Origin of the sequence: Actinomycetospora callitridis (assembly GCF_028737265.1) — a bacterium.
Classification (GTDB): domain Bacteria; phylum Actinomycetota; class Actinomycetes; order Mycobacteriales; family Pseudonocardiaceae; genus Actinomycetospora; species Actinomycetospora callitridis.
The window spans coordinates 57207-171903 of sequence record NZ_JAQZAK010000006.1 but is presented as its reverse complement, the minus strand read 5'-3'; the positions used below and the strand labels follow the sequence as shown (position 1 = coordinate 171903).

Here is a 114697-nt window from a genome sequence, read left to right as displayed (position 1 = left end):
ACGCGGTCGGGGGTGTCGACGAGCAGCGTCGACGCGGTGGCGAGCGCGGTCAGCAGGAGGTCGGCGACGGCGGTGGCCGGGTCGCCGGAGCGCAGGTAGCGCCGCGAGGAGATTGCGGTCCAGACGGCCATCGCGGCGACCACCACGATCCCGAGCACCGGGCGCGCCCACACCTCGTAGAAGCGCACGAGGTTGACCACGGCCGCGACCAGCGCCACGACCCGGTAGACCACGAGCCCCCGCCACAGTGGCACGAGGTGGGGGTGGACGAGGTGGGGATGGGTGCGGGCGCGCGGGGAGGCGTCGGCGGTGATCACGACACCTCCCGTCGGTGCACCTCCCCGGGCGAGGAGCGCGAGCGTAGCGGACCCGGCACCGGCCAATCGCCGAACGGACTATCCCTCTGGATCACTCGTGAGTGAAGATCCCGGCAACCGGGTGACGCAGCGCGTTCGTAGACCGAACAGACGAGTGAACGTTAACCTGTTCGGACTACGACGGGTGAAGGGGGAGACGTGGACCGGTGGGTCATGGTGCTGGAAGCCGTCCCGGGCTCCTCGGCGGCGATCCGGGTGGACGACGCGGAGTACCGCACGATCGACGTGGAGCTCGCCGACGGCGACGCCGAGGTGCTGGGCGCCTCGCTGGCCGAGCTCGTGGCCGCCGAGGGCAGCCAGCCCGACCACCTCGTGCTCGTGGTGCCCGGCGATCTCGACGAGCACCGCTTCGCGGTGCTGACCGAAGCCGTCAGCCTGGCGGGCCTGCCCGATCCGTCCTGGCTGCCCGAGGCGGTGGCGTGGGCCGGCGACCAGCTCGCGCGCTCGGCCGCGGGCACGCCGGCGGTCGTCGTGGACACCCGGGGCGACGAGCTCGCCGTGTGGCCGGTGCGCGCCGCCGACGACGGGGTCGAGATCGCCGAGGGCGGCGCGGTCGACCTCAACGCGCGCCTCGACGGCCTGCTCTCGGGCGTCGTGCACGCGAAGCTCGCGGTGGTCGCCCCGGAGCTCGCCGACTCGCTGCGCGACCGCTCCGACGCCGTCGGCCGGCGCGACGCCGCCCACCTGTCCCGCGAGCTGCGCGAGGCGCGCCACATCATGTGCGTCTCGGACGGCGAGGAGCTGGTGGTGACCGCCGGCGAGGCCGAGGTCTACCTCACCCGCAGCGAGTTCACGCGCCTCGTCGAGCACGCCCTGCTCGAGATCATCACCGACGGCCTCGGCGACGACGTGACCGACGTCCTCACGATCGTCGTGGCCGACCGTGAGACGCCGGTCGTGGAGCACCTCGCCGACCCGGAGGGCGTCGACGCGACCCTGCTCTGGGCACCCCCCGAGGCCAGCTCCCTGCCGTGGGCCGCGGCCCTGGTGCTCCCCCGGCACGAAGAGGACGCCGGCCCGGTGGACGACCCGTGCCCGACCGACGGCTTCCCGCTGCCGGACGGCGCGCTCGTACCCCTGCCGCGCGCCGACGGGCCGCGCGGCGACCGGCCCGGCTGGGTCGTGCCCGCGCTCTCCACGCTCCTCGTCCTCGTCCTGGCCGGGTCCGCCGCGGTGCTCGTCACAGAGCCCGACATCCCGGGGATCACGTCGAACGCCGACGCCGTGTCCCCGGTCGGCTTCGACCGGACCGGGAACCCGCCCCGCTGACCCGGATCGACGTCAGCCCGGGCGGCGTCAGGAGGAGGTGACGGCCTCGACGTACTTCTCGGGGTCCTTCTCCTCGAACGACAGCCCGCGCCCACCGGCGTGCTCGACCTTGAACTGCTCGAACTTCGCCCCGAGCTCCTGACGGAACGCCAGCGACGTCACCTTCCGGAAGGGCTCGAGGTCGTCGCGCTCCTCCTCGGCCATGTGGTGGTTGTTCGCCTGGTCGGTCTCGTCGATGGCGTCCCACCACTCCTGGCTGCCGACCGTCGCCTTCCGCGCCTTCTCCGTGCCCTCGCGGATCTCGTCGTGGTCACCGACGGCGTCCTCGGTCGCGGAGGCGTTCTCGTCGTCCGCCCGGCGCGCCATCGACGGGTAGAAGTGCTGCTCCTCGGCGGACGCGTGGACCTCGAGGTGGATCGCCAGCGCGTTCCAGACCTGCTCGGCCTTCTCGGGCTGCTCCCGCAGGTCCGCGAGGCGCAGGAACTGACGACGGAACCAGTCGTGGTCGTCGAGGATCATCTCGGTGATGTCGGCGGACATGGATACCTCTCGTTCGCGTGGTGGCACCGACGTCCTACCCCGGGCCGCCCGGCGCGAACCGGTAGGCAAGCCTCACCGGGCGTGGACGGACCCCGCCGGGTCGACGAACCACACCTCGGCCCCCGCGCCCGCCAACGACGTCGCGCGCTGCTCGGTGAGGCTGCGGTAGCGCCGCGTGTCGGGCAGCGCGATGACGATGCGCGCCCTCGGGTGTGCGCGACGTCGCTGCGCCGCCGCCTGCTCGGCGCCGGAGAACCAGTCGCCGGCGATGGTCGTCGGATGCGTCCGCGCGCCGTCGGCGGGCCATCCCGTGACCTCGACGTGCACGTCGTCGCCGTCGAGCGACGCGACGAGGTCGCGGGTCGGTCCCTGCCCGTCGACCGTGGCCGACCGCAACGTCGCACCTCGCCGTACCAGCCAGTCCGCGACGAGCGCCTGCACGTTCGCCACCCGCGACCACGCCTGCAGCACGTCGAACGGCGGCGGCCCGCAGGTCGGGGCCTCGGGTTCGCTCCGCGACGTCGCCGGGGTGAGGACCTCGTGGGCCGGCTCGGTCTGCACGGCGTCGGCCTCGGGAGCCGCGATCTCGGCCGTGCTCTGCGGCTCGGGGGCCGGTTCCCTCGGGGATGACGCTTCGGTTTTCGAAGCGTCCGCTGCGGGGGTCGTGGCCTCGGGGGTTCGGCGGCTGCTCTTCGATCGGGTCGTCGCCGTGGTCGGTTCCGTCGCGGAAGATGCTTCGGTTTTCGAAGCGTTCGGCGTGAGGGTCGTGCTGTCGGCGGTTCGGCGGGTGCTCTTCGATCGGGCTGATGCCCGAGCCGGCTGCCCTGCGGGCGACGCTTCGATTTCCGAAGCGTTCGCAGCGGGGGTCGCGACGTCCGCGGTCGTCCGGTCGCGCTTCGCGCGGTTTCCGTTCCGACCCCGTCGCGTCGTCGCCGGGGTCGTCTCCGTTGCGGGCGATGCTTCGGTTTTCGAAGCGTCCCGCGCGGGGGTCGTGACGTCGGCGGTCGCGCCGCCGCTCGTCGACGGTGTGGCCTTCCCCGTCCGACGGCCTCCGGTCCCGCGCGCACGGAGCTCCGTGGGCGTGGTGTCAGGCGTCGGGTCCGGAGCACTCGGCGCGGCCGTCGTCCGACCCCGGCGGCGGGCGGGAGGGGTGGGGCGGCGGTTGAGGATCGGGCGGGTGCCGACGCGTTCGAGGGCGCCTTCGGCGACCAGGCGGCGGCAGAGCTGGTTGACTGTCTGGGGGCGGGTGCCGTCGCCGAGCGCCTGGGCGAGGGCGGCGTCGGAGAGGCCGTCCGGTGACGCGTCGAGCATTCGGAGTACGGCCGCGCGCTGATCGGTGGGGTCTGGGCTCACCGGGAGGGCCATTCGGTCGTTCCCCTCCGTGTTCGGGCGTGGAGCTGGGGATTCGGTCGCGTGACGGCACGCGCATCCACGTGCGTGACCAATCCGTGATCCGTATGGTAACGAGGCATGCTGGCACTGACGGAGACGGCGGCCGAGGCGATCTCGACCATCCTCGAGACCAATGAGATGCCTGAAGGGTCGGGTCTGCGCATCGCGGCCACGCCCAACATGGCGGAGGAGGGCCTCGAGCTCTCCGTGGCGCCCACCCCCGCGGCGGACGACACCGTGCTCGAGGGTGGCGGCGCCGTCATCTTCCTCGAGCCCCAGGCCGCGTCGGCCCTGGACGACAAGGTGCTCGACGTCGAGCGCGTCCCGGACGCCGAGCGCGGCGACGGCGACGAGTTCCGCTTCGCGATCACGCCGCAGTCCGAGCTCCAGGACTGAGCCACCCCGCTCACCGCCGGCCCGGTCACGACTGGGCTCATCTACTGGGCGGGGTCGTGGGTGAGCGGCTGATCGTGGCCGTCCGCCCGCTCCCGCGGGATGTGCCGTCGCCAGGCCTCGACGTGGGGATGATCGGGCGACAGCTCCTCGCACTGCCGTAGCGCCAGCTCCACCGCCGCCCGGTACTCCCGTCCCAGCGCCCAGGCGGGTGGTTCCGTCGACGTCGCCAGCGCCTCCTCGACCGCCGCCTTGGCCGCCACCACCGCCGGATCGCCGAACCGAGCCAGCATCTCCTGGCCCCGGCGGTGCCGGTCGACGCGCGTCGGGATGCGTCGCCCGTCGACGGCTCGGGTCGGGTGCGGGAGATGGATGGTGGCGCCCGGCGCGTGACCGGGCGGGATCGTGTCGGTCGCCGCGTGCGTCCGGCCGCGCGCGAGCAGGCGCGGCAGCAGGTGGGTGTGCGGCCCGTCCGGGCTGACGCCGGTCGCCGGCGGGATCGGGGTGAACACCTCGAGCCGCGCGATCCCGGTGCGGAACACGCGGTGCGGGCCGGCCTCGACCAGCGCCGCGGCCAGGTGCCCGGCCTCTGCGAGGGGGCGTCCCTCGACCGCCCGCAGCTCGGCCAGCAGCGACGCCTCGCCGGTCCGCACGCACGCCTCGAGGTGCGGCGCGCCGACGCCGAGGTCGACCAGCACCGCGTCGCGGTCCCCGGCGCGCAGCGCATCCTCGTCGGGCCCGAGCTCGGTGATCACCGACCGTCCGCCCGAGGGCAGCAGCAGGCAGAGCGCGACGGCCTGGCTCCAGCTCTCGCCGGCCCGCCGCTCCCAGGCGACCGGCAGGACGTCGTCGGTCAGCGTGACGGCGACGCCCCCGCGCGGTGTGACCACCGAGGCCCGACGCGGCGCGTGCACCACGTCGGCGGGCTCGTCGGGGTCGCGCAGGAACTCCGCGAGCGCGCCGAACGTGCCGACGCTCCAGCCCGCGTCCGGATCGTCGACCCAGTCGAGGAGGTCGTCCACGGGCGAGGTCAGCCGGTGGGGGCGCCGACGGTGGTGACGAGCTCGCCGTCCGCGGACACCACGAGCTCGACGTCGCGCACCCGCCCGGCGGCCCGGACGTCGGCGAGCGCTGCGCGCAGCGCCTCGAGCGCGGCCGGCGCGGCCTGCACCGAGAGGCTCTCGACCTCGGTGCGGATGGAGAGCTTCTGCTCGGACTTCGCCCGGCGGATGCTCCCGATGACGTCGGACGCGACCTCGAGGACCTGCGGGTCGGCCTCCGCGGAGGTGGCCAGCTCGTGGATGTCCGGCCAGGGGGCGCAGTGCACCGAGCCCTCCTGCCACCACGACCAGACCTCCTCGGCCACGAAGGGCAGCACCGGCGCGAACAGCCGCTGGAGCACCCGCAGCGCGGCCGCGAGCGTGGCGCGCGCGGAGTCGCGTCCGGCCTCGTCGAACTCCCCGTAGGCACGGGACTTGACGAGCTCGAGGTAGTCGTCGCAGAAGAACCAGAAGAACTGCTCGGTGGCCTCGAGCGCGACCGCGTAGTCGTAGCCGTCGAGAGCCGTCGTGGCCTTCTCGACCACCTCGGTGAGACGGGCGAGCAGCGCGCGGTCCAGGGGCATCGTCACCGCGGTGAGGTCCGGCTCCCCGGCCGGCACCCCGACACCGAGGATGAACTTCGAGGCGTTGAGCAGCTTCATCGCCAGGCGGCGACCGACCTTCATCTGGCCGCGGTCGAACGCCGTGTCGACGCCCGGCCGCCCGCTGGCGGCCCAGTAGCGCACCGCGTCGGAGCCGAACTCGACGAGCAGGTCCATCGGCGTGACGACATTGCCCTTGGACTTCGACATCTTCTTGCGGTCCGGGTCGAGGATCCAGCCGGACAGCGCGGTGTGCGCCCAGGGCAGGCTGTCGTGCTCGAGGTGGCTGCGCAGCACCGTCGAGAACAGCCAGGTGCGGATGATGTCGTGGCCCTGGGGGCGCAGGTCCATCGGGAAGACCCGCGAGAACAGGTCGTCGTCGATGCTCCAGAGCCCGGCGATCTGCGGGGTCAGCGAGGACGTCGCCCACGTGTCGAGGATGTCGCGGTCGCCGGTGAAGCCGCCCGGGACGTCGCGCTGGTCGGCGGTGAAGCCGGGCGGGAGGTCGGTCGAGGGGTCGACGGGCAGGGTGTCGTCCGACGGCGTGAGCACCTCGTCGGGCAGGACCTCGCCGTCGGCGTCGAGCCGGTACCAGACCGGCACCGGCACCCCGAAGAAGCGCTGACGGCTGACCAGCCAGTCGCCGTTGAGGCCGCGCACCCAGTCCTCGTAGCGGTGGCGCATGTAGCCCGGGTGCCACTGCAGCTCCTGGCCGCGGGCGATCATCTCGTCGCGCACGGTCGCGTCGCGGCCGCCGTTGCGGATGTACCACTGGCGGCTGGAGACGATCTCGAGCGGCTTGTCGCCCTTCTCGAAGAACTTCACCGGGCGCGTGACGGGACGGACGTCGCCGACGAGCTCACCGGTCTCGGTGAGCATCGCGACGATCCGCTCCTTGGCGGTGTGCACCGTCGCACCGGCGAGCTCCTCGTAGCGCTGCCGGCCGAGCTCCGAGGTGATCCAGTCGGGCGTCTCGCGCAGCAGCCGGCCGTCGCGGTTGATCACCGTGCGGTTGGGCAGGTCGAGCTCACGCCACCACTGGACGTCGGTGAGGTCGCCGAACGTGCAGCACATGGCGATGCCGGCGCCGCGGTCCATCTCGGCCGCCGGGTGCGCGAGCACCGGGACCTCGACGTCGAACAGCGGCGAGCGCACCGTGGTGCCGAACAGCGGCTGGTAGCGCTCGTCGTCGGGGTGCGCGATGAGCGCGACGCAGGCGGGGATCAGCTCCGGGCGCGTGGTCTCGATGAACACGTCCGCGTCGTGACCAGAGGAATCGGCACCGTGGTAGGCGACCCGGTGCCACGCGCCGGTGTGCTCGCGGTCCTCGAGCTCGGCCTGTGCCACGGCGGTGCGGAACGTGACGTCCCACAGCGTCGGCGCCATGGACACGTAGGCCTGGCCGCGCTCGACGTTGCGCAGGAACGCGCGCTGGCTGATGGCGCGGGCCCGGGCGTCGATGGTCTGGTAGCCGTGCGACCAGTCGACCGACAGGCCGTTGCGGCGCCACAGCTCCTCGAACGCCTTCTCGTCCTCGGCCGTGAGCGTCTCGCAGAGCTCGACGAAGTTCTTGCGCGAGATCGGGACCTGCTGCTTGCCGGGCTTCTCGGGCGGGGTGAAGTCCGGGTCGTACGGCAGGCTCGGCTCGCAGCGGACGCCGTAGAAGTTCTGGACGCGCCGCTCGGTGGGCAGGCCGTTGTCGTCCCAGCCCATCGGGTAGAAGACGTGCTTGCCGCGCATGCGCTGGAAGCGGGCCACGATGTCGGTGTGGGTGTAGCTGAACACGTGCCCGACGTGCAACGAACCGGACACCGTCGGCGGCGGGGTGTCGACCGAGTACACCTGCTCGCGCGTGGCCGTGCGGTCGAACGCGTAGGTGCCCTCGTCCTCCCATACGCGCGCCCACCGGTCCTCGAGGCCGTCGAGGGTCGGCTTCTCGGGCACAGCCGTATCGGATCTGGCTGTGCCGGGCTCGGACTGCACCATGACGCCCAGTTTACCGACGGGGTCCGGCGCGTTCCCGGCCTGCTCGCCACGCACGCAGCGGAGCGGAGCTGCGCAGACGGGGTGTGCCCGCGGCGGTCCCGGGGCACGCGGGGGACATGCCCACGACGATGCGCGCGATCACCCAGGACACCGCCGGCGGGCCCGAGGTTCTGCACCTCACCGACGCCCCGGTCCCCGAGCCCATCCCCACCGAGATCCGGGTCCGCGTGACGGCCGCGGGCGTGAACCCCGTCGACACCAAGGTCCGTGCGGGCGGCGCCGGGCTCGGTGACGACATGACCTCGCCGCCGTTCACGGTCGGCTGGGACGTGGCCGGGGTCGTCGACGCCGTCGGCATGGGCGTCACGCGCTTCGCCGTGGGCGACCGCGTGTACGGGATGCCCTGGTTCCCGCGGCAGGCCGGCGCCTACGCCGAGTACGTCACCGCCCCGTCCCGCCAGTTCGCGCGCATCCCCGACGACGTCGACGACGTGACCGCCGCGGCGACCCCGCTCGCCGCCCTCACCGCCTGGCAGATCCTCGTCGACACCGCCGACGTCCAGCGCGACCAGCGGGTGCTGATCCACGCCGCCGGCGGGGGCGTCGGCCACCTCGCGGTGCAGATCGCGAAGGCCCGCGGCGCCTACGTCATCGGCACCGCCTCGGCCGGCAAGCACGCCGACCTGGTCGCGCTCGGGCTCGACGAGGCGATCGACCACCGCACCGAGGACGTCGCCGAGGCCACGGGCGACATCGACGTCGCCGTCGACCTGACCGAGACCAACGGCCCCGCCTCGCTCGCCGTGATGCGCCCCGGCGGCCTGCTGGTCTGCGTGCCCTCCGGCGTGCCCGAGGGCCTCACCGCGCGCGCGCACGCCGAGGGCAAGCGGGTCACCGACTTCCTCGTCGAGCCCGACGGTGTCGCCCTCACCGGGATCGCCCGGCTCATCGACGAGGACGTCCTGACGGTCCGGATCGCCGGCACGTTCCGGCTCGAGGACGCCGCCGCCGCGCACCACGAGCTGGAGAAGGGCTCGACGTTCGGGAAGCTCGTGCTGACCCTCTGAGGAGCGTTCACTCGTTGCGGTGACGGCGCTAACGGATCGTCGCCCCCGACGACATCAGCGGCAGGTCCGCCACCCGGCGGACACCACGCATCTCGTCGGGGGATACGCACACCATGACCACCGTCCAGCCGCCGCGTCACCGCGCTCCCGCCGAGACCTCGGCGCCGGTCGAGCCGCCGACCATGCCGATCCCGCGGGCCGCGCTCGACGCCGCCCGCGCGGCGGCGGTGCCGGCCCCCCGGATGGCCCCGGGTCCGGGGATGGCGGGGATGGCGGCCATGCCGGGTATGCCCCAGCCGTCGGTGCCGCCGCGCAACGGCCTGGGCATCGCGGGGCTGGTGCTGGGCCTGTGCGGCCTCGTGGTCGGCCTGATCCCGCTGTTCGGGATCGGCGCGATCCTGCTGGGGATCGTCGGCCTGGTGCTCGGCCTCGTCGGCGTGCAGCGCGCCCGTCGCCGCGTCGCCACCAACACCAGGACGGCCGTCAGCGGGGTCGTGGCCTGCGTGCTGGCCGTCGCGCTCGGGATCACCGGCATGGTCATCGTGGCCGACGCCGTGACCCAGCTGGGCGAGGACCTGTCCGCGATCGGCGCCACCACCCCGGCCGTCTCCGGCACGCCCGACACCTCCGACACCTCCGGCACCTCCGGCAGCTCCGCCCCGGCCACGTCGGCGGTGGGCTTCGGCCAGACCTTCACCTACGCCGACGGCCTGGCCGTCACCGTCGACCGGCCGACCGCCTACGACCCCTCGAGCTACGCGGCCGGGAACACCAACCCGCACGCGTTCCAGGTGACCGTGCGCGTCACCAACAACACCGGCCGGGCCTTCGACCCCACCCTGCTGTCGGTCGCGATGTCGACCGCCGGCGCCCCGGCCTCCCAGGTCTTCGACAGCGAGATGGGCCTGCCCCCGCAGAACCAGCTGCAGCCCGGCCGCAGCCTCACCTACGACGTCGCGTTCTCCACGACGACCGACGCGGGCGAGGCCCAGGTCGACGTGGTGCCCTCGTTCGACCACGAGCACGCGGTCTTCACCGGGTCGCTGTAGCTCCAGCGCCCCGACTACACGGCCCCCTGCTCGCGCCACAGCGTGAGCAGCTCCGAGGCCCCGAGGACGTCGACACCGGCGTCCTCGGGGCGTCGGCGGCTCGTGAGCACGGTGAGCAGGGCGCCCGCCGGACCGCGCACCGCCGCGTCGCTCTTCCGGTGCGCGTGCTCGATCACCGGGCCCTCGGCGCCGAGCGTCACCACCCACTCGCCGGCGCCGTCCAGCCCGTCGTCCGTCGCGTGCAGGTGCAGCGTCGCGCCGTCCGCGCGCAGCTCGGGACGGCGCTTCGCGCCCATCGCGATCATCGCCAGGTGCTCGTCGACGGCGTCCACGGCGATCACCGGGTCGACGCCCGCCAGCACCGGACCGCCCGCCGCGAGCTCGGCGTCGGCGCGGTGCACCAGCGTCTCGTGGCACTGGCGCCGGGCCCAGAACGAGACCGGCACCATCGTCCCGAAGCCGCCGACCACCGTGTCCTCGCCGGCCGTGCGGATCGCCTCGGTCACCGTCGCGGCGCCCTCGAGGAGCCAGGTGGAGACCTCGTCGTCGGCGGTGGGCATCGGCGGGTCGGTGGGCCCCCGGCGGACGAGCTTCTCGCCGGGCCGGGACACGGTGCCCGCGCACCAGCGGTGCACCGCGCCGAGGTGCTCGGCGAGGTCGCGCACCGACCAGTCCGGGCACGACGGGACCCGCGCCTCCTGGCCGGCGGCGCGCACGGCGTCCGCGAAGGCCGCGGTGTGCAGGACGATCTCGTCGGAGTAGCGGGCGACGGTGGGCATGGCGCCCATTCTTTGCCCACGCGAGGGCGTCAGCCCAGGCGGACCACGAGCTCGCCGTCCTCCTCGGTCGCGGTGTACGCCGCGACGTCGTCGGCGCCGGTCGCGCAGGAGCCGTCGACCAGGGAGAACTGGTGGTTGTGCAGCGGGCACATGACGACCTCCCCATCAGCAGTGTCTCTGCCGACGAGCCCGTCGGCGAGCGGCCCGCCCCGATGGGGACAGATCGCCCGCAATGCGTGGAGCCCGCCCGAGCGCGGCCGGAACACGGCCACCGGCTCGTCGCCGACCAGGAACGCCCGCCCCTCGCCCAGGGGGATCCGGTCGACGGGGCCCAGCCGTGCCTCGACGGCCTCCTCGGTGCTGCTCACGACGACACCCCGTCCCGGCTCGAGCTCGTCCTGATGGGCACCTGCGGGAGCGGGACCAGCGGCAGCGCGTCGTGGAACTGGCCGGGCGTCGCGTCGGTCTGGTCGGTCGCCCACGGGTCGGCGTAGCGGTCGACGGTCTCCTGCATGCGCGCGTCGAGCTCGTCCGCGATGCCCTCGACGTCGTCGACGACCACGCCGATCAGGTGGTCGAGGCCCATGCGCGGCACGAAGTCGTAGGTGCGCTCCAGCCAGTTGGCGTTCTCCCGGTAGTACTGCAGGAACCGGCCGGTGATCCGCAGCGCCTCGTCGTGGGAGTCGACGGTGGCGAGGATGTCGCCCTTGCGGATCGTCGCCCCGGCGGCGCCGCCGACGTAGATCTGCCATCGATCGCCCTCGATGGCCACCAGCCCCACGTCCTTCACCATCGACTCCGCGCAGTTGCGCGGGCACCCGGAGACGGCGAGCTTCATCTTCGCCGGCCCCTCGACGCCCTTGTAGCGCTCCTCCAGGTCGATCCCGAGCCGCGTGGAGTCGCCGAGGCCGAACCGGCAGAAGTCGGTGCCGACGCAGGTCTTCACCGTTCGGAAGCTCTTGCCGTACGCCCAGCCCGAGGGCATGTCCAGGTCGGCCCAGACCTCCTGCAGCTTCTCCTTCGGGACGCCGAGCAGGTCGATGCGCTGCCCGCCGGTCAGCTTCACCATCGGGATCTCGTGCTTGTCGGCGACGTCGGCGATGCGCCGTAGCTGGTCGGGGCTCGTGACGCCGCCGGACATGCGCGGCACGACCGAGAACGTGCCGTCGCGCTGGATGTTGGCGTGCACCCGGTCGTTGATGAACCGGCCGTCGCGCTCGTCGACGTGGTCGTCGGGCCACATCATCCGCAGCAGCGCGGTGAGCCCCATCTTCGAGCCGACGTGGTCCTTCCCGTCCGGGGCGAGCTCGGCGAACACGCTCGAGACCGACTTCAGGCCCCGGGAGCGGATCTCGGCCATGAGCGTCGGCTTGTCCAGGGGGATGCCCGGGACGTAGTAGCTGTCGGCCGGGTCCTCCACGCCCGCGCCCCCGAGCGCCGCCTCGACGACCTCCTTCACGAGCCCCTTGCAGGAGCCGCACCCCTTGCCCGCCCGCGTCGCGGCCATGCACGCCGACACCGACTCGGCGCCGTCGTGGACGCAGGCGACGAGATCGCCCTTCGAGACGCCGTTGCAGTGGCAGATCTGGGTGTCGGCCGGGAGATCGGCGGCGCTCGCGGCGTCGCCGGCGCTGCCGAGGTCGAAGAGCAGCTTGATGCGCTCCTCGGGCAGCGCCGAGCGGCTGTCGAAGGCCTGGGTCAGCGCCGCGACCTTGCTGACGTCGCCGACGAGCGTCGCGCCGATCAGCGTGCCGTCGCGGATGACGACGGTCTGGTAGACGCCGCGCCCGGTCTCGGAGAACTGCACGAACTCGTCCGACGACCTCTCCGGGACCTTCACGCCCATCTGCGCGACGTCCACGCCGGCGACCTTGAGCTTCGTCGCCAGCCGCGAGCCGTGGTACTCGGCGTCGGGATTCGCTCCGGTGACCACGTCGGCGAGGACCGCGGCCTGCTCCCACAACGGCCCGACGACGCCGTAGACCTCGCCGCGGTGCTGCGCGCACTCGCCGACCACGAAGATCGAGTCGTCGTCGACCGACCGCAGCTTGTCGTCCACGACGATCGCGCGTTGCGTCTCGAGCCCCGAGACCATCGCGAGCCCGATGTTGGGACGGATCCCGGCGGTCACGACGACCATGTCGCACGCGAGGTCCGAGCCGTCGGTGAAGCGGACCCCGGAGACACGGCCGTCCTCCGTCAGGATCTCGTTCGTCTTCACCCCGAGGTGCAGGTGCATGCCCATGTCCTCGAGCTTCGAGCGCAGCACCTTCGACGCCTCGGCCTCGAGCTGCTGGTTCATCAGCACCTCGGTGGGGTGCACGACGTGCACCGCGACCCCGTGCGCCTGCAGCCCCGCGGCCGCCTCGAGCCCGAGCAGCCCGCCGCCGATGACCACCGCGGTCCGGTGCTCCCTGATGTGGGCGAGCATCGACGTCGCGTCGTCCAGCGACCGGAACCCGAACACCCCGGGCGTCAGCTCGGTCTTCGTCGCCCACATGCCCTCCATGGGCGGGAAGAACGAGCGGCTGCCGGTGGCGAGGACGAGCGTGTCGTACGGCGTCACCGACCCGTCGTCGCCGTAGACGACCTTGGCGTGCCGGTCGATGCGCACGATGCGTACGCCGGCGTGCAGCGTGATGCCGTTCTCGTCGTACCAGTCCAGGGGGTTGAGGTAGAGCTCGTCCTCCCCGTCGGCGTCCTCGTCGTCCACGGCCCGGCCCGCCGCGTTCGCGAGCACCTCGGACAGCAGGATCCGGTTGTAGTTGCCGTAGGGCTCGTCGCCGAAGACCTCGATGGCGAAGGTGTCCGCGCCGCCGCGGGCGAGGATCTCCTCGAGCGCGCGGGCCCCGGACATGCCGTTGCCGACCACGACGAGGCGGCTCTTCGAGGAGCTCTCCTGCTCGGTCTCCGGTCGTTCCGCGGTTTGCGTCACCCCTAGACCTCCACCAGTCCGCAGTCGACGACGAGGGTGCCGGTGGCGCCCTCGGGTGCCGAGTAGTGGATCTCGACGGTGCTGCCGGCGAGGAGGTCCTCGACGACGCGCAGCGAGACGTGCATGTCGCTCCTCGCGCCGACCGGGAGCCACCGCGACGGCGTGCCGTCGAAGGCGAGCAGGACGGACACGAGCTCGTCGGAGGAGTTCCCGGCGCGGACGTAGAGCACCTGGCCGGTGACCCCCTCGGGCACGGTGTAGGTCAGGCTCGGGTCGAGCAGCGCGGGCTTGGCCAGCCCGTGCCCCTCGAACTCGAACGCGCCCTGCAGGAATCGCGGGGTGGTCATCACGAGTCGGCGTCCTCTCCGTGGGTGGACTCCGCGGCCTCGAGGGCCACGGCGCAGGTCTTGAACTCGGGCATCCGGGACGTCGGGTCGAGGGCGGGGTTCGTGAGGTCGTTGATCGTCGCCTCGCCCGACCAGTGGAACGGGGCGAAGACGGTGTCGGGGCGGATCTCCGGTGAGAGCCGCGCGCGCATCCGTGCCGTCCCGCGCCGGGTGCGCAGCGACACGTCGCTCCCGTGAGTGACGCCGAGCCGCGCGGCCAGGTCGGGATGGATGTCGACGACCGGCTCGGGCTCGGCGTCGAGCAGCGCCTTGGTCCGCCGGGTCTGCGTGCCGGACTGGTAGTGCGCCCGGCTGCGCCCGGTCGTCAGGCGGTACGGGTACTCGTCGTCGGGCGGTTCGGCGGCGTCGCGGTGGTGCACGACGTGGAAGCGGGCGCGCCCGTCCGGGGTGGCGAAGCCGTCCCGGAACAGGCGCGGCGTGCCGGGGTGCGCCACCCCGTCGTCCCCCGGGGCGGGGCAGGGCCAGAAGACCCCGCGCTCGGCGTCGATGCGCTCGTAGCTGATGCCCGCGTAGTCGGCCTTCCCGCCCGAGCTCGCCCGGCGGAGCTCGTCGAACACCGCGCGGGGCTCGCGGTCGAAGAAGGCCCCGCGGCCCAGCCGGTCGGCGATCTCGGCGAGGACGACGAGGTCGCTGCGCACGCCGTCGGGGGCCTCGAGGGCCCGGCGTCGCCGCAGGACGCGGCCCTCGAGGTTGGTCATCGTGCCCTCCTCCTCGGCCCACTGGGCACAGGGCAGGACGACGTCGGCGAGCTCGGCGGTCTCGCTGAGGAACAGGTCCGAGACGCACAGGAAGTCGAGCGCGGCGAGCCGTTCCCGCACGTGGGCGGCCCGCGGCGCCGAGACCGCGATGTTCGACGCCATGACCAGCAGCGCCCGCACACCGCCGGGGGTGCCGAGCCGGTCGAGCATCTCGTAGGCGGAGACCCCGGGCTGCGGGAGCTCGTCGGGGTCGATGCCCCAGACGCCGGCGACGTGCGCGCGGGCGGCGGGGTCGGCGAGCATCCGGTAGCCGGGCAGCTGGTCGGCCTTCTGGCCGTGCTCGCGCCCGCCCTGGCCGTTGCCCTGGCCGGTCATCGTCGCCCAGCCCGAGGACGGCCGGCCGGGCAGGCCGAGGGCGAGCGCCAGGTTGATCCAGGCCAGGGCCGTGTCCGAGCCCTTCGCGTGCTGCTCGGCGCCGCGCGCGGAGAGGATCATGGTGGCCCGCGACTCGGCGAGCAGGTGCACCGCGCGCTCCATGACCCGCACCGGGACGCCGGTGATCCGCTCGACGCGGTCGGGCCAGTACTGGCGCATCGCGCGCCGCACCGCAGGCCAGCCCGTGGTGCGCTCGGCGACGTAGCCCGCGTCGACCAGCCGGTGCTTGATCGCGAGGTGGAGCAGCCCGTTGGCCAGGGCGAGGTCGGTGCCCGGCACCGGCTGCAGGTGCACGTCGGCCGTCGCCGCGGTCGCGGTGTAGCGGGGGTCGACGACGAGGTGGCGCGCGCCGCGCTCGACGCCGGCGGCGAACCAGCGCATCGCCGGCGGCATGGTGTCGGCCGGGTTGGAGCCGACGAGCATGACGGTGTCCGCGCGGGCGATGTCGGCCAGCGGGAAGGGCATCCCACGGTCGATCCCGAACGCCTTGGTCGCCGCGGCCGCCGCCGACGACATGCAGAAGCGGCCGTTGTAGTCGATCGACGCGCTGCGCAGCGCGACCCGCACGAACTTGCCGGCCTGGTAGGCCTTCTCGTTGGTCAGCCCGCCCCCGCCGAAGAGCCCCGCGGCGTCGCGGCCGTGACGTTCCTGGGCGACGGTCAGCGCCGTGACGATGCGGTCGTAGGCCTCGTCCCAGGTGGCCTCGCGGAAGGGCGCGTCGCGCTGGTCGCGGACCAGGGGCGTCGTCAGCCGGTCCGGGTGGTCGATCAGCTCGGCCGACGACAGGCCCTTCTCGCAGAGCCCGCCCCGGTTGGTCGGGAAGTTCGCGCCCGTCACCTCGAGCACCGGGCCGGCACCCTGCTCCCGCGGGGTCAGCGTCATCCCGCACTGCAGCGAGCAGTACGGGCAGTGGGTCGGCACCGGAGTCACCGCCCCGGTGGTGGGCGAGGGCATGCCCCCACGCTGCGGGGGAGCTGTTTCCGGCCGGTTACACGAGCACTACACCTGGGCGAGCGACGGCGGGGCGTTCGTCACGCCGGGCCCGGACACGCCGAAGGCCTGCGCCACCAGCTCGTACGAACGCCGCCGCTCGGCGACGTCGTGGATCGGCGTCACGAGCATGACCTCGTCGGCGTCGGCCTCGCGGGCCCGGCGCTCGAGATCGTCGCGGACCTCGTCGGGGGTGCCGGCCGTCATCTTCGATGCCATGGACTGCTCGACCTGCAGCTCGGCGGGGCTCCAGTCGTGCGCCATGGCCTCCTCCGGGCTCGGCAGCGGGCCCGGGTTGCCGGTGCGCAGGCGGGCCATCGACAGGGCGTGCGCGCGGCCCATCGCGCGGGCGCGCTCCGGGTCCTCGTGGCACATCACCGCGGCGGCGAGGACGACGTGCGGGTCCTGGGCGCCCGCGGCGTCGCTCGGACGGAACTGCTCGCGGTAGATGCGGGTCGCCTGGCCCGGGTCCGCGCCGCCGAAGTGCCCGGCGTAGGCGAAGCCGGTGCCGAACGCGGCCGCGGCCTGCCCGCCGTAGTAGCTCGAGGCGAGGATCCAGACCGGCGGCAGCGGGACGTCGTTCGGCATGGCGGCGATCCCGGCGAAGTGGTGGCCCTCGGGGAAGCCGTCGACGTAGCCGCGGAGCTCGGCGAACTGCTCGGGGAAGTCGTCGGCGGTCAGGGCCTCGCGGCTCCGCCGCAGCGCGATCGCGGTGCGCGGGTCGGTGCCCGGGGCGCGGCCGATGCCGAGGTCGATGCGTGTCCTTGATGGATCGTGGCTGGGGTGCAGCCCCGCCAGCGCGCGGAACGTCTCGGCGACCTTCAGCGGGCTGTGGTTCGGCAGCATGATCCCGCCGGACCCGACGCGCAGCGTGCTCGTCGCGCTCGCCACCGCCTGGATCAGGATCTCGGGGCTGGAGCTCGCGACGCTCGGGATGCCGTGGTGCTCGGCGAGCCACATCCGCCGGTAGCCGGCGCGCTCGACGGTCTTGCCCAGCTCGATGGTCTCGTGCAGCGCCGCCGAGGTCGGCGTGCCGGAGGGGACCGGCGAGAGGTCGAGGACCGAGAGCACGGGATCACGCATGTCAGGGACAACGTCCTGGACTCGCGTCCGGATTCCGGGTGCGGTCAGTGGCCGCGGAGTCCCAGGTAGTGGGCCTTCTCCTCGGCGGGCAGCTGTTCGACGGCGTAGCGCAGCGCCGTGCGCGGCATCGTCGCCGCGTGCGCGTCGAGCAGGGCGCGCAGGGCCGCGCCGTCGCGCTTGCCCGCCTCGCGCACCCATCCGCCGACGGCCTTCTGCACCAGCTCGACGGGGTCGTGGGCCAGCGTCGCGCCGATCCGGAAGGTGTCGGCGGTCTCGCCGAGGCGGATGAAGTACCAGGTCGCGACGATCGCCGTGCGCCGCTCGTACCAGTGCTCCGAGGCGGCGAGCTCGTCGAGCGGGGCGCGCGGGCGCGGGTGCAACCACCCGCCGACGACGTGCGGGGCGGCGCGGTCGACGAGGTCCCAGGTGTCGATGCGGTCGTGGCGACGCCGGTAGAGCTCGTACAGCGCGCGGCGTTCGTCGTCGTCGATCTTCTTCCGGCGGGCGCGGAAGTCCATGAGGCTGACGGCGACGACCTTGTGCTCGTGGGTGGGGCCGTCGAGCAGGCGCTCCGTGTCCGCGAGCGAGGCGGCGGGGAAGGCCTTCGCGAGGGCGAACAGCTCGCGCATGGGGATGCGGTCGGAGGCCTGCGCGCGGAGGTCGTCGAGTCGCTGCTCGAGCTCGGCGGGCACGCGGCGAGCGTGCCGCCGTCCCCCGCACCTGTCCAGGACGGTGCGTCCTCCCCGGTGCGGTGACGAGCGTCGGAGATGTGACCCAGGACCTCCACGCGGAGGTTTCCCGGACGTGAGATTAGGGTCGCCATCGACAGCCCGTTCGGACGAACGTCCGGCCGGTCCGCGCGGTGTCGTTGCTGGTGACGGCGCACGTGGCGGGTGAGAGAGCAGAGGAGCGCGACGGTGCGCATCGGTGTCCCCCGGGAGCCCGGGGCCCGCGAGACCCGGGTGGCCGCCACGCCGGCCACGGTGGTGGGTCTGATCGACCTGGGGGCGACGGTCGTCGTCGAGCCGGGGGCGGGGGAGCGCGCGAGCTTCACCGACGACGCCTACGCGGCGGCCGGCGCGGAGATCGGGGATCCCTGGTCCGCCGACGTCCTGCTGGCGCTGCGCACGCCGGACGCCGAGCACCTCGACCGCCTCGCCCCGGGCACGACGCTGATCGCCATGGTCGGGCCCGCGCGGCACCCGGAGCTGCTCGCCGACCTCGCCCGGCGCGGCATCACGGTCCTCGCCACCGACGCCGTCCCGCGCATCTCGCGGGCGCAGTCGCTGGACGTGCTGAGCTCGATGGCCAACATCGCGGGCTACCGCGCCGTCGTCGAGGCCGCGCACCGCTTCGGCCGCTTCTTCACCGGGCAGGTCACCGCCGCCGGCAAGGTGCCGCCGGCCAAGGTGCTCGTCGCCGGAGCCGGGGTCGCCGGCCTCGCCGCGATCGGGGCGGCGTCCAGTCTCGGCGCCGTCGTGCGGGCCACCGACCCGCGACCCGAGGTCGCCGAGCAGGTCCGCTCCCTGGGCGGGGACTTCCTCGCCGTGGAGGCCGGAGACGCAGCGCAGGAGTCCACCGACGGGTACGCCCGCGCGACCTCGGAGGCCTACGACGCGCGGGCCGCCGAGATCTACACCGAGCAGGCCGCGGACGTCGACGTCGTCATCACCACCGCGCTGATCCCGGGGCGCGCGGCGCCGCGGCTGCTCACCGCCGCCGACGTCGCGCTCATGAAGCCCGGCAGCGTCGTGGTGGACATGGCCGCGGGCCAGGGCGGCAACGTCGAGGGCTCGGTGGCCGACGAGGTCGTCGTCACCGACAACGGCGTCATCATCGTCGGCGACACCGACCTCGCCGCCCGGCTGCCCGCGCAGGCCTCCCAGCTCTACGGCACGAACCTGGTCAACCTGCTCAAGCTCCTCGTCCCCGAGAAGGACGGGCGGCTGGTGCTCGACCTCGACGACGTCGTGGTCCGCGGGGTCACCGTCACGCACCACGGCGAGGTGCTCTGGCCGCCGCCGCCGATCTCGGTGTCTGCCGGGGCGGGCGGGAACGTCGACAGAGCGCCGGTCGAGCCCGCGGCGGCGACGCCGGTGGTGGCGCCCGCGAAGGTCGCGTCGCCGGCCCGGCGCTACACGCTGATCGCCGTGGCGTTCGCGCTGCTCTTCGCCGCGACGGCCTTCGCGCCGCCGGCGCTCGCCACCAACCTCACCGTGTTCGTGCTGGCCGTCGTGATCGGCTACTACGTCATCGGCAAGGTCCACCACGCCCTGCACACCCCGCTGATGTCGGTGACGAACGCGATCTCCGGGGTCGTGGTGGTCGGGGCGCTGCTGCAGTTCGGGCAGCACGGCACGGTCGTCTCGGTGCTCGCGTTCGTGGCGATCCTGCTGGCCAGCATCAACATCGTCGGTGGCTTCGCGGTGACCCGCCGCATGCTCGCGATGTTCACGAAGGGGCCTGCCTCATGAGCGCCGGAACCGCGGCCACGGCCGCCTACATCGTCGCCGCCCTGCTGACGGTGATGAGCCTCGCCGGGCTCTCCAGGCACGAGACCGCGCGGGCGGGCGTCGCCTACGGCATCGCCGGCATGGCCGTCGCCCTCGTCGCGACCGTGGTGCTCGCCGCCGAGTCGCTCACGGCCGGGGCGATCGCGCTCCTCGCCGTCGCGATGGTCGTCGGCGGCGGCATCGGGCTCTGGCGCGCACGGGTCGTCGAGATGACGGGCATGCCCGAGCTCATCGCGCTGCTGCACAGCTTCGTCGGCCTCGCCGCCGTGCTCGTCGGGTGGAACGGGTACCTCGAGGTCGAAGCTGAGGGCGCGGCGCAGACCACCGTCGCCCCCGAGCTCGTCGGCATCCACTCCGTCGAGGTCGGCATCGGCGTCTTCATCGGCGCGGTGACGTTCACCGGCTCGCTCGTCGCCTACGGCAAGCTCTCCGGGCGGATGAAGTCGCGCCCGCTGACGCTGCCGGGCAAGAACGCCCTGAACCTCGGGGCGCTCGTCGCGTTCGCCGCGCTGACCGTCGCCTTCACGGTGACGCCCTCGCTCGGCCTGATGATCGCGATCACCGCGGTCGCCCTGGCGCTGGGCTGGCACCTCGTCGCCTCGATCGGTGGTGGGGACATGCCCGTCGTCGTGTCGATGCTCAACAGCTACTCGGGCTGGGCCGCGGCCGCCTCGGGCTTCCTGCTCGACAACACCCTGCTGATCGTCACCGGCGCCCTCGTCGGCTCCTCGGGTGCCTACCTCTCCTACGTCATGTGCCAGGCGATGAACCGCTCGTTCCTCTCGGTCATCGCGGGCGGGTTCGGCGTCGAGTCGGGCACGGCGTCCTCGGGCACCGAGGAGGGCGAGCACCGCGAGGTCGACGCCGACGCCGTGGCGGAGATGCTCGCCGAGGCGTCGTCGGTGGTCATCGTCCCGGGCTACGGGATGGCGGTGGCCCAGGCGCAGTACCCGGTCGCGGACCTCACCCGCCGGCTCGTCGAGCGCGGCATCGAGGTCCGGTTCGGCATCCACCCCGTCGCCGGGCGCCTGCCGGGGCACATGAACGTCCTGCTCGCCGAGGCCAAGGTGCCCTACGACGTCGTCCTCGAGATGGACGAGATCAACGACGACCTCGCCTCGACGTCGGTCGTGCTCGTCATCGGGGCCAACGACACCGTCAACCCCGCCGCGATGGAGGACCCGGGCAGCCCGATCGCCGGCATGCCCGTCCTGCGCGTCTGGGAGGCCAAGAACGTCGTCGTGTTCAAGCGCTCGATGGCGGTGGGCTACGCGGGCGTGCAGAACCCGCTGTTCTTCCGCGCGAACACCTCGATGATCTTCGGCGACGCGAAGGCCCGCGTGGAGGACATCCTCAAGGCGTTGTGAGGAGGGCCAGCAGGTCCTCGCGGCCGAACATCCGGGCGGTGTCGACGGCCGTGGGGTGCCCGGCGAGGGGGTCGGCGCCCGCCTCCACGAGGACGCGGACCACGGCGTCCTCGCCCTTGAACACCGCGCCGGCGACCGGCGCCTGACCGCGGTCGTTGAGGCGGTCGACGTCGGCCCCGCGGGCGGCCAGCACGGCCACCGCCTCGGCGTGCCCGTGGTAGGCGGCGAGCATGACGAGCGTGTCGCCGTGGGAGTTCGTCAGGTCGACGGGCACCCCGGCGTCGAGGTAGGCCGCCAGCGAGGCGGCGTCGCCGTCGCGGGCCATGTCGAACACGCGCGTGGCCAGTTCCCGGACGTCGGCCGACGGTTCCTCGCTCATCGGGGTCAGTGTGCGCTCCGCGCAGGTGAGCACTTCGAGGTGCCCGAGCACTCCGAAGTGCTCACATGCGCGCAGCGCACCTCTCAGCCCCGGGCGAGCAGCAGCGGGACGCGCTGCTCGGCGTCGGTGAGCGAGCCGTGGTGGCCGATCAGCGCGGTCTCCATCGGCTCGATGCGGGAGCGCACGAGCGTCCAGTTCCCCTGGGCCGCCGCGACGACGTCGCCGATGCGCCCGCGGGCGGTGTCGGTGACGTCGAGGCCGAACCAGCCCTCGTCGATCGCCTCGTCGCGCGTGCGCACCCACGCCGCGTCGCCGAGCTCGGAGCGCCAGGCCGCGGCCACGTCGTCGGCGGCGCCGGCGGCGGTGAAGACGTGGCGCACGCGGGCCTCGCCCGCGAGGCGTCGGACGCCGGTGAGGAGCTCGGGGCTGGTGTCGAGGTCGATCCGCCAGCCGGAGTCGGTGCCGACCATGCCGTGGTCGGCGACGACGGCGAGCAGCGTGTCCGGGGGCAGCTCCTCGGCGATGGCGCCGACGAGCCGGTCGATGACCGTGAGCTGCATCAGCCACGGCGTCGAGCCCGGGCCGAACGTGTGCCCGAGCATGTCGAGGTCGCCGTGGTAGGCGTAGCAGAACGCGCGTTCCTCGACCGCTCCCGGGGCGAGCGCGTCGAGCACCGCGGCGGCCATGTCGCCCAGGGCCGACACCCCGTGGAACCGGCCGCCCCGCAACGCCGCCCGGGTGAGACCGGAGCGACGCTGGATCTCCGGGGCGATCGTCGTGACCGCGACCCCGGCCCGGGCGGCGCGCTGCATCACCGTCGGCGCGGCCTGCACCTCCTCGGGCGGGAGCTCGCGCCGCAGGTCGACGGGGTCGGTGGCCCCGTGGGCGCACCAGCGCAGGGTGTTGAGCACCGTCTCCGCCGGCGCGCCCGGGTCGTCGAGCGGCGGCACGCCCATGCTGTAGCCGACGATGCCGTGCTCGCCCGACGGCAGGCCGGTGCCGAGGCTCGTGACGCTGACGGCCGTCGTCGACGGGAAGCCGGCCAGCAGCGTCTGCCCGCGTGCCGCGAGCTCCGCGAGGACCGGTGCCCGGTCGGCGTGCTCGGCGAGCAGGTCCGCGCCCAGCCCGTCGATGAGCATCAGCGCCGTGCCCCGCGCCGGCCCGACGCCGAGGTGGTCGTCGAACCCCTCGACGCCGAGCGCGGCGGCCAGGGAGGGCGAGACGTCGGCCAGCGTGCCGGCGGCGGGGGTCGGCCGGAACGGCGGCCGGCCGAGCTGGTCCATGTGGGCAGAGCGTAGGGGCACACGGCGGACGGTCACCGAGCGGACACTTCGCGTGAATTGATCAAGGACACCGCGGCGTCCCAGGACCTATCCTCCCCGGAAGTCCGATCCGTTCCGAGCGGAGGTCGCGATGACGACGACGTCAGGAGGATCGGGCGGCGTGGCCGCGCCGCCCGACCAGGAACTGCCACCGGCGGTCGACGACGAGGTGCTCGAGGAGGAGCGCCGACGCTGGACGCCCGCGCGGATCGCCGTCTGGGCGGTGATCGCCCTGCTCGGCGGCCTGGGCTGGGTGATGGTCGCGCTCATCCGGGGCGAGACCGTCAACGCGATCTGGTTCGTCTTCGCGGCGGTGGCGACCTACCTCATCGCCTACCGCTTCTACTCGACCTACATCGAGCGCAAGCTGCTCAAGCCCGACGACCGGCGCGCCACCCCGGCCGAGCACTCCGAGAACGGGCAGGACTACCTGCCGACCGACCGCCGGGTGCTCTACGGACACCACTTCGCGGCGATCGCGGGCGCGGGCCCGCTCGTCGGTCCGGTGCTCGCCGCGCAGATGGGCTACCTGCCGGGCACCATCTGGATCATCGTCGGCGTCGTGCTGGCCGGGGCGGTCCAGGACTACCTGGTGCTGTTCTTCTCGATGCGCCGCGGCGGGCGCTCGCTGGGCCAGATGGCGCGCGACGAGCTCGGGGTGATCGGCGGTGCCGCCGCGGTGATCGCGACGCTCGCCATCATGATCATCCTCATCGCGGTGCTCGCGCTGGTCGTCGTCCAGGCCCTGGGCGAGAGCCCCTGGGGCGTGTTCTCGGTGGCCATGACGATCCCGATCGCACTGTTCATGGGCTTCTACCTGCGCTATCTGCGGCCCGGCAAGGTCGGCGAGGTCTCGGCGATCGGGGTGGGCCTCCTCCTGCTCGCGATCATCGCCGGCGGCTGGATCTCCGAGAGCGGGCTGGCCGAGGCGTTCACCCTCAGCCGCACGACCCTCGCCTGGTGTGTCGTGATCTACGGCGTGGTCGCCGCGGTGCTGCCGGTGTGGATGCTGCTCGCGCCCCGCGACTACCTGTCGACGTTCATGAAGATCGGCACGATCGTGCTGCTCGCGGTCGCGGTCGTCGTGGTGCGGCCGGACATCGCCACCCCCGCGTTCAGCGAGTTCGCCACCCGGTCGGACGGGCCGGTCGTCCCCGGTCCGCTCTTCCCCTTCCTGTTCGTGACGATCGCCTGCGGAGCGCTCTCCGGCTTCCACGCGCTCATCTCGTCGGGCACGACGCCGAAGCTGATCGAGAAGGAGCGCCAGACGCGCTTCATCGGCTACGGCGGCATGCTCATGGAGTCGTTCGTCGCGATCATGGCCCTGGTCGCGGCCATCTCCATCGACCGCGGCATCTACTTCGCGATGAACGCGCCGACGGCGCTGACCGGCGGCACGGTCGAGACGGCGGCCGTGTGGGTCAACTCGCTGGGCCTCGCCGGCGTCGACATCGCCCCCCAGGAGCTGGCCGGGACCGCGGCGATGGTGGGCGAGCAGAGCATCGTGTCGCGGACGGGCGGTGCCCCGACGCTGGCTCTGGGTCTGTCGCAGATCCTGTCGCAGTTCCTGGGCGGCGCCGCGCTCGCGAGCTTCTGGTACCACTTCGCGATCATGTTCGAGGCGCTGTTCATCCTCACCGCCGTGGACGCCGGCACCCGAGTGGCGCGCTTCATGCTGCAGGACGCGGTGGGGACCTTCGTCCCGCGCTTCCGTGACACCTCGTGGCGCACGGGGGCGTGGATCGGGACGATCGTCATGGTCGGCGGCTGGGGCGGCATCCTGATCATGGGAGTGACCGATCCGCTGGGCGGGATCAACACGCTCTTCCCGCTGTTCGGGATCGCCAACCAGCTGCTCGCGGCCATCGCGCTCGCCGTCTGTCTCGCGATCATCGCGCGCCGCGGGACGGTGCAGTACCTCTGGATCGTGCTGGTGCCCCTGGTCGCCGTCGCGGTGATCACGGTGACCGCGTCGCTGTACAAGATCTTCTCGCCGGTGCCGGGCGTCGGGTACTGGGCTCAGCACTTCGCCTACCGGGATGCGATCGCCGCGGGCCGCACCAGCATGGGTGCCGCGCGCAACCCCGCCCAGATGGAGGCGGTCGTGCGCAACACCTTCATCCAGGGCAGCCTGTCGATCATCTTCCTGGTGCTGACCCTCATCGTGCTCGCGGCCGCGACCGTCGCCGCCGTGCGCTCGGTCCGGTCGGGCGGGTCCCCGGGCAAGGAGGACGAGCCCGTCCCGTCGCGGCGCTACGGGCCCTCGGGGCTGATCCCCACCCCGTCGGAGAAGGAGCTCGAGAAGCAGTGGCTCGCCTCGGCGGGGGCGCCGAGCCGGGGAGGCGGGCACTGATGGTCGCCGCACTCGGACAGGGCTACCGGGCCGTGCGCTGGTGGTTCCGCGGTGTGCTCGGGGCCGACGCCTACGACCGGTACCTCGCGCACCACGCGCGTGCCGGCCACGACGACCGGCCGATGAGCGAGCGGGCCTTCTGGCGGGCGCGCACCGACCACCAGGAACGCCACCCGCAGGGACGCTGCTGCTGATCCCGGACGAACGCACGGCGCCCTCGCTGCTCCCGTGAGCAGCGAGGGCGCCGTGTCGTGCGGTCGCGGAGAGCGGATCAGCTCGCGTTCAGGCGCTGCTTGAGGGACTCGAGCTCGTCGCGCATGGAGGTCGGCAGCTTCTCGCCGATCTTCTCGAACCACTCCTCGATGAGCGGCAGCTCCTCGCGCCACTCGTCGACGTCGAAGCGCAGCGACGCCTCGATGTCCTCCATCGGCTCGCTGAGACCCTCGACGTCGATCTGGTCGGCGCTCGGGACGTGGCCGATGGGCGTCTCGGTCGCGGCGGCCTTGCCCTCGAGGCGCTCGATGATCCACTTCAGCACGCGGCTGTTCTCGCCGAACCCGGGCCACAGGAAGCGGTTGTCCTCGCCCCGCCGGAACCAGTTGACGTAGAAGATCGACGGGAGCTTGGTGACGTCGGCGTTCTTGCCCACGTCCACCCAGTGCTGGAAGTAGTCGCCGACGTTGTAGCCGAGGAAGGGCAGCATCGCCATCGGGTCGCGGCGGACCTGGCCCTTGCCGCCCTTCGCCGCGGCCGTCATCTCGCTCGACATCGTGGCGCCCATGAAGGTGCCGTGCTGCCAGTCGAAGGACTCCGTGACCAGCGGGATCGTCGTCTTGCGGCGGCCGCCGAAGAGGATCGCCGAGATCGGCACACCCTGCGGGTCGTCCCACTCGGGCGCGACGACGGGGCACTGCGAGATCGGCACGGTGTAGCGCGAGTTGGGGTGGGCCGCTGGCTTCGCCGAGCCGGGCGTCCAGTCGTCCCCGGTCCACGCGGTGAGGTGCTCGGGATCGCCCTCGAGCCCCTCCCACCAGACGTCGTTGTCGTCGGTCAGCGCGACGTTGGTGAACAGGGCGTTGCCCTGCTCGATGGTGCGCATCGCGTTCGGGTTGGTCTTCCAGTTCGTCCCGGGCGCCACGCCGAAGAAGCCGAACTCCGGGTTCACCGCGTAGAGCCGGCCGTCGGCACCGAACCGCATCCAGGCGATGTCGTCACCGACGGTCTCGGCGCGCCAGCCCGGGATGGTGGGCTGCAGCATCGCGAGGTTCGTCTTGCCGCAGGCCGACGGGAACGCGGCCACGATGTAGTACGCCTTGTCCTCCGGGCTGATCAGCTTGAGGATCAGCATGTGCTCGGCGAGCCAGCCCTCGTCGCGCGCCATCGCCGAGGCGATGCGCAGCGAGTAGCACTTCTTGCCGAGCAGCGCGTTGCCGCCGTACCCGGAGCCGAAGCTCCAGATCTCGCGGGTGTCGGGGAAGTGGCTGATGTACTTCGTGTCGTTGCAGGGCCACTTGACGTCCTGCTGGCCGCGCTCGAGGGGGGCGCCGACCGAGTGCAGCGCCGGGACCCACTCGGTGTCGCCCTCGTCGAGGCGTCGCTGCACCTCGGGGCCCATGCGCGTCATGATGTGCATCGAGGTGACGACGTAGGCGCTGTCGGAGATCTCGACGCCCAGCTTCGGGTGCTCGGCGTTCACCGGGCCCATGCAGAACGGGATGACGTACATCGTCCGACCGCGCATGCAGCCCCGGTAGAGCTCCCGCATCGTGGCCTTCATCTCGGCCGGGTCCATCCAGTTGTTGGTGACCCCCGCGTCGGCCTCGTTGACCGAGCAGATGAAGGTGCGCTCCTCGACGCGCGCGACGTCGTCGGGGTCGGAGGCGGCGTAGAACGAGTTCGGCTTCTTGGCCGGGTCGAGCTGGACGTAGGTCCCGGCCTCGACGAGCTCGGAGGTGAGCCGGTCCCACTCGTCCTGGGTCCCGTCGCACCACACGACCCTGTCGGGCGTGGTGAGGTCCGCGACCTCGTTCACCCAGTCGAGCACCTCGCGGCGTCGGATCGGCGGGTTGTCGAGTCCCTGGATGGTCGGAACGGCAGTCATGCGTCTCCTCGGTCGCTCGATCGCCGAACGCCGAGACCGCGAAGCGGCCCGGTCGCCTCGGGAACGGAAGCAACCCCCGACACGGCGACGTGCCCGGGATCAGCCTCCGATGGTGGTCTCCGACGTTAACGAGACTTCTTCTCCGCGACACCGCCGAGTCGCTGTCGGGGGACTCACTTCCACGATCAAGCTGAACGATTCAGGCTCGTTCGCCGAGGTTGAGCGTGGTCAACGTCGCAGGCAGGACCTCTCCGAGCGCCTCGGTGAGGCGGATGGTCGCGACGTCGTCGGCCCGGCTGGGCCCGGCCGTCACGACGGCGACCGGGAGATCACGACGGGCCGCGGCGCGTACGAAGCGCAACCCCGACATCACCGTCAGCGAGGAGCCGAGGACGACCAGCGAGCGCGCCCGCTCGACGAGCTCGAAGCAGTGGTCGACCCGCGGGCGCGGCACGCTCTCGCCGAAGAAGACGACGTCCGGCTTCAGCGGTCCGTCGCCGCAGGACGGGCAGCCGACCATCGTGAAGCGGTCGAGCTCGGCGTCGGGCAGCTCGGCGTCGCCGTCCGGGTTGATCTCCGTGGCCCGCGTGTCGAAGTCCGGGTTCAGGGCGGCGAGGTCCTCCTGGACCCGCTCGCGCCCCAGCGCCGCGCGGCAGCCCAGGCAGACGACGCGACCCAGCGCCCCGTGCAGCTCGACGACGTCGCGCGCGCCCGCCTCCTGGTGCAGCCCGTCGACGTTCTGGGTGATGACGCCGGTCAGCAGGCCCGCGCGCTGCAGCGACGCGACGGCCCGGTGCCCGTCGTTGGGCCGGGCGCCGGCGATCTGCGGCCAGCCGACGTGGCTGCGGGCCCAGTAGCGGTGCCGGGCGACGGGGTCGCCGACGAACGCGTCGTAGGTCATCGGGGCGTGGCGGCGCTGCGCGCTCGTCGGGCCCCGGTAGTCGGGGATGCCCGAGTCGGTGGAGATCCCCGCGCCGGTGAGGACCACCGCCCCGCCCTCGGCGAGCAGCGTCGCGAGCGCGGCGACGTCCCCGCGGACGGGGACCTCGGCCTCCCACGCCGTCTGGGGTGCGGTGTAGCGCATCACCGACCGGATCACGCCCTCCAGTGTGCGCCTCCGGCGCATGTGAGCACTTCGGAGTGCCCCAGCACTCCGAAGTGCTCACATGCGCGAAGCGCACCTAGCGGCCGAGGGACACCGAGGTCATGTGGAAGTCGGGGACGCGCAGCGGGGGCATGGCGGCGCGGGTGAACCAGTCCTTCCACTCGCGCGGCAGCGTGCGCTCGGTGGCGCCGGCCTCGGTGGCGCGGCGCAGGAGGTCGAGCGGCGACTCGTTGAAGCGGAAGTTGTTCACCTCGCCGACGATCTCGCCGCCCTCCATCAGGTAGACGCCGTCGCGTGTGAGGCCGGTGAGCAGCAGCGTCGTCGGGTCGACCTCGCGGATGTACCAGAGGCAGGTCAGCAGCAGGCCGCGTCCGGTGGTCGCGACCATCTCCTCGAGCGTGGCGTCGTCGCCGCCGGTGAGCACGAGGTTGTCGGTGGGCGCCGCGAACGACGCCCCGTACTCCGTGGCCGCCGCCCGCGGGTAGGCGAGCGTCGCGACCGTGCCGTCGCGCACCCACTCCACGCGCCCGGTGGTGGCGCCGTTGTCGAACACCGAGACCTCGTCGCCGGAGTACGTCGTCGCGAGCACCGGGGTGTAGGCGAGGTCGGCGAACCCGGCGCCGGCCGGGTCGCCCGCGAGTGTCAGGGGCAGGTCCCCGAGCCGCTCGCCGACCCGGGTGCCGCCGGCCCGCGAGAAGGCCGAGCGGCCCTCCTGCGCGGGCCGCCCGCCCATCGACCAGGCGAGGTAGATCATCAGGTCGGACACCGCGGACGGCGGCAGCAGCGTCTCGTAGCGCCGGGCCGGGAGGTCGATCCGCCGGGCGCCCCAGGGCAGCCGGTTCCGCAGACGCTCGACGAGGGCGGTGACGTCGACCGCGCCCATGTCGGCGGCGCCCTCCCCGCCCCAGACCGACGTGCCCGTGGACGGGTCCTTGAGGTTGAGCTCGACCGACCCGGACGGCTCGACCCAGCGGCGGCGGACCCCCGCGGAGGTGCCCAGCCACGTCGTCGTGACGCGGTGGTCGGCGAACCCGAACGACGCCTCGCCGGGCCGGAAGGACGCCCCGAGCTCCTCGGCGAGCCGGGCGAACACGGCGGTCGAGGTGTCCTCGGCGCCGTCGTCCCAGTGCGCGTCGGCCGCGCCGGCGGGCTCGGGCAGCGGCGCCGCGTCACGGGCGGGACCGGCCCGCCGGGCGGCCTGCACCGCGCCCGCGACGGCGTCCATGAGCACCGCGTCGCCCTCCGGGCCGTCGGCGAGCCCCGTCGGGGCGGGCACGGTGACGACCCCGGCGCCGGTGCCGCCGTCGAGGGGCACGAGCACGACCACGGAGAGCCGCCGCTCGACGGTGTTGCCGTTCGTGGTCATCGTGGAGTTCGCCCACCGCACGACGGCCTCGGAGACCTCGCGGACCAGGGCGACCGCGCCCGCGTCCGGGACCTGCGACGCCGCGATCGCCAGGGCGCGCTCCACGAGGGCCGAGCCGGTGGTGCTCACGATCCGCTCCCGGTGTTGAGGACGTCGACGCCGCGCAGCAGCGCCGACGGACAGCCGTGACTGACCGGTGCGACCTGACCGGGCTGGGCCTTGCCGCAGTTGAACGCGCCGCCGAGGCGCCACGTCGAGGGGCCGCCGACGGCCTCGAGCGAGCCCCAGAAGTCGGTGGTCGTCGCCTGGTAGGCGACGTCGCGGACCTGCCCGACCAGCTCGCCCCCGCGGATGCGGTGGAAGCGCTGCCCCGTGAACTGGAAGTTGTAGCGCTGCATGTCGATCGACCAGGAGCGGTCGCCGACGACGTAGAGGCCGTCCTCCACCGCGCCGATCAGGTCCGACGTCGTCCGGTCGGTGACCGGGTCGGGCTGCAGCGACACGTTCGCCATCCGCTGCAGGGGGACGTGCTCCGCGGAGTCGGCGTAGGCGCAGCCGTTCGACCGGTCGAGACCGAGGCGCGGCGCGAACGACCGGTCGACCTGGTAGCCGACGAGCACGCCGTCACGGACCAGGTCGAACTCCTGCGCGGCCACCCCGTCGTCGTCGTAGCCGACGCTCGCGAGGCCGTGGGGGACCGTGCGGTCGCCGGTCACCGTGAGGACGTCGCTGCCGTAGCGCAGGGTGCCGAGCTTGTCGGGCGTCGCGAAGCTCGTGCCGGCGTAGGCCGCCTCGTAGCCGATGGCGCGGTCGTACTCGGTGGCGTGCCCGATCGACTCGTGGATGACGAGCCACAGGTTGGTGGGGTCGATGACGAGGTCCGTGGGCCCCGCCTCCACACTCGGCGCCCGCACCTTCTCGGCGAGGAGCTCCGGGAGCTCGGTGAGCTCGGCGCCCCAGTCCCAGCCGGTGCCGGTGAGGTACTCCCAGCCGCGCCCGGCCGGCGGCGCGAGGGTGCGCAGCGACTCGAAGGCCCCGCCCGCCCGGTCGACGGTGGTGATCGAGATGTCGGGGTCGACGCGCACGCGCTGCTGGGTCGTCGTGGTGCCGGCCGTGTCGGCGTAGAAGCTCTGCTCCTTGACCTGCACGAGGCTCGCCGAGACGTGGTCGACGCCGGACGCGGCGAGCAGGGCGGCGGACCGGTCGGTGAGCAGGGCGATCTTCTCGGCGACGTCGACGGCCCAGGGGTCGACGTCGTACGGCGAGACCCAGACCGCGCCGGCGTGCACGGGCTCGTCGGCGAGCGTGACGCGCTCGGTGGCCAGCGACGCGAGGGTCGCGGTGACGTCGAGCGCCCGCCGCGCCGTGGCCACCGCGACCTCGGGCGTCAGGTCGACATGGGCGGCGAACCCCCACACGCCGTCGCGCAGCACGCGCACGGCCAGCCCGAGGGTCTCGGAGTCGGCGGCGACGACCACCCGGCCGTCGCGCAGCTCGAGGTGCTGGGTGCGCAGGCGGTGCACGCGCAGGTCGGCGTGCTGGGCCCCGCCCCGGCGGGCGGCGTCGAGCGCGGCGTCGGCGAGGGCCGTGAGGGGCAGGGCGAGGAAGTCCTGGTCGACCGGGTGGCCGACCGTGTGCGTCCCGGATCTCTCCACGGGCGCCGAACCTACCGGCCGCGCGGGCGACCGACCCGGAGGATCAACCGCCGCGGACCCACCGTCCGGTGACCGGATCGATGGTCGGCGCGGGCGGGGGCGGGCCCTCGTCCCAGCCCTCGTCCCAGCCCTCGCCCGGCAGGCCCGGTGCGGCGGTGGTCGTGGCCGTGCCGTCGGCGAGCACGCGCGTGAGCACGTCGACGCGCCCGTCGCCGTCGACGTCGGTGCCCAGCTCGAGGGCGTCCGGCCCCGCGACCACGGCGGTGTCGGCGCGCCCGTCGGCGTCGCTGTCGACCGTGGCCGGACCGAGCGCGCGCGGGCCGTCGGGGGCCGCGACCAGCAGCTCGGCGGCGGGGCCACCGGGATCGACGTGCGCCTCGGGGTGGAGCCCGGAGTCCAGCGCGGAGTCGTCGGGCAGCTCGACCATGTCCGCGAGATTAGGTCGCGGGCTCGACGCGTGGGTCCGGTTCGGGGACATCCACGCGGTCCCGCAGCGCGGCCAGCCGTCGCAGCAGCGTCTCCGCGCGGTCGCGCCCCTCGCGGGCCTCCGCGGCGGTGTGGGCGGCGGCGCGGTCGGCGGCGGTCCGGTCGGCGCCCGCGTGCCGGACGGCGCGCTCCGCGGCGGTCAGCGCGTCGTCGAGGTCCCGCGCGCGGTGCTCGAGCGCGGCGTCGAGGGCGAGCGTGACCTCCCGCTCGGTGGTGATGAGGGCGTCGGCGAGGACGCGGTCGAGGTCGCCGCGCACCTCGGCGAGCGCCTCGGCCGTCCACTGGCGCAGGTGCGCGCGGTCGGCGGCGAGGCGCCGGGCCCGCGCGACCCATCCCGCGGCGCCCAGCCCCAGCCCCACCGACACCGGGACGAGCGCGGCGCCCAGCGCGACCGGCGCGATCGGGACGGCGAGCAGCGGCAGCAGCGCCAGGCGGGAGAGCCCGAGCCCGCCCGACGCCCCGGCGACCACGAGCAGGCGGTCCTCGGCGGGACGTGTCCGCGGCGGGGGCACCAGGCCGGGCTCGGCGACGTCGGTGACCCCGAGATCGGCGACCCGCAGGGACGGCAGCTCACCGGCCGGGACGAGGTCGGCGAGGGTCGTCGCGACCAGCGCGCGCAGGCGCGTGCCGAGGCCCTCGACCACGGCTGCCGCCAGCGTCTCGACCTCGGCGGCGAGGTCCCGTGGGATCGCGGCGAGCCCGGCGCGGTCGGCGTCGTCGATGCGCCCGCGCAGGGCCGTCGCGAGGGCGCGGACGCGCGCGGCGAGGTCGTCGGCGGCGGCCACGCGGGCGGCGGCGAGGTCCGCGCGCCAGCGCGTGTGGTGGTCACGGCGCAGCGCGGCCCGGGCGGCGAGGAGCTCGTCACGGCGGCGGGCGAGGTCGCCGACGCCGTCGGCCGGGGCGCGCAGGGCGCTCCGGGTCGCGTCGGCCCGGGACGCGACGCCGTCGAGCCCGGCGGCGAGCAGGCGCAGCGCATTGGCCTCGGCGAGCATCCGCCGCCGGCGCGCGACCAGACGGTGCAGCTCGCGCTGCAGGGCGGCCAGGCCGGAGCGGCGGCGCAGCGCCTCGGCCGCCGCCGGCGTCGCGGTGCCGGCGCGACGGGCGAGCTCCGCGGAGACCGGGAACCACGGCGCCCCCGCGAGCCGCGGGACGTGCTCGGCGACCAGCGCGCGGTCGGCCTCGAGCACCGTGCGCCAGCCGCGGTGCGCCTCGGTGCGGGTCAGCGCGAACACCACGGTGTCCACCCGGGCGGCCGCGCGCGCGAGCGCGTCGAGCTCCTCGGCGCCGAGCGGGGCGGCGGCGCCGGCGAGCACGAGCGCCGCGGTGGCGCCGTCGACCGGCCAGCTCCCGGGGTCGGGGCCGCGGGCGGGGACGAGCAGGTCCAGCTCCTCGAGCAGCGGCACGCCGAGGTCGTCGTGGGTGGCGTGCTCGACGGCGACCTCGTCCAGACCGAGCAGCGCGGCCAGCAGCTCCCGGCGACCCCGACCGGGCGCGCCGACGAGCACCACGGTCGGCCGCGCCGGCGGGGGCGGGGCCGCGGCCCGTGTGGCGGCGTCCGGGTCGAGGCGGGCGAGCAGCGTCGTCAGCGCCTCGCGGGTGCGGGCGACCTCGGCGGGGACGTCCCGCCCTGACGCGGTCACGATGGCCCGGTCACGGCGGCGCTCCGTTCGACCGGATCGGGCTCCGCTCCGCGGGGCCTCCGGGCTGCGCGGTGAGGTCCTGCCACATCCCGACGTAGGTGCGGTGGACGACGTGGGCGAGGTCGGCGATGCGCCGGGGCGAGCCCCACGACCCGTAGGCGCGCCACCAGGCGGCGCGCCGGGCGGCGTGGCCCGCGACCTCCACCCGACCCGCGCCCGGGCGCCCCGCGCGGACGTCCGGGGGCGCGGCCGAGGCGAGCCGGTCGACCTCGTCGAGCAGCTCGGCGGGCAGGCCCAGGGCGCCCGCCCACAGCCGCGCCCGGGCGGCGAGCAGCGCCCGCTCGGTGAACGCCTCCCGGCGCGCCAGCGCGGCGGCCGCGTCGGCCACCCGGGTGCCCTCGCCCCGCCCGCCGCCGTCCTGCGCCTCGGTGCGCCCCAGGGCCTCGCCGAGCGCGGCGAGGTCGCGGACCCCGGCCGTCGCGGCGTGCAGGTCGGTGCGCGTGCGCACCTCGTCGTGCAGCCGTCGGACCAGCGTCGCGAGCCCGGACGCGGCGAGCAGGGCGTCGCAGAGCTCGCCGACCCCCGCGGCGGCGTCGGCGCGCAGGAGCGCGATCCCGAGGGCGAGGCCGCGCAGGTCGAGCAGCTCGAGCAGCCGCGCCCGGGCCTCGACCGGCAGGGGCAGCTCGGCGGTCGTGAAGAGCTCGGCGTCGAGCAGGGCGACCTCGAGCACCGCCGGGTCGGCCCCGGCGAGCACCCGCAGCGCGCCGACGTCCTCCGCGCGCAACGCCCCGGTGACCGCGGTCTCGGCGAGCAGGCCGATCACCGGCGTCACCGGCCCCACGCGGTCGCCGAGCCTGCGCCCGAGCTCGACGGCGAGGTCGCGGCCGTCGTCGGGACCCACCGTGTCCGCCCGTCCGAGCACGGCGACGACCCCCGCCGGGCCGTGGGCCGCGGGCCCGGGCAGCGCGTCGAGATCGCCCGCGTGCGCCGTGGCGGGCAGCACGACCAGCGCCGTATCGGCGTGGGCGCCGCCGGACACACCTCCGGGCCGGCGCGCCGAGCCCGTGCCCGGGGTGTCGATCACGGTCAGGCCGTCCAGCGCCGCGCTGGTGAGCGTCACCACCAGGTGGTCGACGTCCTCGGGTCGCACGCCCAGCCGGTCGCCGACCGCGGCGGGCACCCGGCCGCCCGCGGCGAGCGGCAGCGGTCGCCGGGTGCCGTCGACGAGGACGACGTCGAGCCGATCGGCGGGTCCGCGGACGTAGTGGGCCGTCAGCCCGGTGCACTCGCCCGCCCCCGTCGGCGCGACCCGGCGGCCCACCAGTGCGTTGACCAGCGTCGACTTGCCCGACGAGACCGGCCCGGCCACGACGAGGGACGGCGTGGCGAGCATCCGGTCGGCGATCGCCTCCACCGCGTCGGCGCTCGGCAGCGACACCCGCGGGGACAGCGCACGGCATGTCGCGACCACGGCGCTGCGCAGGGGGCCCACAGCCGTGGCAGCGTAGGCGTCGGACCGTGCCCGCGAGGCCGGTTCGGCAGGACTCCGGAGGGTTTCGATTGATCGCCCGTCGGGGGAGACTGCTCACCAACCGTCACCTGCGAGGAAGGCACACCGTGCTCGACACCGGCACGTATCTCTTCATCGTCGTGGTCGGCGCGATCATCACCTTGGTGGTGGGCCAGATCCTCATGCGCTCGGGGATCGGGTTCCTTCGCGACGTCTTCGACTCCGAGGAGACGGCGGTCTCGACGAACCGGCTGCTCGGGGTGCTGTTCCACCTCGTGGCGCTGGGCTTCCTCGCCCTCATCTCGACGTACCGACCCTTCGACGTCCAGGGCACGGTGCAGATCGTCATCACGCAGCTCGGCGGCGTGATGCTCCTGCTCGGCGTGCTCCACGGGCTGACGCTGCTGCTGCTCGCCCGCGTCCGGAGCCGGCGGCGCAGCGAGACCATCGAGTCGGAGATGAGCAGCCAGTACGAGCAGCAGCGTCGCGCGCGGCAGACGCAGCGTCAGCAGGTGATCGAGGGCGGTCCCTCGTCCGGCGGCGGCGGGCGCTGACCCCGGCCCGACAGAGGCCCTCACGGAGGCCGTCCGGGGACCACCGATCGCCCGACCGGGTCATCTCGCGCGGATCCGCTAACCCGGGCTGTGATCTGCGCGATGTGCGGGTGTGACCCTCGTCCCCTTGACCCGGCGCCGCGCGTCCGTCGTGGCGGAGCCGCTGACCAGGCCGCTGCCCCGACTCACCGATGTGGTGCACGCGGTGACCGCCACCTTCGCCTCCGGCGGATGGACGCTGCGCTTCGGCCCTTCCGGGCAGCAGGTGGTGGTCGACCGCCTCGCGGAGGCCGACGCCGCGGCCCGCAGGCTCGTCGGCGCCGTCCTCGGCCTGCCCGACGCGGCCGTCCGCATCCGGATCACGCCCGACGGCGCGTCGCTGGCCTCACTGCGCCGGTCCTGACCCCACCACCGGTCCCGCACCTCTCGCGCCGGGACGCGGGATGTGAGGATCAGGTGGTGGAGACCGGTCACGACACGCGCCCGACGTCCGGACCGGACGTCCCGCGGCGCTCGGTGGTCAGCTTCACCGACCGCGGGGGGCGGATGACCGCCGGCCAGCAGCGGGCCTGGGACCGCCTCTGGACGCGGTACGGGGCGAACGCCGCCGGCTTCGACCGGGACCCCGACGGCCCGCGGCCGCCGCTCCATGACGGCCGGCTGGACGCGCCCGCCTGGTTCGGCCGACGAGCCCCGCTGCGGCTCGAGATCGGCTCCGGGATGGGCGAGACGACCGCCGCCCTCGCCGCCGCCGAGCCCGACGCCGACCACGTGGCCGTCGAGGTCTATCCCCCCGGGCTCGCGCAGCTGCTCATGCGCCTCGAGGAGCAGGAGCTCGCCAACCTGCGGCTGCTGCGCGGCGACGCCGTCGTGGTGCTCGAGGACCTCGTCGCCCCGGACTCGCTCGCCGGCCTGCGCGTCTTCTACCCCGATCCCTGGCCGAAGCGCCGGCACCACAAGCGCCGTCTGGTCCAGCCCGCGACCGTCGCCCTCATGGCCTCGCGCCTGGGGCCCGGCGCGACGTTGCACCTCGCCACCGACGTCGCCGACTACGCCGAGTGGATGCTCGAGGTGACCGACGCCGAGCCGCTGCTCGAGAACCCGCACGGCGGCTTCGCGCCGCGGCCGGCGTGGCGCCCGCGCACCAAGTTCGAGGCCCGCGCCGAGCAGGAGGGTCGCCCCAGCCGCGATCTCCTCCTGGTGCGCACCGAGGCTGCCGGGGGCGAGTCCTGAGCACCCATCGGACCCGGCGCCGGGCGGTTAGAGTCGGCCCCGTGTCACCCGCGCCGTCGCCCGCCGATCTCGCCAGCCCGCCCACCGACATCGCCGGTGGCGCCGACGTGCGGGTCGACGAGGGTGTCGGCGCGGTGCCCACGACGGAGGCGCCGCCCGCGCGCACGCTGCTCGTCTGGGACGCGCCGAACATCGACATGAGCCTCGGCTCGCTGCTCGGCACGCGCCCGACGTCGGCGTTCCGGCCCCGCTTCGACGCGGTCGGCCGCTGGCTGCTCGGCGAGGCAGGCCCCGAGGGCGTCGCCGAGGCCACGGTGTTCACCAACGTCGTGCCGGGCTCCACCGAGATCGTGCGGCCCTGGGTCGAGGCGCTGCGCAACGTCGGGTTCGCGGTGTTCGCGAAGCCCAAGTCCGCCGACGACTCGGACGTCGACGACGACATGCTCGCCCACATCGAGCTGCGCCGGTCCGAGGGCGGGCTCGCGCACGTCGTCGTGGCCTCCGGCGACGGGCGGGCGTTCCGCGAGCCGCTCGAGGACCTGGTGGCGCAGGGCGTCACGGTCACCGTCATCGGGTTCCGCGAGTACGCCGCGTTCGCGGTGTCCTCGGAGATCGTCGACTTCCTCGACCTCGAGGACATCGACGGCGTCTTCCGCGAGCCCCTGCCGCGCGTCAGCCTCGACACCCTGCCCGACGCCGGCGCGTGGCTGCCGCCCCTGCGCTCGCTGCGCTCCCTCCTCGAGCGGTAGCCCGGTGGAGCTGCCGGAGCACTGGGGCACGACGCCCGACGAGCGCGCCCGGCACACCCCGGCCGACGTCCTGGTGCCCGTGCCCCGCGCACGGTGGACCCGCGGCGTCACGTCGGCGGCGAGCCCGGAGGACCTGTGGCTCTGGGTCTGCCAGCTCACCGTCGCGCCCTACAGCTACGACCTGCTCGACAACCGCGGCCGGCGGAGCCCCCGCCTGCTGACCCCGGGCGCGGACGACCTGCGTGTCGGGCAGCGCCTGCTGGTGCTCTTCGTCATCGACTCCGTCGACCCCGGCGAGCAGCTGACGTTGCGGCTCCGGCGGCGCGGGACCGGCTCGCTCGCGGAGTTCGCGATCACCTACGCCGTCGCGCCCGCCCCCCGCGGCTCCCGGCTCGTCGCCACGGTCACGGTGGACGGCGCGCGCCGCGGCGGGCTCCTGCGATATGCCCTGGCCTGGGGTGACCTGGTCATGATGCGTCGCCAGCTCCGGACGCTCGCCGGGCTGGCCGGCGCGAACTGAAGAACGCGTTCGCCTCGGGCCGGAACATCAGCACGAGGGCGACGACGACCGCCGCCAGGTGCACGACGCGCAGGGCGACGACGGCGAGGTCCGGCGCCCCGGCGTCGGCCAGGTACGCGACGGGCGAGGCCCCGGTCGCCAGCCACGTCAACGGTTCGACGACCAGCGAGGCCGTCCCCACCACCCCGAGCAGCACGGCGAGCGTCCACCGCACGGTGTTGCGGCCCTTCGGCAGGGCGAGCACGAGCACGACCACCCCGACGTAGATCAGGGCGCGCTTGGCCAGCGCGGCCGGGCCGGGAGGGTCCGGCAGGGCGAGGTGGACCAGGGTCTCGGCGACCCCGGCGCCGACGGCGACCAGCCAGACGACGACCGCGGCGCGCACGGGACGGGGGACAGGAGGTGAGACGGCGAGGATCGACATGCGGGCCACGGTCCGCGGGACCGCGCGGCCGCGACAGCCGGCAGGCGCCCCGCCCGGGGTGGGGTTGTCCCTACCCTGACCGGGAGGATCACCGGCTGGGGCCGGCCGTGGACGACGAGCAGGGTCCGGAGGCATGACCACGATGTCGCTCGCCGTACCCACGCCCGCCGACACCGAGGAGGCCGCCGGCGGCCTGTGGCGTCGCATCGCCTACCTGCTCGCCGGGCTCCCGCTGGGCGTCGCCGCGTTCGTCGTGGCCGTCGCGGGCTTCTCGCTCGGGGTGTCCACCCTGATCCTCTGGATCGGCGTCCCGATCCTCGCCGCCACTCTCTGGGCCGCGCGCGGGCTCGCCACGGTGGAGCGCCGCAGCACCGAGCGCGTCACCGGCCGCGACCTGCCGCCGCACCACTACCGCGTGGCGGTGCCCGGGGCGGGTCGACCGGCGCTCTCGATGGCCATGATCGGCGACCCGCAGGCGTGGCGGGACCTGCTGCACGCCGTGCTCGGGTTCCCGGTCGGTCTCGCGACCGCCCTGATCGCCCTGTGCTGGGGCGTCGGCGGGCTCGGGGGCCTGCTGTTCGTGGCGTGGGAGTGGGCGCTGCCCGACGGCCCGGAGGATCGCCGGGGCCTGTTCTGGCTGCTCAGCGGCACCGAGAGCCGTATCGCCGAGATCGTCGTCAACACCGTGCTGGGTGCGGTGGTGCTCGCCGTGTTCCCGTGGCTGGTCCGCGGGCTCGTCGCGGCCCGGGCGGCGCTGGCCCGCGGGCTCCTGACCAACCAGACCGCCGCCCTGCGCGCCCGGGCCGAGGAGCTGGCGACCGGCCGGCGGGCCGCGGTCCACGTGGAGGCGACCACCATGCGCCGCCTCGAGCGGGACCTGCACGACGGCCCGCAGCAGCGGCTGGTGCGGATGACCATGGACCTCGAGGCCACCTCGCGACGCCTCGACGACGACCCGGAGAAGGCCCGCCCGCTGCTCGACGAGGCGATCGCCCAGAGCCGCGAGGCCCTCGCCGAGCTCCGCGCGCTCTCCCGGGGCATCGCCCCGCCGGTGCTGTCGGACCGCGGGCTCGACGCCGCGCTCGGTGCGGCCGCCGCGCGCAGCCCCGTCCCGGTCACCCTCGACGTGGCCGTGCCCGGGCGCCTGCCCGCGGCGGTGGAGACGACGGCGTACTACGTCGTCACCGAGGCGCTCACCAACGTCGCCAAGCACGCCGCGGCCTCGCGCGCCACGGTCACCGCCGCGCTGGACGACGACCGGCTCGTCGTCTCCGTCGAGGACGACGGCCGGGGCGGCGCGCACTCCGGCAAGGGCCACGGGCTCGCCGGTCTCGCCGACCGCGTCACCACCGTCGACGGCACGCTGGCGATCACCAGCCCGGCCGGCGGCCCGACGGTGCTCACCGCGAGCCTCCCGGTGCGGGAGAGCTGATGCGCGTCGTGCTCGCCGAGGACTCGGTGCTGCTGCGCGAGGGACTCGTGCGCCTCCTCGGTGAGTACGGCGCCGAGATCGTGGCGGCCGTCGGCGACGGGGAGGCGCTCGTGGCGGCCGTCGCGGAGCACCGCCCGGACGTCGCGGTCGTCGACGTCCGGATGCCGCCGGACTTCACCGACGAGGGGCTGCGGGCGGCGCTGCGCGTGCGGCGCGAGGTGCCGGGCACCGCGATCCTCGTGCTCTCGCAGTACGTCGAGGTGTCCTACGCCCAGGACCTCCTGGGCGCGGGCGGGGGCGTCGGCTACCTGCTCAAGGACCGCGTCACCCGCCTGGACGACCTCGCCGACGCCCTGGCCCGCGTCACCGCGGGCGGCACCGTGCTCGACCCCGAGGTCGTCTCGGCGCTCTTCGTCCGCCGCGACCCCCGCGCGTCGCTCACGCCGCGCGAGCGCGAGGTGCTCGCCCTCGTGGCCGAGGGCCGTGCGAACGCGGCGATCGGGCGCACCCTGACCCTGAGCCAGGGCGCGGTCGAGAAGCACATCTCGTCGATCTTCGACAAGCTCGGGCTCGCCCGGGACTCGGGCGACGACCACCGTCGCGTGCTCGCCGTCCTCGCCTGGTTCGGACTGGGTCGGTAGGTGGGTCAGACTGGGCGCGTGCGCCGCCTCTCCCATCGTCTCGCCGCTCCGGTCGTCCTGCCCTGCGACGCGTCCATGTCGGTGCTGCGCGACGCGGTGGTCGACGTCGACGACGACGGGCGGATCGCCCACGTCGGGCCGGCCGCCACCGCGCCGGCCACGGACGCGCCGGTGACGCGGGTGACCGGCCTCCTCATGCCGGGCCTGGTCAACACCCACGCCCACACCCCGCTGACCGTGCTGCGGGGGATGGGCGGCGACCTGCCGCTGATGCGCTGGCTGCTCGAGGTCGTCTGGCCGGCCGAGGCCAAGCTCGACGGCGCCGACGTGCGCGCCGGGATGCTCGCGGGCACCGCGGAGATGCTGCGTGGCGGCGTCACCACGTCCGCCGAGATGTACTTCCAGAGCGAGCACGTCGTCGAGGCGGTGCTCGAGATCGGCTCCCGGGTGGTGCTGACGCCGGGGATCATCACTGCGCCCGGGATGGAGCGCCTGGGCACCTGGCAGCAGATGCGGGACGCGATCACGCGCTGGATCGACGCCGACGGGCTGCGCTTCGGACCCGGCGAGCGCATCGAGCTCGGCTACGGGCCCCACGCCGCGTACACGCTGCCCACCGAGGCGATCGTGACCACGGCGGCGCTCGCGCGGGAGCGGGGCGCGCTGATGCAGCTCCACGTCGCCGAGGCGGTCGGCGAGGACGACGACGTGCGCGCCGAGTTCGGCTCGGTGCCCGCGATGCTGGAGGCGACGGGCTCGCTGGGCGGGCGGGTGCTCGCCGCGCACGCGATCCAGCTCTCCGACGAGGACATCGCGATCCTCGCCCGTCACGACGTCGCCGTGGCCCACTGCCCGGGCTCGAACGCGAAGCTCGCCGCCGGCACGGCGCGCGTGGCCGAGCTGCGCACCGCCGGCGTCCGCATGGGCCTCGGCACCGACTCGCCGGCCTCGAACGACGACCTCGACATGTGGGAGGAGCAGCGCCTCGCCTCGCTGTTCGCCCGCCTCCGCGGCGCCGACGCCACCGCGCTCACCGCCGCCGACGCCCTGGCCATGGCCACGCGCGAGGGCGGCCGCGCGCTCGGCCGCGACGACCTCGGCGTCCTCGCCCCCGGCGCCTGGGCCGACGTCGCGCACGTCCGCCTCGACGACCCGGCCTTCATCGACCCCGACGACGACGCCCAGCTCATCTCCAACCTCGTGTGGGCCAGCGGCTCCCGGGGCGTGTGCGACGTCTGGGTGGCGGGCGAGCCGGTGCTCACCGACGGGGCCCCGACGCGCGTCGACCCCGGCGACGTGCTCGCCGGGGCCCGCCGCGTGGCCACCAAGGTCAAGTCCTGACGTGAGCGAAGTCCCGGCTATAGCCGGGAAGTTCGCTCACGGAGCCCGATCGCCACCACCAGGGACGCCGCGAGGACCAGGGCGCCGGCCACGAGGTAGGCGGCGCGGAAGCCGTCGGCCGCGGCCACGGCGGCGAGCACGGCGATGCCGATCGCGCCGCCGACCTGCTGACCCGTGTTCGCCAGCCCCGAGGTGAGGCCGGCGGTGTCGGCGTCCGCGTCGGCCATCACGATCGTGGTCACCGACGGCATGACCAGCCCGGCGCCGAGGCCGAGGAGCACGAGGGCGGGCAGGAGGTCGGTGAGGTAGCCGGTCCCCGGCGCGCCGACGAGCACCGCGAAGCCGCCCAGCAGCAGCCCGAGCCCGGCCAGCAGGACCCGCCGGGCGGTGAACCGGAAGATGAGCGGCCCCGCGCCCCGCAGCGCGACGACCCCGATGATCACCGCGACCGGCGTCATCGCCACCCCCGTGGCCGCCGGCGAGTAGCCCAGCACCTGCTGCAGGAACAGGGCGGTCGCGAACTGGAAGCCCATCATCGCGGCGATGGTGAGCACCTGGGCGAGGTTGCCGAGCGACACCGCCCGCGAACGCAGCACCCGCGGCGGCACGAGCGGAGCCGCCGCCCGGGCCTGACGGACGCCGAAGCCCGCGAGCAGGACCACGGCCAGCGCGGCGGCGCCCCAGCGCACGCCCCCCGGCTCGACGATCGCGAACACCAGCCCGGCGAGGCCGAGCGTGACGAGCACGGCCCCGAGCAGGTCCGGCCGCTCCCCGCGGACGACCGTGGGATCGCGCGGCAGCACCCGCAGCACGAGCAGGGTCGCCACGACCCCGATCGTCACGTTGACCAGGAAGATCGCGCGCCAGGAGAGGACCTCGGTGAGCACCCCGCCGAGCAGCAGCCCGATCGACGCCCCGGCCGCGCCGACGAACGCGTAGGCGCCCATCGCCCGTGCGCGGTCCCCCGGGTCCTCGAACAGCTCGACGACCATCCCCAGCACCACCGACGAGGCGAGCGCCGCGGCCACGCCCTGCACCGCGCGGGCGGCGACGAGCATCGCGGGGCCGGTCGCGAGCCCGCACGCGAGCGACGCGAGGACGAAGAGCACGAGGCCCGCGACGAGGATCCGGCGGCGCCCGACGAGGTCGCCGAGACGCCCCGCGAGCAGGAGCAGCCCGCCCAGCGGGATCAGGTACGCGTTGACGGTCCACGAGAGGCCGGCGTCGGTGAACCCCAGGTCGGCGCGCAGGGCGGGCAGGGCGACGCTGACGATCGTCCCGTCCAAGATGATCATGAGCATGGCGGTGCTGAGCACCGCGAGGGCGACCCAGGGGGACGCGGTGCGTGAGCGCGCGGCACGGAGCATGGTCCGACCGTAGCAGAACGTCTATTTCGGAACTATCCCGAAAAGTTCCATCATGTTCGGGACGATCGCCGTGGACGCGCGGCGCCCGCGTCGACCGCCAGGGGTCCACCCGGGCCCACCAGTCGGGACAGGCCGTCGACGACGGCCTCGCGCTCCGGCCCGAGCACGCCGAGCACCTCGTCGTACAGGTCCTGGATCACGGCCGCGGCCTTCTCGACGAGGGCCTCGCCGGCATCGGTGGTCGCCACGAGGCGGGCGCGCCGGTCGGTCGGCGACGGGATGCGGCGGGCGAGGCCTGCCCGCTCCAGGCCGTCGAGCGTCGTGACCATCGTCGTCTTGTCGAGCAGGGCCTCCTCGGCGATCTGGCCCTGCGTCCGGTCGCCGGCCGACGCCTTGTCGAGCACGCAGTACTGCCGTGCGGTGAGGCCCAGGTCGGCGAGCGCGGCGGTCATCCGGGAGGCGAGGGACTCGCTCGCCTTGTCCACGAGGAAGCTGAGATCCGGAGACACGCGCGCCATGTAGGAAGGCTACGGGAAAATCCAGAACGGAACGATCTGCCCGTCGCATCAGGCGGTGCGCCGGGGCTCGTCGCGTCGTTAGGGTCGCCAGCATGAGTGGCGAGGACCAGCCAGGACCGTACGCGACCGCCTACGACCGCAGCATGACCGACCCCGACGGCTTCTGGCGCGAGGCCGCGGGCCTGATCGACTGGTACCGCGAACCCGACACGATCATGGACTCCTCCGCGCTGCCGTTCTCGCGGTGGTTCCAGGGCGGCGAGCTCAACACGTGTCACAACGCGCTCGACCGCCACGTCGACGCGGGCCGCGGCGACCAGGTCGCGCTGATCCACGACTCGCCGGTCACCGACGACCGCCAGCGCTACACGTACTCCGAGCTGCGCGACCGGGTCGCCCGCTTCGCCGGGGTGCTGCGCTCGGTCGGCGTCGACAAGGGCGACCGCGTGATCATCTACATGCCGATGATCCCCGAGGCGGCCGTCGCGATGCTCGCCTGCGCGCGGATCGGTGCCGTCCACAGCGTCGTCTTCGGCGGGTTCGCCGCCCGCGAGCTGGCCGTCCGGATCGACGACGCCCGGCCTTCCGCGATCGTCAGCGCGTCCTGCGGCATCGAGGGCAAGCGGGTCATCGAGTACAAGCCCCTGCTCGACAAGGCCGTCGAGCTCGCCGAGCACGACCCGGGCCGGGTGATCGTGTTCCAGCGCCCGCAGGCCGAGGCCGCGATGACCGAGCGCGACGTCGACTGGGCCGAGGCCGTGAAGGCCGCCGAGCCCGCCGACTGCGTCTCCGTCGCGGCCACCGACCCGCTCTACGTGCTCTACACCTCGGGCACCACCGGCAAGCCCAAGGGCGTCCAGCGCGACAACGGCGGCCACGCCGTCGCGCTGGCGTGGTCGATGCCCAACATCTACAACGTCGGGCCCGGCGAGGTCATGTTCACCGCGTCCGACGTCGGGTGGGTCGTCGGGCACTCCTACATCGTCTACGCGCCGCTGCTCATCGGGGCGACGACCGTGCTCTACGAGGGCAAGCCGATCGGCACGCCCGACGCCGGCCAGTTCTGGCGCGTGGTCCAGGAGCACGGGGTGAAGGCGCTGTTCACCGCCCCCACCGCGTTCCGCGGCATCAAGAAGGAGGATCCCGACGCGGTGCTCCTCCGGGACTACGACATCTCGAGCCTCGAGACGCTCTTCCTCGCCGGCGAGCGCCTCGACCCCGAGACCTGGACGTGGGCGTCGGAGAAGCTCGGCGTGCCGGTGGTCGACCACTGGTGGCAGACCGAGACGGGCTGGCCGATCGCGGCCAACCTGCGCGGGCTCGAGCCGATGGAGCTCAAGGCCGGCTCGCCGTCGGTGCCCGTCCCCGGCTACCAGGTCGAGATCCTCGACGTGGACGGGTCGGTGCTGCCCCGCGGCGAGGAGGGTGCGATCACGATCAAGCTCCCACTGCCCCCGGGCTGCCTGCAGACGCTGTGGGACGACGACGAGCGGTTCCGCGAGTCGTACATGTCGCGCTACGAGGGCTACTACCTCACCGGCGACGGCGGCTACCTGGACGAGGACGGCTACCTCTACGTCATGGGCCGCACCGACGACGTCATCAACGTCGCCGGGCACCGCCTGTCCACCGGCTCGATGGAGGAGGTGCTCTCCGGCCACCCCGACGTCGCGGAGTGCGCCGTCATCGGCGTGCACGACGCGATGAAGGGCCAGGTCCCGCGCGGGTTCGTGGTGCTCAAGGCCGGTGTCGAGCGCGACGAGGCCGAGCTCAACGCGGAGCTGGTGAAGATGGTCCGCGACGAGGTCGGCGCCGTCGCGTCGTTCAAGAACGTCGCGATCGTCCCGGCCCTGCCCAAGACCCGCTCGGGCAAGGTGCTGCGCAAGACCATGCGCGGGATCGCCGACGGCAAGGACGAGGCCGTGCCGTCGACGATCGACGACCCGAGCGTGCTCGACGCCCTGCGTCCGGCGCTGCAGAAGGGCCCGGAGGTCTAGGCGGGCGTCTCGAGCAGGGTCAGGACGGCGATCCGGTAGCCGTCCGGCCCCTCCACGAGCTGGTAGCAGAAGCGCTCGGCGGGGCCGTGGCCGTGGTCCCACGTGACGTCGGCCCAGATGCCGACCGGCCCTCGGCCATCACGGTGATCGAGGGGTCGGCGGTGTCGACGCCCTCGTACTGGTCCCACGACGAGCCGAAGAAGGCGGCCGTCTGCGCCGCGTCCGTGACCGGGATCGAGGTCCCCGGGAACAGGATCAGCGCGGGCACGGCGTAGAGGTCGGCGACGGCCTGCTCGTCGCGGGCGAGCAGGGCCTGCGCGTAGGTGGCGAAGAAGCCGTCGACGGTGTGGGTGTCGGTCATGGTGGGCGACGCTAGGGACGGAAGCGGACACGCCCGTGTCGTGTTCTGGCCTAGTCTGCGGGCGTGCCCCGGGACTCCCTCGCGGCGGCGTCGCGCGACGGCCACCTCGCTCTGCGCCGCGTCGAGCGCCAGCAGGCCGTCATCGAGCGCCTCCACGCTGCCCGCGGCGCCCGGCTCCAGCTCGCCGACCTGGCCCGCGACCTGGGCGTCTCGCCCCGCACCGTGGCCCGCGACGTCGAGCGCCTGCGCGACAGCGGCGTCCCGATCGTCGCGCACCCCGGGCGCAGCGGCGGCGTGAGCCTCCCCCGCGTCGCCGCCCCCGCGCCGATCCGCTTCGACCTGCCCGAGGCCGCGGCGCTGATCTCCAGCCTCGCGGTCCTCGGGCCGATCGTCAGTCCCAGCGCGGCCTCGGCGATGCGCAAGCTCGCGGATGCCGTCAGCGGTCGGTGATCAACGCGGACTTCGTGCGCCGAGAAGCAGCGAACGTCCCGCTGAGCACGCCGACAGGGCGTTCGCTGCGACCGGGTCAGCGCTCGTCGGGCGGGAAGTCGGCGCCGACGGCGACGTCGCGCCAGGCCCCGGCCTCGTCGATGCGCTGCGACCAGAGCTTCGGGGCGAGGTCCGCCGCGAACTCGCCGAGCAGCAGACGACGGGGCGGCTCGTCGGCGTCGACGACGCGGATCATCGCCTCGCCCGCGCGGCGGGGGTCGCCGGGCTGGGTGAACGCCGACGAGCCGTCCATCGCCTGCCGGCGCGGCCCGAGGACGTCGTCGTAGGCGTGCATCGGCGTCGCGCGCACCATGCTGCCGCCGTTCCAGTCGGTGCGGAACGGGCCCGGCTCGACGATCGTCACGTGGATGCCGAAGGCCTCGACCTCCTGGGCCAGCGACTCCGACAAGCCCTCCAGGCCCCACTTCGTCGCGTGGTAGAGCCCGGTGTTCGGGAAGGCGCCGACGCCGCCGATGCTCGAGATGGGCAGCAGGTGGCCCCGGCGCTGGGCGCGCATGGTCGGCAGCACGGCCTGCATCGACCAGAGCGCGCCGAACAGGTTCACCTCGACCTGCTGGCGGGCCTCCTCCTCGGTGACCTCCTCGACCCCGCCGGCCAGGCCGTAGCCGGCGTTGGCGACGAGGACGTCGATGCGGCCGGTCTCGCCGGCGACCTGGTTGGTCACCGCGAACACGGCGTCGCGGTCGGTGACGTCGAGGTCGCGGGTCAGGAGCCGCTCGGGGTGCTTCGCGGTGAGGTCGTCGAGGGCGCCGGCGTCGCGCGCCGTGGCCACCACCCGGTCACCGGCCTCGAGCACGGTCTCCGTGAGGGCGCGGCCGAGACCGCGCGAGGCGCCGGTGATCAGCCAGGTTCGTTCGCTCATGGCTCCGGCATACCCGCACCGGGCACGGGATGTCAGTCGGCGAGGCCCAGGCCGTCGTCGGGGATCGCTGCGCCGCCGTAGCCGATGTAGTTGCCCGACGAGTTCCGCAGGCCGCCGGCCAGGACGTCGTCGATGCTGTGGTTCGCGATCATCGTGCGGACGCCCGCGGTGATGTTGGCGACCGGGTCGAAGATGCCGCGGTCGGCGAGCTCGGGCAGCACCGCGTTGCGGAACGAGGTGTCGATGAGCTGCATGAGGCCCTTGGAGGGGGTCCCGCTCGCCGCGTTCGAGTCCCAGTCGTTGACCGCGTCGGCGTTGCCGGTGGACTCGCGCATGATGATCTTCTTGACGCCCGGCGCCAGGCGCTGCGGCAGACCCATGAGCCCGAGCGCCTTGGCGATCTGGCCGTCGAGGGTGCGCTCGTTGCCGGCCTCGTACGGCCGCCCGAACTCCAGCGGCCCGTTCTCGCGCTCGTACTCGATGGACTTCAGCATCGAGGAGACGTCGGAGGCGTCGCCGGCGCTGGGCTCGTCGTCGGACGACGAGGTGGCCGCGTGCCGCGCGGTCCCGGTCGAGGTGGCCGGCATGGAGATCGGGCTCACCGAGCTCGAGTGGCCCGCGGTGCCCGCGGCGCGGTGCTGGGAGGCCAGGGACAGCGCGGCGGTGGTCGACGCGGGGTCCGGCGCCTGCGGGGCCTCCGCGTCGGCGACGTGGGCCGTGCTGAGGGCCTGCACGGCGGGGAGGACCGCACCGGCGGCGACGGCGGCCACGAGGATGGTGCCGGGGGTGGTGCGCGGGGAGAACCGGGAGGTTCCGCGCGTCATCGTCCGGGTACCGCTCAGGGAGAACGGAACGGTGTCCGGCTCGCCTAGGCCGTGTCGGGGCACGGTCACCTCGCTCGTCATCGACTACAGGCCCGGCGGCGCAACGGGGGAGCGTGCCGCCGTGACCTTTCCGTGATCGGACCGTTTCAACATAGCGAGCCTTCGGATGGCCGCGGCGAGCCCCTCCGGCGCCCCGGAGGTCGCGAACGGGCGCCGTCCCCGGGTCGTGGCGACGAGAGGTCCGACGGGCGGGACCGGGTTGCTCATGCGCACCCGGCCATCCCCGCGAGCGGCGATCGTCGCGCGGCGGGCGGTCCATCGGACGGTGGGCGGCCGCTGGACGGACGGCTCGCAGACGATCCAGGGCTCCACGACCCTTCGGCGCAACGTGCCGCCGTCGGGCGGCTTCCGCGTGTCGGCCTCAGCGCGTGAGCAGGTCCCGGAGCGCGTCGAGGGCCCGGTCGCCCTCCTCACGGGCTGCCCTCGACGCCACGGCGAGCCCGAAGTAGCCGTGGATGAGCCCGGCGCCCTCCAGTCGGCGGACGGCCACGCCGGCGGCCTCGAGGGCGTCGGCGTGGGCCCGGCCCTCGTCGCGCAGGGGGTCGAGCTCGGCGGTGGCGACGACGGCCGCGGCGACGTCCTGCAGGTCGCCCGCGGCCTCGGGCAGGGCCACCGACGGGTCGTGGCGCAGCGCGGGATCGGGCAGGTAGCGCTCCCAGAACCACTCGAGGTCCGCGCGGGTGAGGAACGGTCCGTCCGCGTTCTCCGCCGTCGACGCGCACGCCATCGACGGGTCGAGCCCGGGGTAGAGCAGGAGCTGCGCGTCGAGCTGCGGACCCCAGTCGCGGGCGAGCAGGGCGGTTCCGGCGGCCAGGCCGGCGCCCGCGCTGTCCCCGGCGACGACGAGACGGTCCGACGGCCGCCGGGCCGCGGCCCAGCGGAGCGCGGCGTGGGCGTCGGTGAGCGGCGCGGGGTGCGGGTGCTCCGGGGCGAGCCGGTAGTCGACGGAGACGACGGTCGCCCCGAGGTGGGCGCAGACCCGCCGCGCCGAGGCGTCGCCGGTCTCGAGGTCGCCGAGGACCCAGCCGCCCCCGTGCAGCCAGACCACCGTGATCTCCTGCCGCTCGCCCGCCGGCTCGTAGATCCGGACGGCGGTGTCGGTCCCCGTCAGGGCGTCGGACACCACGTCCTCGTGCACCCACCCCACCTCGGTCACCGCGTCGCCGCGTCGCGCGAGCGCCAGGGCCCGGTAGACGCGGCGCGCCTCGGCGACCGTCTCGCGGCGCAGGGGCAGCCAGCCGTCGGCCTCCAGGCGGGCGACCGCGGTCGCGATCTCGGGGTCGATGCGGGGGTCGGTCACGTCGGCATCCTCGGGTCTGTCGCCGGTGCCCGCCACCGTGAAGATCGTCGGCCCTCATTCAACCCAGGGGTTGAACACGATGGACGCGCGAGGTACTGTTCCCTCAACCGCAAGGTTGAACAAGGAGTGGACGTGGACGACCAACTCTCCCGGGTGTTCTCGGCGCTCGCCGACCCCACCCGGCGCGACATGGTGGCCCGCCTGACCGCTGCCGACGCGACGGTCAACGAGCTCGCCGAGCCCTACGACGTCAGCGTCCAGGCGGTCTCCAAGCACCTCAAGGTGCTGGAGGAGGCGGGCCTCGTCAGTCGTAGCCGCGAGGCGCAGCGACGGCCGGTCCACCTCGAGGCGGAGGTCTTCGACCTGATGACCAAGTGGATCGAGCGCTACCGGCGCCGCGCCGAGGAGCGCTACCGCCGTCTCGACGACGTCCTCGCCGAGATGGACACCGAACAGCCGACCCCCCGACCCGACAGCGAACGAGGAGCTTCCTGATGAACACCACGACCCGTGAGACGACGATCGCGGCGGACCCGAACGCCCCGACCATCACCATCACCCGCGAGTTCGACGCCCCCGTCGCGAGCGTCTTCCGCGCCCACGTCGAGCCCGAGCTCGTGCGGCGCTGGCTGGGCCCCCGCGGGCTGGAGATGGACATCGACCGCTACGACTGCGAGACCGGCGGGGCCTACCGGTACACCCACCGGGACGAGAACGGCGAGTACCGGTTCTACGGCTCGTTCCACGAGGTCCGGCCCGATGAGCGGATCGTCCAGACCTTCACCTTCGAGGGCTTCCCCGACGGCGTGAGCCTCGAGACGATGACCTTCACCGACCTCGGCGACGGCCGGACCCGCCTCGAGGGCCTCTCGTTCTACGACTCGGTGGAGACCCGCGACTTGGTGCTCTCCAGCGGCATGGACCACGGCGTGCGCGAGGGCTACGAGCGCCTCGACGAGCTCCTCGCCGGCTGACCACGTCCGGTGGGCGGGCGGTGGGCAGGATGGTGGCGTGACCTCCGAGGACGTCGAGCTCTGGTTCGCCACCTACCTGGACTGCTTCGTGGCCCTCGCCCGCGGGGAGCGCAACGACGTCGAGGCGGTCCTCGGCTTCTACGGCGTCCCCATGCTGCTCAGCTCGCCCGGCGGCACCGGGTGGCTCCACGACGCGGAGCTGGTCCTGGGGGTCACCCGTGCCCAGATCGAGGGCCTGCGCCACGCCGGGTTCGACCGCACGGAGGTCGAGGCCTCCGTGACGGTGGTCCTCAACGCCACCTGCGCCCGCTACGAGGCGCGGTTCCGGCGCCGTGCCGCCGACGACACCGAGATCGCGAGCTTCTCGGCGAGCTACCTCATCGCCGAAGGGCCCGCCGGGCCGCGGATCGCCGCCCTGGCGGTCGGGAAGGCCTGACCGGATCGGCAGGCGCCGCCCTCAGAGCTCGGCGAACGGCGCCGCGTAGCGGAAGAAGCCGCGCGGCGCCGGCCCCGCGAGCAGCCGGGCCTGGAAGAACGCGCCCCAGGCCGGGTCGGGCGCGACGATCCCGAGGTCGCTCGCCGGGCGGAACCCGAACCGCCCGTAGAAGGCCGGGTCGCCGAGCAGGGCCACGAGCGCCTCGTCGCGCCCCTCGGCGGCACCGAGCACCGCGTGCACCAGCGCCGAGCCGACGCCGCGTCCCTGCCACTTCGGGTGCACGGCGATCGGGCCCAGGCCGAGGGCGGCCCGTCCGTCGACATCGCCGCGGGTGGCGACGACGTGCCCGACGACCGGCCCGTCGGGCTCCTCGGCGACGAGCGAGTAGGCCGGCATCCAGCCGGGGTCGTCCCGCAGCCTCGCGAGCAGGCCGACCTCGATCGGCTCCCGTCCGTCGTCCCCGGCGAAGGCCGTCGCGACGACCTCCCGGACCGCGTCCACGTCCTCGCGTCGTTCCCGTCGCACCAGCACGCGCGCAGGGTGTCGTGACGGGCGGGGCAGGGCAACGGAGATCCCGCCGATGCCCCGAGGACGAGAACGGCCCGCCTCCCGAGTGATCGGGCGACGGGCCTGTGACCTGCAACGATGGTCGTGGAGCGAGTGACGGGAATCGAACCCGCGTATTCAGCTTGGGAAGCTGATGTTCTACCATTGAACTACACTCGCGCGTGGTTCAAGAGCGTACACGGCGCCCGTGCGGCCCGTCGGAGGGCCCGTTGCTCGGACCCCCTGCGTGACTACATCCGTGTCGTTCGCCGCCCGATCACGGTGGGATCACGGATTGGACGCGACCAAGTCGCACACTGCGTCACGGGCCGTTACGTCGTCGGGGTAGATCCGTGACCTGGCCCTGCAGCTGGGCCCACGTCTCGTGTTGGCTGGTCAGCGACATGCCACACCAGGCTCCGGCGGAGGAGGTCGAGATGACTGCCTGTGATCAGCAGGACGGCCTCCTTCCCGAGCTCCTCGTCCTCGTCGCCTCGGTGGAGGACGCCGACGTCCTCGCGGCGCTCGGGGCCCGCGACCGGGAGGTCCTGCCGGTGCTCGTCGCCACCGGCCGCGACCCCATGGCCGTCGACGAGGCCCTCGACGACCTCGGTGCCCTCGCGGGCCGGGTGCTGATCGTCGACGACGCCGAGGCCGGCCCGGCCGCCGAGGCCGCCGTCCTCCTCCCGCGGATCGACGCGCTCGTGGCCGACGACCGTCCGGGCGCCGTCGTCGTGCGCGGCGGGTCGCCCACCGCGCTCGTCGCCGCCCAGGTGGCGGTGTGGCGCTCGGTCCCCGTCGTGGCCCTGCCGGTCGACGGGGGGACGGCGGTGGAGACCGCCAACCAGGCGGCGATCGCCGCGCTCGTGGCGACGCAGCACGCCGCGGAGATCGAGCCGTCCGACGTCCGCTCGGTGGCGGCCGCCCAGCGCCTCGTGCGCGAGCGGCTGGCGGCGACGGACGCCCCGCGGATCGTCCGGCTCCCGACGGATCGCTCGTTGTCCGCCTGACGAAGGTCACCCAGAGCGATCGCGGGGCCTGTGGTCATCACTCAGTGATGAAGTGCGCACAAAAAGTAGAGCTGGTACCCCCTCGCGGCTAACGTCATGCACCGCAAGCCTGATGGACCTGGTGTACAGGCGGCGCACCAGGAAGGCGGGGGTCGGTGAGGCGAGCACCCAGGTTGATCCATGAGGTCCAGCGGTTGGGCCTCACGGTGTCGATCGCTGCGCTGCTCATCGTGCTGCTCGTCGTCTTCCGGCTCGCCTGGTCCGTGGCGGTGACCGGGCCGACCGACGCCCGGCTGCAGAGCGGGCTCCTCGCGCTCGAGGACTCCCACCAGGCGATGCTCGACATGGACGCTTCGCTGCGCGGCTACCTCGCGACCGGCGACCAGTTCTTCGCCGACTCCGCCACCGGTGCGGCGCCCGCGCTCGCGGCCGCCGACACGCAGATGGTCAACCTCCTCGAGGAGCCCCAGCTCCGCCAGGACGTGCTCGCCCTCCTGCTCGCGCAGCAGCGCTGGCGCACCGAGTGGGCCGACCAGGCCCGCCGGCTGCCGCCGCCCGGCGGCGCGGAGGCGTTCCTCAAGCAGGGCACGGCGCTCTTCGACGACTACCGCGCCCGCAAGGACGCCACCCGCGTCGACACCCTCGCGGCGATCAATGCGGCCGACCGCAGCGCCGTGGTGAACCAGTTCGTCATCGGTGTGCTGCTGGCGCTCATCGGCATCGCGACGCTCGTCGTCGCCCTGCGTGGTCGGTACCGGCTGCAACGCCACGTCGTCGTCCCGGTCGACGGCCTGCTCGCGTCGGTCCGCGGGATCAGCGAGGGACGCCTGGCCCCACCGGAGCCTGTGCAGGGGTCCGCGGAACTCGTGGCGCTGCGCGACGGGCTCGCCGACATGACCGTCGCCCTGCGCCGGCAGCGCGAGGAGGCGGCCGCGCAGGCCGAGCGCCTGCAGGCCCAGACCGACCGTCTGCGCACCATCCTGATCATGACCCGCGAGATCGCGGGCAGTCTCAACACCCGCTACGTCATCGACTCCACCGTCCAGGCGGCGGTCGCGGTCACCGACGGCCGGGTGCTGCTCTGGCTGCTCGAGGAGGACGGCAGCGGCCTCGAGCTCGCCTACGACTCCGACCGCGGCGCGGTGGCGCCCCTCGAGGAGCACTGCCACCTCGGGGTCGGCGTCGTGGGACGGTCGGCGCGCTACGGGCAGATCTCGCGCGGCGACCCCGACACCGGCGAGGACGCCGCCGTCGCGGTGCCGCTGGTCGTCGGTGCGCGGGTGATAGGGATCCTCGAGTGCTACGACTCGCCCGAGGGCGAGGTCGACGGCCAGCGCCTGTCGGCGGTCGAGATGCTCGCGACGCTCTCCGGCTCGGCGATCGAGGCCAGCCGCCTGCACGCCGCCACCGAGCGGCTCTCGCAGTTCGACCCGCTGACCCAGCTCGCCAACCGCCGTCGCCTCGGTGCGGACCTGGACTCCGCCGTCGCCAACGCCAAGCGGCACGGCTCGCCGATGTCGGTGATCATGCTCGACCTCGACCACTTCAAGGAGCTCAACGACCGCTACGGCCACCAGCAGGGCGACGTCGTGCTCCAGGAGGTCGCGAGCACCATCCGCACCGCCATGCGCGACGGCGAGACGGCCTACCGCTACGGCGGCGAGGAGTTCGCGATCCTCGTGACGCGCGGCGGCCCGGAGGAGGCGGCCCAGCTCGCCGAGCGCCTGCGCTCCCGGGTCGAGGCCGACTTCCGGCGTGGCGACAAGCAGCTCGTGACGGCGTCGTTCGGCGTCGCCGGCCTGCCCGAGCACGCCGGCGACGGCGAGGCCCTGCTCAGCGAGGCCGACCGGGCGCTGTACTCGGCGAAGAACTCGGGCCGCAACCGCGTGCACCGCGCGGGCGAGCTCGTCGGCTGAGGTCGCCGGTCAGCGGGGCAGGCCGCGCCGGAAGTTGACGTACGAGCGCGACGGCGTCGGCCCGCGCTGGTCCTGGTAGCGCGAGCCGTAGACCGGCGAGCCGTAGGGGTGCTCGCTGGGCGAGGAGAGCCGGAACAGGCAGAGCTGCCCGACCTTCATCCCCGGCCACAGCCGGATCGGGAGGTTGGCGACGTTCGAGAGCTCGAGCGTCACGTGGCCGGAGAAGCCGGGGTCGATGAATCCGGCGGTGGAATGAGTCAACAGGCCCAAACGGCCCAGCGAGCTCTTGCCTTCCAACCGCCCTGCGACGTCGTCCGGCAGGGTGATGACCTCGTAGGTGGAGCCGAGGACGAACTCGCCCGGGTGCAGCACGAACGCCTCGTCCGGGGCCGGCTCGACCATGCGGGTCAGGTCGTCCTGCTGCAGGGCCGGGTCGATGTGCGTGTAGGCGTGGTTGTTGAACGTGCGGAAGTGCGAGTCGAGCCGCAGGTCCACGCTCGAGGGCTGCAGCAGCGTCGCGTCGAACGGGTCGAGCCCGACCCGCCCGGCCGCGATCTCGGCGCGGATGTCGCCGTCGGAGAGCAGCACGCGGGGACCCTATCGGGAGTCGAGGGCCGGCCGCCGCGAGCGGGGAGTCTGCGCGCGGAGAAGCAGCGAACAGGGCGTTCGCTGCGACCCCGCACGAACGAACGACGCCCCCGCTGCCCGGTGAGCAGCGAGGGCGTCGTTCGTTCTCGGAAAGGGCGGACGAGCAGGCGAGTGTCTAGCCGTCCTCGCCCGGGTTGCGCACGTTGGCCGAGGTGGCCGCGGTGTCCGGGTCGGAGTCGCCGACGTGGTCGGTCTCCTCGACCGCCTCGGGCCGCCCGCGCTTGACCGCCGCGAGGAGCATCTGCGAGACGTCCATGACCTCGGTCCCGACGGCCTTGGCCTCGCTCTGACGCTCGGTGAGGCCGTCGGTGAGCATCACGCGGCAGAACGGGCAGCCGGTGGCGATCGTGTCGGTCTCGGTGGCGATGGCCTCGTCGACGCGCTCCATGTTGATGCGCTTGCCGATGTGCTCCTCCATCCACATGCGCGCACCACCGGCGCCGCAGCACAGCGCCCGGTCGGCGTGGCGGGGCATCTCCTTGAGCTCGGCCCCGGCGGCCTCCACCAGCTCGCGCGGCGGCGTGTAGACCTCGTTGTGACGGCCCAGGTAGCAGGGGTCGTGGTAGGTCACGGTCTTGCGGGCCGGGGCGTGTCCGTTCCCGTGCCCGTTCGTCGACTCCTTCTCGGCGAGGGCGACCGCGGCGGGCGCGGCCTGGTCGGCGTCGTGGCCCGGCGTGCCGTGCCCGTCGGCCGGGATCAGCCCGCGCTCGGTGCCGTCGGAGTGCGGACCGTGGTACTGCAGCCCCGTCACCGGCGAGATGTCGAGCTTGGCGGCCGGCACCGGCGACGCCTCAGGGGCCACCGGCACGAGCTTCTTCTCGCGCACCAGCTGGTTGAGCAGCTGGGTGTGGTGGACGACCTCGTAGTGGCCGTCGAGCTGCGGGTACTCGCGCCCGAGGGTGTTCATGCAGTGCGGGCACGTGGTGACGATCTTGCGCGTGCCCGGCTCGCGGCCCTCGAAGACGGCGTCGAGCATCTCCTTGGTCTGCATGGCCATCATCTGGAAGAGGAACTCGTTGCCCGAGCGCCGCGCCGGGTCGCCGGTGCAGCTCTCCTCCTTGCCGAGCACCACGTAGTCCACGTCCGCGATGTGCAGCAGCTCGGCGACCGCGCGCACCGTCTTCTTGGCGTTGTCGTCGAACGCGCCGGCGCAGCCGATGAAGAACAGGTACTCGGTCTCGGGGGCGAGCTCGCCGTCGAACTCCGGCACGTCGAAGGGCAGGTCCTTCGCCCAGTCCATGCGCGAGGAGTTGTTCTGGCCCCAGGGGTTGCCCTTGTTCTCCAGGTTGCGGAACAGGACGCCCAGCTCGGCCGGGAACTCCGACTCGATCATGACCTGGTTGCGGCGCATGTCGACGATGTGGTCGACGTGCTCGATGTCGACCGGGCACTGCTCGACGCACGCGCCGCAGGTGGTGCAGGACCAGAGGACGTCCGGGTCGATGACGCCGAGGGACTCCGCGTCGCCGACGAGCGGGCGGGTGGCCTGCAGGACGTCGGTGCCGCGGTGGCGCTCGTAGCCCGACTCCGGGACGCCGTGGCCGTGGCCGACCTCGTCGCCGCCGGCGTTGGTGGTGCCGTCCTGGGTGGCCGAACCCTCGTCCGGCATGTCCTTGCCGCCGATCATGTACGGCGCCTTCGCGAACATGTGGTCGCGCAGGTCCATGATCAGCAGCTTCGGCGAGAGCGGCTTGCCGGTGTTCCACGCCGGGCACTGGCTCTGGCAGCGACCGCACTCGGTGCAGGTCGCGAAGTCGAGCATGCCCTTCCAGGTGAAGTCCTCGATCTTGCCGCGACCGAAGGACGCCTCCTCGGGCGGATCCTCGAAGTCGATCGGCTTGCCCTCGTGCTCGAGGGGCTGCAGGGCCCCGAGCGCCTTGGGCATGCGCTTCGCCGAGACGTTGATCGGCGCGATGAAGATGTGGAGGTGCTTCGAGTAGAGCACCACCACGAGGAAGACCAGCGCCACGCCGATGTGGAGCATGAGGAAGACGGTCTCGAGCACGAAGAGCGTCGTGGGCGACAGCCCGGAGAAGAGGTACCCGGTGCCGATCGAGGCCCAGGCGCCCGACTCGTAGGGAAGGTTGCCGGCCGCGGAGGAGGCGCCGCGGAAGGCGAACAGCGTCCAGACGACGCAGAAGATGAGGAAGAGGATCAGCCACGCGCCGCCGGTGTGGCTGCCGTAGAAGCGGGAGGTCCGCGCGCGGCGCTCCGGGGCCTGCTGGATGCGCATGATCGCGAAGGCGATGATCGAGATCAGCACCATGATCGCGATGAAGTCCTGCAGGAAGCCCAGGGCCGCCCAGCGCCCGATCAGCGGGATGTGGAAGTCCTCGACGAACAGCGCGCCGTAGGCCTCGATGTAGACCGTCAGCAGGATGATGAAGCCCCACATCGTGAAGAGGTGGGCCAGGCCGGGGATCGACCAGCGCAGCAGCTTCCGCTGCCCGAACACCTCGACGAACTGCGCGCGTACCCGCCCGCCGAGACCCTCGGCACGCTTGGCGTCGGGCTGGCCGGAGGAGATCAGGGTGTAGAGCCACCAGGCCCTGCGCGCCGCCACGACGGCCACGATCAGGGTCAGGGCGAGGCCCAGGACCAAACGGACGACCACGACGGGACCTCCCCGAGTGCCGGGTCGTGGTGGTGACCCGGTGAGAACAACGACTGCGTCGGCGGCACTGTAACCGCCGTTCGGGGCTTCGGCGCCGCGAAGGGTGACCGAAGCTACTCGGCGGTAACCGGTGCCGACCACACCATCGGGCGATGCTTTGCAGACGTGAACGACCACCGTCCGTGCCGGACCGTGATGACCGTCCGTGCGCTGAGCATCACTCCGGGCTCATCCGGACCACGAGGGCGTGTCGCGCGTCCGATGCGGTCGCGGAGGGTGGACGATGCAGCGACGCCTGTGGGGGAAGGAGTGCGGGACGGGTGTTCCGGCGCCTCTCCAGGGCGCCGCGTGTCGGGGCGAGCGAGGCTTTGAAACACCTCACCTGCCGTGTTTACTCAACCGGTCGAGAACGGGCCCCGGCACATCGATGAGCACGTCCGCAGGAGGACCGCCATGACCGTCACGTTCCTCGGCGCCGACCTGGTCGCGCAGGCCCCGGGGACCGGCGGGCTCCAGGGGTGGATCCAGGACAACATCGTCCCGTTGATCCTCCTGGGCATCGCGATCATCATGCTGTGGATCGGCGGCCGCGGTGACAACGCCGGCGTCGCCCGTCGTGCCATCGGTCTGATCATCGGCCTGATCGCGCTCGGCATCGCGCTCACCCCCGGTGCGGGGGCGCGTGTGGGCGCGTTCTTCGCCCAGCTCATCACGGGGTGACGCGGGTGCACATCCGCACCGACGACGACGTGTACCGCGTCGACGCCGTCTGGCTCGGCCCCCCGAGGGCGACGTTCCCCTGGCGCGCCCGCTACTCCGCGTACGGCGTGGGCCTGCTCGTCATGCTCGTCGTGATGTTCGTCCAGCGGCGTCTCGGCATCGACCTCGGCTTCTTCTCCGTCGCCTGGGCGCTCCTCATCACCGTCGCCGTGACGCGCTTCGTGTCGAGGCGCATCAACGACGAGCGCCCGCTCCTGGAGTGGCTGACGCTCTTCGTCCACGAGCTGCGCGGTCCGCGGGCCCGGGACCGCGTGATCGGCGGCGCCCTGACCACCGGCCACGTCACCGTCCGCCGCGACCGCCCACGCCTCACCGGCGCCCCCACCGCGATCGCGCTGCCCCGCGGCAGCGACCGGTCGGAGCGCGTGATCGCGCCGGAGGCCGCGGAGGCCGACGACTCCTGGGGCCCGCCGCCGCGGGACGACGAGCCGCCCCGCGAGCGCGCCGCCCGCCCGGCCGCGCCCGGCGCGACCGAGGAGCCGGCGGCCACCGCGCCCCCGGCCTCCGCGCCCCCGGCCACCGCGACCGCGGCTCCCGAGCCCGTCCCGCAGCAGCGGCGCCCCGCGTCCGCGCGCGCCGGCGAGCACCTGACGCCCGGCGTCGAGGACGCCGTCCCGTCCCACCGCCGCGCGGCGCGCGCCGCGCACGAGCGCCGCACGCGGGCGCGGCGTCCGGGGCGGACCGCCGCCGCGCCGGACGCCGACTTCGGGCCGCCGTCCAGCGCGGCCATCGGGGCCGCCGAGGACGCGGCCACCCCGACGAAGGCCGAGCCGACGAAGGCCACCCCGACGATGGCCACCCCGACGATGGCCACCCCGACCAAGGCCGAGCCGAAGAAGGCTGCCCCGAAGAAGGCCGCGCCCAAGAAGGAAGCGGCCGCCCTGCCGCCCGCGGCCGACCGTCGCGCCGGCGACGCGTCCGTCGCGGCGTGGACCGGCGCGGGCCGGGCCCGCCGTGAGGCGGTGCCGGCGCACCGGCGCACGACGGCGGCCGCCGACGCCGATCCCGACCGCACGCAGCGGCGCCCCACCCGTCCGCGCCGCCGCCCGGGCTGGCCGATGTCCAACGAGCCCTCCGGCTCGTCGGCACCCGACGCACCGTTCGGCCCAGGGACGCGCGGCAGCGCGGGGCGCCCTGAGAGCGGGCGAGGGAGCGCGCGAGGGGGCGACCGAGGGGACAACGGTGCTGCGCCGCGGTAAGGCCCGGGGGCCGGCCGACGGCGAGCCCCGGCAACTCGAGTCCGGACACCGCAGCACGGGGCTGCGTCCCGCCACCGGCACGACCCCCGGTGCCGGCCGGCGCGGACGCTCCCTGCTCGGCGAGTCCCCGGCCCAGGGCTACCGCTCCGCGATCGCCCTGCGCGCCATCGACGGCAACCTCGCGCGCACCGCGTCGAGCGTCACCGCCTGGTACCGGCTGGCCCCGCAGCCGTGGAGCTTCCGCAGTGACACGCAGCGCGAGACGCTGATCCGCCAGATCGCGACCCAGCTCGGCGAGCTGCAGGGCCGCTGGTTGCACGTCCGCGTCACGTCGCGGCCCTACCCCGTGGCGCTGTGGGCCGAGACGTTCGACCACAACGCGCCCGGCCGCCTGCCCGACGTCGCGGGCGCCCTGTCGTGGGAGGGCTTCCTCGAGGGCGAGCAGCGCCACCTCATGGGCCTGTCGATGTCCGACAAGGAGGTCTTCCTCGGCGTCGAGGTCTCCGGGCGCTCGGTGGTCGACCGCTGGCTCGAGGGTGCCGCCCCGCTCCTGGGACGGCTGGTGCCCTCGGCGGCCACCGCGGAGCTCGCCGCGCTGGAGTCCGAGATCGCGCACGTCGAGGCGCTCGTGTCGCGGGCGGGGCTGGACGCGGTGCCGGCGACCGCCGAGGACATGGCGTGGCTGATGCACCGCTCGTGCTCGCTCGGGCTGCCCGCGCCCCGCACGGTGACGCCGACCTCGGGCGACCACTGGGAGACCGAGGACCTCGCGGCGTTCACCGACGGGGTCGCGCTGCACCAGGAGCCCTACGCGCCGACCGTGCAGGTGCTCGGACGGTTCGGCACGCAGCCGGTGCAGCGCCACGTCGCGGTGCTCTCGGTGGGCCTGATGGACGGGCTGCGCATCCCCGAGGCCGACGACCCCTGGATGCAGCGCAGCGACCGGCTGCCGTTCCCCGTCGAGTGGTCCGCCCGCATCTACGTGCGCAAGCCGGAGGAGGTCGCCGGTGAGCTGCAGCGCCAGATGGGCAAGGTGCGCAGCCAGATCCGGCACTACACGCACGACCACGACCTCGACCCGCCGATGTCGCTCTCGCGCCAGGCCGATCGGGTGCTGCAGATCGAGGACGAGCTCTCCGGCGGGCTCACGCAGCTCAACACCCGGGTCTACGGGTGGTGGCGCGTCGCGGTCTCGGGTCGCGACGAGAGCGAGGCGCTGACCCGCGCCCAGCAGGTGCTCGACCTCTACCGCCCGCGCGTGGCCATGGAGCACCCCGAGGCCCAGTACGCCTACGCCCGCGAGTTCATCCCCGGCGAGCCGCTGGCGTCGACGGCCTACCGTCGCCGGGGGTCGGTGACCTGGGTGGCGGCGGGCGTGCCGGCCGCGTCGGCGTCCGTGGGCGACCGGCGCGGGGTCATGATCGGCGAGACCTGCACGGCCACCCGCCGCCCGGTGGCGTGGGACCCGTGGATGGCCCAGGAGGTGCGCCGGGCCTCGGGGCTCACCGCGGTGGTGGGTGGCCTCGGCTCCGGTAAGTCGTTCCTCACCGGACTACTCGTCTACAAGACGCTGCGCGCCGGGGCCCGCTGGACCGTGCTCGACCCCTCCGGCCCGCTCGCGGAGCTGACCAAGCTCCCGGAGCTGGCGCCGTTCTCGCGGCACATCCACCTGCTCGGCGCCGACCCCGGCATCCTCAACCCCTACCGGGTGGTGGCCGAGCCCCGGCGCGACCACTTCCTCGACGAGGAGGACCCCGACAAGGCCTGGCGCCGCGAGCGCTCGCTGGCCGCCGCGACCCGCCGGCGCCTCGTGCTCGACGTGCTCACCGGCCTGCTGCCCTTCGACGTGGCGCGCATGCCCCACACCCGGATCGTGCTGCTGCGCGCGGTGCGCGAGGTCGGCGGCGCCCCGGACCGCGACCCGGGCCAGGTCATCGCCGTGCTGCGCCGCCACGCGCGCGAGGGGGAGGAGCACGCCGACGTCGTCGCCGACTTCCTCGAGGAGCGCCGCGAGCTGCCCCAGGCCGCGCTGCTGTTCCCCGACGAGAACGCCGACCCGCGCGCCGACCCCTGGGTCGGCGAGGAGAACTACCGGCTCACCGTCCTGACGATGCAGGGCATGGCGCTGCCGCGCCCCGGGAGCCCGCGCGAGGAGTGGACGGACGGCGAGTCGCTGGCCGTCGAGCTGCTCAACCTCGCGTCGTGGCTGACCCAGCGCACGATCTACACCGCCGACCGGAACCTGCGGAAGGGCGTGGCGCTCGACGAGACCCACTTCCTGTCCCAGATTCCCACCGGCAAGGTGCTCATCGACCGCCTCGCCCGAGACTCCCGCAAGTTCAACGTCCGCGCGCTGTTCGCCTCGCAGCTCGCGGGCGACCTGCTGCGCGTGCCCGGGTTCGCGTCGCTGGTCAACGCGGTGTTCGTCGGCCGCACGGACGACGAGGAGGCCCAGGCCGAGGCGCTGCGGCTGCTCCGGGTGCCCACCGACGTCGGCTACGAGGAGATGCTCGGGACGCTGTCCCCGCGCCCCCGCCACGACGACCGCCCGGACGACACGCCGCGCCAGTTCGTCTTCGCCGACGGGCACGGCGGCGTCGAGAAGATCCGGATCGACCTCGAGGGCCCGCACCTCGAGCACCTGCGCGAGACGCTCGACACCAACCCGGACGCCCGCCGCGTCCGGCCGCTGCCGTCGGCTCCCGTCGAGTCGCCGGCCGAGTCGCCGGTCGAGCCCTCGGCCGGCTCGGCGCCGTCCGTCCCGCCCGAGACCGACGCGGAGCGCACCGGACCCGTGCCGGTCGTGCCCGCGGCCGGCCCGCCCCCCGCCGCACCTGCCCCGCCCCGCCGCCCCACGACGCCGCCGCCCGGCACCGCCCGGGTGAGCCCGGTGACGCCGTCGCGCGACCCGATGGTCGAGCGCACGGTCGTCGAGGGCACGGTGCTCGACGAGCGCCCGGACGGCCCGGAGGCTCTGCCGGCCGGGCTCGACGACCTCGTGCCCGACCTCGACGACGACCTGCCCGGGCCGGCCGCGCGGAACAGCGACGCCGGGCCCGCCGGCGACGACGACTGGGCCGACGCCTGGGTCATGGACGAGGGCCCGGCCACCGGGGACGCGGTCGGGGAGCTGGCCGACGACGCCACCGTGACGACGCCCGCCGACCGCAGCCCCGGGCGGCGGGACGCCCCCGACCCCGGCGGCTGGGTCGGCGCCGGGCGCCCGGGGGACCCGGGGTGACCCTCGTCGTCGCGATCCTCGCCGCTGCCCTCGTCGTGGGGTGGCGGCGGTCGCGGCGCGCCCGGGAGAAGCAGGACGCTCGTCCGAGTCGCGGCCGGCGTCGGGCGCTCGTCACCGTCGTCACGCTGGTCACGGGCCTGGTGCTCGTGGGGCTGCCCGCGTCGGCGGCCCCGCTGGACTGCAAGGCCGCCCCGGACCCCGACCGCCCCGGGACGGGTCTCGTCGGCTCGCTCGACCCCGCGCCGCTCGGGGTGGGCGCCCCGGGCAGCGTCTACGACGAGGTCGGGTACGCCGGGCAGGTCTGGTGGACCTACGACCTCGGCTGCGGCCCGGGCGCGGCCCGCGACCCCGCGGCGGCCACCGACACGTGGCTGGGCAACCAGTTCTTCAACCTCGCCAAGCTCGTCGTCGGCGGCGTCAATTGGTCGCACTACCTCATCGAGCAGGGCTCGGGGCTGCTCAGCCCGCTCGACGGGATCGTGCAGGCCGGCACGCAGGCGATGTACAGCGCGGTGTTCTCGACGTGGGTCGGCCTCGCGCTGATCGTGCTCGCGGCGATCCTGCTGGTGCTCGCGATGCGCGGCGACCTCTCGCGCCAGGCGCAGCGTGCCGGCATCGCGGTGATCGCCCTCGCGATCGCCGCCGCGGCCTACGCCGCCCCGGTGCGCTGGTCGAGCATGCTCGACGGGGTCCTGCTCGACGGCGTCACCGCGATGCAGCGGGGGTTCCTGGGCCAGGTCGGGGTGGGCGACGCCAACACCCTGCCCACGGTGCTCACCGACCAGATCGTCTACAACAACTGGCTGCGCGGGCAGTTCGGGTCCGCGGACGTGCCGCAGGCCCGCGACCTGGGGCGCGAGCTGCTGCGGGCGCAGACGTTCACCAAGCAGGAGGTCGCCGACGGCCAGGACGGGCAGGCCCAGGCGGACGCGAAGAAGCAGCAGTACACGGCCGTCGCCGACCGTGTGGGCGACCGCTACAGCTACTTCCAGGGCCGGCAGGGCTCGCGCACCGGCGCGGGTGTGCTCGCGCTGATCCAGGCCGTGTGCATCGGGCTGTTCCAGCTGATGAGCAAGCTGCTGATCCTCGTCTCGATGTTGATCATCAGGTTGCTCGTCATGGTCGCGCCGGCGCTCGCCCTGCTCGCGCTGCTCAAGCCCGAGGTGCTGCCCGCGACGCTGCGCGTCGGCGGCGCGGCGCTCGTCAACACGCTGCTCGTGGGGGCGATGGCGGGCCTGCACTCGCTGATGGTCATCGCCCTGTTCCGGCCCGGGGCCGGGGTCAACACCTGGCTCGCGCTGCTGGTCACCGGGGTGGTGACGGTGGTGATGTGGGCCCTCGCGCGGCCGTTCCGCCGCCTCGCGGCCATGGTCTCGCTGACCCGCGACCAGATGAGCGGCTTCCTGCCACCCGCCGGGACCGGGGCGCTGTCGCGCATCCTGCCGGGGTCGACGTCGCGCCAGGACGACTGGTGGACCGAACGGCGCGGTACGAGCGGCACCGGCGGCGACGGCTGGCGACCCGAGGGCAGCACCCCGGTGCGCACCGAGCCGGCGACGTCCGCCGCGGGCACCGACGTCGTGGCGCCGGGCCCGTTGCGCGTCGACAGCGAGCGGGTCGGCCACACGCGGGAGCACGCCGCCGACCCCGCGGCCGCGCTGGCCGCCCGCCGCGCCGCGCAACGCGCGCTGCCCGGCGGCACGTCCACGGGGATGTCGGGCGGCGCGCCCCGCGGCGACCGGGACGCGACCCCGGCGGCACGCGCTGCGGTCGGCGACGCCGACCGCAGCCTCTACCGCAGCGTGGCCGCCCGCAGCAACGACGCCGGAGGGCCCCGACGGCCGGTGCAGGCCGAGCTCGTCGACGGCGCGCCGGTGTACCGGGTCTACCGCCCCAGCCGGCCGGTCGGGTCGGGCTCCAGCACTCGCTCCTCGCGGACCGCGCGCACCCCGCGCTCCCCCGCCGGCGAGGGAGGCGCGCGTGCCGATCCGGACTAGGCGGGGTCGTGCGGCGGCCTACCGGGCGCTCTGGGAATGGCCCCTGCACTCGCCCGCGCGCCTGTTCGCGGTCCTCGCGGTGCTCGTGGCCGTCGTCGTCGGGTTCTCCTACGTCGGCGGGGCCGTGAGCGGGCCGAGCACCCCGGGTCGCGCCCTCGGGCCGGCGTCGACCACCGCCCCCGGTGCGGCGTCCGGCAGCGGATCGGCACCGGTCACGGAGCTGCGCCCCCGCAGCCTGCCGCTGAGCGACGCCCCGCCGGTGGCGCTGGCCGTCGCGGAACGCTGGACGCGGGCGTGGGCGACGCACCCGCCGGGCACGACGCCCGCGCAGTGGACCGCCGGCCTCGCCCCGTTCACCACCGACGAGTACCTCGCGACCCTCGCCGAGGTCGACCCCGCGAACGTGCCCGGCACGCGCGTCACCGGGCCGCCGCAGGCCGTCGAGGTCCGCCCCGAGGCCGTCCGCGTGCAGGTGCCCACCGACGCGGTGCGCCTCGAGCTGCTGATGGTGCAGGTCGCGCCGGGTGACTGGCGCGTGTCCGGCTACGACCGGGCGTCCTAGGCGGTACGCGTGATCACCCCGCCCCGGCTCCCACCCCGCCTGCGGTTCCTGCGCCTGCTGCTGCCCGTCGCGGCCCTGGCGGGCTTCCTCGTCGTCGTGATGGCCGCGGGCCTGCTCGTGGTCGGGCAGTTCGTGGGCGGCGGCGAGGAGGGCGAGGAGGCCACGACGTGCGAGGCGGGGACGGGCGCGCCGCCGTCGGCGGACGTCCCGCAGACCTCCGCGGAGCTCGACCCGGTGCAGCGCCAGACCGCGGCCACGATCATCGGCGTCGCCAAGGGCATGGCGATCCCGCCGCGGGGCTGGGTGGTCGCCCTGGCCACGGCGATGCAGGAGTCGCAGATGGGCACCGTCGGCATGGACGTCGCGGTGGACCACGACTCGCTGGGCGTGTTCCAGCAGCGGCCCAGCCAGGGCTGGGGGTCGCCGGAGCAGGTGCGCGACCCCGTCTACGCGACCCGGACGTTCCTCGAGCGCCTGCTCACGGTGCCCGGCTGGGACACGATGCCCGTGACGCGGGCCGCGCAGATCGTGCAGCGCTCGGCGTTCCCCAACGCCTACGCCAAGTGGGAGTCGCTGGCGAACAGCCTGGTCACCGACCTCGCGGGGGTGACCGGCGCGATCCAGGAGTGCGTGCCCGCGGCCCAGGCGGGCCCGGGTCCCGCGGCCGCGCTCCCGCCCGGGATCGCGCGCACGGCGATCGAGTTCGCCACGGCCGAGACCGGCAAGCCCTACGTCTGGGGCGCCACCGGGCCGAGCAGCTACGACTGCTCCGGGCTGATGCTGCGGGCCTACGAGCGCGCCGGGATCGTGCTGCCGCGCGTCTCCCGGGACCAGTACAACGCCGGCGCGCACGTGGCCGTCGAGCAGGCCCAGCCCGGCGACCTGCTCTTCTGGGCCTACGACCAGTCGGACCCCGACACGATCCACCACGTGGCGATGTACCTCGGCAACGGGCAGATGATGGAGGCCCAGCAGACCGGCGTGCCGCTGGGCACCCGCGAGGTGAAGTGGGACGAGGGCGAGCTCCTGCCCCTCGCGACCCGCCCGGGCACCGGCTCGGACCGGGCCTGACCGGGCCTGATGCCGATTTCTCCATGAAGTTGAGCGTGCGGGGAACAAGTCCGTGCGATGCTCCGTTGGTCGGGATGACACACTTGAGCGCGACGGACTCAGGTCCGGTTTGCGCGACACGGCATCCGGGACATACTTGAGCGCAGAGCACTCAACGACATCCCCGGTCTCGAGAGGAGACGTCAGCATGGCGCGAGCGGTCGGCATCGACCTCGGCACGACCAACTCGGTGGTCGCCGTCCTGGAGGGCGGCGAGCCGACGGTCATCGCGAACTCCGAGGGAAGCCGCACCACCCCGTCGGTGGTCGCGTTCGCCCGGAACGGCGACGTCCTGGTGGGCCAGTCGGCCAAGAACCAGGCGGTGACCAACATCGATCGGACGATTCGGTCGGTCAAGCGGCACATGGGCACCGACTGGGCCGTCGAGATCGACGACAAGAAGTACACGGCGCAGGAGATCAGCGCCCGCACGCTGCAGAAGCTCAAGCGCGACGCGGAGGCCTACCTGGGCGAGGAGGTCACCGACGCGGTGATCACCGTCCCGGCCTACTTCGAGGACGCGCAGCGCCAGGCCACCAAGGAGGCCGGCCAGATCGCGGGCCTCAACGTCCTGCGCATCGTCAACGAGCCCACCGCGGCGGCCCTGGCCTACGGCCTGGAGAAGGGCGAGACCGAGCAGACCATCCTGGTGTTCGACCTGGGTGGCGGCACGTTCGACGTGTCCCTGCTCGAGATCGGCGACGGCGTCGTCGAGGTGAAGGCCACCAACGGTGAGAACCACCTCGGTGGCGACGACTGGGACGAGCGGATCATGACCTGGCTGGTCGACCGCTTCAAGAGCTCCCAGGGCATCGACCTGTCCAAGGACAAGATGGCGATGCAGCGTCTCCGCGAGGCCGCGGAGAAGGCGAAGATCGAGCTCTCCAGCTCCTCCAGCGCCAGCATCAACCTGCCCTACATCACGGTCGACGCCGAGAAGAACCCGCTGTTCCTGGACGAGACGCTCTCGCGCGCCGAGTTCCAGCGGATCACCTCGGACCTGCTCGAGCGCTGCCGCAAGCCGTTCAACCAGGTGGTCAAGGACGCGGGCATCTCCGTGGGCCAGATCAGCCACGTGGTGCTCGTCGGCGGCTCGACCCGCATGCCCGCGGTGCACGACCTGGTGAAGGAGCTCACCGGCGGCAAGGAGCCCAACAAGGGCGTCAACCCCGACGAGGTCGTCGCCGTCGGCGCCACGCTGCAGGCCGGCGTGCTGCGCGGTGACGTCAAGGACGTCCTGCTCCTCGACGTCACGCCGCTGTCCCTCGGCATCGAGACCAAGGGCGGCGTCATGACCAAGCTGATCGAGAAGAACACGACGATCCCGACCAAGAAGTCCGAGGTCTTCACGACGGCGGAGAACAACCAGCCGTCGGTGCAGATCCAGGTCTTCCAGGGCGAGCGTGAGATCGCGGCCTACAACAAGAAGCTCGGCATGTTCGAGCTCACCGACCTGCCGCCCGCCCCGCAGGGCGTGCCGCAGATCGAGGTCAGCTTCGACATCGACGCCAACGGCATCGTCAACGTCTCGGCCGTCGACAAGGGCACCGGCAAGTCCCAGCAGATGACCATCACCGGCGGCTCGGCCCTCTCGAAGGACGAGATCGACCGGATGGTGCAGGACGCCGAGGCCCACGCCGACGAGGACCGTCAGCGCCGCGAGGCCGCGGAGACCCGCAACCAGGCGGAGACGCTGGTCTACCAGACCGAGAAGTTCATCTCCGAGAACGACGACAAGCTGCCGTCGGACATCAAGGAGAAGGTCCAGGCCGCCGTCGGCGAGCTGAAGACCGCCCTCGAGGGTGACGACACCGAGACGATCAAGGCCGCCTCGGAGAAGGTCGCCACCGAGTCCCAGCAGCTCGGCCAGGCCCTCTACGCCCAGCAGCAGTCCGAGGGCGGCGCCGCGGGTGCCGCCGGGGCTGCCGGCGACGCGGGGCCGGCCGACGGGGCCGACGACGTGGTCGACGCGGAGATCGTCGACGACGACAAGAAGGAGTGACCCGACCGGCGGGGCCGCAGGCTTCCTGCGCCCCCCCCGGCTCCGGCACGTTCTCCCCCCATCGTTCTCACCCCGGCGCCGCGGCGCCGGGACCCTCTCGAGGAGGTCACAGTGCAGGATCCGGTCGTCGGGCAGGACGCCACCGACTCCAGTGTCGGCGGGGTGCCCACCTCCGGTCAGGACGCGCCCGCCGGTACGCCGCAGGGCGACGGCGGCACGGACGACGCCGCGACGCCCGCCCCCGGGGCCCTCGACGGGCTCGCCGGTGAGGCGCGGGCGGCCCAGGCCGCCGCGGACGCCAGCGCGGCGGACGCCACGTCGGGCGGGACCGCGCCCTCGGGCGGGGACGCCGAGGGTGCCGACCCGGAGCTCGAGCGTGTGCGCGGCGAGCTCGCCGAGCGCACCGCCGACCTCCAGCGCGTCTCGGCCGAGTTCACCAACTTCCGCCGCCGCACCGAGCGCGAGCGCGAGTCGACCGTGGCGTCGGCCAAGGCGTCCGTGGCCGGCGAGCTGCTCACGGTGCTCGACGACGTCGAGCGCGCCGCGAGCCACGGCGACCTGACCGGCCCGTTCAAGGTCGTCGCCGACCGTCTCACCGAGACGCTGCAGCGCGCGGGCCTGACCCCCTTCGGCGCCGAGGGCGACACGTTCGACCCGTCGGTGCACGAGGCCGTCGCCCACGACACCTCCCCGGACGTCTCGGGCCCGACGGTCACCACGGTCATGCGCCGCGGCTACCGCTTCGGCGACCGTGTGCTGCGCGCCGCGATGGTCGCGGTCACCGACTCCGACGGCACCGCGCCCGCCACCGACACCACGTCGGAGCCGGCGGACGCCGGCACCTCCTGATCACCACACCCCCGGCCCCGCGGAAGGAGCAGTTCCGACATGAGCGCCCGTGACTGGGTCGAGAAGGACTACTACCGCGAGCTGGGTGTGGCCAAGGACGCCTCCGCCGACGACGTCAAGAAGGCCTACCGCAAGATCGCGCGGGAGAACCACCCCGACGCGAAGCCCGGCGATGCGAAGGCCGAGGCCCGCTTCAAGGCGGCGGGCGAGGCCTACGGCGTGCTCTCCGACCCGGAGAAGCGCCAGCAGTACGACGAGGCGCGCACGATGTTCTCGGGCGGGCGCTTCGGCGGGTTCGGCGGCGGCCGTGGCGCCGGAGCCGGAGCGGGCGCAGGCGGCACCGGGTTCTCCGGCGGCTTCGACGTCGGCGACCTCTTCGGCGGCGGGGGAGCCCGCGCGGGCCAGCCCGGTGCGGGCGGTCTCGGCGACCTCCTGGGCGGGCTGTTCGGCGGCGGTGCCGGTACCACCACCGGGCCGACGCCCGGCATGGGCGGCACCCGCCCGCGCGAGCAGCGCGGCGCGGACGTCGAGACCGACGTGCGCATCGACTTCGCCGAGGCGGTCGGCGGCACCACCCTGCCGCTGCGCCTGGCCTCGCCGACGCGCTGCACGAACTGCGGCGGCAACGGCGCCAAGCCCGGCACCAGCCCCCGCACGTGTCTGACCTGCGGCGGCGCCGGTGTGGTCTCGCGCAGCCAGGGCGCGTTCGCGTTCAGCGAGCCGTGCCGCGACTGCTCGGGCACCGGGTCGATCGTCGACGAGCCGTGCCCCGAGTGCGGCGGCGACGGCGTGAGCACCCGCTCGCGCACCCTCACCGTGCGGATCCCGCCGGGCGTCGACGACGGCCAGCGCATCCGCCTCGCCGGTCAGGGGCAGCCCGGCAGTCGGGGCGGCCCGCCCGGCGACCTGTTCGTCGTCGTGCACGTCAACTCCGACGACCTGTTCGGGCGCTCGGAGCGCAACGCCGACGACCTGACGCTCACCGTGCCGGTGACGTTCCCGGAGCTCGTCGACGGCACGACGATCACCGTGCCCACCATGGACGGCAAGGTCTCGCTCAAGGTCCCCGCGGGGAGCTCCAGCGGGCGGACGTTGCGGGTCCGCGGGCGCGGGGTGCACCGTAAGGACGGGCGCACCGGCGACCTGCTGGTCACCGTCGAGCTCGCGGTGCCGAGCCGTCTGAGCTCCGCGGCGCGCCAGGCCCTCGACGCCTACGTCGAGGCCACGGCGGACCACGACCCGCGGGCCGACCTCACGCGGCGCGCCGAGGCCGCTGCCCGGAGGGAGACCGCGTCATGAGCGGGGGCAAGGGCGGGGCCGACGAGCGCGGGCCGTGGCCGGCCCCGCTCGGCGCCCCGTCCATGCCCGCCCTCCCGACGTGGGCCGACGAGGACACCCCCGTCTTCGTCATCTCCGTCGCGGCGCAGATCGCCGGGATGCACGCCCAGACCCTGCGCAGCTACGACCGCATCGGTCTCGTCAGCCCGGGCCGCGCGAGCGGCGGCGGGCGGCGCTACTCGGTGCGCGACATCGCCGTGCTCCGCGAGGTCCAGCGGCTCTCGCAGGAGGACGGCGTCAACCTCGCCGGCATCAAGCGGATCATCGAGCTCGAGCGCGAGGTCGGCGCGCTGACCGACCGGCTCGCCGAGGTCACCGAGGAGCTGGCCCGCTGGCGCACCGCCGCGGAGCAGGCCCCGTCCCGCGGCGACCGGCTGCCGGCCCGGCGCACGCAGTCGGTGGTCGTCTGGCAACCGGGCCCGCGCCATCGACACGAGTGATCAGCCCCGGTCGGGAGGCGGTGGGCAGCGTGAGGAACGAGCGCTGGCGGCCGCACTCTCCGGCGGCGGCTACTGAGTGAACGGGTCGTAGGCGATGCGATCGAGCGGCACGCCGTCGACGAGCAGCGCCTGGGCCGTCGCGCGGATCATCGCCGGCGAGCCGGAGAGCAGCACGTCGTGGGACGACCAGTCGCCGGAGCGCACCACGGCGTCCGGCAGCGTCCCCGGCAGTGTCTCGGCGTTGAGCGGGTCGTCCTCGCAGACGGGGGCGACCGCCAGCCAGGGGTGCGTCTCGGCGAGGGCCCGCAGGCGGGCGAGCACGACGAGGTCGTCGGGCACCCGCCCGCCCAGGAACACCGTGCACGGGCGGGGCCGCGCCCACCGGGCCATGTCCTCGCAGAGGGCCAGCACCGGCGCGCCGCCGGTGCCGCCCGCGACCATGAGCACCTCGCGCTCGCTGCGCGGGTCGAGCCCGAGCCGCCCGGACGCCGGACCGAGACGCCAGCGGTCGCCCGTCGCCGTGTGCGCGACCATCGCCCGGCTCACCCAGCCGCCCTCGACGGCGCGGACGTGGAACTCCAGCAGGCCGTCGGGCCGGGGCGCGGTCACCGGGCTGAGCGCGCGCCACATCCGCGGGCGCTGCGGGATCTCGACGGTCAGGGACTGCCCGGCGCGGTGCGGCACGGGCCGGTCGGGCGCGACGTGGAGCACCGCGAGGTCCCAGCCCACACGCCGGTGGCCCACGACCGTGGCCTCGGCGAGCGCGGGCGCCCCGTCGTTCCCGGCCGCACGCGCCGCGTCCTCCATCGGGCCCGCGGCCAGGGAGAACGCGCGCACCCAGGCGTGCTCCGCCGCGTCGTCCCAGGTGGCGCCGCCGAAGCGCCGCATCGCGCCGATCAGGGCGACGCCGAGCGTCTCGTACTGCCCGGCGCGCAGGCCCAGCGCGCGGTGCTCGCGCACCAGCGGCTCGAGCAGCGCGGCGAGGTCGGCGGGCCGGTCGACGGTGCTCATCGCCAGCACGAGCGAGCGCAGCAGCCGGCGCGCCGGCTCGGTGACCCGGGCGGGGAACAGCGCCCGCGACCCGGGGTCGAGGCTGAACAGCAGCGCCGCGAACCAGTCGGCGAGCTCGTCGACCTGCGGCCCGACCTCCTCCCACGCCTCGCGGACCCGGCGCGCGGCGTCCGCCTCGGGGGTCGGGGGCGCGGGACGGGGCGCGCGAGGGGCGGGTGCCGGAGGTGGCGGTGCGGGCGGTGCGACCGGCGCGGCGCTCGGTGCCGGGCCGTCGACCGGGTCCGGCGCGGCGTGCCGTCCCGGCCGCACCATCGGCGCGGTCGGCGGCGGCGGGACGGGACGGACCGTGGCGAGGCGCCGGGGTCCGGGCCGGACGGTGGGTGAGGGGCGGAAGGGCGCCGGGGCAGCGTCGGCCGGACCGTCGCCCGGCAGCGGCTCCGCGGACATGCCCCCTACCTCTCCCCAGCCCCCCATCGCGCCGGCCCCGTCGTACGACCGGGCCCCGCGTGTCCGGACCACTATGACAGCCCGTTCGCGGCCGTCACGCAGGGTCCCCATCATCGTGTCGTCGTCCGCGCCCCCACCGGCGTCGGGCGGCGTCCGCGGCCACGCTGAGCAGCGACGACACCCCGGATCGGGGCCTCTCGCCGTCGTCGCTGTGGGTGACCGAATGTCGGGGAATCGCCGGGAACAAACGCCACGTCAGCGAAGTTGAGCCAGGTAGACTCAAGTTCAGTGGGCGGCTGGTGGGCTGCCCGATCCGCACGTCACGCAGGAGGACCCCCGCAATGGACTTCACCCCCACCACCCGCACCCAGCAGGCGGTGTCGGCCGCCGTGCGGGCGGCCACCGTCGACGGTCACCCGCAGGTCTCGCCGGCCCATCTCGCCGCCGCGCTCCTCGACCAGACCGACGGCCTCACCGAACCGCTGCTGCGCGCGGTCGGGGCGGACCCGTCGGCGGTGCGGGCCGACGTCGGCAAGGTCCTCGCGGGCCTGCCGAGCGCGAGCGGCTCGAGCGTCGCGGCGCCGCAGTTCGACCGCGAGACCGCGCGCGTGCTCCAGCACGCCCAGACGCTCGCCTCCGACATGGGCGACGAGTACGTCTCCACCGAGCACCTGCTGGTCGGGCTGGCCGCGGCCGGCGGGCGCACCGGCGAGGTGCTCACCCGCCACGGCGCGACGCCCGAGGCGCTCCAGGAGGCGTTCGCGAAGGTCCGCGGGTCGGGGCGGATCACGTCCGCCGACCCCGAGGGCACCTTCCAGGCCCTGGAGAAGTACGGCCAGGACCTCACCGAGCGCGCCCGGTCCGGCGCCCTCGACCCCGTCGTGGGCCGCGACGCGGAGATCCGCCGCGTCGTCCAGGTGCTCTCCCGGCGCACCAAGAACAACCCGGTGCTCATTGGTGAGCCCGGCGTCGGCAAGACGGCGATCGTCGAGGGCCTGGCGCAGCGGATCATCGCCGGTGACGTGCCCGAGTCGCTGCGCAACAAGCGCGTCGTCGCCCTGGACATGGGCTCGATGGTGGCCGGGGCCAAGTACCGCGGCGAGTTCGAGGAGCGCCTCAAGGCCGTCCTGCAGGAGATCACCGACTCCGCGGGCGAGGTCATCACCTTCATCGACGAGCTGCACACGATCGTCGGCGCCGGCGCGACCGGCGAGTCCGCCATGGACGCCGGCAACATGATCAAGCCGATGCTGGCGCGCGGCGAGCTGCGGATGGTCGGCGCGACGACGCTCGACGAGTACCGCAAGCACATCGAGTCCGACCCGGCCCTCGAGCGGCGCTTCCAGCAGGTCCTGGTCGGCGAGCCGACCGTCGACGACACCGTCGGCATCCTGCGCGGGCTCAAGGAGCGCTACGAGGTCCACCACGGCGTGCGGATCACCGACGCCGCGCTGGTGGCCGCGGCGACGCTCTCCGACCGCTACATCACCGCGCGCTTCCTGCCCGACAAGGCCATCGACCTCGTCGACGAGGCCAGCTCGCGGCTGCGCATGGAGATCGACTCGCGCCCGGTGGAGATCGACGAGGTCGAGCGCGCCGTGCGCCGCCTCGAGATCGAGGAGATGGCGCTCGCCAAGGAGTCCGACGCCGCGTCCGCGGAGCGCCTCAACGCGCTGCGGGCCGAGCTCGCCGAGCGCCGCGAGGAGCTCGACGCGCTGACCGCCCGCTGGCAGGGCGAGAAGGACGCGATCGACTCGACCCGCTCGCTCAAGGAGCAGCTCGAGACCCTGCGCGGGGAGTCCGAGCGCGCCGAGCGCGACGGCGACCTGGGTCGCGCCGCCGAGCTGCGCTACGGGCGCATCCCGGCCCTGGAGAAGGAGCTCGCCGCAGCCGACGCCGGCTCGACGGCCCCCGTGATGCTCAAGGAGGAGGTCGGCCCCGACGACGTCGCGGACGTCGTCTCGGCGTGGACCGGCATCCCCGCCGGTCGTCTGCTCGAGGGCGAGACCGCGAAGCTCCTGCGCATGGAGGACGAGCTCGGCCGCCGCGTGGTCGGGCAGGCCGAGGCCGTGCGGGCCGTGTCCGACGCCGTCCGCCGCGCGCGGGCCGGGATCGCGGAGGAGGACCGTCCCACCGGGTCGTTCCTGTTCCTCGGGCCCACCGGCGTCGGCAAGACCGAGCTGGCCAAGGCGCTCGCCGCGTTCCTGTTCGACGACGAGCGGGCCATGATCCGCATCGACATGAGCGAGTACGGGGAGAAGCACTCCGTCGCCCGCCTGGTCGGTGCCCCGCCCGGGTACGTCGGCTACGACCAGGGCGGCCAGCTCACCGAGGCCGTCCGGCGCCGCCCGTACTCGGTGGTGCTGCTCGACGAGGTCGAGAAGGCCCACCCGGACGTCTTCGACGTGCTCCTGCAGGTGCTCGACGACGGGCGTCTCACCGACGGCCAGGGCCGCACGGTCGACTTCCGCAACACGATCCTCGTGCTGACCTCGAACCTCGGCTCCGCCGCGCTCGTCGACACCTCGCTCGACGACGCCGGGCGCAAGGAGAAGGTCATGGAGGTCGTGAAGCGCTCGTTCAAGCCGGAGTTCCTCAACCGGCTCGACGACGTGGTGGTCTTCCACGCCCTCTCCACCGAGGAGCTCACGCACATCGTCGACATCCAGCTCGACCGCCTCGGCGCCCGGCTGGCCGCACGGCGGCTGACGCTGCAGGTCAGCGACGCCGCTCGCGAGTGGCTCGCGCTCCAGGGCTTCGACCCCGTCTACGGGGCGCGGCCGCTGCGCCGGCTCGTGCAGTCGGCCATCGGGGACCAGCTCGCCAAGGCCCTGCTCGGCGGCGACGTGCGCGAGGGCGACACGGTGTCGGTGGACCTCGACGAGCAGGGCGACGGCGGTACCGGCGCCTTGCTGGTGTCGCGCGCGGCCTGACCTCCTCGCGGTACTGAGCGAAGGGCCCCTTCGGTCGATCTACTCGATCGGAGGGGCCCTTCGCTCGTCGCTGATGGTTCCGAGCCCGAGATGACGACCAGCCGGCACCAGCGCGACCTCGAGGTCAGGGCCGGCCTTCGAGAACGATGTTGAACGGGGTGCGGGCGGCCTCGCGAACCCGGGTGAACCCGGCCTCGGTGAGGATCTCACCGAGTCGGGCCGGTCCGGCCTGGGCCCCGAGAGCCATGCGTCCGGGCTGGTCCAGCGACGCTGGTGTGCAGACCATGGTGGAGATCGCGTAGTACAGCCGGCCGACCGGGTTGAGGTTGTCGCTGATCTGGTCGCCGGCCGCCGGCTCGAACAGCATGAACGTGCCGTCCGGGGCCAGCGACTCTCGCACGTGGCGCGCGACCGCGAGCGGGTCGCCCATGTCGTGGAGGGCGTCGAAGATGGCGACGACGTCGTAGGTGCCGGGATAGTCCGCGGCGCCGGCGACGTCGAACCGGACCCGATCCGCTGGGAGGCCCGCGTCGGCCGCGCGTGCGCGGGCGGCGTCGATCGACGCCTGGTGGTAGTCGAAGCCCACGAACGTCGAGTTCGGGAAGGCTTCAGCGAGCAGAAGGGTCGAGGCGCCGTGTCCGCAGCCGACATCGGCGACGACGGCGCCGGTCTGCAGCTTGGTCTCCACCCCCTCCAGGGCCGGAATCCACTCGGAGACCAGGTTGGCGCGGTAGCCCGACCGGAAGAACCGCTCGGTGCCCTCGAACAGCGCCTGCCCGTGTTCGTGCCAGCCCACTCCCTGCCCTGTGCGGAACCCTTCCACGATTCTCGGGGTCATCCCGAAGACCGCCGGCGCGCCCTGGAAGATGCCCGCCAGGTAGACCGGACTGGTGTCGTCCGCGAGCACGAAGGCCTGTTCGGGGGGTAGCTCGTAGGTGCCCGCGACGGGGTCGTAGCTCAGGAACCCGCTCGCGGCCTGCGCGTTGGCCCACTCCCGGACGTAGCGTTCAGCGGTCCCGGAGCGCTCGGCGAGCTCGGCCGAGGACAGTGGCCCGGCATCGGCGAGCACCCGGTAGAGACCGAGCTGGTCGCCGATGGCGGTCAGCACGGTGTTGTACGCGGCGCCGACCTCGTTGACGACCTTGCCGAGGAAGGCCTCCAACTTGCCCTGGTCGATCGCTGCGGGTGGTGCCGGTGGGGTCGTCCGCTCAGGGGTCTGGGTCATGGTTCTCTCCTCGTGGTGAGCGAGGAGTCTCGGCGGCGCCACGGTGGAGAAGCGGTACGAGCGCGCGGGCGCTGATGGCCCGGACACGCCACCCGGCGGATCATCGAACGCCGAGTGAGCGCTTCCGATCACGACCAGACATCTCGTGCGACTTCATCGGACCTCGTCTGAATCTGAGTCCCCTCGCCTCTCTGCTGCCCGCGGTGGCACTGCGCCAGCGCGAGCTCCAACGGTCCGCTGATCACCGAGCGTAGTAAAGGCCGAGTGCGTGATCGGGTACATATCACCCGATCAGGCTAAAACGACCCTGAGCCAGTAGCGTGCCGCGACCTCGGCTGCCCACGACGACGAGCTGAGCGAAGGGCACCGCCGACCGATCCAGCCGGTCGACGGTGCCCTTCGCCTGTCTCCGCGCGTGCTCAGTGCCGGGCGGTGGCCGCGGTGAGGATGCCGTCCGGGTCGTAGGTCCGGGCGATCGCGTCGAGGCGCCCGGCGTGGGTCCCGAACACCGCGCCGCGGTCGGCGTCGTCGTCGAGACCCGCGAAGTTGACGTACACCCCGCCGGTGGCGAACGGCGTGAGGGCGTCCCACGCACCCCGCGCCCAGCCGATCGCGTCGTCGTCGATCGCCGGGTCGGTCCAGCCCGCGTCGATGCTGACGTTGAAGCGGGCCGCGCGGTGGGCGAAGGCGCTCTCATCGTCCCCGACGCGGGCGATCGCCCCGCCCATCGTGCGGACGATGACCAGCGACTGCGGCGTCGGCCGCGCGGCCCCCGCGGCGAGCACGGCGGCGGCCGCGTCGTCGTCGAAGCTCTCGAGGAAGTGCGACTTGAAGAAGTACCGCGCGCCGGCGGGGAACAGCGGGTCGGAGCCGGACTGGCTGGTGACGTAGTCGGTGACCGTGGTGGCGTCCACCAGCGGCGTGCCCAGGCGGGCCAGCGGTGCGAGCACCTCGAGGCCCTCCTGCGCGGGTCCGGCGTACAGGCCGGCGACCACGACGACCGGCGCACCGTGCATCTCGGCCGGGAAACCCGGGTCCGGTGGGATGCCCCAGAGCGCGAACTCCGGCGACACCGTCTCCGGCATCCGTGGCACGAGGTCCCGCCAGGCCGCGAGCACCGCGGCGGCGTCCTCGTAGGGGTAGAGCACCATCGACTGGGCGACCTCGGGGCCCAGCGGGAAGAGCTCGAACTCGAACGCCGTGACCACGCCCAGGCCGCGGCCGCCGCCGCGCAGCGCCCAGAACAGCTCGGCGTGCTCGGTGCGGTTCGCCGTGCGCAGGACGCCGTCGGCGGTGACGATCTCGACCGACCGCAGCGCGTCGCAGCTCAGACCGAGCGCGCGCTGCAGGTGGCCCATGCCGCCGCCGAGGGTGAGCCCGGCGACGCCGGTCTCGGAGACCTCGCCGCCGGGCACGACCAGACCGTGCCGCTGGGTGGCCGCGTTGACGTCGGCCCACCGGGCGCCGGGGCCGACCCGGGCGGTGCGCGCCGCCGGGTCGACGGTCACCGACGTCATGTCCGACAGGTCGATGACCAGCCCGTCCTCGCACACCGCGCTCCCGGCGACCTGGTGGCCGCCGCCCCGGATGCTCACGGATGGTCGGTGGGCCCGGGCCACGGCGACGGCGGCCACGACGTCGGCGGTCGTCGCGCAGCGGGCGATCACCGCGGGACGCCGGTCGATGAGGCCGTTCCACACCCGGCGGGCCTGCTCGTAGCGGTGGTCGGCGCGGTCGATGACGTCGCCGGCCAGGGCGGCGCGCAGGTCGGCGACGAGGGACTGGTCGTGGACGGTGACGGTCATGGGGGTGCTCCTGAGCGCGAGGGGTGTCGGTCCGGGAGGTCCGATGCCGGGAACGCTGCTCCGATCGGCTGGCACGCCCCTTGCACGGCGCTGACAGCGCGGCATGCTCGTCACGAGGAGTGGCGGTGGGTGCTGGTGACGGGTGCAGGTGAGGCCGTCCGGGTCGACGTGCTCGGGCCGTTGCGGCTGGGCGTCGACGGACGGTCGGTCGACGTGCGCGGCCCCAAGCGCCGCGCCGTGCTGGCGCTCCTGGCGCTGGCCGAGGGCCGCACCGTCGCCGTCGACCAAGTGGTCGACGCCCTCTGGCCGGACGACCCGCCGGAATCCGCGCGCGCCACCGTGCACAGCCACATCTCCCGACTGCGCGCCGACCTCGGGCCGGGGGCGCGCCGTCTGACCACCGACGACGGCGGGTACCGGCTGCGGCTCGGCGACGACGGGCTGGACCTGCGGCGTGTCCGCGTGCTGCGCGACCGCGCCCGTGAGGTCGCCCCCACCGATCCCGCCGCCGCCGCCGTGCTGCTGCGGGAGGCCCGGGGCGCGTGGCGCGGGACGGCCCTCGGGGACCTCGCCGACGTCGCTGCTCTGCGCGCGTCCGCGCAGGCCGCGCACGAGCTCTGGCGCGACGTCACGGATCGGCTCGCCGGCGCCCTGATCGCCGCCGGGGTCGCCGAGGAGGCGCTCGGCCCGGCGGCGGACGCCGTGGCGGACGACCCGCTGCGCGAGCCCGCGGTCCTGCTGCTCGTGCGGTCGCTGGCCGCCACCGGGCAGGCGCCACGGGCGCTGCGCACCGCACGGGAGTTCCGTGCGCGGCTGGCCGAGGAGACCGGCCTCGACCCCTCGCCCGCGCTGGCCGCCCTGGAGAGCGACGTGGCGGGGGGCGCGGCCGGGCCGGTGGCCGTGTCCGTCGCGGCGGTGCCGACGGGGCCGACGGAGCTGGCGGCACCGTCGGTGCCGGAGGACCTGCACGGACGTGACCGGGAGCTGGCCGAGACGGACCGGCTGCTCGCCACCGAGCGGCTGGTGAGCGTGGTCGGCACCGGCGGGGTCGGCAAGACGCGCATCGCCCGCGAGCTCGCCCGCCGCCGCCCCGACGCGGCGACCCTGATGCTCGCGGCGGTGACCGACGCCGCGGGGATCCCGGACGCGCTGGCCGCGGCGCTGCGCCTCGGCTCGATCACCGGCGACGTCCTCACCGCCTGCCTCGACGTGCTCGACGCGTCGCCCCGGCTGCTGGTGCTGGACAACTGCGAGCACCTCCTCGACGCCGTCCGCGACCTGGTGGTCGAGCTCCTCGAGCGCTGCCCGGGGGTCACGCTGCTGACCACGAGCCGCGAGCCGCTCGGGCTGGCCGAGGAGGCTGTCGTGCGCCTCGCCCCGCTGCCCGACGCCGCCGCCGTCGCCGTGTTCCTCGACCGCGCCCGTCGCGTGCGCCCGGACCTCGCGTTCACCGCCGACGAGCTCCGCGAGGTCGCCGAGATCGTCCGCCGGCTGGAGGGCCTTCCGCTGGCCGTCGAGCTGGCCGCCGGGCGGCTGTCGACGTTCGCCCCGGCCGCGCTCGCCCTGCGGCTGGACCGGGCGCTGGACCTGCTCGGCAGCCGCGCCCTGCACGCCCGGCACCGCACGCTGCGAGCCACCGTCGCCTGGTCCTACGACCTGCTCGGCGACGAGGAGCAGCGCCTGTTCCGGCACCTGTCGGCGTTCGCCGACGGCGTCGACCTCGTCGCGGTGGAGGGGGTGGCCGGCGCGCTCGGGCTCGCCGGGGACGCGGGGGACCTGCTGGCGCGACTCGTCGACGCCTCGATGGTGGAGGCGGGATCCGACGCGTCGGGGCGCACCCGGTACCGGCTGCTCGAGACCCTGCGCGCCTTCGGTCGCGACCGGCTGGTCGCCGCGGGGGAGGACGACGCCGCCGACCGGCACGTGGTGCGCTGGGCGGTGGAGCTCGCGGCGTGGGCGGAGCGCACCGCGCTGACCGCCCAGGAGGCCGTCGTCGGGCCGGTGCTGCGCCGCGAGCTCGGCAACCTGCGGGCCGCGTGGCGCCTCGCGCGGACCCGCGGCGACCTGGACGCGGCCACGGCGATGGCGGTCTCGCTCGCCGAGATCGCCTACTGGCAGGACCTGCGCGAGGTGCGCGCCCTGGCCACCGAGCTCGTCGACGACCCGGCGCTGGCCGGGCACCCGTTCGCGGCGCGCGTGTGGGGCCACGCGTCCCACGACGCCTACCTGCGCGGGGACGCCGTCGAGGCCGAGCGTCTCGCCCGCGGCGGGCTCGCGCGCGCCGGCGACGACGAGGGGCGGCGCGTCTGCCTGGCCGCCCTCGGCGAGGCGAGCCTGAGCCGGGGCGCCTGGGACGAGGCGGTCACCCACGACGTCGCCGCGCTGGGCCTCGGCGAGCGCCCCCGCCCCGAGCCGGGCGTGGGTGCGCTGGCCGCGCTGTACGGCGGCGACCCCCGCCGGGCCCGCGAGCTGATCCTTCTCCTGCCTGCCGGCGACGTGCCGTCCCTGCTCGGGCTCGCCGCCTACGTCACGGCCGAGATCGACAGCGTCGAGGGCCGCACCGACGCCGCGGAGGAGGGTTACAGCGCAGCGATGGCCCGCGCCCGGAGCGTGGGGTCGACCTTCCTCGAGGCCATCGCCGCGGTCGGGCTGGCGTCGTTGCGCTCGCGGTCCGGGCGGATCGGGGCCGCGCTCGTCGGGTACCGCGAGGTGATCGACCACTGGGCCGCCGGCGGCAACTGGAGCCACCAGTGGGTCACCCTGCGCAACCTCGCCGACCTGCTCCGGACCCTCGGCGACGCCGGCACCGCCGACCTGCTCGACGCCGCCGCCGACCGCGCCCCGGACGCCCACGACCGGCCGCGGGACCGGGGTGTCGTGCCGCGGGAGCGGGCCCCGGACCGTGAGGAAGCCCTCGCGCTGGCCCGTGCCGCGATCGCGCGCCACGTCGGTGACAGCGCCGTGCACGCCGGCTGACAGCGCCCGGCCCGAGTCTCGACGGCGTCCCACCCCGTCGTCGACCGGAGACCGCCGTGAGCGCCCCGACCACCACCCGCCCCGTCCGCACCCCCGACGACGTCGCCGCCCTCGGCACCGTGCTCGGGGTCTGGGCCCACCCCGACGACGAGCTCTACCTCTCCGGCGGCGTCCTGGCCGCAGCCGTGTCCGCGGGCAGGCGGGTCGTCGTCGTCACCGCCACCCGCGGCGAGCACGGCACCGACGACCCCGGTCGCTGGTCGCCCGCCCGCCTCGCCGCCGAACGGTCGCGGGAGATCACGGCGAGCCTCTCGGCGCTCGACCCCGTCCGGTGCCGCATCGAGCACCGCTTCCTCGGTGACGCGAGCGGGCGCTGCCACCGCGACGGGGCGCTCGTCGCCGACCCCGGCGAGGACACGGTCGACGAGCTCGCCGCGATCGTCGCCGAGATCGCGCCCGACACCGTCGTCACCTTCGGGCCCGACGGCATCACCGGGCACCGGGACCACCGCGCCGTCTCGGCCTGGACCGACCGGGCGCTGCGGCGCGTGCCCGCGACGCCACGGCTGCTGCACGCGGCCGTGACCGAGGACTGGGTGCGGCGGTTCGCCGAGTTCGCCGAGCCGATGGACGACGCCGGTGACGCCTTCGTGCCTTGCCGGGACGCCGAGCTCGCCGTCGCCCTGGAGCTCGACGAGGATCTCCTGGACCGCAAGCTCGCGGCCCTGCGCGCCCAGGCCACCCAGACCGCCGGGCTCGAGGCCGCGGTGGGCGCGGACCGCTACCGGGCCTCGATCGCCGGGGAGTACTTCCGGCCCGCCGCCACCCTCTTCGACGGATCGTGACCACCGCACAGGCACCCGGGCGGCTGCTGACGGCGACCGTGGCCGCGACCGCGGTCGCCCTCGGGCTCGCCACCGGCACCGGTCCCCTGGCCGGGCCGGTCGCCGCCACCTTCGGCGTGGGCCCGGGGACGGCGTCGGTGATGTTCGCGGCGACGCTCGCCACGATGCTCGCCCTCGGGACGGTGACCGGCCCGCTCGCCGAGCGCCACGGCGTCCGCCCGCTGGTCGCGCTCGCCGCGGTCCTGGTCCCCGGCGGCCTGCTCGTCCTCGCTGCGGCGCCGGGCTTCCCGGTGGCGGCCGCCGGCTTCGCGCTCGGCGTCGGCGGCGGGGCGGGGTGCCTGTTCGTCCCGCTGCAGGCGGCCGTCGGGTCCGCCTTCGAGCGCCGCCGGGGTCCGGCCCTGGTCGTGGCGACGGGGGGCGCGGGGCTGGCGACCGTGATCGCTCCGCCGGCCACGGTCGCCCTCGTCGCGCCGCTCGGGCTGCGGGGCGCCGCGGTCGTGCTCGCCGTGGTGGCCGCCGTCGTGCTCGGGGCGTGCGTCCCCGCGGCGCCCGCCGGAGGGTCGGGGAACGGGGCGCCTGGGCAACCGGGTCTGCGGGCCGTCCTCGCCGACCGCGGCTTCCGGCGTCTCGGCCTCGGTGCCGTCGGGCTCTCCGCCGCGATGTTCGTGCCGGTCGTGCACCTCGCCCCGTTCGCCGCCCTGCGGGGGATCGACCTCGCCACCGGCGCCGCCCTGGTCGCGGCCGCGGGCGCGGCGAGCCTGGCCGCGAGGTTGGCGGTGGTGCCGGCCGTCGCCCGCTGGGGCGCCTTCGCCGTCTTCCGGGCCGGCGCCGTGGTGATGACCCTGAGCCTCGGCCTGTGGGCGCCGGCGCACGGGGTGGCGGCCCTCGCCGGCTTCGCCCTGGTGTTCGGCGGGGCGCACGGGACCTTCGTCGGGCTCACCGGGGCGACGGCGGCCGAGCTGTTCGGGGTACTCGGCCTCGGTCGTCGTCTCGGCGTGCTGCACCTCGCGGCCGCGGTCGGCGGACTCGTCGGCCCGGGGACGGCCGGGTTCGTGGCGGAGGCGTCGGCGAGCCCGCCGGCCGGCATCGCGGTGGCCGCGGCGTTCGGTGTCGGCGGGTGCGCGGCGCTGTGGGGGTGCCGGACGGGTCAGCGGCGCAGCGTCCCGGCCACCTGCTCGTCCACCGGCAGGAAGACCGAGCCGGCGCGGTAGCGCTCCAGGGCCACGTCGGCGAACCCGGCGTCGGCCAGCAGCTCGCCGGTGTGGCGTCGCAGGTCGCAGCCCTCGAACGCCCACCGCCACCCGGATCGCAGGCTGCGCTGCAGCCGGGCGAGCGGGCTCCCGTCCGGGGCGGCGACGTGCTCGAGGACGAGGAAGCGCCCGCCGGGACGCAGGATCCGGCGCACCTCGGCGACGACCGCGGCGGGATCGTCCACGGTGCACAGCACCAGCGTGCTCACCACCGCGTCGATGCTGCCGTCCGCCAGGCCCGTGTCCTCGGCTCCCACCGCGCGGATCTCGAGGTCCACGCCGTGGCGGGAGGCGGCGTCCCGCAGCGGGCCGTGCATCGGCGGGTTGGGCTCGACGGCGATCAGCCGCGTCCCCGCCGGGTAGTAGCGCATGTTCGCGCCCGTCCCGGCGCCCAGCTCCACGACCGTCCCGGGGAGATCGGCGAACAGCGCGGCCTTGCGGCCACCGAGCACGTGGTGGACGTAGCGGTCGACGAGCCGGAAGAAGCCGGCGTTGAGTCGGCCCCGGACGGGGTTGGTCGTGCTCACGCCCCCGAGTATCGGCGCGGCGACAGCAATGAGACAGCGCCGTGACAGGCCCGTGCGCCACCGTCGACCCATGACGACCACACAGGACAGCCCCACCCACACCACCGAGGCCTGCGCCGAGACCGTCTTCGGCTGGATCCTCGGCATGGAGCAGACCACCGCGCTCTACGTGGGCGACCGGCTCGGCTGGTTCCGCTCGCTCGCCGAGGACGGCCCGGCCACGGCGCCCGAGCTCGCCGCGCGCACCGGGACCGCCGCCCGCTACGCCCGCGAGTGGCTCGAGTACCAGGCGGTGAGCGGGATGCTCACCGTCGACGACGCGGCCGCCGCGCCCGACGAGCGCCGCTTCGCGATGCCCGCCGCGCACGTCCCCGTGCTCGCCGACCTCGACAGCGAGACGGTGCTGACGCCGTTCGCGCGGATCCTCGTCGCGTCGCTGCGCCACATCGACGACCTGCTCGAGGCCTACCGGACGGGCGGCGGGGTGAGCTGGGAGACCCTCGGTGACGACGCCCGCGAGGGCCAGGCGGCCCAGAACCGCCCGCTCCTGCGGGATGCTCTCGCCCGCGACCACCTGCCGCGGCTCGGCGAGGTCGACGCCGCGCTGCGCGCCGGCGGACGGGTCGCCGACGTCGGCTGCGGCGAGGGCTGGTCGAGCATCGGCATCGCGCGGGGCTACCCGACGGCCCGGGTGGACGGCTTCGACGTCGACGCCGCCTCGGTCGCCGCCGCCCGGCGTCACGCCGAGGCGGAGGGCGTCGACGACCGGGTCCGCGTGCACCACGCGGAGGTCGCGAGCGCCGAGGCCGGCGTCTACGACCTCGTGTGCGCGTTCGAGTGCGTCCACGACATGCCCGACCCGGTGTCCGTGCTCGCCGCGATGCGCCGGGCCGTGGCGCCGGGCGGCACCGTCCTGATCATGGACGAGAAGGTCGCGGAGGCCTTCGCTCCCGACGGTGACGAGGTCGAGCGCCTGTTCTACGGCTTCTCGCTGATGTGCTGCCTGCCCGACGGGCTCTCCGCCGACGACTCGGTCGGCACCGGCACGGTGATGCGCCGGAGCACGCTCGAGGAGTACGCCCGCGCCGCCGGGTTCTCGGGCGTCGAGGTGCTCGACGACCTGGAGAACGACATCTTCCGGTTCTACCGACTGGTGGTCTGAGCGCTCGCGTCTGCGTGGCCCTCTCGGCGTGCTCCCCTTGTTTGAACACTCAACGTCTGCGGCGCCACGCCGCTGACATTCCCTACGACGTCACCAGCGGCTCCACCCGCCCGCTCGTGCCGTCCACGCGCACCTCCGCCACGCCCGTCAATCGGGCCACGGCGTCGCGGACGCCGACGACGGCGGGCAGGCCGTACTCGCGGGCGACCACCGCGCCGTGGGAGTTCGAGCCGCCCATCTCCATCACCAGCCCGCCGGCGGTGAGGAACAGCGGCGTCCAGCCGGGGTCGGTGGACGGGCACACGAGCACGTCGCCGGGCTCGAGGCGGGCGCCCTGCGGGTCGGTGATCACCCGGACCCGGCCCGTGACGGTGCCCGCCGAGGCCGGGACGCCGGTGAGCGCACCGTCGGCGGGGGCATCCGTGGCGCCGAGGGCCTCGGGCTCGGTGCCGTCCGAGAGCACGATGCGTGGCACGTGCCGGCGCCGCAGTTCGCGCTCGTAGGTCGCGCGCCGCTCCCGCACGACGCCGCGGCGGTCGACGTCCTCCCGGGCCTCGGCGAGGCTCAGGAAGAACACGTCGTCACCCGTCTCCAGGCGGCCCCGGGACGCCAGGTCGGCGCCCACCGCGGCGAGCTCGGTCCGGGCGGCCGCGAGCACCGTGACCAGCCAGTACTTCGGCAGCTCGCGCAGCCCGACGAGATCGCGGGCCCGGTGCAGGGCCGCGGCCACGACCCGTCCGCGCAGGCCGCCGGCGCGCGCGGCCAGTGACTCGATCATCGCCTCGGCCTCCGCGGCGCTGCGGGCGAACACGACGTCCGGAGCGCGCCCGGCGTCGTCCAGACGGACGTAGTTCGCGAGCACCCCGAGCAGGTGGGTGGGGGCGTCGGACCAGCGCGGCAGGCCCAGGTCGATCTCGGCGACGGCGCGGCGGCCGTGCGCGGCGAGGAAGGCGCCCAGACCCTCGGCGAGCACCGGCGGCCAGGTGCTGCGCTGTCCGGCGAGCTCGGCCGGCGGGGTGCCGGTGAGGGCGACGACGGTGGCGGGGTCGTCGCGCAGGCGGACGGCGAGCTCCCAGAGCGCGAGGTCCATCTCCGTGGTGACGTTGTGCGGCAGGCCCCGCAGCACGGTGCCGAGCTCGCCGGGACGGGCGCGACCGCGGAGCAGGCGCGCGGCCAGGCCGAGGGCGAGGAAGCCGGCGGCAGGGGCCGGTGCGATCTGCGGCGCCATCGGCGCGAAGCACGCCGTGAGCATCCAGCGGACGCGGTCGAGGCGCTCCTCCCGCCCGGCGCCCGCAGGAGCGGGCAGGATCGCGGCCGCGTCCCGGACCAGCGCGGACGCCCGGGCACGCGCGCGGGCGGGGCGCACCCAGGCGCCGACGACGGCCGGCGGGATGCGGTAGCGGAGGGCGACCCGGCCGACCCGCCGCACGGTCGGCAGGGGCGAGCGCCGGGTGACGGCGAGCTCGGGTCGGTCGAGCTGGGTGGCGATGACCTCGGCCGAGCGGGTCTCCATCACCCCGAGCACCCCGGCGGCTCCGGCGCGGCCCACCCGACTGCGCAGGACGTCGGTGAGGTCGACGAACACGCGCTCGCCGGCCTCGGACAGCATCGGCGGGCCCTGCTCGGGATCGTCGACCGGCACACCGAGCAGGCCCGCGACGCCGGAGGCGAGGTGCCGGGCCGCGGAGAGTCCGGCGGGGGTGAACGGCCGGAACACGCCCTGCGCGACGTTCGCCGAGAGGAACAGCCGCAGGCCCGGGCGTCCGGGCACGAGCGGGTAGAGCGTCGTGATCGGGCGCGACTGGGTCAACCACGCGCGGCCGTCGCCGTCCAGGGCCCACTCGATGTCCTGCGGCGCGCCGAACAGCGCCTCGACCCGGCGGCCGAGACGGGCGAGCGTCCGCACGTCGGCGTCGTCCAGGGAGGCCGCACCGCTCGGGTGCGCCACGGTCTCGGTGCCCCCGCCGGGCAGGGCACGGACGACGGTCCCGCCGGCGCCCGCGTGCCGGGAGACGATCTCGCCGGCCGGGTCGACGACGACGTGCTCGGGATCGACCGAGCCCGAGACCACCGACTCACCGAGCCCCGGCGCGGCGTCGATCACGGCCTGCCCGCGGCGTCCGGTCACGGGGTCCGCGGTGAACAGGACGCCGGCCCACCGCGCGTCGACCATCGACTGGATCACGACGGCGAGCGTGACCGCGGCGTGGTCGATGTCGTGGGCGCCGCGGTAGGCGACGGCCCGGTCGGTCCAGAGCGAGGCCCAGCAGCGCCGCACCGCGTCGAGCACCGCGTCGTCGCCGACGACGTTCAGGAACGTGTCCTGCTGGCCGGCGAAGCTCGCGCCCGGCAGGTCCTCGGCGGTCGCCGATGAGCGGACCGCCACCGGCCCGTCGGGGCACGTCGCCCGCACCGCGGCCGCGACCTCGTCGGGGATCGGCACCGCGAGCACCGCGGCGCGGGCCTTCTCGGCGAGGCCGACCGCGTCCATGTCCTCGGCGAGCAGCGCGTCGAGCGCCGAGCCCACCGCCCGTCGGTACGCGGCGGTCGTGAGGCAGACCCCGGCCGGCACGGCGAAGCCGGCGCGGACGAGGGCCCCGAGGTTGGCGGCCTTGCCGCCGACGCGGCCGAGGGTGTCGGGGTCGGTCGGGTCGACGGCCTCCAGGGGCAGGACGAGCGGTGCGTCGGTCATGGCGGGTCTCTCTTCTCTCGTCCCTGCCGGGCGGAGTCGCCGAGCAGGGTCATCGCGCGGGCCACCAGGGCCCGGTCCGCGGGGGCGAGGCGGTCCATCACCTCGAGCTGGGCCTCGGCGCGGGTGCGCTCGAGGCGGCGGAGCAGGGCGTCGCCGTGGTCGGCGAGCGCGATCCGCCGGACGCGACGGTCGGACGGGTGCTCCCGGCGTTCGACGAGACCACGGCGCACCAGGGCGTCGACGAGTCGGCTGGTCGCCGACACCGACCGCCCGATCCGGTCCGCGAGCCCGCCGAGGGACACCGGCTCGCCGGCGTCGAGGACGTAGAGGGTGGCGAGCTGGGTCATCGAGAGCTCGTCCCCGCCGTCGACGGTGGCGAGGAGGTCCAGCACGAACGCGGGGATCATCGCGCGCCGCATGTCCCCGAAGCTCGTCGCGAGCCGGTCCCGCTCGTCCATCGTCAGATCCTTGCAGTCATGCAATGAATGCAGTGATGCAAGCACTGGTGGGCGGTTTCGTCAATCGACCGTCCGCGCTGACGAGTAGGCCCTCACAAACGGCTCCCGAGGGCCTCACGGGCGCGCCCCGCCCTCGTCCTCGCCAGCCGGGAACCGCGTCAGGCGACCCGGCACGTCGGAGCAGGGCGGCGGCGAGCGTCGATCGAGCCACGCGGCCACCCTCGTGGGCGTCGGTGAGCCGTGGGTGACGCGCGGATGGGAGTGCTCTCATCCACGCCGGTCGACCTCGACGACGCGTCCGGCGTCGAGGTGCCAGCCGCGGGTGGTGGCGACGCCCGCGAGCAGGCGCCGGTCGTGGGAGACCAGCAGCAGCGTGCCCTCGAAGGACGCGAGCGCGGTCTCGAGCTGCTCGATCGCCGTGAGGTCGAGGTGGTTGGTCGGCTCGTCGAGCACCAGCAGGTTCACCCCGCGGGCCTGCAGCAGCGCGAGGGCGGCCCGGGTGCGCTCCCCGGGCGAGAGCGTGTCCGCGCCGCGGAGTACGTGCTCGGATCCGAGGCCGAACTTCGCGAGCAGGGTGCGGATCTCCGCGGTGGGCCAGCGGTCGAGCTCGGGCTCGCGGGAGAACACGTCGAGCAGCGACGTGCCGCCCGACAGCAGGCCGCGCGCCTGGTCGACCTCGCCGACGACGACCCCCGAGCCCAGCGCGGCGCGGCCCTCGTCCGGGGCGAGGCGACCGAGCAGCACGGCGAGCAGCGTCGACTTGCCGGACCCGTTGGCCCCGGTGATCGCGACGCGGTCGGCGTAGTCGAGCCGGAGGGAGACGGGGCCGAGGGTGAAGTCGGACCCACCCGCGGAGCGTCCAGGGGAGCACGCCGATAGGGGAGCCGGGTCCTTCGGCCGCCGGACCACGGCGCCGTCCAGGGTGGCGACGACCGTGCCCGACCGCGGGGCCGCCGCGATCGTCATCCGCAGCTCCCACTCCTTGCGGGGCTCCTCGACGACCTCCATGCGCTCGATCCGCCGCTCCGTCTGCGAGATCTTCGCAGCCTGCTTCTCCGAGGTCTGGCCCCGGAAGTGCTTGACGTGCTTGTCCGGGTCGGACGCCTTCTTCCGGGCGTTCCGCACGCCCTTCTCCACCCACTGCTTCTGCGTCTGCATCCGCGCGGTCAGCTCGCCGCGCTTCTCCGCGTACTCCTCGTAGGCCTCGCGCGCGTGCCGCCGGGCCGTCTCCCGCTCGGCGAGGTACGCCTCGTAGCCGCCGCCGTAGAGCGTGACCTCCTGCTGGGCGAGGTCGAGCTCCAGCACCGAGGTGACGGTGCGGGCGAGGAACTCGCGGTCGTGGCTGACGAGCACGGTGCCCGCCCGCAGCTCGCGCACCCAGCGCTCGAGCCGGTCGAGGCCCGCGAGGTCGAGGTCGTTGGTGGGCTCGTCGAGCAGGAAGACGTCGAAGCGCGCGAGCAGCAGCGAGGCGAGGTTGGCCCGCGCGGCCTGGCCCCCCGACAGCGAGGTCATCTCCGCGTCGAGCAGCTCGGTGGCGAGGCCCAGGTCGTCGGCGACCTCCTCGGTGCGCTCCTCGAGGTCGGCGCCGCCGAGGTCGAGCCAGCGCTCGAGGGCCACGGCGTACGCGTCGTCGGCACCCGGGAGGCCCTCGGAGAGCGCGGTCGTCGCGGACTCCAGGGTGGCCGTCGCGGCGGTGACCGCGGTGCGGCGTCCGACGAACCCGCGCACGGTCTCGCCGGGCACGCGGGCGGTCTCCTGCGGCAGGTGCCCGATGCTCGCCGTCGCCGGCGACACCGCGACGGAGCCCTGGTCCGGCGCCGCCAGACCGGCCAACAGGCGCAGCAGCGTCGACTTCCCGGCGCCGTTGACGCCCACGAGACCGATGACGTCCCCGGGGGCGACGACGAGGTCGAGGCCGGTGAACAGCACCCGGGCGCCGTGCGCGGCGGCGAGGTCCCGCGCGACCAGGGTGGCACTCACGACGATCGAGCCTATCCGTGCGCCGCGACCGCTTCCGGCGCTCCCACGTGAGCGGAATCCGGGGCCATGGCCACGACCATCGATCACATCTCCTCCGGCGCGCCGGTGACGTGCTGCACGATGGGGGGACGAGGGCGTCGTAGGCTCAGGGCCGTGCCTGCCTGGGTCTGGTTCGTCATCGCGGCGCTGGCCGCGGGCGGCGGGGCGCTGCTCTTGCTCTCCGACCGCTCCCGCACCGGCGGGCACCGACGCGACCGGCGTCGGTGGGCGGAGGCGAAGAGCTGGGAGTTCGTCGACGTCGACCCCGTCCTGCCGAGTCGCTGGCGCTACGGCGCCGTGCACCAGGGCGGCCACGGCCGCGCGCTCGACCTCGCCACCGGCGCCGTGCCCGGGCCGGGCGGCCGCCGCCTCGCGCACGTCTTCGACCACGAGCAGGCCGGCCAGGTCACCGGGATCGTCGCGGCCGTCCGCGGCGTGGCGACGCTGCCGGTCGCGATCGAGCTGCGGCTCCCGTCGGCGCCACTGCCCGACGACGCGGGGCTCGACTCGCTGGGCCAGGTCGGCGAGCGCTACGCCTTCGTCACCTCGGTGGCGCAGGCGCGACCGCTCGTGACGCCGGACGTCGCCCGCGCGGCCGACCTCGTCGGCGAGGACGTCCCGCTGCTGTGGGCCGAGGACACCTGGGTGCTCGCCACCATCGAGCCCGGTGCCGACCCCGACCGCGTCCAGAACCTGCTGCAGGCCCTCGTCGAGGTGTCCGTGGCGCTCGAGGACGCGGCGGGCGGCGGCGCCGATCCCGACCGCGGCGACGGCTGGTCCGACGGCGGCTTCGGGGCCTACGACGCAGCGGGCGAGGACCGTCCCGTCGACGCCGAGCCCGTGGACGCCGAGCCCGTGGACGCCGAGCCCGAGCCCCGTCCCGAGTCCCAGCCGCGCCCGACCCACCGCGACCGCCCGGCGGACATCCCCTACGACATCGAGGACGACGAGTTCGGGCCCGGCGCCCGCAGCAGCTCGTCCTCGGGGCGGTGAGCGGACCGACCCCGCGCCGCACCCTCGTGACCGGTGCGGACACGGACCTGGGACGCGCCTTCGTCCGCCGCCTGCACGCCGCGGGCGACGAGCTCGTGCTCGCGGGCGGGGAGCGCGCCGCCCTCGAGGCGCTCGCCGACGAGCTGTCCGGGCTGTCCGGGGCCCGCCCCGAGGTCCTGCCCGGTGACCTCGCCGACGAGCTCGACCTCGACCTCGTCGTGCGCCGGCTCCTCACCGGCACCCGCCCGATCGACCTGCTCGTCGTCGGCCCCACCCCGCCGAGCACCCGCGCGCTGCCCGAGGCCGACGTCGCCGAGGTCCGGGCCGCGCTCGACCGCAGCGCCGGCGCCGTCCTGGCGCTCCTGCGGGCCGCGCTGCCCGGGATGATCTCCCGTCGCCACCCCGGTCCCGGCGGGGCGATCACCGTCACCGGCCCGGCGGGATACCTGCCGGTGCCCGGCCCCGCGGGGCTCGACGGCGCCGCGCAGGCCTACATCGGGATGCTGACCGAGGCGCTGGCGCACACGTTCTCCCGCGACGGGCTCGCCCTGACCACGGTGTGCCCGACGCCGCCGCACGTCGAGAAGGAGCGGTGGCGCCTCGCCGGCGCGATGCCGCTGCACGTCGCCCCGCCCGACGCGGACGCCGTGGCCGCCGCCGCGCTCGCCGACCACGCCGCCGGCCGGGCGCTCTGCGTGCCCGGGGTCGGCCCGCGGGCCCTGGTGGGCGTCTCCCGGCTCGTGCCGTTCCCGGCGGTGCGGGTCGCCGCCGGGCTGCGGCGCGGATCCCTGCCGCAGGCCCTGCGGGGCCGGCGCGGGCCCCGGGGCGCGCGCCCCGCCGGCATCGCGCTGGTCACCGGGGGCAGCTCAGGCATCGGGGCCACGTACGCCGAGCACCTCGCGTCCGCGGGCCACGACCTCGTGCTCGTCGCCCGCGACGCGATCCGCCTCGAGGAGGTCGCCGACCGGCTGCGCGCGCAGGCGGTGCGCGTCGACGTGCTCGTCGCCGACCTCGCGACGGCCGCCGGCCGCGCCAAGGTCGCCGAGCGCGTCGCGGCCGCGGAGCGCCCGATCGACCTGCTGGTGAACAACGCGGGGTTCGCCACCGCCGGCGAGTTCGTCGACACCGACCCGGCGGCGCTGCGCGCGAACTACGAGGTCAACATGGCCGCCGTGCTCGAGCTGACCGCCGCGGCGCTGCCCGGCATGGTCGCCCGCGGGCGCGGGGACATCGTCAACGTCTCCAGCGTCGCGGGCTTCCTGCCCGGACGCGGCTCGGTCTACAGCGCCGGCAAGTCCTACGTCACGGCGCTCTCGCGCACGCTCGCGCTGACGCTGGTCGACACCGGCGTGCGGGTGATGGCCCTGTGTCCCGGCTACACGCGCACCGAGTTCCACGCCCGGCTGGGCCAGGAGCGCTCCGGCCCGGAGTGGCTGTGGATGGATGCGGACGAGGTCGTCGCCGAGGGCATGGCCGACCTCGAGGCCGGGAAGGCGGTGTCGGTGCCGGGCGCGGTGTACAAGACGATCGTCGGCGTGACGCGGGTGATGCCGCGCGCGCTGCTGCGGGCCCTGGCCGCCCGCTCGGCGTCGGGGCGCGGATGAGCGCCCCTGCCGTCGACCCCGACGCCCGCGCCCGGCTCGCCGCGCTGGTCACCGAGCTCGCCGTCGTGCACGGGCGGGTGACGCTGTCCTCGGGCCGCGAGGCCGACTACTACGTCGACCTGCGCCGGGCCACGCTGCACCACGAGGCGGGTCCGCTGATCGGCCGCCTGGTGCGCGAGCTGACCGCCGACTGGACCTACGACGCCGCCGGGGGGCTCACGCTGGGCGCCGACCCGGTCGCCCTCGCCGTGATGCACGCGCCGGGCGCGCCCGTCGACGCGTGCGTCGTGCGCTCGGCGGCGAAGACCCACGGGATGCAGCGGCGCATCGAGGGGCCCGACGTCGCCGGCCGCCGAGTGCTCGCCGTCGAGGACACCTCGACCACCGGCGGCAGCGTGCTCACCGCCGTCGACGCGCTGCTGGAGACCGGCGCCGAGGTGGTCGGGGTCGTCACCGTCGTCGACCGGGGCACCGGCGCCACCGAGGCCGTCGAGGCCCGCGGCCTGGCCTGCCGATCGCTGCTCGGGCTGGCCGACCTGGGGCTGTGACCACCCCCGACGACCCGGACGAGCCCGGCCCCACCGAGTGGCGCACGGGCCCCGAGCCGGTGGGCGTGGGGCCGTGGCCGGGCGGGCCCGCCGCGTGGCCCGACGACCCCCGCTACGACCCGGAGCTGCTCGCCGGGGGCGACCGGCGCAACGTCGTCGACCGCTACCGCTACTGGCGCCGCGAGGCCGTCGTCGCCGACCTCGACCGGCGCCGCCACCCGTTCCACGTCGCGATCGAGAACCTCCACCACGACGCGAACATCGGCACGATCGTCCGCACGGCCAACGCGTTCGCGGCGGCCGCGGTGCACGTCGTCGGCCGGCGGCGCTGGAACCGGCGCGGTGCGATGGTCACCGATCGCTACCAGCACGTCCACCACCACACCGACGTCGCGGCGCTGCTCGCCTGGGCGCGCACGGAGGACCTCGCGGTGGTCGCCGTCGACAACGGGCCGGGGGCGACGCCGCTGGAGACCGCGGTGCTGCCGCGGCGCTGCGTGCTGCTGTTCGGTCAGGAGGGCGTGGGGCTGACCCCGGAGGCGGCCGCGGGCGCCGACCAGGTGCTGGCCATCGCCCAGTTCGGCTCGACGCGCTCGATCAACGCCGGCGTCGCGGCGGGGATCGCCATGCACGCGTGGGTCCGCGCGCACGCGGAGCCCTAGCGGTCGGTGCGCCGGGTGTCGATGACCTGCGTGGGCTCCTCGCTCGCGCCGTCGAGGACGTCCTCGGCGAGGCCCTGGGCGCCGAGCTTCTTCTCCCGGCGGGCCTTGATCACCTCGAAGACGATCGGCAGCACCGAGATGAGCACGACCAGGATCAGCATCATCTCGATGTTGTCCCGCACGAACTGGATCTGGCCGAGCGCCGCCCCGAGCAGGGTCACGCCGGCCGCCCAGACGACGCCGCCGATCGCGGAGAACGTGAAGAACCGCTTGGCGTCCATCCGCCCGACGCCCGCCATCACCGTGATGAACGTGCGCACGATGGGCACGAATCGGCCCAGCACGATCGCGCGGTTGCCGTACTTGTCGAAGAACGCCTGGGTGCGGTCGACGTTCTCGCGCTTGAACAGCCGCGAGTTCGGCTTGTCGAAGATCGCCGGCCCGGCCTTGCGCCCGATGTAGTAGCCGCAGACGTTGCCCAGGAACGCGGCGACGACGAGCAGGACGCAGACCAGCCACAGCGGTGTGTCGATGAGGCCGGTGACCACGGCGAGCCCGGTGATGAACAGCAGCGAGTCGCCCGGGAGGAAGAACCCGACCAGCAGCCCGCACTCCGCGAAGATGATCAGGCACACACCCGCGAGGGCCCAGGGGCCCAGCCATTCGATGATGAACTGCGGGTCCAGCCACTCCGGTCCGAGGGCCTGCACCGAGGTCGTCGCGGCGGCGAGAGTGGTCGACACGTGTCAAAACGGTACGCGGCGCGCCTCGTCGCGAGCCTCGGGGTCCTCCGGCGGCGTGTCCCGGGGTCGACCCTCAGCCGGGCAGCGCGAGCGTGCCGACGGCCGTGAGCGCGCCCGCGATGGCGCCGCCGAGCAGGGCGACGGCCGACCACCACGCGATCCGCGCGGGCGTCCACTCCGTCGCGCCGCCCTGGTCCGCGACCGGGCGCCCGGCGCCGGTGGGAGTGACCGTCGTGGCTCCCGTGACCGGGGCGGGCCGCTGCTGCGGGACGCCGGGACGGCCCATCGGACCGGTGGGCGGCATCGGCGGGCGTGCGGTCGGGCGGGGGCCGGTCTGTGGCCAGGGACGCGCGGGCCCGGTGGGTGCGGGCCCGGTGGGTGCGGGCCCGGTGGGTGCGGGAGGCCCGGGGCGGGCTCCGGGCGGGGGTGCGCCCCGCGTGGCGGCCGGGAACGGGGGAGTCGCGGACGGGCGGGCGGACAGAGCGGTCACGTCCTCGGCGTCGGGGGCATCGGGCGCGCCGCGGCGGCGGCCGAGCGGGCGGAAACGGTCACGCAGGCGGGAGGAGCCGGACGCGGTGTCCGACGGGGCGGGGGCACCCGGGGTCGGGGCGGCGGGGCCACTGCCCGGGGACGAGACCCCGCCCGCGGCGTGCGCGCGCAGGGCCTCCGACAGCAGCCGCTCGTCGTCCATCCCGGCCGATGGTAGCCGCGCCCCCCGACGCGACCCAGGCCCGCCCGAGGGGCCCCGAACGGCCCAACCGACGCCCTAGCCGTCTCCCACGAGCTTGCCGATGGCCTCCAGGCCCCGGCTCGCCGTCGACTTCACGGTGCCCTTGCTGATGCCGGTGGCCTCGGCGATCTCGGCCTCGGAGAGGCCCCCGTAGTAGCGCAGCACCAGCACCTCGCGCTGGCGGCGCGGCAGCTTGCCCAGGGCGGACACGACGGCCTGGTGCTCCGTGGAGAGCATCGCCAGGGATTCCGCCGACCGCGCGTCGGCCGTGTGGGGCGGGATGTACTCGCGGGCCGTGCGACGGCGCCGCAGCACCGAGCGCGAGCCGTTCACCACCGCCGTGCGCAGGTAGCCCAGCGCCGCGTGCTCGTCGCGCAGCCGGCTCCAGTGCCGGTGCAGGCCGGTGAACGCCTCCTGGACCACGTCCTCGGCGGTCGCGGGGTCGTCGACGAGCAGCACGGCCAGGCGGACGAACCGCATCCGGTGCTCGCGGTAGAGATCCTCGAGCGTGCGCGGGGCCTGCTCGTTCTGGGTCGCGACGGGCCCGGTGGCGGGGTGCGGCGCCGGGGGGCCCGGTCGGTACGGCGCCGCGGGTGGTGCCGACGGATGGGGCACCGAGGCATCCGACGGGGCGACCGCATCGATCGCCCTCAGGCTGCCCAGCGTGCGCTCGACGGCACTCTCCCCGGGGTGGCCCACGTCTCCGACGATAGCCCTTCACGACCCGTGGTCCCGGTGGGGACGAGGTCCCGCCGCCACTCACCCGGCTGGCCCAGGACCCCGCACGGACGACGAGCGGGTCACACCACGGAGCCGCAGCGGCGGGGCGCCCCGCTGCGTCATACTTCGCCGCAGCCCGCCGGTCGGCGCCCGTCGTCGGCCGTGTCGAGAAACTCCTGGGAGACACGACGATGCCCATCGCGACCCCCGAGGTCTACAACGAGATGCTGGACCGCGCGAAGGCCAACGCCTTCGCCTTCCCTGCCATCAACTGCACGTCCTCGGAGACCATCAACGCGGCGCTGCGCGGCTTCGCCGAGGCCGAGAGCGACGGGATCATCCAGTTCTCGACGGGTGGCGCGGAGTTCGGGTCGGGCCAGTCGGTGAAGGACATGGTCACCGGGTCCAGTGCCCTGGCCGAGTTCGCGCACGTCGTCGCCGACAAGTACTCGATCAACGTCGCGCTGCACACCGACCACTGCCCGAAGGACAAGCTCGACAGCTTCGTCCGCCCGCTGATCGCGATCAGCCAGGACCGCGTGAACGCCGGGCAGAACCCGCTGTTCCAGTCCCACATGTGGGACGGCTCGGCGGTGGAGCTGCACGAGAACCTCGAGATCGCCCAGGAGCTGCTGGCCGAGGCGGTCAAAGCCAAGATCATCCTCGAGGTGGAGATCGGCGTCGTCGGCGGCGAGGAGGACGGCGTCGCCAACGACATCAACGACAAGCTCTACACCGCCGCGGGCGACTACGAGCACACCGTCGACGCCCTCGGCGGCGGCGAGAAGGGCCGCTACCTGCTCGCGGCCACCTTCGGCAACGTGCACGGCGTCTACAAGCCGGGCAACGTGAAGCTCAAGCCCTCGGTGCTCAAGGAGGGCCAGGAGGTCGCGGCGCGCAAGCTCGGGCTCCCCGACGGCTCCAAGCCGTTCGACCTGGTCTTCCACGGCGGGTCCGGCTCGCTGCTCGAGGAGATCCACGAGGCGCTCGACTACGGCGTCATCAAGATGAACGTCGACACCGACGCCCAGTACGCGTTCACTCGCCCGATCGCCGGGCACATGCTCTCGAACTACGACGGCGTGCTGAAGATCGACGGCGAGGTCGGCAACAAGAAGGTCTACGACCCGCGCAGCTACCTCAAGGAAGCCGAGAAGAGCATGGGCGCGCGGGTCGTCACCGCCTGCGAGAACCTGCGCTCGACCGGGCAGACCCTGGGCCGCTGACCGCGGTGGGCCCGGGCGGATGATGGGGTCCATGACCATCCCGACCGGGCCCGGCGCGGCGCACGGGCACAACCTGCTCGGACCCCAGCCCACCTACCTCCCCGAGTCCCCGGAACCGGCCTCGCGCCTCGCCGCGGGCGAGGACCCGGCGGCCGTCGTCGCCGACCACCCGACCTACAGCGCGGGCTGGGCGGCGCTCGCCGAGCGCGCCGAGGCGGCCGGCGAGCACGTCACGGCGTACGCCTTCGCCCGCACCGGCTACCACCGCGGCCTGGACCAGCTCCGTCGCAACGGCTGGAAGGGCTTCGGCCCCGTGCCGTGGGACCACGAGCCCAACCAGGGCTTCCTGCGCTCCGTCGCCGCGCTGGCGCGTGCCGCGAAGGCGATCGGCGAGGCCGACGAGGTCGAGCGCTGCGTGCAGCTCGTCGCCGACTGCGACCCCTCGGCGGTCGAGCTGCTCGGCCTCGCGGACTGACGGTCCCCGGAGTCGCGCCGTGGCCGCTGTCGACCGTCTGCGCCGGGTCGCCGGCACGCGGGTGCGGCGGCTGCGCGACTCCGGGCTCCCGGTGCTGCAGTGCGCGCTCGCGGCCGGCCTCGCCTACCTCGTCGCGCGCGACCTGTTCGGCCACCCGGTGCCGTTCTTCGCGCCCATCGCCTGCGTCCTCGTCCTGGGCGTCGGGGTCACCAACCGGCTGCGGCGCTCGGTGGAGCTCGCCGTCGGGGTCAGCGTCGGCGTGGCCGTCGGCGACCTCATCGTCGTGCTCATCGGCCCCGGCTGGTGGCAGATCAGCGTCGTGGTGGGCCTCGCGCTGCTCGCGGCACTGCTCTTCGACGTCGGTGCCCTGCTGCTCAACCAGGCCGCGGTGTCGGCCGTGCTGGTGGCGACCCTGCAGCCGCCGGGCACCACGGCGGCGTTCTCCCGCTGGATCGACACGCTCATCGGGGCCGCCATCGGGCTGGCGATGGCGGCGACGCTGCCGTCACACCCCCTGACCCGCGCGCGGCGTGGCCTGACCGAGCTGCTCGAGGAGCTCGAGGCGGTGCTCGTCGGCACCGCCGACGCCCTCGACGCACGGGACGGCGACGCCGCCGCGGCGGTCCTGGAGCGGGCGCGGGCCACCCAGAAGCGCGTCGACACGCTGGTCGACGCCGTGGACGCCGGCTTCGAGATCACGACCATCGCCCCGCTGCGCCGCCGGCATCGCGGGGAGCTGGCGCGCCTGCGCACGGCGATCCGGCCGGTGGACCTGGCGCTGCGCAACGCCCGGGTGCTCGCGCGGCGCGGGCACGCCTCGGTGCTCGACGGCGAGGAGCCCGATCCCGATCTCGTGCTGGTGATGCGCCGGCTCGCCGAAGCCGTGGCGGTCCTGCGTCAGGAGCTGACCACCGGCGAGTCCACCGACGGGGCCCGCAGCGACCTGCTCGACACCGCCGCGCTCGTGCCGGTGCGGGGCGGGGGCTACTCGGCGGAGGTCGTGCTGGCGCAGCTGCGCTCGATGCTCGTGGACCTGCTGGGGGCGACCGGCATGGACCGGGACGACGCGGTGGCGGCGACGGCGCGGATGCGCCCGGGTGCTGACGAGGGCTGAGCCGGCGGGACCGGGGCGGGTGGGCTCAGGAGGCGCGGCGCAGGGGCGACGGGGGCGTCGCCGCCGGCTCGGGCAGCACGTGCTGCCCCCCGTCCTCGGCCGCGCCGGGCAGCAGCTGCAGGGGCGCCGCGGGGGCGGTGGCCGGGGTGCGGAGGCCGGCGCGCGAGGTGCGGGGGGCGCGGGCGGTGGGCACGGCCCGGGCCTCGAACCGCTCGAGCACACAGGCCAGAACCATGATCGCGATCGGAACGAGGATGACCACCGCCAGCATGGAGGCTGTGTACCCGGGCCTCCCGGAGCCATGCGTGATCGGCATGAGTGTGCACGGACGGTCGTTGACCGGTCGCGCAGAGAAGTCGACCGGTCGATCGATCGGTGGGCTACCCCCGGGTCGGGGGAACCCCGCCGCTCACCCGCTGCGCCGTGTCCCCACAGGGTCCGTCGCCCCCCGGGGGTAGTTTCGCGTCGTGGTCGACGTGTCGCGCAGCGGCGGCCCGGGACCGGCCGAGCCCGGGCACGCGGATTCCGGCCCCGTGGCCTGGGTCGTGCTCGTGGCCGATCCGGTCACCGGCGAGACCGACGCGTTCGGCCCGTTCGACCGCGAGGCCGCGGCGGTGGACGCGGAGCGGCGCCGGGTGGAGCACGCGTCCGAGGGGCTCGACGAGGTCCTCGTCGTCACCGTCCCGCTGACCCCTCCCGAGGACTGACCAGCAGCCAGTCCTGCGTGTGCCGGTACCAGCTACGCCGGGCCACGGGCCGGGCGCCGTGGACGCCGTCGCGGACCACGGGCACGGGCGGGCGGCAGCCGAGCTGCACGGCCCGGCCCGAGAGCGTCGTGACCTGCCCCGCGCGCAGCCCGGCGAGCCGGCGCGGGCCGGTGACGGTCACGGTCACGCCGCCCCCGGGGTCCGGGACGACGACCAGGCTCTCGGCGTCGCCGCGCGCGACGAGGTGCTCGTCGCAGTAGACCTCGCCGTGGAACGGTCCGGTCGCGTGGCGTCCGGCGACGAGTCCGCCGTGGTCGTCGCGGACCAGCGGTGCCCGGTGGGCGACGCCGTCGCGGGCGAGGGCGACCGCAGTCGAGGGGTCGGTGGGGACGCCCCAGACGCCGGCCGCGGCGGAGTCGGGCGCGGGGAGCACGGCGACGGCGACGTCGAGGCGCTCGCGGCGCAGCAGGCGCACGAGGACGGCGGCGAGGGCCGCGTCGTCACCCGCCACCGCGAGGCGCCCGCCGGCCGGGACGTCCGCGAGCACCGGGTCGACGTCGGCGCGCGCCGGGAGGTCGGGGAGGTCGTGTCGCGGGGTGCCGTCCGCGGGCAGCCAGGGCGCCCAGCGGGCCCGGGCGGAGTCCCCGCAGGTCATCACGCGCACCAGGGACCCCGTGAGGACGAGCCGCGGCACACGCGTGGACTACCCTTTCGCTGCACGGGGCGGCCCGCACTCCCGTGCGACCAACGGAGTCGACGCCAGGGAGTTTGACATGCCGGCCATCGTCCTCATCGGCGCCCAGTGGGGTGACGAGGGCAAGGGCAAGGCCACCGACATCCTCGGTGAGCAGGTCCAGTGGGTCGTGCGTTACCAGGGTGGCAACAACGCGGGGCACACCGTCGTCCTCCCCGACGGCAAGAACTTCGCGCTGCACCTCATCCCGTCGGGGATCCTGACGCCGGGTGTCACCAACGTGATCGGCAACGGCGTCGTGGTCGACCCGGGTGTGCTGCTCGAGGAGCTCGCCGAGCTCGAGGGCAAAGGCGTCGACACCGGCAAGCTGCTGATCTCCGCCGACGCGCACGTGATCATGCCGTACCACGTGGCCATCGATAAGGTCACCGAACGCTTCCTGGGCAAGTCCCGGATCGGCACCACGGGACGCGGCATCGGCCCGGCCTACCAGGACAAGGTCGCGCGCGTCGGCGTGCGGATGCAGGACCTGCTCGACGAGAAGCTGCTGCGCGAGAAGGTCGAGGCGGCGCTCGAGCTCAAGAACCAGATCCTCGTCAAGATCTACAACCGGCGCGCGCTCGACGTCGACGAGGTCGCCGACACCGTGCTCGGCCACGCCGAGGGCTTCGCCCACCGCATCGCCGACACCCGCCTCGCGCTGCACCAGGCCCTCGAGCGCGGCGAGACCGTGCTGCTCGAGGGCTCGCAGGGCACGCTGCTCGACGTCGACCACGGGACCTATCCGTTCGTGACGTCGTCGAGCCCGACGGCCGGCGGCGCCGCGGCGGGCTCGGGGATCGGGCCGACGCGCATCGGCCGCGTGATCGGGATCCTCAAGGCCTACACGACCCGGGTCGGCTCCGGCCCGTTCCCGACCGAGCTCTTCGACGCCGACGGCGAGTACCTGCGCAAGACCGGCGGCGAGTTCGGCGTGACCACCGGCCGCAGCCGGCGCTGCGGCTGGTTCGACGCCGTGATCGCCCGGTACGCGGTGCGGGTCAACGGGATCACCGACCTGTTCCTCACCAAGCTCGACGTGCTCTCCGGCCTGGAGAACGTGCCGATCTGCGTGGGCTACGAGGTCGACGGGCAGCGGGTCGACGAGATGCCGATGACCCAGGCCGACGTGAGCACCGCGGTGCCGGTGTACGAGACGATGCCGGGCTGGTTCGAGGACATCTCGGCCTGCCGCTCCTTCGCCGACCTGCCGGCCAAGGCGCGCGACTACGTCGAGCGGATCGAGCAGCTCTCCGGGGCGCCGGTCTCGGCGATCGGCGTCGGTCCGGGACGCGACGAGACGGTTGTCCGCTGACGGGTTCGAGCGACGACCCGGAGCGCTCCTCCGTCGCGCTCCGGGAAGTCGCGAACCCTGGGGCCCGCGGGACGTCGGCCAGTAGACTCGTCCGGGTGGGAGCCTGCGAACACCTGTTGACCATCGGTCCCGAGGGCATCGCCACCGACCCGGCTCCGAGTGCCGTGGCGAGCGAGGGCGAGACGCTGATCTGCCCGGACTGCCGGGCCGACGGCTACACGGCGTGGGCGCACCTGCGGAAGTGCCTGGACTGCGGGCACGTCGCCTGCTGCGACTCCAGCCCGTACCGGCACGCCTCGAAGCACCACGAGGACACCGGCCACGCCGTCATGCGCTCGCACGAGCCGAACGAGACGTGGCGCTGGTGCTACATCGACCGGCGGCTCGCGCCGTAGGTCGCGCCGAGGCGTGCAGCACCTGGCGCTCCGTCGTCGCGCCACGTGCTCGATCCGCCGGCGCGGAGTCAGGTGGGCGTTATCGCTGCCAACGCCGTATCCGGGTCGTCGCTGAAGACGGCGTCGACGCCCAGGGCGACGTACTGCCGGTACTCGCCGAACGCGTCGCCGTAGGTGTCCGCGGGCGCGGCTGGCCCGCCCCGTCGCCGCCCCACGGGGAGGAACTCGTTCTCGTTGCGGAACGTGTAGGGCATGACCCGCAGGTTCGCCGCGCGCGCGTCGCGGACCAGGGTCGTCGGCGCACCCGAGGCGTCGTCCGGCCCGAGCGGGATGATCAGCTCCTTGGTCGGGCCGAGCCAGGTCGCGTAGCCGGCGACCTCCCGCAGGCCCTGCGGGGTCACCAGGGCCTCCGAGGTGCGCGGGTCGCCCGCGGCCACGAGGTCGGCGGGCCGGGTGCCGGCGGCGTCGACGAGCTGCAGGAGCGGGCAGGCGACCTGCGTCTTCAGCGCCCGGAGGTTGGCGGTCTCGAACGACTGGATGATCACCCCGGAGTCCGCGCCGTCGCGGCCCCGCCGGCGCAGGGTCTCGACCAGCCCGGGCTCCACCGGCAGGCCGAGGCTCGCGAAGTAGGTGGAGTGCTTGACCTCGGGCAGCACGCCGACCGGGCGGCGCAGCTCGGCGGCGAGGCGGTCGAGCAGGTCGAGGACCTCGTCGAACGTCACCAGCGGGAACCGGCCGTCGTAAAGGGTGTTGTGCGGGCGCGTCTGCGGGATGCGCTCCTTCGCGCGCAGCGTGCGCAGCTCGGCGAGCGTGAAGTCGGTGGTGAACCAGCCGGTGTAGGTGGTCCCGTCGATCTGCTTGGTGGTGCGGCGTGAGGCGAACTCGGGGCGCTCGGCGACGTCGGTGGTCCCGCCGATCTCGGGCTCGTGGCGCGCGACCAGCGCCCCGTCGCGGGTGGGCACGAGGTCGACGTCGACGGCGTCGGCACCCATTCGGATCGCGAGCTCGTACGCCGCGAGCGTGTGCTCGGGCCGGTACCCGGAGGCGCCGCGGTGCCCCACGACCATGACCCGCGGCGGGCCCGTCGGCGCCGGCACCGGCGGGGCGGGCGTCGGCATCGGTGACGGGGAGGGCGTCCCGGTCGGCGGCGGCGCGGGGCCGGCGACGGGGGTGTTCGAGCACCCGGCGGCCAGCGCCCCGGCCGCGGCGAGCCCTCCCCACAGTGCGCTCCGGCGGGACAACGCGGACGGCACCCACCCCGGCGTGTACATCGCTGCGCATCCTCGCCCGCCCCGCGCCCTCCCCGCCACCTCGCCCCGCGACGGGGCGGTGAACTGCTGGTGCACCGCGGGTGCAAGCCCTGCGTCCACGCTGGCACTGGACGCCAGGAAAGCCACATCGTCGGCGCACACCGGGCACCCGTAGCGTGGCGCCCGTGCGCGTCCTGGTCATCGGCTCCGGAGCCCGCGAGCATGCCCTCCTCCTCGCCCTCGCCGGCGACCCCGAGGTGACGGCCCTCGCCGCCGCCCCCGGCAACGCCGGCACGGCCGCGCTCGCCGAGCACCCGGGACTCGCCGACCCCACCTCCGGCGAGCAGGTCGTCGCCCTGGCCCGCGAGTGGCGCGCCGACCTCGTCGTCGTCGGCCCCGAGGCCCCGCTCGTCGCCGGCGTCGGCGACGCGTTGCGCGACGCCGGCATCCCCTGCTTCGGACCGAGCGCCGCCGCGGCGCGCATCGAGGGTTCGAAGGCGTTCGCGAAGGACGTCATGACCACCGCCGGCGTGCCCACCGCGCGCAGCGAGGCGGTCGACAACCCCGGCGACCTCGACGCCGCGCTCGCCCGCTTCGACCCGCCGTACGTGGTCAAGGACGACGGGCTCGCGGCCGGCAAGGGCGTCCTCGTCACCGAGGACCTCGACGCTGCGCGCCGCCACGCCGCCGCCGTCCTCGAGGGCGGGCACCCCGTGCTCCTCGAGTCGTTCCTCGACGGGCCCGAGGCCTCGCTGTTCTGCGTGGTCGACGGCACGACGGCCGTCCCGCTGCTGCCCGCGCAGGACTTCAAGCGCCTCGGTGACGACGACGCCGGCCCGAACACCGGCGGCATGGGCGCCTACGCCCCGCTGCCCTGGGCGCCCGCGGGCCTCGTCGACGACATCGTCGAGCGCCTCGTCACCCCCGTCGTCACCGAGCTCGCCGCCCGCGGCACCCCGTTCTCCGGCCTTCTCTACGCCGGGCTGGCGCTGACCTCGTCGGGTCCGCAGGTGATCGAGTTCAACTGCCGCTTCGGCGACCCCGAGACCCAGGTCGTCCTCGCCCTCCTGCGCAGCTCCACGGCGCGTCTCCTGTCTGCCGCCGCCACCGGCCAGCTGGCCGGCGAACCGCCCCTGACCTGGGCGGACGGCGCCGCCGTGACGATCGTCGTGGCCGCCGCCGGATATCCGGGTTCGGTCCGGACCGGCGACGTCCTGCAGGGCGCCGACGGGCCGGGCGTGCTGCATGCAGGGACCCGCCGACGCGACGACGGGGCCGTGGTCTCGAGCGGCGGCCGCGTCCTGTCGGTGGTCGGGACGGGCGAGGACCTCGACGCCGCCCGCCGCGACGCCTACGAACGCCTCGCGGCGGTGCACCTGCCCGGTGGCCACCACCGCACCGACATCGCCCGCGAGGCGGCCGCCGGCCACATCGCGATGCCTGTCCGCGCCTGACACGGGTTCCGCGAAACGGCCCCGGCCGGGCCACGCGCCGACCTACCATCCCGCCATGCCCGATCTCGTCCTCGGCCCGGCGACCCTCGAGCAGGCGCGCACCGCCGTCGCCGCCGAGGCGCGCCGGGTGCCGGCGATGATCGACCAGGTCGTCGTCCCCCGCGCCGGTCTCGGTGACCTCGCCTCCGCCGGGGCGATGTTGGGCGCGCTCGACGAGGTCGTGCGCGTCCTGGACGGCGAGCTCGCCGCCGCCGGGTCGCGGCTCGACGGGGTCGACCGGGCCCTCGACGCGGCGCTCACCGCGATCCAGGCCGACGACCGCGACGCCGCCGCGTCGCTCTCCGCCGCGTGAGTCCGTGATGGCCTTCGACGCCGTCGGCGAGCTCGCCGCCCAGCCCGGGGGGCAGGAGCTCAGCGCGCTCGTCGCCCGGGTGCAGCAGGTCGACCCCGAGGTGCTGCACGGGATGGGCCGCCGACTCGGGTCCATGGTCGAGAGTGTGGACGGGTCGGTGCGCGCGGTGCGCCGCCACGGTGACGAGGTGCAGGGCGCCTGGCAGGGGCGGGGCGCCGAGGCCCTCACCGGGTACCTCGACGACTTCGGCCGCGCCGGAACGCGGACCCTCGACGCGGCCGGGCGGATCCGCGTGCGCATCGACGAAACCGGCCGGGAGCTCGCCGCACTGCGCAGCGAGGTCGACACCCAGGTCTCCCGTGCCCTCGACGCCGCCCGCCGGGCCCGCACCGAGGCCCTCGCCGACCCGGCCCGCGCCCCGATGGCCGACCAGCTCGCCGCCCAGGCCATGGCCGAGCCCACCGCCGCCGCCCGCACCGCCGTCGAGCGCGCCGAGACCGCCCTCGGCGACGCGGCACGGGCCCTCCGCGAGATGACGGCCGACGTCGTGGGCTTCTCCCGCCTGCCCGCCCCCGACGCACGCCCCATCGCCCCGGCCGAGGGCGGGGGTCCGCTCGGCTGGCCGGTGATCCCGGCCGGCGAGTCGCTCGCCACTGTTCCCGCCTCCCTCGGCGGCGACGGCGGCGCGCAGGGCATCGATCTCGACGGGGGTAGCGCCTCGTCGGACGTCTCGTCCGTGAGCGAGTCGTCCTCGGCCGACGACGCGTCCGGATCCTCCGGCGGGGAGTCGTCCGAGTGCTCGGAGTCCGGAGCGTCGGGGGCGGCCGATTCGGGTTCCGGGGGTGCGGGTGACTCGAGTGATTCGGTCGAGGGGTCGAGCTCGGGTGGTGGGGATGCTTCGGATTCCGAAGTGTCCGAGTCGACTGAGTCGAGTTCCGGGGGTGTGCGCGACTCGAGTGACCTGGGAGACGGGTCGAGCTCAGGTGGTGGCGATGCTTCGGTTTCCGAAGCAACTGAGGCGGACGGCTCGGCTTCTGGAGGTGTGGGCGACTCGAGCAACCTGGGGGACGACTTCCTCGAGGACGCTCCGGACTCCGAGGCGTCGGGCTCGGGTGGTGAGGCCGACGGCGAGGATGCTTCGAATTCCGAAGCGTCCGCTGTGGAGGAGTCGGGTTCTGGGGGTGTGGGCGACTCCAGCGACCTCGGGGACGACTTCCTGGAGGAGGCTCCGGATTCCGAGGCGTCGGGCTCGGGTGATGGGGATGCTTCGAATTCCGAAGCGTCCGGTGCGGACGATTCGGGTTCCGGCGGTGTCGGCGACTCCAGCGACCTCGGGGACGACTTCCTCGAGGACACCTCGGACGCGGAGGCCCCCGCGTCCGACGGCTCCGGGTCCGACGGCTCCGGGTCCGACGGCTCCGGGTCCGACGACTCGGCGTCCGAGGGCGGGGACGAGAAGAGCGATGACGAGGGCGAGGACAACGGCGACGACGAGGGGTCGGGCTCGGAGGCAGCCGCCGAGGACGAGGGCGGCGGCGCGAACAGGGACGACGCCGACGACGCTGAGACCGCCGACGCCGAGAGCGAGGACGGGGCCGTGACCGGCACGTCGGAGGACGGCAGCGGCAGCGCCACCGACGCCGGGGCGGCGCCGACGGGTGGGCCGCAGGGTCAGGTCGGGGACTGGATCCGCGAGGCGATGGCCGTGCTCCGGGCCGAGGGCGTCCCCCTCGACAAGATGGATCCCGACGACATCGCCACGATCATCGAGCACGAGTCGGGCGGCGACCCCGAGGCGACCAACGACTGGGACTCGAACGCTGACAAGGGCACACCGTCGCAGGGGCTGATGCAGACCATCGGGCCGACGTTCGACGCGCACAAGCTCCCCGGGCACGGCGAGATCACCGATCCGATCGACAACATCATCGCCGGGGTCCGCTACGCCATCGACCGGTACGGATCGGTGTCGCAGGTGCCGGGCGTCGAGGCCGTGGCCCGCGGCGACTCCTACGTCGGCTACTGAGCCGGCCAGTTCTCCCGAACCGCACCCGGACGCCCGCCCGGCGACCTACCGTCCTCCCCGTGGACGACATCGCCTACGACACCGACACCCTCGAGGAGGCGCGCACGGTCGTGGCGGGCGAGGCGGAACGGATGCCGGTGCTGGCCGACCGGTGGGCCGCGACGCCACCGCCGGAGCTCGGGGGTCTGGACGCCGCGCGCGCCCTGATCGACGCCGTGGCCGCCCTGACGCGAGCGCTCGTCGCCGACCTCGACGCCGCCGGCGCCCGGCTCCGCGAGGCCGCGCGGGCCCTCGACGCGACCGTGCGTCTCGTCCGCGGGACCGAGGGCGCGAACACCGAGCTGCTCGCGCCGGCCGGGGGCTGAGCCGTGTCCGGGGATCTCGAGGCCGCCCTCGCCGGGGAGCCCGCGGCCGCCGAGCTCGCGGCGATCGCGGGACGGGTCCGGACGGTCGATCCGGGTGCGTTGCGGGCGTCCGCGGCGCAGATCGTGGCGGTCGGTGACGCCGTCGACGGGTCGATGCGCGCGGTGGGACGCGGCGCGGCGGCGGTCGAGGGCCGCTGGCGGGGCACGGGGGCGACGGCGTTCGGCGACTGGGCACGCGCGTTCGCGGCGGCCGGCGCGCGCGACCGGTCGGCGCTCGTCGAGGCCGGCCCGGTGCTCGACCAGGTCGGGGTGGTGCTCGAGGACCTGCGCCGCGAGATCGACCAGCAGGTGGCGCGCGCCGTCGCCCTGGCCGGGAGCGCCCGGGCACAGGCGGCGACCGTGCCCGACGCGCCGCCGGACCTCGCCGACCGGCTCGCGGGCGACGCCGTGCGCGGACCCACCGAGGCGGCGCGCACCGCCGTCCGGCGCGCGGAGGCCGAGCTGACGGCGTCGGCGGCCCGCATCCGCGACCTCGCCGACGGGCTCACGTCGTTCGCGGCGCTCGAGGGCCTCGACGCCCCGCCGTCCGGCGCTACGCCGACGGTCGTGAGGAGCGCCGTTGGTCAGGCGCCAGCCGGCCGGGTCGGCGACTGGATCCGCGAGGCCCTCGCGATCCTCACCGCCGCGGGGATCCCGCCCGAGAAGATGGACCCGGCCGCGATCGCCACGATCATCCAGCGCGAGTCCGGCGGCGATCCCGACGCGGTCAACACCTGGGATGCGAACGCCGAGAGGGGCACGCCGTCGCAGGGGCTGATGCAGACGATCGGGCCGACGTTCGAGGCGTACAAGCTGCCCGGCCACGACGAGATCACCGACCCGGTCGACAACATCATCGCCGGCGTCCGCTACGCCGTGGACCGCTACGGGTCGGTGTCGGCCGTCCCGGGCGTCGAGGCCCTGGCGCGCGGAGACTCCTACGTCGGCTACTGAGCGGCGCACCTAGGGTGGGGCGGTGACGAGTCTGGCGCGCCTCGGCCCGGCCGTGCGGGCGACGGTCCCCCCGTTCCACGTGATGGACGTCTGGGCCGCCGCCGGCGAACGGGCCCGCACCCACGGCGACCTGGTGAACCTCTCGGCCGGCCAGCCCTCGACCCCCGCGCCCGCCGACGTCCGCTCGGCCGCCGCGAGGGCGCTCGACGAGCAGATCCTCGGCTACACGAGCTCGCTCGGGACCCCCGAGCTGCGCGAGGCGATCGCCGCCCACCACCGCCGGCGCTACGGCGACGATACCGTGCGCGCCGAGGACGTCATCGCGACCACGGGCGGCTCCGGCGGCTTCCTGCTCGCGTTCCTCGCCGCGTTCGACGTGGGCGACACCGTCGTGCTCGCGCGCCCGGGCTACCCCTGCTACCGCAACATCCTCGCGGCGCTCGGTTGCGACGTCGTCGAGCTGCCCTGCGGCGAGGAGACGCGGTTCCAGCCGACGGTCGCCATGCTCGAGGCCCTCGACACGACGCCGAAGGGCCTCGTGGTCGCCAGCCCCGCGAACCCCACCGGCAGCGTCATCGAGCCCGGCGAGCTGGCCGCCCTCGCGAGGTACTGCGAGGAGCGCGGCATCCAGCTGATCAGCGACGAGATCTATCACGGCATCGAGTACGGGGACGCCCCGCCGACCGCGAGCGCCTGGAGCACCTCGCACGAGGCGCTCGTCGTCACGTCGTTCTCGAAGTACTGGTCGATGACCGGCTGGCGGCTCGGCTGGCTGCTGGTGCCCGAGCGGCTCCGGCGCGCCGTGGACGTCATCGCCGGCAACTTCACCGTCTGCCCGCCGGTCCCGGCGCAGTACGCGGCGCTCGCGGCGTTCACCGACGCCTCGGTCACCGAGGCCGACGCGCACGTCGAGCACTACGCGGTCAACCGCCGCCTGCTGCTCGACGGACTCCCGCGTCTCGGCATCACCCGGCTCGCGCCCGCCGACGGCGCGTTCTACGTGTACGCCGACGTCGCCCACCTCACCGACGACACGCTCGCCTTCGGGCAGCGGATGCTCGCCGAGACCGGTGTCGCGGTGGCCCCGGGGATCGACTTCGACCCCGTCGACGGCCACACGTGGATCCGGCTGTCGTTCGCCGGCGCCACAGCCGACGTGCACGAGGCCCTCGACCGGCTCGGTCACTGGCTGCCGACGCTCTGAGCCCGCTCCCGCCCCGGCCCGGCGCGCACTACTGTCCGTGGCCATGGACGACGACGGCGAGCCTCGGCTGGAGGCCTGGGAGCGCCGCACCGACTACCCGCTGACCGGGCTCGCGGTGCTCTACCTCGCGATCTACGCCGTCCAGGTGCTCGCCACGCGCCCCGGCCAGGCCGCGTGGTGGTGGCTCGACGTCGCCCTGTGGGGCGTGTGGGCGCTGGTCGTCGTCGACTACGTGATCCGGATCGTCCTGGCGAACCGCCGGCTGCGCTTCATCGTCCGGCACCCGCTGGACCTGCTGATCGTGGCCGCGCCGTTCTTCCGGTTCCTGCGCCTGCTGCGCCTCGTCGCCGCCATCTCGACGCTCGGGCGGGTCCTGCGCGACGACTTCCGCGGCCGCGTCGGCAGTTACCTCATCGTCTCGGTGTCGCTGCTCAGCGTCGTCGCCGCGCTCGGGGTGTTCGAGGCCGAGCGCGACGCCCCCGAGGCCTCGATCACGACGTTCGGGGACGCCCTGTGGTGGGTGCTCACGACGATCACCACCGTCGGCTACGGCGACCTCTATCCGGTGACCGTCGAGGGCCGCCTGGTCGCGGGCGGCCTGATGCTCGCCGGCATCGCGATCCTCGGCACCGTGACCGCGGCGATCGCGACGTGGTTCCTCGAGCAGGTCGGGGCCCGCGACGCGTCCGAGGCGGTCGCCCACGCGGCGCAGCGCGATCCCGCCGAGGAGCGCCACGGCGAGCTGCTCGCGGAGATCCGGGCGCTGCGGGCGCGGCTGGACGTGCTCGAGGACCGGGAGCAGGCGCCGCGGTAGCGCCTCAGGGCGCCGCGATCCCCGCGACGCGGTCGAGGACGCGGGTGATGTCGTCGTCGTCGACGTCCCGGTGGGTCACGAAGCGCACCCCGGGGCCGAACGGCACCGCGCGCACGCCCGCGGCGTCCAGCCCGGCGACGAGGGTCGCCGGGTCGGCGGTCGGGACGAGGACGATGTTGGTGTCCGGGGTCGTCGCCGGCCAGCCGAGGGCGCGCAGGCCCGCGGCGAGACGGGCGGCGCGGGCGTGGTCGGCGGAGAGGTCGCGGGCCTGGCCGAGTGCGACGAGCCCCGCGGCGCCCATGACGCCGCCCTGCCGGATGCCGCCGCCGAGCATCTTGCGCAGCCGCCAGGCCCGGTCGACGAACATCACCGAGCCCGCGACCACCGACCCCATCGGCGCGCCGAGACCCTTCGACAGGCACACGCTCACGGTGTCGGCGCCCGCCGTCAGCTCGTGCGGCGCGACCTCGAGCGCGGCCGCGGCGTGCCAGATCCGCGCGCCGTCGAGGTGCACGGCCAGCCCGGCGTCACGCGCCGCGGCCACCAGCGCGCGGTGCTCGTCGACGCCGGTGACGGCCCCGCCCGCGCCGTTGTGGGTGTTCTCGAGGCAGAGCAGCGACGTGCGCAGCCCGAAGTAGGGCCCGGCGGAGCCCGCGGCGCGCGTCACCGCGGCCGGTGTCGGGCGTCCGGGGCCGCCGTCGTGCTCGAGCGGCATCGGGAGCCCGCCGGCGAGCCACGCCGCGGTCCCGAGCTCGGCCTCGAGCACGTGCGCGCCGGCGGGCGCGAGGAACCTGTCACCGCGTGTCAGGTGGTGCATGAGCGCGATGGTGTTCGCCATGCAGCCGGTGGGCGTCCAGAGCGCGGCCTCGACGCCGAGCAGGTCGGCGACACGGGCCTGGAGCGCGCCGAGGGTCGGGTCGCCGTCGAGGACGTCGTCACCGACGTCCGCCCCGGCCATCGCCTCGCGCATGGCGGGCGAGGGCCGGGTGACCGTGTCGGAGCGCAGATCGATCGTCCCGCTCACTGCGGCAGCTTCACCACCGACACGAAGAAGTCGTCGATCTGGCGGATGACCTCGATGAAGCGCTCGAAGTCCACCGGCTTGGCCACGTACGCGTTGGCGTAGAGGTCGTAGCTGCGCAGGATGTCCTCCTCGGCCTGCGAGGTCGTCAGGACCACGATCGGGATGCTGCGCAGCGTCGGGTCGTTCTTGACCTCCTCCAGCACCTCGCGGCCGTCCTTGCGCGGCAGGTTCAGGTCGAGCAGCACCAGACCGGGGCGGGGCGCGTCGGCGAACTCGCCCTCGCGGCGCAGGAACGCGAGCGCCTCGACGCCGTCGGAGACGACGTGCAGCTGGTTGCGCAGCTTGTGGTGCTCGAACGCCTCCTGGGTCATCAGGACGTCGCCCGGGTCGTCCTCGACCAGCAGGACGTGGATCTCGTCGGCGGGGTCGGTCACGGAGCGGCCTCCTGGTCGGGCCCGGGCCGGGGCGCGGGCTCGGGGTCGGTATCGGGGTCGGTCAGGGCGGGCAGGGCCACGACGAAGGTGGTGCCGGGGGTGGCGTCGGTGTCGAGCCACATCGAGCCGTCGTGGTGCTCGAGGATCTTCCGGCACATGGCCAGCCCGATCCCGGTGCCGGGATAGGTGTTCCGCCCGTGCAGGCGCTGGAAGATGACGAAGATCCGCTCGGCGTACTCCGGGTCGATCCCGATCCCGTTGTCGCGGAAGCGCAGCAGCCAGCGGTCGCCGTCCCGCTCGGCGTCGACGCGCACGCGGGGCGGGTCCTCGCCCCGGAACTTCAGCGAGTTGCCGAGCAGGTTCTGGAACACCGTGGTGAGCAGCGCCGGTGCGCCGTGCACCCGGGGCAGGTCGCCGTGCTCGACGGCGCCGCCGGACTCCTCGAGGGCTCCGGCGACGTTCTCGGCGGCCCGGTCGACGAGCCGGTTGAGGTCCACCGTCTCCATCGCGTCGCCCTGGCGGCCCACTCGCGAGAAGGCGAGCAGGTCGTTGATCAGCACCTGCATCCGCTTGGCGCCGTCGCTGGCGAACTCGATGTACTGGTCGGCGCGCTCGTCGAGCTGGCCGGCGTAGCGGCGCTGCAGCAGCTGGCAGAAGCTCGCCACCTTGCGCAGCGGCTCCTGCAGGTCGTGCGAGGCGACGTAGGCGAACTGCTCGAGGTCGGAGTTCGAGCGTGCGAGCTCCCGGCTGCGGGTGTCGAGCTCCTGGCGGGCCCGTTCGGTGTCGGCCAGCTCGCGCACGATGAGCACGCGCATCGCCTCGACGTCCTCGCCGAGCTCGGTGATCTCGCGCGGGCCGGCGGCGAGCACCTGGTGGTCGAGGTCGCCGTCCGCCACCTGCCGGACCTCGCGAGCGAGGCGGTGCGTCGGCGCGACCACGACCCGGCGCAGCCACTCCAGCAGCGCCAGGACGCCGAGTGCGACCACCACCAGGGTCACCGCGCCACCGACGGCGAGCGTGTCGGCCGCGCCGTCGAGGCCGTCGCGCGCGTCGTTGCGCAGCTCGAACAGCCGCGTGCGCTGGGCGTCGAGCGCGGCCCGGACCTGGTCGAAGGCCACCTTCCCGACCTCGATCGACGGGCCGGGGACGCCCAGTCCGGCGGCGGCGATCGAGGGCTCGGCGTACGTCGTGCGCCATTGCGCGATGGCCTGCTCGACGGCCTCGAGCTGCGCGAGCGCCTCGGGCCGGCCCCCGACGAGCGCGCGGAGCCCGGCGACCAGCTCGGCCTCGTCGGCGCGTCCGCGGGTGTAGGGGTCGAGGAGCTCGGGGCGCGGCAGGAGGACGTAGCCGCGGACCCCGGTCTCCTGGTCGACGGTGGCGGCGTCGAGCTGCTGGGCGGTGAGCAGGGCGGGGTCGAGGCGGTCCACGAGCTCGGCGCGCTGCCCGGACAGGGCCGTCAGCCCGGCGATCCCGACGAGGAGCGCGACCAGGAGCAGGACCCCGAGCGCGGCGCCGGTGACCAGCAGGATGCGCTGCAGCGGCCAGCGGCTCAGGCCGTCGCGGCGGCGTCGGCGCGGACGGGGGACCGGCGCGGCCGCCGGGGGCCCGTCGTCGACGTCCGGCGTGGCGTCGGTGGTGTCCTCGGCGATCCCGGTGGGCGCGCTCACTTGTCGGACACCAGCAGCACGGCGGCCACGTCGTCGGGTCGCGCCGTCGACAGGGACCGCACCCGCTCCATCACGGCGTCCAGCATCGTCCCCGGGTCGTCCCGCCACGGCGCCGGGCCCGCGGTGACCTCGCGCAGGAGGTCCAGGAGGCCGTCGGTCCACAGGACGTCGCCGGAGACCTGCCGGCCCTCGATGAGCCCGTCGGTGTAGAGCAGCAGCGCCCACTTCTTGGGCAGCTCGACCTCGAGCGGCGTCCAGGACGCGCCGTCGCCCACGCCCAGCGGCAGGCCGAGACGTTCGGTCGAGAGCATCGACGTGTCCTGCCCCTCGCCGACGAGCACGGGCGGCGGGTGCCCCGCGAGCCGCAGCGTCATCCGCTCCCGCCCCGGCTCGACGGTCGCGGTGGCGAGCGTGGTGAACAGCGTGGGCTGGTTGCGCTCGTGCACCAGCAGCTCGTGCATCGTCGGCAGCACCCGGTCGGGGTCGATCCCGCTGAGCACCAGCGTGCGCCACGCGATCCGCAGGCTCACCCCGAGGGCGGCCTCGTCGGGCCCGTGCCCGCAGACGTCCCCGATGACCGCGTGCAGCGTGCCGTCGTTGCCCTC

General features: G+C 74.5%; 103 protein-coding genes and 1 tRNA gene (2 of these 104 only partly in view). 55 read left to right on the top strand and 49 right to left on the bottom strand.

What is annotated here, in order from left to right; translation table 11 throughout:
* Nucleotides 1-317: the beginning of a MacS family sensor histidine kinase gene (gene macS / locus PH191_RS19775; RefSeq protein ID WP_274196332.1), read on the bottom strand. The gene continues 850 nt to the left of window position 1, outside the view; 317 of the gene's 1167 nt are visible here — the first part of the coding sequence; it begins with the start codon at nt 315-317; its stop codon lies off the left edge, out of view.
* Between the two features lie 198 nt (nt 318-515).
* On the opposite strand from macS, the gene PH191_RS19770 reads away from it, so the two are divergent.
* Complete coding sequence (locus tag PH191_RS19770; protein WP_274196331.1) at nt 516-1646, top strand: hypothetical protein; 1131 nt, start codon at nt 516-518, stop codon at nt 1644-1646.
* Nucleotides 1647-1673: 27 nt separating this feature from the next.
* Here the strand turns inward: PH191_RS19770 and PH191_RS19765 are convergent, their stop codons facing one another.
* Both PH191_RS19765 and PH191_RS19760 read right to left on the bottom strand, forming a co-directional pair.
* Entirely contained in the window at nt 1674-2186 is a 513-nt protein-coding gene (locus tag PH191_RS19765) for a hemerythrin domain-containing protein (protein ID WP_274196330.1), read from the bottom strand.
* A 72-nt stretch (nt 2187-2258) separates the two neighbouring features.
* Nucleotides 2259-2747 carry a hypothetical protein gene (locus PH191_RS19760; protein WP_274196329.1) on the bottom strand — a complete coding sequence of 163 codons (489 nt, stop codon included), beginning with the start codon at nt 2745-2747 and terminating at the stop codon, nt 2259-2261.
* Nucleotides 2748-3656: 909 nt separating this feature from the next.
* On the opposite strand from PH191_RS19760, the gene PH191_RS19755 reads away from it, so the two are divergent.
* Nucleotides 3657-3974 carry an adhesin gene (locus PH191_RS19755; protein ID WP_274196328.1) on the top strand — a complete coding sequence of 106 codons (318 nt, stop codon included), beginning with the start codon at nt 3657-3659 and terminating at the stop codon, nt 3972-3974.
* Nucleotides 3975-4015: 41 nt separating this feature from the next.
* On the opposite strand, the gene PH191_RS19750 is transcribed toward PH191_RS19755, so the two are convergent.
* A complete protein-coding gene (locus PH191_RS19750) occupies nt 4016-4993 on the bottom strand; it encodes a DUF6925 family protein (RefSeq protein ID WP_274196327.1) in 978 nt (325 codons plus the stop codon).
* 8 nt (nt 4994-5001) lie between these two features.
* Nucleotides 5002-7557 carry a valine--tRNA ligase gene (gene valS / locus PH191_RS19745; protein ID WP_337994082.1) on the bottom strand — a complete coding sequence of 852 codons (2556 nt, stop codon included), beginning with the start codon at nt 7555-7557 and terminating at the stop codon, nt 5002-5004.
* 158 nt (nt 7558-7715) lie between these two features.
* Between valS and PH191_RS19740 the strand changes: the two genes are divergently transcribed.
* Nucleotides 7716-8666, top strand: a complete 951-nt coding sequence (locus PH191_RS19740; RefSeq protein ID WP_274196325.1) for an NADP-dependent oxidoreductase — start codon at nt 7716-7718, stop codon at nt 8664-8666.
* 113 nt (nt 8667-8779) lie between these two features.
* Nucleotides 8780-9715 (top strand): hypothetical protein, encoded by a 936-nt coding sequence (locus tag PH191_RS19735; RefSeq protein ID WP_274196324.1) that lies wholly within the window; start codon nt 8780-8782, stop codon nt 9713-9715.
* Between the two features lie 14 nt (nt 9716-9729).
* Here PH191_RS19735 and PH191_RS19730 read toward each other — a convergent pair whose 3' ends face one another.
* The 7 genes from PH191_RS19730 to PH191_RS19700 are packed head-to-tail and all read right to left on the bottom strand — an operon-like array spanning nt 9730 to nt 17734.
* Nucleotides 9730-10494 carry a maleylpyruvate isomerase family mycothiol-dependent enzyme gene (locus PH191_RS19730; RefSeq protein ID WP_274196323.1) on the bottom strand — a complete coding sequence of 255 codons (765 nt, stop codon included), beginning with the start codon at nt 10492-10494 and terminating at the stop codon, nt 9730-9732.
* Between the two features lie 29 nt (nt 10495-10523).
* On the bottom strand, nt 10524-10862 hold the full coding sequence (locus PH191_RS19725) for a Rieske (2Fe-2S) protein (protein ID WP_274196322.1): 339 nt from the start codon (nt 10860-10862) through the stop codon (nt 10524-10526).
* The gene (nirB, locus tag PH191_RS19720; protein ID WP_274196321.1) at nt 10859-13429 is read right to left on the bottom strand and encodes a nitrite reductase large subunit NirB; all 2571 of its coding nucleotides are present in this window, start codon (nt 13427-13429) and stop codon (nt 10859-10861) included. The genes PH191_RS19725 and nirB overlap by 4 nt, the downstream gene beginning before the upstream one ends.
* Before the next feature lie 2 nt (nt 13430-13431).
* Entirely contained in the window at nt 13432-13776 is a 345-nt protein-coding gene (locus PH191_RS19715; protein WP_274196320.1) for a molybdopterin oxidoreductase, read from the bottom strand.
* The gene (locus tag PH191_RS19710; protein WP_274196319.1) at nt 13776-15923 is read right to left on the bottom strand and encodes a molybdopterin oxidoreductase family protein; all 2148 of its coding nucleotides are present in this window, start codon (nt 15921-15923) and stop codon (nt 13776-13778) included. The genes PH191_RS19715 and PH191_RS19710 overlap by 1 nt, the downstream gene beginning before the upstream one ends.
* 45 nt (nt 15924-15968) lie before the next feature.
* Nucleotides 15969-17042: an LLM class flavin-dependent oxidoreductase gene (locus tag PH191_RS19705; RefSeq protein ID WP_274196318.1), complete on the bottom strand. Its 1074-nt coding sequence runs from the start codon at nt 17040-17042 to the stop codon at nt 15969-15971.
* Nucleotides 17043-17086: 44 nt separating this feature from the next.
* Complete coding sequence (locus PH191_RS19700; protein ID WP_274196317.1) at nt 17087-17734, bottom strand: DNA alkylation repair protein; 648 nt, start codon at nt 17732-17734, stop codon at nt 17087-17089.
* A gap of 225 nt (nt 17735-17959) precedes the next feature.
* On the opposite strand from PH191_RS19700, the gene PH191_RS19695 reads away from it, so the two are divergent.
* Complete coding sequence (locus PH191_RS19695) at nt 17960-19516, top strand: Re/Si-specific NAD(P)(+) transhydrogenase subunit alpha (protein ID WP_274196316.1); 1557 nt, start codon at nt 17960-17962, stop codon at nt 19514-19516.
* On the top strand, nt 19513-20922 hold the full coding sequence (gene pntB / locus PH191_RS19690) for a Re/Si-specific NAD(P)(+) transhydrogenase subunit beta (RefSeq protein ID WP_274196315.1): 1410 nt from the start codon (nt 19513-19515) through the stop codon (nt 20920-20922). The genes PH191_RS19695 and pntB overlap by 4 nt, the downstream gene beginning before the upstream one ends.
* Here pntB and PH191_RS19685 read toward each other — a convergent pair.
* Together PH191_RS19685 and PH191_RS19680 are read right to left on the bottom strand one after the other, a co-directional pair.
* Nucleotides 20909-21301 carry an ankyrin repeat domain-containing protein gene (locus PH191_RS19685; protein WP_274196314.1) on the bottom strand — a complete coding sequence of 131 codons (393 nt, stop codon included), beginning with the start codon at nt 21299-21301 and terminating at the stop codon, nt 20909-20911. The genes pntB and PH191_RS19685 overlap by 14 nt on opposite strands.
* Nucleotides 21302-21384: 83 nt before the next feature.
* On the bottom strand, nt 21385-22584 hold the full coding sequence (locus tag PH191_RS19680; RefSeq protein WP_274196313.1) for an alkaline phosphatase family protein: 1200 nt from the start codon (nt 22582-22584) through the stop codon (nt 21385-21387).
* A gap of 295 nt (nt 22585-22879) precedes the next feature.
* Between PH191_RS19680 and PH191_RS19675 the strand changes: the two genes are divergently transcribed.
* On the top strand, nt 22880-24976 hold the full coding sequence (locus PH191_RS19675; RefSeq protein ID WP_274196485.1) for a carbon starvation CstA family protein: 2097 nt from the start codon (nt 22880-22882) through the stop codon (nt 24974-24976).
* Nucleotides 24976-25170 (top strand): YbdD/YjiX family protein, encoded by a 195-nt coding sequence (locus tag PH191_RS19670; protein WP_274196312.1) that lies wholly within the window; start codon nt 24976-24978, stop codon nt 25168-25170. The genes PH191_RS19675 and PH191_RS19670 overlap by 1 nt, the downstream gene beginning before the upstream one ends.
* A 77-nt stretch (nt 25171-25247) precedes the next feature.
* Here the strand turns inward: PH191_RS19670 and PH191_RS19665 are convergent, their stop codons facing one another.
* The 7 genes from PH191_RS19665 to PH191_RS19635 form a co-directional block, all read right to left on the bottom strand.
* Complete coding sequence (locus PH191_RS19665; RefSeq protein ID WP_274196311.1) at nt 25248-27077, bottom strand: phosphoenolpyruvate carboxykinase (GTP); 1830 nt, start codon at nt 27075-27077, stop codon at nt 25248-25250.
* A gap of 199 nt (nt 27078-27276) precedes the next feature.
* Nucleotides 27277-28161: an NAD-dependent protein deacetylase gene (locus PH191_RS19660; protein WP_274196484.1), complete on the bottom strand. Its 885-nt coding sequence runs from the start codon at nt 28159-28161 to the stop codon at nt 27277-27279.
* 97 nt (nt 28162-28258) lie between these two features.
* Nucleotides 28259-29677, bottom strand: a complete 1419-nt coding sequence (locus tag PH191_RS19655; protein WP_274196310.1) for a metallopeptidase TldD-related protein — start codon at nt 29675-29677, stop codon at nt 28259-28261.
* Complete coding sequence (locus PH191_RS19650; RefSeq protein ID WP_274196309.1) at nt 29674-31203, bottom strand: TldD/PmbA family protein; 1530 nt, start codon at nt 31201-31203, stop codon at nt 29674-29676. The genes PH191_RS19655 and PH191_RS19650 overlap by 4 nt, the downstream gene beginning before the upstream one ends.
* A gap of 43 nt (nt 31204-31246) precedes the next feature.
* Nucleotides 31247-31630: a DUF6802 family protein gene (locus tag PH191_RS19645; protein WP_274196308.1), complete on the bottom strand. Its 384-nt coding sequence runs from the start codon at nt 31628-31630 to the stop codon at nt 31247-31249.
* A 10-nt stretch (nt 31631-31640) separates the two neighbouring features.
* On the bottom strand, nt 31641-33329 hold the full coding sequence (locus tag PH191_RS19640) for a dynamin (RefSeq protein WP_274196307.1): 1689 nt from the start codon (nt 33327-33329) through the stop codon (nt 31641-31643).
* Between the two features lie 10 nt (nt 33330-33339).
* Nucleotides 33340-34821 carry a dynamin family protein gene (locus PH191_RS19635; RefSeq protein WP_274196306.1) on the bottom strand — a complete coding sequence of 494 codons (1482 nt, stop codon included), beginning with the start codon at nt 34819-34821 and terminating at the stop codon, nt 33340-33342.
* A 125-nt stretch (nt 34822-34946) separates the two neighbouring features.
* On the opposite strand from PH191_RS19635, the gene PH191_RS19630 reads away from it, so the two are divergent.
* The 5 genes from PH191_RS19630 (at nt 34947) to PH191_RS19610 (ending at nt 37895) form a co-directional block, all read left to right on the top strand.
* Nucleotides 34947-35393 (top strand): hypothetical protein, encoded by a 447-nt coding sequence (locus PH191_RS19630; protein WP_274188839.1) that lies wholly within the window; start codon nt 34947-34949, stop codon nt 35391-35393.
* Between the two features lie 112 nt (nt 35394-35505).
* On the top strand, nt 35506-35796 hold the full coding sequence (locus PH191_RS19625) for a hypothetical protein (RefSeq protein WP_274196305.1): 291 nt from the start codon (nt 35506-35508) through the stop codon (nt 35794-35796).
* A 143-nt stretch (nt 35797-35939) separates the two neighbouring features.
* Entirely contained in the window at nt 35940-36626 is a 687-nt protein-coding gene (trmB, locus tag PH191_RS19620) for a tRNA (guanosine(46)-N7)-methyltransferase TrmB (protein ID WP_274196483.1), read from the top strand.
* Between the two features lie 41 nt (nt 36627-36667).
* The gene (locus tag PH191_RS19615) at nt 36668-37375 is read left to right on the top strand and encodes an NYN domain-containing protein (protein WP_274196304.1); all 708 of its coding nucleotides are present in this window, start codon (nt 36668-36670) and stop codon (nt 37373-37375) included.
* Nucleotides 37376-37379: 4 nt separating this feature from the next.
* Nucleotides 37380-37895, top strand: a complete 516-nt coding sequence (locus PH191_RS19610) for a polyketide cyclase (protein ID WP_274196303.1) — start codon at nt 37380-37382, stop codon at nt 37893-37895.
* Here PH191_RS19610 and PH191_RS19605 read toward each other — a convergent pair.
* On the bottom strand, nt 37843-38319 hold the full coding sequence (locus PH191_RS19605; protein WP_274196302.1) for a hypothetical protein: 477 nt from the start codon (nt 38317-38319) through the stop codon (nt 37843-37845). The two genes, PH191_RS19610 and PH191_RS19605, sit on opposite strands and share 53 nt — an antisense overlap.
* Before the next feature lie 133 nt (nt 38320-38452).
* Between PH191_RS19605 and PH191_RS19600 the strand changes: the two genes are divergently transcribed.
* The 3 genes from PH191_RS19600 (at nt 38453) to PH191_RS19590 (ending at nt 41733) form a co-directional block, all read left to right on the top strand.
* The gene (locus PH191_RS19600; protein WP_274196301.1) at nt 38453-39751 is read left to right on the top strand and encodes a sensor histidine kinase; all 1299 of its coding nucleotides are present in this window, start codon (nt 38453-38455) and stop codon (nt 39749-39751) included.
* A complete protein-coding gene (locus tag PH191_RS19595; RefSeq protein WP_274196300.1) occupies nt 39751-40392 on the top strand; it encodes a response regulator transcription factor in 642 nt (213 codons plus the stop codon). The genes PH191_RS19600 and PH191_RS19595 overlap by 1 nt, the downstream gene beginning before the upstream one ends.
* A gap of 75 nt (nt 40393-40467) precedes the next feature.
* A complete protein-coding gene (locus PH191_RS19590) occupies nt 40468-41733 on the top strand; it encodes an amidohydrolase family protein (RefSeq protein ID WP_274196482.1) in 1266 nt (421 codons plus the stop codon).
* Between the two features lie 17 nt (nt 41734-41750).
* Here PH191_RS19590 and PH191_RS19585 read toward each other — a convergent pair whose 3' ends face one another.
* Together PH191_RS19585 and PH191_RS19580 are read right to left on the bottom strand one after the other, a co-directional pair.
* Nucleotides 41751-43100, bottom strand: a complete 1350-nt coding sequence (locus PH191_RS19585; protein WP_274196299.1) for an MFS transporter — start codon at nt 43098-43100, stop codon at nt 41751-41753.
* 50 nt (nt 43101-43150) lie between these two features.
* Nucleotides 43151-43618 (bottom strand): MarR family winged helix-turn-helix transcriptional regulator, encoded by a 468-nt coding sequence (locus PH191_RS19580; RefSeq protein ID WP_274196298.1) that lies wholly within the window; start codon nt 43616-43618, stop codon nt 43151-43153.
* 92 nt (nt 43619-43710) lie between these two features.
* Here PH191_RS19580 and PH191_RS19575 point away from each other — a divergent pair, with 92 nt between their 5' ends.
* Complete coding sequence (locus PH191_RS19575) at nt 43711-45615, top strand: propionyl-CoA synthetase (RefSeq protein WP_274196297.1); 1905 nt, start codon at nt 43711-43713, stop codon at nt 45613-45615.
* 19 nt (nt 45616-45634) lie between these two features.
* Here PH191_RS19575 and PH191_RS19570 read toward each other — a convergent pair whose 3' ends face one another.
* Nucleotides 45635-45976, bottom strand: a complete 342-nt coding sequence (locus tag PH191_RS19570) for a hypothetical protein (RefSeq protein ID WP_274196296.1) — start codon at nt 45974-45976, stop codon at nt 45635-45637.
* Between the two features lie 63 nt (nt 45977-46039).
* Here PH191_RS19570 and PH191_RS19565 point away from each other — a divergent pair, with 63 nt between their 5' ends.
* Complete coding sequence (locus tag PH191_RS19565) at nt 46040-46426, top strand: helix-turn-helix transcriptional regulator (RefSeq protein ID WP_274196295.1); 387 nt, start codon at nt 46040-46042, stop codon at nt 46424-46426.
* A 76-nt stretch (nt 46427-46502) separates the two neighbouring features.
* Here PH191_RS19565 and PH191_RS19560 read toward each other — a convergent pair whose 3' ends face one another.
* The 3 genes from PH191_RS19560 to PH191_RS19550 all read right to left on the bottom strand — a co-directional run bounded on the left by PH191_RS19560 (nt 46503) and on the right by PH191_RS19550 (nt 49532).
* Nucleotides 46503-47348 carry an oxidoreductase gene (locus PH191_RS19560; RefSeq protein WP_274196294.1) on the bottom strand — a complete coding sequence of 282 codons (846 nt, stop codon included), beginning with the start codon at nt 47346-47348 and terminating at the stop codon, nt 46503-46505.
* A gap of 32 nt (nt 47349-47380) precedes the next feature.
* Nucleotides 47381-48172, bottom strand: a complete 792-nt coding sequence (locus PH191_RS19555; protein ID WP_274196293.1) for a transglycosylase SLT domain-containing protein — start codon at nt 48170-48172, stop codon at nt 47381-47383.
* A gap of 421 nt (nt 48173-48593) precedes the next feature.
* Entirely contained in the window at nt 48594-49532 is a 939-nt protein-coding gene (locus PH191_RS19550; protein ID WP_274196292.1) for an alpha/beta hydrolase, read from the bottom strand.
* 126 nt (nt 49533-49658) lie between these two features.
* On the opposite strand from PH191_RS19550, the gene PH191_RS19545 reads away from it, so the two are divergent.
* From PH191_RS19545 to PH191_RS19535, 3 genes are read left to right on the top strand one after another with little or no spacing between them, the layout of a single operon-like run.
* On the top strand, nt 49659-50027 hold the full coding sequence (locus PH191_RS19545; RefSeq protein WP_337994081.1) for an ArsR/SmtB family transcription factor: 369 nt from the start codon (nt 49659-49661) through the stop codon (nt 50025-50027).
* Nucleotides 50027-50506, top strand: a complete 480-nt coding sequence (locus PH191_RS19540; protein ID WP_274196291.1) for an SRPBCC family protein — start codon at nt 50027-50029, stop codon at nt 50504-50506. The genes PH191_RS19545 and PH191_RS19540 overlap by 1 nt, the downstream gene beginning before the upstream one ends.
* Before the next feature lie 37 nt (nt 50507-50543).
* A complete protein-coding gene (locus PH191_RS19535; protein ID WP_274196290.1) occupies nt 50544-50942 on the top strand; it encodes a DUF6841 family protein in 399 nt (132 codons plus the stop codon).
* A gap of 21 nt (nt 50943-50963) precedes the next feature.
* Here the strand turns inward: PH191_RS19535 and PH191_RS19530 are convergent, their stop codons facing one another.
* Together PH191_RS19530 and PH191_RS19525 are read right to left on the bottom strand one after the other, a co-directional pair.
* Nucleotides 50964-51473 carry a GNAT family N-acetyltransferase gene (locus tag PH191_RS19530; RefSeq protein WP_274196289.1) on the bottom strand — a complete coding sequence of 170 codons (510 nt, stop codon included), beginning with the start codon at nt 51471-51473 and terminating at the stop codon, nt 50964-50966.
* A gap of 121 nt (nt 51474-51594) precedes the next feature.
* Nucleotides 51595-51668, bottom strand: a tRNA-Gly gene (locus PH191_RS19525).
* 257 nt (nt 51669-51925) lie between these two features.
* Between PH191_RS19525 and PH191_RS19520 the strand changes: the two genes are divergently transcribed.
* Both PH191_RS19520 and PH191_RS19515 read left to right on the top strand, forming a co-directional pair.
* Nucleotides 51926-52498, top strand: a complete 573-nt coding sequence (locus tag PH191_RS19520; protein ID WP_274196288.1) for a hypothetical protein — start codon at nt 51926-51928, stop codon at nt 52496-52498.
* Nucleotides 52499-52692: 194 nt separating this feature from the next.
* Nucleotides 52693-54414, top strand: a complete 1722-nt coding sequence (locus PH191_RS19515) for a diguanylate cyclase domain-containing protein (protein ID WP_274196287.1) — start codon at nt 52693-52695, stop codon at nt 54412-54414.
* A 9-nt stretch (nt 54415-54423) separates the two neighbouring features.
* Here the strand turns inward: PH191_RS19515 and dcd are convergent, their stop codons facing one another.
* Both dcd and PH191_RS19505 read right to left on the bottom strand, forming a co-directional pair.
* Nucleotides 54424-55002 carry a dCTP deaminase gene (dcd, locus tag PH191_RS19510; RefSeq protein WP_274188823.1) on the bottom strand — a complete coding sequence of 193 codons (579 nt, stop codon included), beginning with the start codon at nt 55000-55002 and terminating at the stop codon, nt 54424-54426.
* Nucleotides 55003-55177: 175 nt separating this feature from the next.
* Nucleotides 55178-57676, bottom strand: coding sequence for a heterodisulfide reductase-related iron-sulfur binding cluster (locus PH191_RS19505; protein WP_274196286.1), 2499 nt, complete (start codon nt 57674-57676; stop codon nt 55178-55180).
* Nucleotides 57677-58129: 453 nt separating this feature from the next.
* Here PH191_RS19505 and PH191_RS19500 point away from each other — a divergent pair, with 453 nt between their 5' ends.
* The 10 genes from PH191_RS19500 to PH191_RS19455 all read left to right on the top strand — a co-directional run bounded on the left by PH191_RS19500 (nt 58130) and on the right by PH191_RS19455 (nt 71194).
* On the top strand, nt 58130-58396 hold the full coding sequence (locus PH191_RS19500) for a hypothetical protein (RefSeq protein WP_274188821.1): 267 nt from the start codon (nt 58130-58132) through the stop codon (nt 58394-58396).
* A 5-nt stretch (nt 58397-58401) separates the two neighbouring features.
* The gene (locus PH191_RS19495; protein WP_274196285.1) at nt 58402-59655 is read left to right on the top strand and encodes a hypothetical protein; all 1254 of its coding nucleotides are present in this window, start codon (nt 58402-58404) and stop codon (nt 59653-59655) included.
* A 61-nt stretch (nt 59656-59716) separates the two neighbouring features.
* The gene (locus PH191_RS19490; protein WP_274196481.1) at nt 59717-62896 is read left to right on the top strand and encodes an ATP-binding protein; all 3180 of its coding nucleotides are present in this window, start codon (nt 59717-59719) and stop codon (nt 62894-62896) included.
* A complete protein-coding gene (locus tag PH191_RS19485; RefSeq protein WP_274196284.1) occupies nt 62893-64893 on the top strand; it encodes a hypothetical protein in 2001 nt (666 codons plus the stop codon). Before PH191_RS19490 ends, PH191_RS19485 begins: the two co-directional genes overlap by 4 nt.
* Nucleotides 64877-65455, top strand: a complete 579-nt coding sequence (locus PH191_RS19480; RefSeq protein WP_274196283.1) for a hypothetical protein — start codon at nt 64877-64879, stop codon at nt 65453-65455. Before PH191_RS19485 ends, PH191_RS19480 begins: the two co-directional genes overlap by 17 nt.
* A gap of 60 nt (nt 65456-65515) precedes the next feature.
* Nucleotides 65516-66526 carry a C40 family peptidase gene (locus PH191_RS19475; RefSeq protein WP_420791832.1) on the top strand — a complete coding sequence of 337 codons (1011 nt, stop codon included), beginning with the start codon at nt 65516-65518 and terminating at the stop codon, nt 66524-66526.
* A 187-nt stretch (nt 66527-66713) separates the two neighbouring features.
* Nucleotides 66714-68567, top strand: a complete 1854-nt coding sequence (dnaK, locus tag PH191_RS19470; RefSeq protein WP_274196282.1) for a molecular chaperone DnaK — start codon at nt 66714-66716, stop codon at nt 68565-68567.
* Between the two features lie 111 nt (nt 68568-68678).
* Nucleotides 68679-69416, top strand: coding sequence for a nucleotide exchange factor GrpE (gene grpE, locus PH191_RS19465; protein ID WP_274196281.1), 738 nt, complete (start codon nt 68679-68681; stop codon nt 69414-69416).
* Nucleotides 69417-69455: 39 nt separating this feature from the next.
* Nucleotides 69456-70715 carry a DnaJ C-terminal domain-containing protein gene (locus tag PH191_RS19460; protein WP_274196280.1) on the top strand — a complete coding sequence of 420 codons (1260 nt, stop codon included), beginning with the start codon at nt 69456-69458 and terminating at the stop codon, nt 70713-70715.
* A 62-nt stretch (nt 70716-70777) separates the two neighbouring features.
* Entirely contained in the window at nt 70778-71194 is a 417-nt protein-coding gene (locus PH191_RS19455) for a heat shock protein transcriptional repressor HspR (RefSeq protein ID WP_274189042.1), read from the top strand.
* A 69-nt stretch (nt 71195-71263) separates the two neighbouring features.
* Here the strand turns inward: PH191_RS19455 and PH191_RS19450 are convergent, their stop codons facing one another.
* The gene (locus PH191_RS19450) at nt 71264-72652 is read right to left on the bottom strand and encodes an FAD-binding oxidoreductase (protein ID WP_274196279.1); all 1389 of its coding nucleotides are present in this window, start codon (nt 72650-72652) and stop codon (nt 71264-71266) included.
* 341 nt (nt 72653-72993) lie between these two features.
* Here PH191_RS19450 and clpB point away from each other — a divergent pair, with 341 nt between their 5' ends.
* On the top strand, nt 72994-75585 hold the full coding sequence (gene clpB, locus PH191_RS19445; protein ID WP_274196278.1) for an ATP-dependent chaperone ClpB: 2592 nt from the start codon (nt 72994-72996) through the stop codon (nt 75583-75585).
* Between the two features lie 124 nt (nt 75586-75709).
* On the opposite strand, the gene PH191_RS19440 is transcribed toward clpB, so the two are convergent.
* A complete protein-coding gene (locus PH191_RS19440) occupies nt 75710-76810 on the bottom strand; it encodes a class I SAM-dependent methyltransferase (RefSeq protein ID WP_274196277.1) in 1101 nt (366 codons plus the stop codon).
* A gap of 419 nt (nt 76811-77229) precedes the next feature.
* The gene (locus PH191_RS19435) at nt 77230-78615 is read right to left on the bottom strand and encodes an FAD-binding oxidoreductase (RefSeq protein WP_274196276.1); all 1386 of its coding nucleotides are present in this window, start codon (nt 78613-78615) and stop codon (nt 77230-77232) included.
* Between the two features lie 135 nt (nt 78616-78750).
* Between PH191_RS19435 and PH191_RS19430 the strand changes: the two genes are divergently transcribed.
* The 3 genes from PH191_RS19430 to PH191_RS19420 are packed head-to-tail and all read left to right on the top strand — an operon-like array spanning nt 78751 to nt 83647.
* Nucleotides 78751-81591 carry an AfsR/SARP family transcriptional regulator gene (locus PH191_RS19430; RefSeq protein ID WP_274196275.1) on the top strand — a complete coding sequence of 947 codons (2841 nt, stop codon included), beginning with the start codon at nt 78751-78753 and terminating at the stop codon, nt 81589-81591.
* Nucleotides 81592-81647: 56 nt separating this feature from the next.
* On the top strand, nt 81648-82436 hold the full coding sequence (locus PH191_RS19425; RefSeq protein WP_274196274.1) for a PIG-L deacetylase family protein: 789 nt from the start codon (nt 81648-81650) through the stop codon (nt 82434-82436).
* Complete coding sequence (locus tag PH191_RS19420) at nt 82433-83647, top strand: MFS transporter (RefSeq protein ID WP_274196273.1); 1215 nt, start codon at nt 82433-82435, stop codon at nt 83645-83647. Before PH191_RS19425 ends, PH191_RS19420 begins: the two co-directional genes overlap by 4 nt.
* On the opposite strand, the gene PH191_RS19415 is transcribed toward PH191_RS19420, so the two are convergent.
* Entirely contained in the window at nt 83584-84213 is a 630-nt protein-coding gene (locus PH191_RS19415) for a class I SAM-dependent methyltransferase (RefSeq protein ID WP_274196272.1), read from the bottom strand. The two genes, PH191_RS19420 and PH191_RS19415, sit on opposite strands and share 64 nt — an antisense overlap.
* A gap of 70 nt (nt 84214-84283) precedes the next feature.
* Between PH191_RS19415 and PH191_RS19410 the strand changes: the two genes are divergently transcribed.
* Nucleotides 84284-85375: a class I SAM-dependent methyltransferase gene (locus PH191_RS19410; RefSeq protein ID WP_274196271.1), complete on the top strand. Its 1092-nt coding sequence runs from the start codon at nt 84284-84286 to the stop codon at nt 85373-85375.
* A gap of 82 nt (nt 85376-85457) precedes the next feature.
* On the opposite strand, the gene PH191_RS19405 is transcribed toward PH191_RS19410, so the two are convergent.
* The 3 genes from PH191_RS19405 to PH191_RS19395 form a co-directional block, all read right to left on the bottom strand.
* On the bottom strand, nt 85458-88067 hold the full coding sequence (locus tag PH191_RS19405; RefSeq protein WP_274196270.1) for a PEP/pyruvate-binding domain-containing protein: 2610 nt from the start codon (nt 88065-88067) through the stop codon (nt 85458-85460).
* Nucleotides 88064-88525, bottom strand: coding sequence for a MarR family winged helix-turn-helix transcriptional regulator (locus PH191_RS19400; RefSeq protein WP_274196269.1), 462 nt, complete (start codon nt 88523-88525; stop codon nt 88064-88066). The genes PH191_RS19405 and PH191_RS19400 overlap by 4 nt, the downstream gene beginning before the upstream one ends.
* A 267-nt stretch (nt 88526-88792) precedes the next feature.
* Nucleotides 88793-90505: an ABC-F family ATP-binding cassette domain-containing protein gene (locus PH191_RS19395; protein WP_274196268.1), complete on the bottom strand. Its 1713-nt coding sequence runs from the start codon at nt 90503-90505 to the stop codon at nt 88793-88795.
* A gap of 153 nt (nt 90506-90658) precedes the next feature.
* Here PH191_RS19395 and PH191_RS19390 point away from each other — a divergent pair, with 153 nt between their 5' ends.
* From PH191_RS19390 to PH191_RS19370, 4 genes are read left to right on the top strand one after another with little or no spacing between them, the layout of a single operon-like run.
* Nucleotides 90659-91537 (top strand): type III secretion system chaperone family protein, encoded by an 879-nt coding sequence (locus PH191_RS19390; RefSeq protein ID WP_274196267.1) that lies wholly within the window; start codon nt 90659-90661, stop codon nt 91535-91537.
* A complete protein-coding gene (locus PH191_RS29990; RefSeq protein WP_337994079.1) occupies nt 91534-93141 on the top strand; it encodes an SDR family NAD(P)-dependent oxidoreductase in 1608 nt (535 codons plus the stop codon). The genes PH191_RS19390 and PH191_RS29990 overlap by 4 nt, the downstream gene beginning before the upstream one ends.
* Nucleotides 93138-93689 carry an orotate phosphoribosyltransferase gene (gene pyrE / locus PH191_RS19375; RefSeq protein WP_274196266.1) on the top strand — a complete coding sequence of 184 codons (552 nt, stop codon included), beginning with the start codon at nt 93138-93140 and terminating at the stop codon, nt 93687-93689. Before PH191_RS29990 ends, pyrE begins: the two co-directional genes overlap by 4 nt.
* A complete protein-coding gene (locus PH191_RS19370) occupies nt 93686-94351 on the top strand; it encodes a TrmH family RNA methyltransferase (protein ID WP_274196265.1) in 666 nt (221 codons plus the stop codon). The genes pyrE and PH191_RS19370 overlap by 4 nt, the downstream gene beginning before the upstream one ends.
* On the opposite strand, the gene PH191_RS19365 is transcribed toward PH191_RS19370, so the two are convergent.
* The 3 genes from PH191_RS19365 to PH191_RS19355 all read right to left on the bottom strand — a co-directional run bounded on the left by PH191_RS19365 (nt 94348) and on the right by PH191_RS19355 (nt 96523).
* Nucleotides 94348-95094, bottom strand: coding sequence for a DedA family protein (locus PH191_RS19365; RefSeq protein ID WP_274196264.1), 747 nt, complete (start codon nt 95092-95094; stop codon nt 94348-94350). The genes PH191_RS19370 and PH191_RS19365 overlap by 4 nt on opposite strands.
* Before the next feature lie 73 nt (nt 95095-95167).
* The gene (locus PH191_RS19360) at nt 95168-95785 is read right to left on the bottom strand and encodes a hypothetical protein (protein ID WP_274196263.1); all 618 of its coding nucleotides are present in this window, start codon (nt 95783-95785) and stop codon (nt 95168-95170) included.
* Nucleotides 95786-95860: 75 nt separating this feature from the next.
* Nucleotides 95861-96523, bottom strand: coding sequence for a SigE family RNA polymerase sigma factor (locus PH191_RS19355; protein ID WP_274196262.1), 663 nt, complete (start codon nt 96521-96523; stop codon nt 95861-95863).
* A gap of 212 nt (nt 96524-96735) precedes the next feature.
* Between PH191_RS19355 and fbaA the strand changes: the two genes are divergently transcribed.
* From fbaA to PH191_RS19340, 3 genes are read left to right on the top strand one after another with little or no spacing between them, the layout of a single operon-like run.
* Entirely contained in the window at nt 96736-97770 is a 1035-nt protein-coding gene (gene fbaA / locus PH191_RS19350; RefSeq protein WP_274196261.1) for a class II fructose-bisphosphate aldolase, read from the top strand.
* A gap of 31 nt (nt 97771-97801) precedes the next feature.
* Nucleotides 97802-98245 carry a DUF3151 domain-containing protein gene (locus tag PH191_RS19345; protein ID WP_274196260.1) on the top strand — a complete coding sequence of 148 codons (444 nt, stop codon included), beginning with the start codon at nt 97802-97804 and terminating at the stop codon, nt 98243-98245.
* A gap of 19 nt (nt 98246-98264) precedes the next feature.
* A complete protein-coding gene (locus PH191_RS19340; protein ID WP_274196259.1) occupies nt 98265-99359 on the top strand; it encodes an FUSC family protein in 1095 nt (364 codons plus the stop codon).
* A 25-nt stretch (nt 99360-99384) separates the two neighbouring features.
* Here the strand turns inward: PH191_RS19340 and PH191_RS19335 are convergent, their stop codons facing one another.
* A complete protein-coding gene (locus tag PH191_RS19335) occupies nt 99385-99630 on the bottom strand; it encodes a hypothetical protein (protein WP_274196258.1) in 246 nt (81 codons plus the stop codon).
* A gap of 196 nt (nt 99631-99826) precedes the next feature.
* Here PH191_RS19335 and PH191_RS19330 point away from each other — a divergent pair, with 196 nt between their 5' ends.
* Nucleotides 99827-100066 (top strand): hypothetical protein, encoded by a 240-nt coding sequence (locus tag PH191_RS19330; RefSeq protein ID WP_274196257.1) that lies wholly within the window; start codon nt 99827-99829, stop codon nt 100064-100066.
* On the opposite strand, the gene PH191_RS19325 is transcribed toward PH191_RS19330, so the two are convergent.
* Nucleotides 100035-100760 (bottom strand): hypothetical protein, encoded by a 726-nt coding sequence (locus PH191_RS19325; RefSeq protein WP_274196256.1) that lies wholly within the window; start codon nt 100758-100760, stop codon nt 100035-100037. The genes PH191_RS19330 and PH191_RS19325 overlap by 32 nt on opposite strands.
* Before the next feature lie 79 nt (nt 100761-100839).
* Between PH191_RS19325 and PH191_RS19320 the strand changes: the two genes are divergently transcribed.
* On the top strand, nt 100840-102114 hold the full coding sequence (locus PH191_RS19320) for an adenylosuccinate synthase (RefSeq protein ID WP_274196255.1): 1275 nt from the start codon (nt 100840-100842) through the stop codon (nt 102112-102114).
* Between the two features lie 95 nt (nt 102115-102209).
* The gene (locus tag PH191_RS19315) at nt 102210-102509 is read left to right on the top strand and encodes a UBP-type zinc finger domain-containing protein (RefSeq protein WP_274196254.1); all 300 of its coding nucleotides are present in this window, start codon (nt 102210-102212) and stop codon (nt 102507-102509) included.
* Nucleotides 102510-102577: 68 nt separating this feature from the next.
* Here the strand turns inward: PH191_RS19315 and PH191_RS19310 are convergent, their stop codons facing one another.
* The gene (locus PH191_RS19310; RefSeq protein WP_274196478.1) at nt 102578-103627 is read right to left on the bottom strand and encodes a glycerophosphodiester phosphodiesterase; all 1050 of its coding nucleotides are present in this window, start codon (nt 103625-103627) and stop codon (nt 102578-102580) included.
* 317 nt (nt 103628-103944) lie between these two features.
* On the opposite strand from PH191_RS19310, the gene purD reads away from it, so the two are divergent.
* From purD to PH191_RS19275, 7 genes are all read left to right on the top strand, one after another.
* Complete coding sequence (gene purD, locus PH191_RS19305; protein ID WP_274196253.1) at nt 103945-105213, top strand: phosphoribosylamine--glycine ligase; 1269 nt, start codon at nt 103945-103947, stop codon at nt 105211-105213.
* Nucleotides 105214-105268: 55 nt separating this feature from the next.
* Entirely contained in the window at nt 105269-105565 is a 297-nt protein-coding gene (locus PH191_RS19300; RefSeq protein ID WP_274196252.1) for a hypothetical protein, read from the top strand.
* Between the two features lie 7 nt (nt 105566-105572).
* Nucleotides 105573-107591 (top strand): transglycosylase SLT domain-containing protein, encoded by a 2019-nt coding sequence (locus PH191_RS19295; RefSeq protein WP_274196251.1) that lies wholly within the window; start codon nt 105573-105575, stop codon nt 107589-107591.
* Between the two features lie 59 nt (nt 107592-107650).
* Nucleotides 107651-107956, top strand: a complete 306-nt coding sequence (locus tag PH191_RS19290; RefSeq protein ID WP_274196250.1) for a hypothetical protein — start codon at nt 107651-107653, stop codon at nt 107954-107956.
* Nucleotides 107957-107959: 3 nt separating this feature from the next.
* Complete coding sequence (locus PH191_RS19285) at nt 107960-108949, top strand: transglycosylase SLT domain-containing protein (protein ID WP_274196249.1); 990 nt, start codon at nt 107960-107962, stop codon at nt 108947-108949.
* An 82-nt stretch (nt 108950-109031) separates the two neighbouring features.
* On the top strand, nt 109032-110153 hold the full coding sequence (locus tag PH191_RS19280; RefSeq protein WP_420791831.1) for a pyridoxal phosphate-dependent aminotransferase: 1122 nt from the start codon (nt 109032-109034) through the stop codon (nt 110151-110153).
* A 43-nt stretch (nt 110154-110196) separates the two neighbouring features.
* Complete coding sequence (locus PH191_RS19275; protein ID WP_274196247.1) at nt 110197-110967, top strand: potassium channel family protein; 771 nt, start codon at nt 110197-110199, stop codon at nt 110965-110967.
* 4 nt (nt 110968-110971) lie between these two features.
* Here PH191_RS19275 and PH191_RS19270 read toward each other — a convergent pair whose 3' ends face one another.
* The 4 genes in view from PH191_RS19270 to PH191_RS19255 are tightly spaced (each overlapping or abutting the next) and all read right to left on the bottom strand, a layout consistent with a single transcriptional unit that may run on beyond the window.
* Nucleotides 110972-111991: a threonine aldolase family protein gene (locus tag PH191_RS19270; protein WP_274196246.1), complete on the bottom strand. Its 1020-nt coding sequence runs from the start codon at nt 111989-111991 to the stop codon at nt 110972-110974.
* Nucleotides 111988-112425 (bottom strand): response regulator, encoded by a 438-nt coding sequence (locus PH191_RS19265; RefSeq protein WP_274196245.1) that lies wholly within the window; start codon nt 112423-112425, stop codon nt 111988-111990. Before PH191_RS19265 ends, PH191_RS19270 begins: the two co-directional genes overlap by 4 nt.
* Nucleotides 112422-114092: a sensor histidine kinase gene (locus PH191_RS19260; RefSeq protein WP_274196244.1), complete on the bottom strand. Its 1671-nt coding sequence runs from the start codon at nt 114090-114092 to the stop codon at nt 112422-112424. The genes PH191_RS19265 and PH191_RS19260 overlap by 4 nt, the downstream gene beginning before the upstream one ends.
* Nucleotides 114089-114697: the 3' portion of a PP2C family protein-serine/threonine phosphatase gene (locus tag PH191_RS19255; protein ID WP_274196243.1), read on the bottom strand. The gene runs 579 nt beyond the window's last position; the window shows 609 of its 1188 coding nt (coding positions 580-1188); its start codon lies beyond the right edge, outside the window; it ends in the stop codon at nt 114089-114091. Before PH191_RS19255 ends, PH191_RS19260 begins: the two co-directional genes overlap by 4 nt.

Bases quoted from the DNA above. Each gene is read 5' to 3' on its own strand.
- PH191_RS19765 (WP_274196330.1), bottom strand. From the start codon at position 2,186: ATGTCCGCCGACATCACCGAGATGATCCTCGACGACCACGACTGGTTC.
- PH191_RS19755 (WP_274196328.1), top strand. From the start codon at position 3,657: ATGCTGGCACTGACGGAGACGGCGGCCGAGGCGATCTCGACCATCCTC.
- PH191_RS19740 (WP_274196325.1), top strand. From the start codon at position 7,716: ATGCCCACGACGATGCGCGCGATCACCCAGGACACCGCCGGCGGGCCC.
- PH191_RS19735 (WP_274196324.1), top strand. From the start codon at position 8,780: ATGACCACCGTCCAGCCGCCGCGTCACCGCGCTCCCGCCGAGACCTCG.
- PH191_RS19730 (WP_274196323.1), bottom strand. From the start codon at position 10,494: ATGCCCACCGTCGCCCGCTACTCCGACGAGATCGTCCTGCACACCGCG.
- PH191_RS19715 (WP_274196320.1), bottom strand. From the start codon at position 13,776: ATGACCACCCCGCGATTCCTGCAGGGCGCGTTCGAGTTCGAGGGGCAC.
- PH191_RS19710 (WP_274196319.1), bottom strand. From the start codon at position 15,923: ATGCCCTCGCCCACCACCGGGGCGGTGACTCCGGTGCCGACCCACTGC.
- PH191_RS19705 (WP_274196318.1), bottom strand. From the start codon at position 17,042: ATGCGTGATCCCGTGCTCTCGGTCCTCGACCTCTCGCCGGTCCCCTCC.
- pntB (WP_274196315.1), top strand. From the start codon at position 19,513: ATGAGCGCCGGAACCGCGGCCACGGCCGCCTACATCGTCGCCGCCCTG.
- PH191_RS19685 (WP_274196314.1), bottom strand. From the start codon at position 21,301: ATGAGCGAGGAACCGTCGGCCGACGTCCGGGAACTGGCCACGCGCGTG.
- PH191_RS19680 (WP_274196313.1), bottom strand. From the start codon at position 22,584: ATGGACCAGCTCGGCCGGCCGCCGTTCCGGCCGACCCCCGCCGCCGGC.
- PH191_RS19675 (WP_274196485.1), top strand. From the start codon at position 22,880: ATGGTCGCGCTCATCCGGGGCGAGACCGTCAACGCGATCTGGTTCGTC.
- PH191_RS19670 (WP_274196312.1), top strand. From the start codon at position 24,976: ATGGTCGCCGCACTCGGACAGGGCTACCGGGCCGTGCGCTGGTGGTTC.
- PH191_RS19665 (WP_274196311.1), bottom strand. From the start codon at position 27,077: ATGACTGCCGTTCCGACCATCCAGGGACTCGACAACCCGCCGATCCGA.
- PH191_RS19660 (WP_274196484.1), bottom strand. From the start codon at position 28,161: ATGCGCTACACCGCACCCCAGACGGCGTGGGAGGCCGAGGTCCCCGTC.
- PH191_RS19645 (WP_274196308.1), bottom strand. From the start codon at position 31,630: ATGGTCGAGCTGCCCGACGACTCCGCGCTGGACTCCGGGCTCCACCCC.
- trmB (WP_274196483.1), top strand. From the start codon at position 35,940: ATGACCGCCGGCCAGCAGCGGGCCTGGGACCGCCTCTGGACGCGGTAC.
- PH191_RS19605 (WP_274196302.1), bottom strand. From the start codon at position 38,319: ATGTCGATCCTCGCCGTCTCACCTCCTGTCCCCCGTCCCGTGCGCGCC.
- PH191_RS19600 (WP_274196301.1), top strand. From the start codon at position 38,453: ATGACCACGATGTCGCTCGCCGTACCCACGCCCGCCGACACCGAGGAG.
- PH191_RS19595 (WP_274196300.1), top strand. From the start codon at position 39,751: ATGCGCGTCGTGCTCGCCGAGGACTCGGTGCTGCTGCGCGAGGGACTC.
- PH191_RS19590 (WP_274196482.1), top strand. From the start codon at position 40,468: ATGTCGGTGCTGCGCGACGCGGTGGTCGACGTCGACGACGACGGGCGG.
- PH191_RS19585 (WP_274196299.1), bottom strand. From the start codon at position 43,100: ATGCTCCGTGCCGCGCGCTCACGCACCGCGTCCCCCTGGGTCGCCCTC.
- PH191_RS19580 (WP_274196298.1), bottom strand. From the start codon at position 43,618: ATGGCGCGCGTGTCTCCGGATCTCAGCTTCCTCGTGGACAAGGCGAGC.
- PH191_RS19575 (WP_274196297.1), top strand. From the start codon at position 43,711: ATGAGTGGCGAGGACCAGCCAGGACCGTACGCGACCGCCTACGACCGC.
- PH191_RS19570 (WP_274196296.1), bottom strand. From the start codon at position 45,976: ATGACCGACACCCACACCGTCGACGGCTTCTTCGCCACCTACGCGCAG.
- PH191_RS19560 (WP_274196294.1), bottom strand. From the start codon at position 47,348: ATGAGCGAACGAACCTGGCTGATCACCGGCGCCTCGCGCGGTCTCGGC.
- PH191_RS19555 (WP_274196293.1), bottom strand. From the start codon at position 48,172: ATGACGCGCGGAACCTCCCGGTTCTCCCCGCGCACCACCCCCGGCACC.
- PH191_RS19540 (WP_274196291.1), top strand. From the start codon at position 50,027: ATGAACACCACGACCCGTGAGACGACGATCGCGGCGGACCCGAACGCC.
- PH191_RS19520 (WP_274196288.1), top strand. From the start codon at position 51,926: ATGACTGCCTGTGATCAGCAGGACGGCCTCCTTCCCGAGCTCCTCGTC.
- PH191_RS19500 (WP_274188821.1), top strand. From the start codon at position 58,130: ATGACCGTCACGTTCCTCGGCGCCGACCTGGTCGCGCAGGCCCCGGGG.
- dnaK (WP_274196282.1), top strand. From the start codon at position 66,714: ATGGCGCGAGCGGTCGGCATCGACCTCGGCACGACCAACTCGGTGGTC.
- PH191_RS19460 (WP_274196280.1), top strand. From the start codon at position 69,456: ATGAGCGCCCGTGACTGGGTCGAGAAGGACTACTACCGCGAGCTGGGT.
- PH191_RS19455 (WP_274189042.1), top strand. From the start codon at position 70,778: ATGCCCGCCCTCCCGACGTGGGCCGACGAGGACACCCCCGTCTTCGTC.
- PH191_RS19450 (WP_274196279.1), bottom strand. From the start codon at position 72,652: ATGTCCGCGGAGCCGCTGCCGGGCGACGGTCCGGCCGACGCTGCCCCG.
- clpB (WP_274196278.1), top strand. From the start codon at position 72,994: ATGGACTTCACCCCCACCACCCGCACCCAGCAGGCGGTGTCGGCCGCC.
- PH191_RS19440 (WP_274196277.1), bottom strand. From the start codon at position 76,810: ATGACCCAGACCCCTGAGCGGACGACCCCACCGGCACCACCCGCAGCG.
- PH191_RS19435 (WP_274196276.1), bottom strand. From the start codon at position 78,615: ATGACCGTCACCGTCCACGACCAGTCCCTCGTCGCCGACCTGCGCGCC.
- PH191_RS19410 (WP_274196271.1), top strand. From the start codon at position 84,284: ATGACGACCACACAGGACAGCCCCACCCACACCACCGAGGCCTGCGCC.
- PH191_RS19405 (WP_274196270.1), bottom strand. From the start codon at position 88,067: ATGACCGACGCACCGCTCGTCCTGCCCCTGGAGGCCGTCGACCCGACC.
- PH191_RS19400 (WP_274196269.1), bottom strand. From the start codon at position 88,525: ATGGACGAGCGGGACCGGCTCGCGACGAGCTTCGGGGACATGCGGCGC.
- pyrE (WP_274196266.1), top strand. From the start codon at position 93,138: ATGAGCGCCCCTGCCGTCGACCCCGACGCCCGCGCCCGGCTCGCCGCG.
- PH191_RS19360 (WP_274196263.1), bottom strand. From the start codon at position 95,785: ATGGACGACGAGCGGCTGCTGTCGGAGGCCCTGCGCGCGCACGCCGCG.
- fbaA (WP_274196261.1), top strand. From the start codon at position 96,736: ATGCCCATCGCGACCCCCGAGGTCTACAACGAGATGCTGGACCGCGCG.
- PH191_RS19345 (WP_274196260.1), top strand. From the start codon at position 97,802: ATGACCATCCCGACCGGGCCCGGCGCGGCGCACGGGCACAACCTGCTC.
- PH191_RS19335 (WP_274196258.1), bottom strand. From the start codon at position 99,630: ATGCTGGCGGTGGTCATCCTCGTTCCGATCGCGATCATGGTTCTGGCC.
- PH191_RS19320 (WP_274196255.1), top strand. From the start codon at position 100,840: ATGCCGGCCATCGTCCTCATCGGCGCCCAGTGGGGTGACGAGGGCAAG.
- PH191_RS19310 (WP_274196478.1), bottom strand. From the start codon at position 103,627: ATGCCGACGCCCGCCCCGCCGGTGCCGGCGCCGACGGGCCCGCCGCGG.
- PH191_RS19300 (WP_274196252.1), top strand. From the start codon at position 105,269: ATGCCCGATCTCGTCCTCGGCCCGGCGACCCTCGAGCAGGCGCGCACC.
- PH191_RS19295 (WP_274196251.1), top strand. From the start codon at position 105,573: ATGGCCTTCGACGCCGTCGGCGAGCTCGCCGCCCAGCCCGGGGGGCAG.
- PH191_RS19280 (WP_420791831.1), top strand. From the start codon at position 109,032: ATGGACGTCTGGGCCGCCGCCGGCGAACGGGCCCGCACCCACGGCGAC.
- PH191_RS19275 (WP_274196247.1), top strand. From the start codon at position 110,197: ATGGACGACGACGGCGAGCCTCGGCTGGAGGCCTGGGAGCGCCGCACC.